The sequence below is a fragment of the Acinetobacter sp. VT 511 genome, assembly GCF_001077515.1.
Classification (GTDB): domain Bacteria; phylum Pseudomonadota; class Gammaproteobacteria; order Pseudomonadales; family Moraxellaceae; genus Acinetobacter; species Acinetobacter schindleri.
In genome coordinates this window covers 57,672-154,568 of sequence record NZ_LFRE01000117.1, presented here as the reverse complement: position 1 = coordinate 154,568, position 96,897 = coordinate 57,672, and the positions used below count along the sequence as shown (strand labels likewise).

Here is a 96,897-nt window from a genome sequence, read left to right as displayed (position 1 = left end):
GCAGTACGATCTTCAAAGTTAAGATGATGGTATGACAATTTTATATACTCCATAAACCCTTTAAATTAATTAGGTGGTTTATGTCGCACTTCAAGTTTTACTCTGCCATGTTTCGGGTGTCATCAGTACAACACTTGATACTGAGTTTACATTTGAAGTCACAGCAGTTTATGCAGATAGCGGTGTAAATACTGCGGTCATAGACACGGTGCTCGACACTGAATTTAGCTTTGATGTTGTTGCTGTATTCAGTGAAAATACTGATGTCATTGGCCAAATCGATACTGTTTTAGATACGAGCTTTAGTTTTGAGGTCGAAGCAGTATTTAGTGAAAACTTATGCATCATTGATACGGTTTTAGATACTGAATTTCAATTTGAGGTTATAGCGGTATTCGATATCAATCATCTGGTGGGTGTGTCCTATGGCTTGGACATGAGATATCAGAAAGCGATTGCAGCCTTAAGTACCACAGAAATACCGTGGGCGAAGCCAATATTAAGAGTCTCGAATGAGGCTCTTTTTTATGACCAGGGTTTGGTGATTTCCAATCAGAAAAATATTCAATATGAGCAAGCAAGGTCATTAATCCAGGCGATTAGATCCTTGCATGAGCAGGCAACGGGATTAGGTTCTGATGCTTATATTGTTTGGGAAGAGGGTGATAAGCTCTTTATTCATCAGCGCTATGTGGATGAAGAAACAATCAAGCTGCGGCATAACCGGGAAACGGTCTGGCAGGAAATGATCCGCAGGCGTAAGACTTTTACTTATTCACATGAAGTGGCCCAAGTCTTTGAAAAGCGTTTTTCATTTGAGTGGGATAAAAGCCTGGAGATTATCACCAAGTCAGATTTGCCGTGGGATCAAGCCAAAGCAATTCACTACAGAAAGCATCCTGTTCAACCCTGGCCAAAGCCTGAATTACCCAAATATGAAGGCACTGGCGATCTAAATTTTGTTTGCTTATGTCATGACGTCGATTCACACAATGTTGTTTTAAATTTTGGTGCAGATGACTGTATTCCAGCACTGCCAAAAAGGAACTGGTGGTATATCGTGAATACATTAACAGCCGAGCGATTGGATACCGGCGAGAAGATTAAAGTCATGGATGGTACCTACAGTACCAGTCGGTCTCAATGGTGCTGGACTTACTCGATTACAGTCGCACCTACCGAAAAAGATAAGCTTCAGCCGATTAACGACCAGCCGGTGATTCTTAAAGTTATGATCAATGGCTTTGAGCATCATGTCTTACTTGAAGATCCAGAGGAAACCCGACGTTTTGCCAGTGTTTTATACACTTATCCAGGTCGAAGTGTGACCGCATTAAATTCTGATAAATATGGGCCTTTACGCTCATTTATCCAGGACAATGAACGTACCTCTGTGCAACTAGTACAAGCGGAACTGGATCGCGCTAATGCCGATACAGTTTTGGATTGGAAGCTAATTGATGAATTGGGCTGGATCGTACCTACTGAAAGCCTGAGCTATGCGGAACTGGCGCCAATCGACGCAATTAAACAAGTCGTTGATGCAGGCGGTGGCTTTATCTATAGCCAGAAAGCAGGTAATACACTGACTATCTTACCCCGGTACCAGAAAGATTATTGGGATGCGATGATGGTGGATGATTACGATATTCTGTTATCTGAAAGCCTGGTGATGCAGCAAAACATCAAGAAGAACGATGAATATATTGCTGACTTCAATGCCATCACCGTAGTGAATAGTCGTAGTGGTGAAAGCTTGAAAGTGCAGCAGCGTGGCACTTCAGGTGATGTTCCGCTAGAAACAGTCACTGGCCCATTATTCAATGTGGTGTCTGGTGCCAGTTACGGCAAGAATGAATTGGTGAAAGCCAATATTCAGGAATTGCACACCTTCGCTGATATTCCAGTAAGCCAAGAAATAGGCGAAATGTTACCTGGTAAAATCATTGCATTTAATGGCCAGTGGTGGGGTGTGATTGACTCAGTTTCAGGTAGCTTCTCACATGAAAAAGTGAATGAAACCATTATCGTGGAGCGTATCAGCCGTGAATAATCCTTTATTTGAGCTGCGGAAATTACTTAATCCGACCCATGCTGAATACATCGGAATTATTACTTCAGTGAAGCACCCAGAATATCGAGTACAGATTGATGGGGGATCTGGTCCAGTGCTTTGCACATCTGGCACAAACTATAATTTAGGTGCCCGAGTTTTTATTGCAAACCAAGTTATTTTGCGGCCTGCGCCAAGTGGGTCACATTCAGAAATAGAAGTCTAAACTTAACCAAACAACGGCACCTTCGGGTGCTTTTTTATTGCCGATTTTAAGGGGGCGCAATGTCGAACGCGACACAAATGGTGGATGCTTCTGGGCCAGTAGCGACTACAGCAGGCACAGGCATCACAATTATTTCCTGGCTTGCTACTTGGGACTGGGGTTTTTTAATTGGTGTTTTGATTGGTTTGGCTGGTCTTGCGATCAGTTTTGCAAATTACCTATCAAACAAGCAATTTCAAAAACGTAAAGATCAACGTGAGCAAGAAGAACATGAACTGAAAATTGCAAAATTGCGAGGGCAATGGGATGCAAAACAAGACTAAATTATTTGTCGCTGGTTCAACAGTTGCTGCCGCTTTATTAAGCGGCATTTTTATTACTGGACCAAGTGAACACCAAGTTCAAGCGACAGCACAAAAAGAAGGCTTTACACCTAAGGCGGTGATCCCGGTTAAAGGAGATGTACCAACTATCGGCCATGGCACCACAGTCTATCCAAACGGTGTACGAGTCAAGATGACAGATCCTGCAATTGATCGTAAGACGGCGTTAAATTATCTCAAGCTGCACATGGATAAGGATGCCCAGCGTTTCAATAAAACCGTTCTAAATATTCCAATTTCACAACCTGAATATGATCTTTATCTTGATTTCACCTATCAGTACGGCACTGACGCCTGGTCTGGATCTTCCATGCTTCGTCATTTGAAAGCGCGTGAATATATCCAAGCGTGTAAATCACTTTTGAAATGGAAGTATGTGGCCAAGCGCGACTGCAGTATTCGTTTTAACAATTGCTATGGCGTGTGGACTCGACAGCTTGAACGTCACAATAAATGCATGGGGGCGCAATGAAAGAATTAATAACAGGATTTATCACAAAGTTTTACGAAGCCGTCATTATCTTTTTGGCGGCTTTTTTATTGCTGGTCCTAATTGGTTTGGGTGTACAGACATGGCGGGCATCGCACTGGAAAGAGAAGTTCGCTGCTGCTGATGTGGCATGCATTGAGCGTATCAACAAAGTGAATCAAGCCTATCAAGATGCTCTTGATACATGGAAGGCCAAAGTATTCATTGTTGAAAATGAACTAGAAGCCGAGCGCAATAATATAAAAATCCAATTCAGAGATATAAAACATGAAACTGAAAAAGTTATTACTGAGCGCGTTTATTCTGAGTGCAAGCTTACAGATGATGGCATGCGTATCGCCGAAGCCGCTCGCATTGCCGCAAATTCCAGCCAGCCTCCTTAATCCTTGTGATAAACTTAAGGGCTTGAACAATGGCACTATGGGAGAGTTGCTAACTCGCTATGTTGAGCATATGGAGCAATATGCAGAATGCTCAGCCAAAGTAGATGCTTATATTAAGATTCATAAGCCCTCTAAGTGAGGGCTTTTACTTTCTAATTATCAATCCTTAACATCCCATCCCAACTGAAATAATTCTGGGTTAAATTTTGGCGTGACATAGTCCATGCACGACCATGCATCTTACAAGGACCAATGGCTAACTTCTTATCTCCGAATCTTACTTTTACTTTCTCCAAAGCTTCTTGCAGTCTTTCATTTTTCTCTATTTGAGTACTATCAGATAGCAGGTCATATATGTATGTCGACTTCGGCTCGATAGCAGTCAAAATTACCCCACATTTCTTAAACTCGATTCCTTGCTGAAAAAGTTCATTCATTCGCTTCATTACAACCCGGTTCATGACGGCAGCACAATCAGTTGGCTCAGTAAATCCGATATTGATTGACTTGTTGTAGAAAGGCTTGTTCTTATCAAAAGGATTAGACTGAGCAAATGCTATTACGCAGCCACAGAGAGAATTATCTTCTCTTAAGCGCTTGACCGCATTTTGCAAGTAATCACTCATGGCCTCTGATAATGAGGCAATATCAGTTACACGCGCACCAAATGAGCGTGATGAAATGATCTGCTTTTTTGTTGGTGCAGCCTGCTCAAGTTCGATACATGAAACCCCTTGCAGCTCCATGACAGTCCTCTGCATGACTACTGAAAACAGTTTCCCCATTTGATGTGGATTTGAGGTAGCTAAATCACGGACAGTATTAATACCTAAGCCTTTTAATTTTTTACTATGCTGACGACCAACACCCCAGACTTCGGAAACATCAATCAAACTCGAAAAATAATCCCGGTGCTTAGGATCCATAGAAACCAGATCACAAACACCATTGAAGCGTTTTGCTTTTTTAGCCATGTGATTGGCTAGCTTTGCTTCGGTCTTAGATCGACCAATACCAACACTTACAGGTAAGCCTACCCATTGCAGGATGCGCTCCCTCATGTCTTGAGCATATTTCACCAGATCGTAATTTTCAGAATAGGCAGTAAGCTTCAAAAAGCATTCATCAATCGAATAAATTTCCTGCTCACCTGGTGTCACATACTCTGCCAGGATTGAATGAAAGCGCTGTGACATTTCAGCATACAAGGCATAGTTACTCGAGAGAACCTGCACATTGTGCTTTTCAACAATATCGCGGATCTGGAATAGAGGAACACCCATCTTGATACCAAGATCTTTTGCTTCTTGAGAACGCGCAACTGCACAGCCGTCATTGTTTGAGAGAACAATAACCGGCACATCTTTGAGTTTGGGATTGAACAGGCGCTCACAACTTACATAGCAATTATTTACATCGATAAGCGCATAGATTTCATTGTTATAGCTCATCTGAACTTCTTGATTACATTTGTGACTACACCCCAGATTTCAAACTGCTGGCCTTCTAGAGGATGAATGTCTGGATACCCCTCATTCTCAGCTTTCAACCAGCAACCTTTCGCATCAATAATCAGTCTTTTAACAGTAAACTCATTATCTACACAGGCAATCACAATGTCTCTGTGCTGGGCTTCAATGCTTCGGTCCACAATCAGAGCATCATTAATATCAATTCCTGCATTCAACATGGAAAGGGAGTTGGCGCGCACGATAAAAGTGGCATTGGCATTGTTGATTAGAAACTCATTCAGATCTAGTTTCTTATCTATATAATCTTGAGCGGGTGAGGGGAATCCAGCCTGAACGCGTTCAGTTGCCAGGGGTATTTCTATTTTTGTAATAGGATCAAACTGGCGGATATCGCTAATTTCATTTTCTTTTTTTAATGACTTTAAGTATGCTCTTATATCAAGAACCTGTGATTCTGGCACACGAATCACTTTGGTTTCTTCAGATTTCTTTCTGCCAGCACCGGCACGAAATCCCCCATGAGTATTACTCATAAAATTACTACCTCTTGATTTTTGTTACATTAATCAAGATTGTAGAGATTCAGGGTAATTCATACAAATAAAAGAAATCCTTTAAAATCAATAATGCGTCACAGGATGACGTTGAAATTTGAGTTTTCTGATAAACGGTTATTTAAGCAGATTGACTTTGTAAAGACTCTTAGGAAGTGCTGCACAGCTCATTCAATTTGGATGGAAGTGAACCCAAAAAACTAAAATAATTAGAAATTTCTTAAATTATTTTAAAGTCAAAAAATTAGCCAAAGTCTAGCAACTTTAAGCTTGTTTGCTTAATGAATCTAGTTAGAGAGTTATATGGATAATGGTTCGGTTGACAAATATCAGTTTTAGTCCTAAAAGTTGGTTGACAAAACTTTAAATTAGTCACTTTAAGTCCTAAAAATAGTATAGAATTTACCTATAAGGTAAGTTTTTAGATAACTTACCATTTTTTATATCTATAGTTTTATAAGGTACAAAATATGGCTCAATTTCTTGATGTTGCAAAATATATCACAGAAAAAATGGGTGAAATTTCAGCAATGAAATTACAAAAATTAATGTACTACTCTCAGGCTTGGCATATGGCATGGGAAGATGAAGAATTATTTGTAGAAGATTTTCAAGCTTGGGCAAATGGACCTGTAATTCCAGAGCTTTATCAAAAGCATAAAGGAATGTTTAAGGTATCGTCTGAATTATTTGCGGCTGCAAATGCAAATCAGTTGCTTGACGAAGAGCGTGAGTCTGTTGATGAAGTTTTAGATTATTATGGTGAGAAGAGCGCCCAATGGCTAAGCAGTTTAACTCATCAAGAAGATCCTTGGGTGAATGCTCGTGGGAATTGTGAACCAGGTGATCGCTGTACAACAGTTATTACCAAAGCTTCTATGCATGAATATTACACTGCGTTATAAGCCATGGTTTCTAAAAAAGAAAAAAGACTGCAAAGACAGCAATTAAAATTAGACGAGCAACAGCAAAAAAGCATTCGAACTAGAAATATACTTTTATCTGAAAAAGAACCAAAACAAGCTGAGATTGTAAAAACTTCAAAGAAAGAGTTGCACGTTGCCCCGCACATAGAACGTCAACAGCTTGAAGAGCTGGCAAAAGCAGTCCCAACACCTATATTCAAAACTTCACGTTTTTCAAATAAGGTTACTTGGTGTATATCTAAAGCAGACCAATTAGATCATTGGTCTTGGGGGGAAAGTCGAGCATGGAATACTACTGAATGGAACTCGGAAATTGAACCGAAATTTATAGATTTTGCAAAACTAACTTGGAAGGAAATAGATTCTTTTTCCTCTGATACTGGACATAAAATGCATCATGGTCATGAACTAAATGACTTACATGATGAAGCACAAGAAAGATGGCTTCTAGATTTAGAATTAGATGAATTTTCAGATAATATTTTTAGGTTTAGATTGGGTAATACACAAAGAGCGTGGGGGTATATATTACAAGCACATTTTTTTCTAGTTTGGTATGAGCGTAGGCACATTATTTACACTATAGATTAATGATAAAATGAATAAATTCCAAATTAATGATTTTTTAACTTATATTCCTGTAATAACTATTATTCCTTTGATTATTGGGATTTTCTATAAAGTAGGTTACTTATTATTATTTGATTTACAGTTTTTGATTAGCTCCTTTTCATATACAGAATTAGCATTAAGCTCATATTCTTCAATATTATTTGCATTAGTTTCATTATATGCCTATACGATAATGAATTTTAATATTACAAAACAAATATCTGGGAAGATAATTTTACTGGCTAATATAATTTGTATAGGTACTCACTACCTTCCCATATTTGATATGACCTTTTTTGATTTGGTTCTGAAATTATTATTTTTAAATATATTGATTTTTTTCAATATCACAAAAAGTTTAGTAGTTAAGTCCGTATGTATTTTTATGGCGTTGGTCGTTGCGCCAGCTGTGAATGGCATGAGTAAAAACTATGAATTCCCAAAAGAGGCATCAAATAAAATAGTGCTTAAAGGTGATTCTACTGAGTGGTATTTAGTTGAGAAAGTAGCGAATACGTTGGTTTTAGTGGATAAAGATACTTTAGCCAGTAGAAACTATAGATACAAATTTGTTGAGCTTAAGGATGTAGAGCAAATGGAAAGTAAGTTATGGCAGAATCTAAAAAAAGCACCTTAAAGTGCTTTTTTAAAAATTTTATATTTTTCTAAATTATTCCTATCATTAGAATATGCATAAGAATAAGCATTGCTATATATAGTATAGTTGATTTTTATAATTTCACTTCTATCTTTAATAGGTTTAAAAGAGTATGGATCTTTTAGAATAGGACTTTTATTAGGCAGTACTTTAATGAAAAATTTAGGTGTTAAAGGAAAGTTAAAATAGTAAAGAAATTTATCTTCCTTAATCTTTTTAATAAATACTGGTTGATCTGATGTTATAAAGTCAAGATCTGTTAGATTATGATAAATTATAAGTTTAACTCTATCTTTAATCATTTTTTCAGTATATTTCCATATATCTATTACAGCACACAATTTATGAAAAGAGTTTACTTGAGTTTCTGTTAATTGAATTTCCTTTTCTGGGTATTTAATAAATAAGTCTTTAACTGTTTGGGTCATATTATCTAAACTAGACTTGGTTCTAAATGATTGAGAAACAATAAATAAAATCAACTGATGATAATCTTTAGGAGTTAAAAAATTTTGATAGTTCTGATTTTTTAAATTCATAAATTTTTTTAAAACAGGATCGATTAAAGTTTCAATTTCATCATTGTAATAATTTTCAAGAAAATTATTGTGAATAATATCTAACTTATCATAATTTTCTAATTGATTATCTTGATATTCTGTTACTTTTGTTAAAGTTTTTAAGGCAATAATGAATCCATATATTGGATTATTTTTAGATTTATTTTTAATTAAATCATGATACTTATATACGATCATATCATATACAATATCATCAACTTTAGTTTTATAGAAAAGTCTTTCTTCACCTGTTTCACGAGCATGTTTTTTAGTAAATATTTCAAAAATATTTAAATCTAGAGTATGGATTTCACAATTTTTTTCATGCCATTGGGCCAAATATGCTCTATATACATAATGTTGTTTTTTTTTAACAGTCTTATAATCGCTCATTTATTTACTACCACACTAAACCCATCCAATCGCTTTGCTAACTCTTTCATCAACTCTTCTGTGGGAGTGTTTTCTAAATCCCCAAATTTGTGCTCAAAACTTCCTTCAAGACGAGACACAATATCCGCATTCATAGAGCGATTCAGCTCTTTAGCAGACTTTGCAATTTTCTGTTTAAGCTCATCAGGAAGTCTTAAATTATATTGCGCATTTAAATGACCACTACTCATTACATATTCCAATTTATCAATAAATTATGCTTAAAAGCATAGTCTTATACTTTGTCGCATACTTTATAGGTAGCAAGTGGGTATTGACAATGGTAGCCGATGGGTATTAAATGTTTTTTGTAGCAAGTGGGTATTATAGAGAGTAGGTATGAGTAAACATAAAAATCCTCAATATAATTTGAGAATGCCAGAAGAGTTAAAAAAATTTTTAGAAGAACAGGCTAAAAAAGATGGTCGTTCTTTAAATAATTTTTTAGTGAAGTCATTAGAAGAACTTCGAATGACATTAATTAAGCAATCGAATTAAAAACAATGAAGCCCCTCTATCTTGGCGGACAAGGGGCTTCTGTCTAAGCTTTGGAGAAAAGACATGAATAGTCTAGCATTAACATTTAATGATGTGAACTTGATACCACTATCATCTAGTGATCATCATGTATGGATAGGCTCAACCCAAATTGGGTTAGCCTTAGGATATGCAAACCCTGAAACAGCTATAACGAAAATTTTTAATCGTAAGTCAGACGAGTTTACTTCTGATATGACGCGTTTAGTTGAAGTACAAACGAATGGTGGTATACAGCAAATTAGAGCGTTCTCTTTACGCGGTTGCCATCTCATCACATTCTTTGCCCGCACACCAGTCGCCAAAGAATTTCGTAAATGGGTACTCGATGTACTGGAAAAAGAAGTTCTGCAGCAGCAAATTGACACTCGAGTGAAAATTAACGCAGAGCAGCAAGCCATACTCAAAGAAATCGTTGATCGACGTTGTGAAGGCAATGTAAAGAAACGCACCGAACTTTGGAGCCGGCACAACCAGCATTTTCGCATCCCACGTTATAGTGAACTGTTGGCCATCCATTTCCAAGACGCAGTGGATTACTTGGAAACGATGCAGATCAAAGCAAAAGGGGATGTTCATATAGATGAAAATCAATCTATAGAAATGCTGTGTAGTCATGCTCGCCTGTTTCAAGCATGGTGGAATACCCATAGTCCGACATTAGCTAAGCTCAATCCGCAACTGGTTTATATGTTGCATGACATTATGTTCTCTATGAATCATTCCATATCGGATCTATGTAAAAAGTTTGGTATAAGCCTTCCAACTTATGCCTATGATCATATGTTTGAACTGAAAACACTTCCGCATGAACGATACAGATTGCTGAAATAACAAAAATACCGCCTGAAAGGGCGGTTTTTTATTTCAATCTATAAAATCTTTAAATATTTCCTCATTCTTTATTGTGTGTTCTATATAAAACTAGATCCAGTCCATCATTTTTATTATTACCTCTCATTTCAATAGACCTATCGTCAATTATCATCATGGCATTGTGGTAAAATTCTACTCAATAAATCAGCAATTTAAGTAAGCAGTCTACAAATTTTTAAAAATCTACAAAAAATTAATTTTGTAGACTGATTTGTAGACTGTTGAGCTGCAAATAAGGCAAAGTGTATGCAATGTGATGCAACTATGAATAATTTTAAGTTATTGAATATGCAAGGTATTGCAAGATAATGCAACTAATGACAATACAAACAAAACTAGGTGGTTTTTACTTCTGTTATTACGCCATTGTAGGCGCATTCATGCCATTCTGGAGTTTGTATCTTGAAGATCAAGGTTTCAGCTATTCAGAGATTGGGATTCTATCTTCAATTGCCATTGTCACTCGCTTTTTTGCACCCCTCATTTGGGGCTGGATTGCTGACAAATCTGGCAAACGCATGCTGCTGGTGCGCATTGCTACTTGGATGGAAGCCTGTATCTGGTTCATGATTTTTATCGTTCCAAACAGCTTTCAGTCTGTGGCATTACTGATGCTGATTTTTAGCTTTTTCCAAAATGCAATTCTGGCACAATTTGAAGGTGTGACGCTTTTCTGGCTCGGAGAAAAGCGTGCCGAGCTATATGGCAAAGTGCGTAAATGGGGATCGGTGGGTTTTATTGTTGGTGTTTTTGCTGTTGGAACAATATTTGAAATTATCCCGATCAGTATGTTGCCAGTATTATTGCTGTGTATTTCGTTTCTTGCTTTTATCTGGTCCTTTAGCATTAAGGAGCCTTCGACGGCGCCATCCGCACAAAAACAGCTTGAACCGTTATGGCCAATCTTGAAACGACCAGTGGTTTACAGCTTTTTCATCATTGAGCTAATTATGCTGTTTTCCCATGCGCCATTTTATAGCTTCTATAGCAATTTTCTCAGTCAGCATGGATATACTACCAGTCAGATTGGACTGCTATGGTCGGTTGGGGTGATTGCGGAAATTATCATGTTTGCTTATGCGACTTTATTTTTTAATCGCTGGTCGTGGCGAACACTAGTAATAATCTGTTTGTTGCTGACAGGATTGCGTTGGCTGATTGTAGGTCTGCTGCCTTCGCTATTTATAGTGCAGTTTATGGCACAATGTATTCATGCTTTTAGTTTTGGCCTATTTCATATGATTGCGATGCGGGTGATTTTCCAGAATTTCTCGGCAGGACAGCAGGGGCGAGGTCAAGCACTCTATAGTACCATGTGGGGGATTGGCGTCGCTAGTGGCAGTATTCTTGCTGGTCAGTACTGGGGCCAATTTGGCGGTGCAACTATCTTTATATATGCTGCTGCAGCTACGCTAACGGGTTTACTATTTTTATCTGGTTTGCCTAATCAGGTGGAACCCACAAAGTCCACCTGAAGTAATGATTCTTGAATTATTAGATTTGAATATCTTTATAACGATCAAACCATGGTTGTGCTTCTTCTAGTTGCGCAGCCAGTTGTAACAACAGATCTTCACGAGCAAACGGCGCGATAAACTGAGATCCTAAAGGTAGATTCTGTTCGTTCCAGTATAGTGGTACTGACATAGCGGGTAGGCCAGTGATATTGGATAACTGGGTGAATGGCACCCATTTCAGGTTCTCCTTGACGATCTGCTCAATCAGTTTACCCTGAGCCAATAGATGTGCCTTTCCCATACCCAGTAATGCTTTCATAATCGGTTTTTGCCAAGCGGGTGTTTTTACTTCACCATTGCGTGGTGCCACCGACGCCGTTGCTGGTGTCAGGTATAAATCATAGCGATCAAAGAAATGATTCATCTGGGAAACATAGACACCCCAGTTGTTCAGGTTCTGGATATATTCAATTGCCGTAGTTTTGGCGCCAAAAGCAGATAACACTAGAGAGTCCAGCTCAAAATCAGTTGATTTAGACGGATATTGCCTACGGATTTCCTCAAGCATATAAGAGAACTGACTGAACCAGGTGGTAATAAAATCTTTAGCCAATTGCATTCCGTCAATCGCTGGATGATCTTCAATTACCTCATGTCCTAATGATTCCAAAAGTTTCACTGTCTGGTTGATGGCCTGAACTGCATCTTTGGAGATTTTGGTGCCAATAGGGGATTTGGTATTAAATGCAATTTTCAGTTTTTTCGGGGGGTGCTGAATAATCTCCAGATAATGTGTATGTGGCCGTACGATCTTGAACATGGAATGATGATCTTCACCATGCGTAGCATCCAGCATCGCAGCGCTGTCACGAACGGTTTTGGTCAGAACGTGCTGAATTGCTGCCCCATGCATGGCTTCACTCATTTGTGGTCCCCAAGGTGTACGTCCCCGGCTTGGTTTCAAACCAAACAGACCGCAATAAGAAGCAGGAATTCGAATCGAACCACCGCCATCTCCCGCACCCGCAATCGGCACGATCCCCCCGGCAACAGCAGAAGCAGAACCACCCGATGAACCGCCACTGTTATGGGCTAAGTTCCAGGGATTTTTACAGCTACCCCAGGCATCTGGCTCGGTAATGCCTTTGATTCCAAATTCAGGTGTATTGGTGCGGCCAAAAGTTACAATGCCGGATTTTTCCCAGCGATTCACAATTTCCGCATTGGTATCCGGAATATAGCCAATACGTTTAAAGCCAGTACAGCCATAAGAAGTCGGATAACCGGCATATTCCTGAAACAGATCTTTAACCAAGAAAGGCACACCGGCAAAAGGACCTGATAAATTTGCCTCAGTACGTTTTAAGGCATAATCATGCATCGGGATAACGATGGCATTTAATTCAGGATTGACCTGATTACTGCGTTCTAAAGCAATATTCAGTAACTCTGAAGCATGGATTTCTTTTTTTGCGACCAGCTCGGCCAGTCCCAGACCATCATAGCTAAGATATTCCTGATAATTCATGACATTCCCTGTTTGAATAAATAAAAGTTAAAAATTTTAAGATGCAAGTACGACCTGATTACGACCCATATGCTTGGCCTGATAAAGCGCCTGATCTGCAATATTGATCAGATCCTGCAGTTCGGTCTGCTGTGGTGCTTCCTGATGGGTAATACCCAAACTTACCGTGATATGCACCGATTTGCCATGTTCCAGATAAATCGGTGTTTGCTGCACCAGCTTACGGATACGTTCAGCCACCCAATGCGCTTCATCGTGCTCTATATCCCACAGTAAGACGACAAACTCTTCACCACCAATCCGGGCAAACAGATCGCAGCTACGCAGATTGGTGCGCACCAGCTCAGAGAATTGCTGTAAAACTGCATCACCAACATGATGGCCGTATTGATCATTTAAGCGTTTAAAGTAATCAATATCCAGCATAATAAGAGAGAACGACAATTTTCTAGACTGTTTCAGTAAACTTTCACCTTCTTTAAAGAAGTAATGGCGGTTCATGGTACGGGTTAAACTGTCATAATTGGCGAGATAAAGCACATGCTTATACAACTCATTCCGGTTTTGGCTGATAATGCACAGAATCAGTGGTGCCAGTGCCAGCATAAACAGGCCGATGCGTAAGGACACAAAAGTCGTAGAATCTGCCAGGGTTTGATCAGCCAGATAGATCTGTGTCAGGCTACTGTAAGTGGTGATCAGAACCAGTGTATTAATAATCGAGATTGTAAAAATACGATAAGTGAGTGCTGCCCAGATTAAGGCGGCCAGAGGATAGATTAATGCGCCAGGCCCGGCAAAAATATGAGTCAAGACCACACAGACTGCGACAGTGATCATCGGAAGAAAATAACTGAAAGAATAAGATTTTTTCCTGCGATTTTTCGCAAAATAACGAATTTGCTTGGCACTAGGAAAGGCCAGTACCAAAGGGAGGATGATAATATAGTTAACCATTTCCCCAGTCCACCACAGGAAAAAGTCAGTTTTCATGTTTTCCGGAGTGATAAAGGAACCGGGAATATTCACCAGAGTAATCACTGCAAATGCTGCGCTGGCCAGACATCCTGCGAAGGCACAGATACCGAACAGATGAATAAAGGTAAACCCGCTGTTGTAGTACTTATAATTAATCTTGAAATAGCGAATACAGAATAGCGAAACGATAGTACTTAACAGATTTGAAAGTGTCAGAAAAAAGCTTTGTAGAAAAAAGTCACCTGTGAGCAGGTCTGCAAACATATAAGCACTGAACGCACCTAGCCAGCCACCTTTATTGTTGAGCTGTGGAAAGCGTAAAAAGAAGGCGAGTAGGGCTGCATTGGCTGGCCATAAAAATGCTAAATAGTCAGTTGGTCGCGTTGCAATGCCAATAAAGCTACAGATAAGAATTAACAGCGCAATAATGAGATATGCAGAGCTATCCGGATCCAGTTGTTTTTCTTTAAAATCAGCAAATCGCAAAATGAAGCTACCTTAGTATATTTACAATGAAAAATCACATGCTGTTTTTTTAGTTAAATAAGCTTTGAGATCTTTCTTTTTGTTTTTGATTGTTTGTAATTTAATCAATACTTAAAATCGCATAAGTACAAAATATAAACAAAATAATGTGGAAAAGAAATGGCTATTATGTATCTAACTGATATTTTTATTTAAGTAGATGAAATGATTTTTCGCCATACTCCCCACTGTCAAAAATATGCTAAGTTAGGGACAATCCAAGGAATACTATTTTTAATATGAAAAAAACATGTCTAAGCCTTATGCTGCTTACCTTAACCACCTGGGCGATGGCTGCAGATATAAATAAAAATACCCAAACAGCTGCACAAGCTTCAGCTGTTGCCAATACCTTCCGTATCGTAACACGTCCTGAAATCATGGGCTTATGGGGAATGGAAATCCCGACTAACCGCAAGTGTGTTGAATATTATAATTTTAAAAGTGATAACAATGTGATTATTAAAAGTGGTGATGAATGGTCATCAGGCATCTATGACTATCAGTTGCCGCAAGATACCACCGCTCAGGTTCCGGCCTTAATTCTTCAGGTGAAATATGACAATAACCAGAAAGACTGTTCTGGCAATCAAGAAGATCAGTCCGGTGAAGTCTCACAGTATTTTGTGAAATGGCAGAATCCACATACGATTAATTTCTGTGCTACTGAAAAGGCAGAGCAGTGTTTTGCAACTTTAAGACGTATTCTTCCTTAAGGTTACAGATAATAAAAAACCGCTGAATGATCAGCGGTTTTTTATTAAGGATACTGAAAGAGGATTAAGCCTTTTCTTCAGCACCTTCAAGTTGTTTAAGCAGATGTTTTTCGAGATAGTGAATATCCATTGCCTGCTCACAGAAGTTCTCATCCTGAAGGATCAGATCTTTATGCAGTGGAATATTGGTCTTGATGCCAGTCAGAATCATTTCATCAAGCGCCTGCTTCATACGGGCAATGGCTGTTTCACGATCTTTACCATGTGCAATCAGCTTGGCAATCATTGAGTCATAATACGGTGGAATGCTATAACCTGGGTAGATATGCGAATCTAAACGGATACCTGCACCACCTGGTGTGTAAAACGTCTCAATCATGCCCGGAGATGGCATAAAGGTAGATGGATCTTCCGCATTAATACGGCATTCGATCGCATGACCTTTAACAACGACATCTTCTTGCTGAATATCCAGACCCAGACCGGCAGCAACACGAAGCTGTTGTTCAATGATGTCCACACCAGTCACCATTTCAGTGACAGGATGTTCTACCTGAACACGGGTATTCATTTCAATAAAGAAGAATTCGCCGTCTTCAAACAGGAATTCAAAGGTACCAGCACCGCGGTATTGCATTAACTTACATGCATTCACGCAAGCTTCCAGAATGTCAGCACGTGCCTGTTCAGGCAAGTTTGGTGCAGGAGCTTCTTCCAGTACTTTCTGGTGACGGCGCTGTAAAGAGCAGTCACGGTCATACAAATGGATCGCATGGCCATTACCATCGCCTAAGATCTGTACTTCAACATGACGCGGCTTTTGCAGGAAACGTTCCATATAAACCGTATCATCGCCGAACCACATTTCTGCATCACGTTGTGCCGCTTGTACAGACTCGAGCAGGGTATCCACGCGTTCAACGATACGCATACCACGTCCGCCACCACCTGCAGCAGCTTTTACGATCAGCGGGAAGCCGATTTCTTTGGCTTCAGCAAGGGCATTGTGGATGGTTACTGCATGGTCACAGCCTGGTACTGTTGGTACGCCGGCTTTTTTCATGGCAATAATGGCAGAAACCTTATTACCCATCAGGCGAATGTGTTCAGGACGTGGGCCAATAAAGATAAAGCCAGAACTTTCAACAATTTCAGCAAATTCAGCATTTTCAGACAGAAAGCCATAACCTGGGTGGATCGCATCCGCACCGGTAATCTCAGCTGCTGTGATAATTGCTGGAATATTTAGGTAACTGTCACTGCTTGCGCCAGGGCCGATACATACTGCTTCATCGCAGAAACGCAGATGCATCAAGTCCTTGTCAGCATCTGAATAGACACCGACAGTTTTAATTCCTAAAGTTTTGCAAGCTCGGGTGATGCGCAGGGCAATCTCACCACGGTTTGCAATTAAAACTTTTTGCAACATTATTATGAATCCCCGAGGTGATTAAGCGCGGTAACGGAAAAGTGGCTGACCGAACTGAATCACTTCACCATTTTTCACCAGAATTTCTTCAATCACACCGCTCTGAGTTGCTTCAATCGGGTTCATGATTTTCATGGCTTCAATAATACCAAGTGTTTCACCAGCAGAAACAGTTTGACCCACTTTCACAAATGGTGCTTCGCCTGGACTTGGTGCTGCATAGAACACACCAACCATCGGAGATTTTTCCACAGCACCACGTGGGGATTTCGCAGCAGGTACATCAGCTGCAGGTGCAGGCATTGCAGGAACAGCTGCTGCAACCACTGGATTGCGACGAGTTAGGGCAATGGATTGATCTCCTTCCTTAACTTCGATCGCCTGTAAGTCAGACTCAATCATCAGGTCGATGAGTTTCTTGATTTTACGGATATCCATGAGACAGTATTCCTAATTAAGATTGCTTAGAAGATTGAATTTTTTCAATGATGTAATCGAGGGCAGCGGCATAGCCTTTTGCACCCAGACCACAGATCACGCCGATCGCCTTATCGGACAGATATGAATGATGTCGAAATGCCTCACGTGCATGAACGTTAGACAAATGGACTTCAACAAATGGAATGGCAACGCCAAGAAGTGCATCACGCACTGCAACAGAGGTATGCGTTAAAGCTGCAGGATTAATAATGATGTATTGCACGCCGTCTTGTTGTGCTTGATGAATTCGGTCGACAATGGCACCTTCCCAGTTGCTTTGGAAAGTGTCTAATTCTAGTGTGGCATTTTTAGCCTGAGCGCTGAGCTGCTGATTGATGTCATCAAGAGTCAAGTGACCATATACGTCTGGTTCACGCTTTCCCAGCAAATTAAGATTCGGTCCATGAATGACCAAAATGGTCGAACTCATTCAGCTTGCTCCAATTCAAAAGTTTCAAAAGAAGTTTGCAAGATGTCAGCAAACTTCCTTCATTATGGCATGAAATTCTACATTTTATAAAAATTTTGTCTGAATTGGTGTAGAAATTGCCTGCCTGATAGTGGACTATATAATGAAAACTTTGCAAGGAATTGGCAATGTTAAAAAATGACATTTATGGGAGTTATGTCGGATTCTTACATTGTAAGCCTAATTGGCTAAAACAGTTAATAATGTTTATATAACATTGCCGACAGATAATAAAGAAGTCAACTATTTTTGATCAGATCCTACTAGATGTTTGCAGTATTTAAGGTTTAAAGCTTATTCATCTTAAATTTTAGTGACAAAAAAGTCTGTTTAAAAAGTGCCCATGAATGGTTTTTATATAATAATTCTAATTATATGAGATTTTATTAAATAAGTTATTGAATTCAATTTATTTTAAATTAAAAAATATCACAATTAGCTATTATTTTAAGATCCCTTAGAGTTGTGAGTATGCATAGAAAAAGAGGCAACTCCTGAGCTTAACAGTGGAATTAGGTAGTGAGTTAAACTTACTGATTCGCCCTATTTTTAATTCCTGTATCATAAAATAGTGAGATTGACTTAAATGTTCATAGAATTGTATTCAATGCTGAATATTCAGCCAAAAGATAAAGCATTTAAATTGGCAAAAGGTCGTCTATTAAGTCGATGAATGGTCGTAGGGGGGCAACTCAACGACACTCACCCTCTTACAATGAGGCTTTTCGTAGAAACTTTATCGAATAATATGGTTTATAAATAGTCTAGACATGTTCGCGAAAGGTGCGAATTTTATATAATGCAGCTATCTAAAACAAAATCGTCAATATCATGACTCCAGCTTGTAAACTTTTAAAAGCCAGTAAAATCGAATATAGCATTCACGAATATGAACATGATGCCAATGCTAAAAGCTTTGGTTTGGAAGCAGCAGAAAAACTAGGCCTAGCTGTTGAAGAGGTTTTTAAAACATTATTAGTCACGGATGAAAAGCAATATTTTGTGGCAGTATTACCTGTTCATCATCAGCTTAATCTTAAAAAAGTAGCTGCTGCATTCGGTTGTAAGAAATTGCAGATGGCAGATCCTAAACAGGCAGAACGATTAACTGGATACCTGGTGGGTGGAATCAGCCCGGTAGGGCAAAAGAAACGCCTGAAAACTGTGATTGATGTATCAGCAGAAAGGCTGAATAAAATTTATGTCAGTGGTGGCAAGCGTGGTTTGGACATTGGTCTAAACCCAGCAGATTTAGCCAAGGTTTTAAATGCACCTTTTATTGATATAGTTGATGAATAATTTAATGTATTAAAAAGACATTAATTAGTATTTTAATTAAACCCGGAGAGCAAAATTCGGGTTTTCTTTTGGTCGGAAAGCGCTACACATTTTTTTTGCATTTGTATATTGTTTTAATGCAAAGGTAACCATGAGTTACTTACAACAATAAGAAATTAAAAGAAAAATAAATTGGAGCATTGCTCATGAAGATCGTTATTTGGCTTAACGCTGTTTGTCTATTTTTGTCACTTGGGGAATCACTTCTGCACGGTTTTAACCGGGAGGTGGCATATGAATGAAAAAGGCGTTTACCTGCTTAGTACTGTGGCTCTATTTTTAATCTTATGGTTGATTGGTTATCAGGTCCATAATGAAATCCATCGGGAAGAATTGGGATTGAACCGCACCAGCGGTTTGGTTTTTTATGGGATGAATACCCATACGCCGCTTCTAGACCGTCAGGCAGAAAGTTTGAATCAGGCTGTACAGCGTCGGGGAGTGGTGCGGAATCAATCTCAGTCTTTGAACCAACAGCGCACTCAGTTTGTTTCAGATTTTGCCAGTATGTTATTTGCAATGCAGGATGGACATAAGCCTGAATATTTGCAGCTGAGAATATTTCTAAACAGGCAACAAACATTATTGGAAAATAAGGTGCTTAAACAGGAGGAGGCACTCGCCAATATTAATTTGCTACAGACATTCTTGCCTGAATACCAACATGAACTGACACGAGCATCGGCAAAACTGAAGACGCGTTATTCTCATTATGAAACAGATATAATTTCTGATGAGATGAGTTTAAGCACGGTATGATCTAGAGGCGAACAATATCAGTGTGATGTATTAAAGTGGTTCTTCAGAATTAAGCTGAGAGATGAAGGTCTGCATGATTGTAAACTTTATACTCTAGCTACAGGATATAAAAATCATCTCATGCAAGTTAAGTAAACTGTATCGTTTTTAAACTTGCATGAGTAGTGATTATATATCTGCTTAAAGGCAATTTGCCGGTTTAGGAATGCCTGCCAAACGGCTAAGGTGGCGTGCCACCAAGCCTGTATTAAATTTTTCCTGAAGTACAGCATTGTTGATTTCAGGCCCTACAGTTTTCATCAGGAATTTGATGAGAGGACGTGTCGCTGGAGAGTGACCAAACTGTTGATAAAACTGACGTACAGCCTGTAAGACTTTAAAATGCCAAGGGGTCAGTTTTAACTCTAAGCTCTCAGCAAGCACCTGTGCGATGTCTTCATTCCAGATGGTATAGTCCACTAAATGACCATCTTGGTCTAACTCTAAATTCATGATAGATCCGTATGTGTTACTTCATAGAAATACAGCGACTAAAGCCCAGGCATAGTTCTGCAAATTCGGCATAGTTAATAATTTTCAAATTTTTTACTTCTGGTTGAGACAATAATTCAGCCTCATTTTCCAGAATATAAATCTGTTTCAGCTGCTGAATAAATGGATGCTCAACTGACAAGACTGCATCGCCCATCAGAATTACCTGATCATTTTCGCTATAGAGTTGGGACAGTTGTTCGATAATCTGTGCTGTAGCCGCATGGCTGGCTTGAATCATATAAAGAGTTTTATCAGACATGGTGAGCAACCTTACCAATACAATACATGGTCAAAGCCTTGAATAAAGGCGGGGTTTAATTCGACAAATTCAATTTCTTGCTCTGTATTTTGTATAAAAGGCGAGTTTTGATTTTTACTTTCTACCAGAATTGGAGTCAGATCATAAAACTCAAAACTGTCGACCATGTTGGAAGCAATCTTGAACGCATGTTTAAGCTGTTCAAATTGCAGATCTGAACGTAATAGGCTTAAAGCTGCACCTTGTAATAAGACTTTCACGTCTGAACCAAAGGTCGCAAGTACCATGGTCGCAGAAAGACTTTCATGAACCTGCAAGGAATTCAGATTAGATTGAGTTAATATAACGAGTACAGATTTCACACAATATACCTTTTAAAAGCAACATATCCCAAAAAATAGACCGATTAGAATTGAAGCAGACGATGTGCAGACTGAACAGCATCAGCGAGTTCGCCCAATCCGACTAATTCAAACTGATCTGCAAGATTATGCTGTTGAATATTGTGACGTTGAGCATTCTCCTGATCTGTAATACCACGCGCTAACGCCGCACTTACACACACGGGCAGACGTATTTGCAAGGACTGCCACTCACGGGTCAGGTGACGCTGGTCATCCGGTACCCATTGCAGAGCATTGGCAACTGACACACCGTCTTGGTAAAAGAAAACCCGAAAGTCTTCCTGTTTTTGCTGTAATGCTTTGGCAATTCCTAAGGCATGCCAAGCATGTATCGACGTCGGGGCGGAGGTAATAAGAATTAAGGTGCTCATGAAATTCACTACAGGCTTGATCAACCTAAGCAGTTGATCTGGGCTACATAATAAAAAGGTAGTATACAATGATTTTAGTGACCGGTGGTTTAGGCTTTATAGGCTCTCATATTGCTTTAAGTCTGCTCGCACAAGGGCAACAGGTCATTGTGGTCGATAATCTGGCCAATGCCAGCCTGCAGACGCTAGAGCGTCTTGAATTCATTTCCGGCATGTATGTGCCTTTTGTTAAAATTGATATCCGCAATACGCCTGCTTTAAACAAAGTCTTTGAACAGAATTCCATTGACGCCGTGGTACATACTGCAAGCTTTAAATCATTAGAAGAATCGGTACTAAAACCGCTGGAATATTACAATGATAATGTCAGTTGTATTATGAGTCTCTTACGTGCCATGCAACGGACGGGTGTTCGTAATCTTGTGCATTTGTCCAGCCTTGCTGTTTATGGGCAATCCAGTCCTGATCTGACTGAAGAAACACCATTTAATTTCAGTTATCCAAACCCTTATATCAAGTCTCAACAGATGGTAGAAGAAATTATCCGTGATACTGCACGTACTGATAATGAATGGAAAATTGCGATCCTCAGACTATGCAATATTTCGGGTGCCTTTGAACATGGGGTACTGGGTGAAGTGGTACCGCCGCTACCAAAAAATATCGTGCCTTTAGCCATGCAGGTTGGGGCCTTACAGCGGGAAAGTATTGAATTGCGAAAACAGGCCAATACTGAAGATAAAACTGTAGAACGCAGTTTTTTGCATGTATTAGATTGTTGTGATGCAGTCATTAAGAGTCTGCAATGGCTCAGTACACAAAGTTTTGCCTGTGAAGCCTTTGATATAGCGGGCGAATTGATTTCGATTCAGAAATTGCTCGATGAAATTGGAGAAGTGACGCAAATCAATATCAAGACGGAAGAGGCGCTATATTACACTAATCCGGAACTAGATCAGGTTGGTTCTAAGGCGGAAAAGGCCAGGAAGAATTTAAACTGGCAGCCTCAGCGTTCGATTCGGCAAATGCTTGAAGACGAGTGGCGTTTTTATCAGAACACGTTACGTGGGCAATAATACCGATTAACGCTATCCCAATTATTGATAATAATTATCATTTACATGCTGTTCTATTTTGCCTAAGATGGAACAAGGAAATACTAAAACTTTATAAAGAGGTTAAATATGCAAACACGTATTGAACATGACACCATGGGCGAAGTTGCTGTACCCAGTGAAGCACTGTGGGGAGCACAAACTCAGCGTAGTTTGCAGAACTTTAAAATTGGTAATGAACGTCTGCCACGGCCTATGATTCGTGCCATGGGTCTGGTTAAAAAGGCGGCAGCCTTGACGAATGCCGAATTAAATCAGATTCCGCATGAACTTTCAGGTTATATTGTTTCAGCAGCAGAAGAAGTGATTGCAGGGCAATGGGATAGTCAATTCCCGTTAGTGGTGTGGCAGACAGGTTCTGGTACGCAGAGCAATATGAACTGTAATGAAGTGATTGCCAATATCGCTAACCAGAATCTGGGAAATCCTTTAGGTTCTCAAAAACCGGTTCATCCGAATGATCATGTTAATCGTGCTCAATCAACGAATGACTCTTTCCCAACAGCAATTCATGTCGCTGCAAGTCTGCAAATCAATGAATTACTGATTCCAGCAGTAAAAAAACTGCGTGATACCTTGCATGCCAAATCTCAGGAATTCTCAGACATCGTCAAAATTGGCCGTACTCACTTACAGGATGCTACGCCGTTGACACTGGGTCAGGAATTTAGTGGGTATGTGTCTCAGCTAGATCACGGTTTATTGCGTCTGGAACAGGCACTGCATGGTTTATATGAATTGCCTTTAGGGGGGACAGCAGTAGGTACAGGCTTGAATGCCCATCCTGACTATGCAGTAAAAGCAGCACAAACTCTGGCAAAACTGACTGGACTACCATTTGTCACTGCACCAAACAAATTTGAAGCTTTGGCAGGTCGTGATGCGGCAGTCTTTGCTTCCGGTGCATTAAAAACTTTAGCGGCGAGTCTGAATAAAATCGCTAATGACATTCGCTGGTTGGCCAGTGGGCCACGTTGCGGCTTTGGGGAACTCCGTATTCCTGAAAATGAACCCGGCTCAAGCATCATGCCGGGTAAGGTCAATCCGACTCAAAGCGAAGCGATGACCATGGTTGTGGCGCAAGTGCTTGGAAATGACACCACCATTAATGTGGCAGGTGCATCTGGAAATTTCGAGCTGAATGTATTTATGCCTGTAATCGCGTATAACTTGTTGCAATCCATTCAGCTGCTCGGTGATGCCTGTAATAGTTTCAATGATCACTGCGCCGTTGGTATTGAGCCGAACCGTGACAAGATTGAGCACTTCTTACATGATTCATTAATGCTGGTTACTGCATTGAACCCGGTGATTGGTTATGAGAATGCAGCCAAAGTTGCCAAGACTGCTTATAAAGAAGGTAAAACTCTAAAACAAGTTGCGGTAGAACTTGATTTAGTCACAGCTGAACAGTTTGATGAAGTCGTCCGTCCTGAGAAAATGGTTTCAGCGAATGCGAAATAAAGCTTGTAACGCTTTTATTTTCAATCTTTAAGCCTGTTTTATCATGGAATAGTCAGCAGTGGTTTTTATCTCAGGCAGAGTTGCGTACAATAGCATTAGATGAGATTAACCACTGATGATTGTTTTATGCTTGATATTTATTTAACAGATGTTCAAAGAAAGGTGCAATTCAAGGATTATCCAGGTGAGCATCCTGTTAAATTTATTCTGAATTTTAAAAAGATTTTTCCAAGTATCATGGAACTTCTTTTACCTGTACTTCCTGATAATGAAAATCTGGATGAAATGTCATGGGAATCAACGACCAATGATTTTGAAACTTTCCAGATGTTTTTAGCTAGTTGGGGGATTATTGAACTGCGTTTAAATGCGATTACTCAGTTCAAAGATAAAGCCTTTGCAGATCAGCTTGTTAAACAAGCACAGCAGAAGCGTAAGGAATATCAAAAAAAGCATATGAAGCTCACGACTGTAGAGCTGGATTATCTATTTATGCATGATATCCATGCTCTGATTGATGCTGAGCTGGTTGATCTGGGTGAGAAGTTTTATCTGCCAGTACTACGTGAACTGTGGAAAAATAAAGTCTCTGCTCAAGTGCTTAACGCCAAATTCTAAGTAAATTTAAACTGATTAATTTAATATCATCCTCCATATTTGGGGGATGAATTTTAATAGTTTCCAAAAAACTATTTAATTAGTTCAATTCTCATAAATAGCCTAAGCAAATCTTTCTATTTTTCATTCAAAAAAATTCTGCTGCATCATTGAACATGATGACTTATTTTAAAACAGAAATTGGTTCATCAAAGGGCATTTATTTTATCTTTTGATAAAAAATAAATTAATAAGCCATTCTTTATCATGAGAATATATAAAGATATTACTTTAATAATATAGCTATTCTAAGCATATTTTCTTAAGCTATAAGTACTAATGAGTAAATGAATCATAGAATTCTCATTTATTAGATTTCCTTCATGAAAATAAGTGAAGGTTCCAGTTTTTCCGAAGATATATCAAAGGATTTTCAATAATGTCGAATCAGTTTTTAGATTTAATTACAAAACGCCGTACGATCTACGCGATTGGTAAGAATGTCACTCAATCTCCTGAATTCTTAACTGATTTGATTCAAAACGCTATTAAACAAAGCCCCTCATCATTTAACTCACAATCTTCTCGTGCCGTGATCCTGTTTAATAGTGAACATGAGAAATTCTGGGCCTTTGTCGCAGATAAATTAAAAAGCTATGCCAAAGATGAAGAAAGTGCTGCAAAAACCGCAGCGAAAATGGGGACTTTTGCTGCAGGCTTAGGTACGGTTTTATTCTTTGAAGACCTAGATGTCGTGAAAGGCCTACAAGATCAGTTCCCATCTTATGCAGATAACTTCCCAATCTGGGCAGAGCATTCTACTGCGATCGCGCAATTTGCGACCTGGACAGCACTGCATACTGAAGGCTTGGGTGCATCTCTACAGCATTACAACCCGATCGTAGATGAAAAAGTTCATGCAGAGTGGAACGTTCCAGCAAACTGGCAACTGAGAGCACAGCTGGTGTTTGGTTCAGTTGAAGGTGAAGCACGCGCCAAAGACTTTATGCCGGATCAAGACCGTTTCAAAGTATTCCAATAATTTGAAAAACCGGCATCTGTCTAAATTCTTATAGATAGATGCCATGCAATAGGCGATAAAAGCATATTCCGAATCATAAAAATTAGGCTACACTTAGGGCGCATTAAATCTAAGAGAAATGGCGCTATGTCAAAGAACACCCAAAAACTTTCACCGCTTCAAGAGCTTATTGCTGAACAGAAATTGTTATGCGAAGAAGTCGGTTCTGCCTATGTAGAGGTGAGTGGGGATGACGTTATTGCCGTGGCAGTCCATACCCTGAATCAGGACCCCATTGTTGGTATTCGCAAGGCAGTAGATACAGCAACAAAAGTGAGCTGGTATATCTATGGTGGTGAACAAGTATCCAGCGATGCTGACTTTGAAATTATGACTGTACGTGAATTACAGGATATTGCCTCAGAAGTTCTTCCTTATCTGGCCCTGGATCAAGGCTTTCGTTTCATGATTGATGCTGATGATTATGAAGATGTATGGAAAGAAGGTCAGGAATGAACCGCTTAGCTTTTGCTATCTTGCTGGGACTCAACGGTGTACTCATCACGAATTACGCCGTAGCCGAGACGATGACCCAGGAGCAATTTGATCAGTATATTGCTGAGCAAACGCGTGTGGTCAATGAAAGCAAAGCCATTCTGGATGAACCGCATACAGCGTTAGACAGACCAAACATCAGCACTGAACGTCAGGTATTATGTGATCGCATTCAGGCTTATCAGAATATTTTGAAAGCTTCTCAGGAAAATAGTCAGTTGAATATGGCTTCCATGATGGCGATGGTGGCGCAAAATTATCTGGATCGTCAAAACCAGAGCATGAATAACTCTGGCATGACTACAGGTGTTTTTTGTAAGAGCAGGGCAGAGCAATCTGCTAAAGAAGATAAATCAAAGCCTTTGATTTAGGTTAATTTTCTGATATTTAATTTATTAAAACTACATAAAAATAAGATTAATGCGAATTTTCCCGGGGGAAATACCAATAAAAATGAATTATTAGTTAAAATTATTAAATATTAAAAATCGGTGGAAGAGATCGCCTTAACCTTCTCAATCTTTATCATTAAAAAAAATAGCCTAAGCAATTTTATCTGGTAAATATAATCATAAAAGGGAAGAGATAGTTTTAAATCCATTGATGTCTTACTGAAAAATTAAGACTATATTTCCAAAATTAGCCTTCAATCATATCCATTTATAGCTCGTACTCATTCAGCTTAATTTATTAAGCCTATTTCCTGATGATTTATCCAAAGCTTGAGGCTTCAAACAGCAACTTCAGCACACTTTAAAAATACATTTGACAAATAGCCTAAGCAAAACTTTATATCTAATAAATAGCCTAAGCAAAGTTTATAATTTTAAGAATTGGCAATTGATTAATTTCCAATAAAATTCCAATATCAACAACTAAACTATGAAATCACGGAATTCTCAAATGATCCTCAACTACCAAATCACCACTCATGATGACTCAATACTTGTACCAATGGTCTTCATTCATGGTTTATTCGGCAGCTTGAGTAATTTAGGAATGCTGGCGCGACATTTTGCAAGTCAACGTACAGTCATTCAGTTAGATTTACGCAATCACGGTTTATCGGGACATACGGATCAACATGATTACCATTTCATGTCAGAAGATATACTTGAAACCCTGGATAGTCTCAACATCACAAAATTTGTTGTGGTGGGGCATTCTATGGGCGGAAAAGTTGCCATGAAGCTGGCCGATATTGCACGTGATCGGGTAGAGCAGCTTGTAGTTCTTGATATAACTCCAATTCAATATCATGAAAATCATCATGCAAAAATTTTTGAAGCTTTATTTGCTGTAGCGCGTGCCAATGTGAGTTCACGCTTGGATGCGACAAAAATCATGCGTGAATATTTACAAGAAGAAATGGTGATTCAGTTCCTGCTGAAATCCTTTAATAAAGGCAAGTGGCTGTTTAATGTGCAGGCGCTATATAAGCATTATCAAGATATTCTATATTGGGAAGATCTGACACCAGTTGATATACCAGCACTTTTCTTAAGAGGCGGCAACTCATTTTATATTTCCAAACCAGAGCAATTCGCTGCGATTGAACGTCAATTTACTCATGCCAATGTTGAACTCATTGAAGGTGCAGGTCATTGGCTGCATGGTGAAAAGCCTGCGCAGGTGCTGGAACACATGCAAGCCTTTCTGGATGCACAACAATAAAATCTGTTAGAACTTGAAGGTCAGTATGCAGCCGCCTGTAGCTGACCTTCATTAATCAGCTGGGCCGCCATTTCAGCCGTTTTTTTCAGACCCGGCATACGATATTCAGTATGACCATAATCTTTGATTGATTTCCAGCGACCGCCCCAAGTGAGTCCGACGGATTCGGCCACTTGGCCATAGAGTTCATAACCACGCATCGCCCATGGATCTCGCTCGCTGATCACGACTTTGCCATTCCGTTTAAAGGCAATATCCGCGGCCAGACCAAACTGATGATAACTTTGATAGCCTTTGGCGCGTGTGGTATTTGGATTTGCAGAAAGTGAATTTTGGCGTTCTGGACTACGATAACCTTCTAATAAAACCAGTTCATAGCCATGCTGTTCACGCATAATTTTAAATACCATCAACAAACGCTGTTTATAACGTGGATTAATTTTGTCCCATTTCCGGTTGGCTGTATTGAGATCGTTATGATGATGACTGTTTGGCAGATGTACATTTCCAGCAGGATTGGGTGAAGGAGTAATCACTTGCGCAGAAACGACGTTGGCATAGTAATTTGCTTCTTCCTGCAAGGCTGTTTCAATCAGATGTTCATCTACTTCCGGAGGAGGTGCTAACACCTGACCATCCAGTAAGCTATAGATTTGCGGATCAACTTCACGTAAATAATTTGCTTCAAAAGTACTGGCAGTAATCGGACGGGTTAAGCTAAAAATGACGATGCTGCTGAATAATGCCAATGCGGCCAGTAAAATCCACCATTGCTGAATATGCCAATGTGACTGGATTTTCGCTGACGAAGCTGCCTGATTAAATTCCCAAGCCAGCTGTTTGACAGCCAAAATACGGTTCTTGCCATAGGGTAAAATTTGCGTGAATAAGCTTATCAAACGGATTCTGAAATCATAAGAAACCAGCACTAACATGCCGAGGCTAAGTAAAATAAAACTGGATAATATGAGGTAGATCATGCTTTAGGACTGTGCGACTTCAGGATTTTCTTTTGGAGTCTTCGCAGGTGACTGTTCCTGAGTAGACGTACTTGCTGTTTTTAGCTCAACAGTTTTTTCTAATTGTTTTGGTTTTGTGGGTTGAGTAACAAGCCTTACATTTACAGGATTTTTTTCAGATTGTTGGATTTCTTTAGATGGTGCAACAGAAGATGGAATAGTTTGTGGTTGGGATTTAAGCGGTTTAATTTTACCATTGGCCTGAGGTAAAGGCTTTTGCTCTTGAATAGCAAATGCAGAGTCAAAAGGTGATCCAGTATTTGCAGGCTCGTTTGCACTTGCTGGCTTTGCTACCTTAAACATGTTGTCAATATTTTGATCAAAACCATCTTCCAGATTTTGGATATTTTCCTGATCCGACGGTGCACCAGCTTTTTGAATAAGCTGCTCACCTGCTACAGTATGGCTTGAATCTGCTCCTTGATCGTTTGCTGCTGTCAACTGTGCAGCAGTGCTTGCTTTATGATTCTGATAATAGTGATAGCCGAGTAAAACTGAGCCTACTGATAACACTCCAAGTATAAATCCGCTCAATAAGTAAAAGTGAGGAGAATAAGACAGAGACTTTACAGACTGTAAAATACGAATATGTTTATTATTTTGATATGCCATAGTCACTAATGTTTATGGTAAATGGATGGTGATATAGGCCTGTTCTACAGGAACACTAATCACATTTTGATATTGGGAAAATGCTGCATTACGGTCTTTGGATAATACATAGTGCAAACCTACAAAGCTTGCTAACGCAAACAGCAACCAGAAAATCAAAATCCATAAAAATGGTAATTCGCGATGAATGATGTGTTTAATCTGATCCGGAATAGCAGCAAAAGGAGAAAAGGCTTTTTTCCCTTTAAGATAATCAATTTGATCACCAACCCGACTAATTAGACTATTCAGCTGGCTCATTGATTCAATCCGGTATTTTCCATGAAAGCCTAACAATAAACAGTAATGATAGACCTCAAGAACGGCGAGGCGTTCTTTATCTTTATTGCGGATTTCTTCCATGTGTTCAAAGAAACGATAACCCGCCAGTTGTGATCCAAATAGACTCAGTTGGAGTGGACTCATCATCCAGAAATTTTGCAGATCAAAAAAATGTGGGGCTTGCTGGGTAACGATGGTCTCATCAAGTAATGCGCAATAGGCATATTTTGCATCATGAATATCTTCAGCAGTAAATTGTAGTTTTCTCGCCTGAGTTTCAAAACGTGACAGCATATCCAGCACTTTCTGGCGGAAGGATTCCAGATCGGCAGGTAAATACTGATTGCGAATCAGAAACACCACATAGAAGCCATCATGTAACAGATCGACCAGACTGGCAGTCGCGGAGTATAGAGGTGTATCTGTATTTGTTCGAGCCTGGAAACCGATGCCAATTTGTCCATCGTCAAATAGTGAAGGGGCATTATTTAGACTATTCATTGTTTTTATCCATTGACTACAGCAATCAGCTCAATTGAAATGTCTTGGAACCCACTCGGGATATAGACACAAATGGTTTCGGACTCAAGCATGCGCTGATACAGTTCATTATTCGGTTCTATCTCAAAATAGCTCACACCAGAACGCACCGGAATCGCGGTCGGCACCTGAATCAGATGCTGAACTGGCACTGCGGGCAAGGCTGCAATCACGCGTTGTTCAACATCAATCGTACTGCCCACTTTAAAGCGGATCGGTACATAAGCAATCAGGTCATGGGTGGGCATGACCCTACTGGATACCGCGAGATACAAACGGGTATCCCGGGAAATTTTGTCTGTTTCAAGGCTGCCCACCCAATAAGATGGCCGGGTTTCTTTAAGGGCAATACTGATATAGCGGTTTGAAATAATCGTATCCAGCAGTTCACGTAAAATGACATCCAGCTGACCAAAACTGTCCTGTAAATGATGGTGCTGATATTGCGGTAACTGGTCGACAGCATACGCGGTTGAAAAGGTCAGCAATGACCCGGTCAGACGTAATAATTCAGAATACAGTCGTTCCGGATGAATACGTGGATATAGCAGAATATGATTTAGGGTAGCATGTGCAGTATTGAGGGCATTCACCAACCAGAAAGACACGATATCACCCGAACGGAATTCAATCAGTTTTTGTTCATTTTCACGGTTGTTGTTCTGAATGGTTTTGATCTTGGCGCGAATAATATTCAAAGTCCGCTTCAGATTATTCAGTAGATTTTCTGAGGCTTCGATATGCAGAATCGGCGGAATAAATTTATGATCCAGCACAAAATGCCCTGAGCTTTGGCGTTTCATTGTTGCAATCGGCATATAAAAATAACCATCGAGGGCCTGTTCAGGCTCCTGGCTGATTTCAAAAATCTTGAATTCTGCACGACGGCGTAACAGGGTAATTTCGGCTGTAGCGGCATTGGTAAACAGATCATGAGTCGAGCTTAAATGGGAATGATAACGGCTGGACTGTGAATTATCTTCATGGTTAAGATTCTGTATACTTGCCTGAACCATCGGTAAAGCAAGATAAACAGCCATTTCTGTACGCAGATTCAGACTGTCAAGTTGCACGGGCTCAGGTAATAGATCCTGTGAAGGTGCACGATAAATTTCCCCATCTTGCCAGACCATTTCAATCCGGCTGAGTGCCATGATATTCATGCTGAACTGGGCCTCATCGAATTCAATCGCTTGAATTCCATAGGCAAAAGGAAAGGTTGCCTGAATCATCTGGTTCAGACGTTGTTCATGATAGGCATCCTGTAACTGAAAATGCTGAGGTCGTAAAAATAAACCTTCACCCCAAAGAACTTTTTCTGCTTTAAACATTCAGTCTTACCACTCACTATTCGAATTATTCATATCGGGTACACCCAGTAACTCTTGCACCTGTTCCAGGGGATTCTCATTTTTAATCACGTGTGCCAGCCATTCGTGTAACGGCATCTGGCTCCAGCGAATGGTTTTTTGCAGCATATAACTCACCGGGCTATGCGGTTCATGTATCTGGAAATAATCAGCAATTTCATTTAAGACTTTCAGCGCCTGTTCCCGGTTGGCCAGATGATTTTGTGGCTGTAATCTGAATTGAGTCTGCGCAACAGCAGAGACTTTATCCGTATAACCTAGCTGAATTGCTGATTCTTTCGGCTGTAATAAGTTTTCATTATTTTGATGTGCGATCTGTTCCACTTTATACAGGCGTTTAATCTGGGCAATAATGGAATCAACCTGTTCATCTATTACAGAAAAACTCGGTGCATCCAGACCTAGTAAATCATCTAGGGTTATTTTGAGTTGCTGCCAGTGCTTTTGAATATCCAAAACCTGCTGATAATTCTGTAACTGTACCGAGCGGGAAGTTGCCTGAAGTAATTGCTCGAAATTCTGCAGCTCATCATTGCCAGTTAGAGATTCATAATCTTCATCCTGCTGGTTATGGCGTAACCGGACATTTTGTTGATGTAAAAATGCCTCATAATTTCCCAAATGATAAAACGGTGCCTGACTGACCAGGGGAACCTGTTTCATCAATGCCGGAATCTGGCTGATTAAGCCTTGCAGTAAACCCAGGCGCTGATCTAAATCATCTTCCTCAATTAAAGGATGTAAATCCGGCCAATATTTCTGAATACTGCGATGGCTCAGTTCCAGGCCGCGGGAAATTCCTTCAAATCCGTGAGTTCTTGCCCAGGCTTCAGCTAACCAGGTGTAAAGTCGCAGATCTTTGGTTTTTTCACTTAAGAGCTCAACCGATTTATTCAGTACAAAATGCCAGTCTGCCTGACGTGGCTCAGAGATCCAGTCACCTTGATCCAGCAAAGGATCATCTTGAATTCTAGCCTTTTTAATGGCATGAAAGTCATTTGAAAATGAGCAGTCCTCACCACATGGCTGATGATCAGAGATGGGGGCAAGCAGTTGTTCAATATCTAGGGTCATTCTTCACCTGAAACTTATTCTTTTTCTTTAATTTTTAAATCTGGCTTTATACAGCATCCGTTTTCTTTTTTCGGGTGCGTTTGGTTTTCGCTTTGGGTTGCTGTTGATCTAAAAGATAAGTAATCTCATCATTTTCAACCTTAATCTGAATTTTCTCAGGCACTTTTTCTTCACTGAGTGCCATTAAAATTTCGGTGGCTAAAGCAGGCAATACACTGGCATTCAGAATATGGTCAACATTACGTGCACCGCTATCTACTTCTGTACAACGGCTTAAAATGAGTTCTAAGAGGTCATCGCTGTAGGTAACTTCAGTTTGATATTGGGTTTGTATTCGCTGAATAATTTTACCGAGTTTATGTTCAATAATTTTGAGTAGCAGATCATCATGCAACGGGAAGTACGGTACGATCTGCATACGTCCCAAGAACGCCGGTTTAAACTGCCGATATAAACTAGGTTTAAGCTGTTCAATCAGCTGATTTGCACTTGGCCAGTGTTCAGGTGGATGATTCAGACAGGCCTGCATGATGGCAGAGGATCCGACATTAGACGTCAGCAAAATCGTGGTATTTTTAAAATCAATCAGCCGTCCTTCACCATCTTCCAGCATACCTTTGTCAAAGACCTGATAAAACAGTTCCTGCACATCACGATGCGCTTTTTCAATTTCATCCAGCAACACCACGCTATATGGATTGCGGCGAACAGCTTCAGTCAGCACGCCCCCTTGACCATAACCGACATAACCTGGAGGCGCGCCTTTTAAGGAAGAAACCGTATGGGCTTCCTGATACTCCGACATATTGATAGTAATCAGATGCGATTCACCACCATACAGTTCATTTGCCAGGGCCAGGGCTGTTTCAGTTTTACCGACACCACTTGGACCCACTAGCAGGAACACGCCTTGGGGTTTATTCGGATCTTCCAGTTTAGCTTTAGAGGTTTTAATACCTTGCACCAGTTGCTGCAGGGCATAATCTTGCCCCATTACACGCTGTGCCAGACGGTTTTCTAGCTCTAATACCTGCCTGATTTCATCATTGACCATTCTACCCACTGGAATACCCGTCCAATCCGAAATGATGTCATGAATGATGCTGGCATTGACGCGTTCAAAGACCAGTGGATTTTTTTGCTGTACTTCAGCCAGTTCTGCACGTAATACCGCAATTTTTTGACTAGACTTTTCGTCCTGATCTTTAGCCTGAAACTCCCGGATCTGCTGAACAATGTGCAATTCATGTTGCCATTGATGTTCCAGGCATTGGATACTTTGCTTAATCGCTGCAGTTTTTACTGAAAGCTCGTTGAGTCTTGTATGGTGAATAGGCAGATTCTGGTTTTCCTGAGTAAGTAACTTGTGTTCCAGTTCCAGATTGTGCAATTGTGCTTGCAGTTGATCGAGTTGTGCCGGTTGAGCATTCTGAGTCAGTGCAACGCGTGCGGCGGCAGTGTCCAGGACACTAATTGCTTTATCGGGTAATTGACGTCCACTGATATAACGATGCGACGCATGTACCGCAGCAATAATCGCTTCATCATCAATCTGCAAATTAAAATGCTGAGCCATTACTGGAATCATGCCGCGGAGCATATCAATCGCGACTGCTTCTGTTGGTTCCTCAACTTTGACGACCTGAAAACGGCGGCTGAGTGCTGCATCTTTTTCAAAATACTGTTTGTATTCCGCCCACGTGGTTGCGGCAATAGTACGTAATTCACCTCTTGCAAGTGCCGGTTTGAGTAAATTTGCAGCATCATTCTGACCGGCCTGGCCACCCGCACCAATCAGGGTATGCGCTTCATCAATAAACAGGATAATTGGATAGGCAGCACTTTGCACTTCCTGAATTACTTGTTTCAGTCGGTTCTCAAATTCACCTTTGACACTGGCACCTGCCTGTAACAGCCCCATGTCCAGCACATGTAATTGCACATTTTTCAGGGCATCAGGAACCTGTTGCTGGGCAATTTTGAGAGCCAATCCTTCCACTACAGCCGTCTTGCCGACTCCCGGCTCACCTGTCAAAATCGGATTGTTCTGACGACGGCGCATCAAAATATCCAGCATCAAACGAATTTCAAATTCACGCCCAATCACTGGATCAATTTTTCCTTGAATAGCTTTCTGGGTCAGATTAATCGTGTACTGATCCAATGCAGGAGTTTTTTTTGCAGTCGTTTCAGCATTTCGATGAGCTACTGGCTGAGACGTTATTAATTGAGCTGACACATTTTCAATACTTTCCTGGCACAAATCCAGGAACTGATGCTTCATTGTATCAATCGGTATCAGCTCAAAAATTGAGGATGAACGCATCGCAATTTGATACAGATCGGAAGCTGTTAGTAAAGCTACAAGTAGGTGACCACTACGAATGATGGGTTCTTTTTCAGCGGAGGCTAGTAGCCAAGCCTGCTCAAGTAAGCGGATAATTGAGGTGGCAAAAATAGGGGTGCGCGAATTACCTTTGTTAAGCTGAAATAAACTTTCATTTAGATCATCTAGCAGAGCTTCCTTAGAAAGTTTGTAGTTTTTAAGCAGTAACTGGACATCATTTAACTGGTTATGTGAGAGTAATTCGAGAAAAAAATGTTCAATTTCTATTTCATAATTTTGCTGATTGATACAAGTGTTGGCAGATTTCTCAAGACATAAACGTGCATGATCAGATAATTTAGTAATTAAAATTTTTAGATTATTCATGTATTTCTCATTATTTATTCTTACAAGGCACAATCTTTTTAAGGTTAGAAAGATAGGATTGTGCTGTTCTTGTTATTTATTTGCATGACTGCAATTGAACCAGTTCTTCTGATCAATTTTTACCCTAATGTTTATATGTTTTTTAAAAGAATAAAAGTCATATAATCTTTAACATTTTTCTAGAGACTGTTAAAAAATATTTTACAAAAGTCAATTTTTGTTGTTGACTTAGTGTGATCATTTTTTGTTAAATTCGCAAGATGATTTTTAAATAATAAATACAGAAAAGTCATTTCAAGTAAAAAAATCGAATGACCAGAAAAAGAAAAGTTTGAGGCTAATTTTGAAAAAAAATATGAGTTCCATACTCGTGCTGATGCTGGCTGTCTGCACGATGAGTCTGATGCAGACGCATGCTGCACCTTTAAAAAAATCATGTCTTAAAGTGCATCCACTGGCCGAAGGAGATACTGACCCAGAAATCCTGCAACAGTATGAACAGCTTTGTGCCAAAGCCGCTCGGAAAGATCTTAATTTACAGCGTAAAATCAAAGCCGATATTGCTCAACTTTATCTGGATCGTGGTCTGCATCTGAAAGCACTTCAAGCAGTAGATCAATTAAGTCGTGAAAATTACATAACACGTCAACTAACAGATATTAGTTTCCTTGCTGGTGTCGCGATTTCTAATCATGCACTGAACTATATGCGCACGACAGAAATCCGTCCGCTGAATGAACAAACCTACGCCATTACCAAAGTTTTTAATGACAATGTACGTTTATCCCAACCCGTTACGGTTATGCCCCTAAGGGCAGAGAAGGATTCAGGCAACAAGAAAAAAACGGTGACCACAGCAAGTAAAAAAACCAGCTCGGCTAAAACACGTATAAGTGCTCCTGTACGGAGTAAAGCAAAAGAAATATCTAACAGTAATGTTATCGCCAAAAAAACAGAGCCGGTCGTCCTCCCAAATGTCCAGTCTAGCTCCAATCCATTTGGTGCACTTCGAAATAACTAATAAAGAATAATTCATAGGAATCAGCAATATGGCCAAGCGTGAAAGTGTACAGAAGAAATTACAGCGGATTCGTCCACCGCGTGTGCAATTGACTTACGATGTGGAAGTTGGGGATGCCCGCGAAGTCAAGGAGTTGCCCTTTGTAGTCGGCGTGCTGGGAGATTTTTCAGCAGCATCTGAACTGGAAAAAACTAAGCTAAAAGACAAAAAGTTTATCAATGTAGATTTAGACAATATTGATGAAGTGATGGAGTCATTGGCACCACGGGCCAATTTTCAGGTTGAAAATACCCTGACCGAAGAGGGCGGCAAGATGTCTGTGGACCTGACCTTTAATTCCATGGATAACTTTAAGCCAGAACAGATTGTACAGCAGGTTGATCCATTGCGACGACTGGTTGAAGCACGTGAACGTTTAACAGATTTACGTAATAAAATTTCCAATAATGAACGTCTGGAAGATCTCCTGGATGAAGTACTAAAAAGTACTGATCAGATCCGCAAGATGAGTGTGGAGGCAGAGCATGAGTAATTTAAATGCAGCAACTGCTGAACACCTGAATGTTGAAGAATACTCATTACTTGACTCTATCGTCGAGCGTAGCCGTATCGCGCGTACGGATGAAGAGCATGACCGTGCCAAAAGCCTGATTGGTGAACTGGCACGTGAAGTCATGGCGGGTACAATTACTGTATCCGACAACATGACCCTTGCACTGGATAAACGTATTGCTGAAATCGATACCTTGATTTCAACCCAGTTGAGCAAGATCATGCATCATGAAGCATTCCAGAAAATTGAATCAACCTGGCGTGGCTTATATTATTTCTGTCAGGAAACCCCATCCAATTCTCTAATAAAAATCCGGATGTTGAACACCACTAAAAAGGAATTGATCAAGGATTTCCAAAGTGCCACTGATTTTGATCAAAGCACTTTATTCAAGAAAATCTATGAAGAAGAATATGGCTCTTTCGGTGGAGCACCTTATGCCACCTTGATTGGTGATTTCGAGTTTGATCGCACACCATCCGACATGTATTTGCTGGAACAGATTTCACATGTGGCAGCAGCAGCGCATGCACCATTTATTTCTGCAGCCAGCCCAAGCATGTTTGGGCTGGAATCATTTACCGATATCGATCGTCCACGTGATGTGTCCAAGATTTTTGAAACTGCTGAATATGTACAGTGGCGTTCATTCCGTGAAAGTGATGATGCACGCTATGTTGCATTGACCATGCCACGTGTATTAGGACGTCTGCCATATCATCCGAAAGAAGGAACAGCGACCGAAGGTTTTAACTATGTAGAAGAAGTATCGGGTGAAGATCATCACGAATATCTGTGGATGAATGCAGCTTATGCTTTTGCTACCCGCTTAACCAATGCTTTTGATATGCATGGCTGGTGTGCTGCGATTCGTGGTGTCGAAGGCGGCGGCCTGGTTGAAGGACTTCCTGTACATACCTTTAAAACGCATGACGGTGACGTGGTATTCAAATGTCCAACCGAAATTGCGATTACGGACCGACGCGAGAAAGAACTGAGTGATCTTGGTTTTATACCACTAGTGCATTGCAAAAATACCGATTATGCCGCGTTTTTTGGTGCTCAATCGACTCAGAAGCCGAAAAAATATGACAATGATGCCGCGAATGCCAATTCTGCTTTATCGATCCAGATTCAGTACATCATGGCAGTTTCACGTATCGCACATTATTTAAAAGCGATGATGCGTGACAAGGTGGGAAGTTTTGCTTCTGCAGGCAATGTTGAAGCCTTCCTGAATGACTGGTTATCTCAATATGTATTACTGGATGACGGCGCCTCTCAGGAATCAAAGGCGCAATATCCTTTGCGTGAAGCGTCAATCAAGGTTGTAGAAAATCCAGCTGAACCTGGTCACTACAAATCAGTGGTCTTCTTACGACCACATTTTCAGCTTGATGAGTTATCAGTATCCCTGCGACTTGTCACTGAACTGCCGCAATCGAGCAATTAGGTCGGTTGCATTTTCTATTATTGATTATAAAACAGGATAAAAATAACAATGAAAGACATATACGTCCAATTTCGCGGCAAATATAAAGTCGATGGTGAATCACGCGATTCTGAACATAAAAGTTGGCTTGAAGTAAATTCCTGGTCACACAATATTCGCCAGCCAAAATCTGCGACGTCTTCAAGTGTGGGTGGTCATACCGCTGAGCGTGTAGAACATTCTGACATGATTTTTGTCAAAGATCTGGATGCTACCAGCCCGAAACTTTGGGAAGCATGTTCTGCCGGTTATACTTTTGATGAAGTTCAGATTGACTTCTACCGTGCCAACGGCGACAAGCGTATCAAGTACTTACAGATTAAACTGAAACATGTTCTGGTTTCTCAAGTCATGCCAAGCGTGAATGAAGAAGGTGTACCGACTGAAGCGTTCGGTCTGAAATATGCTGCGGTTGAGTGGACTTATAACCAGCAGGATATCAACGGTACACAGAAAGGTGCCGTAACCAAAAAATGGTCATTATCCAATAATACGGCATCTTACGCTGCTTAATGCTTCTGAATTTAGAGGCTTGCATCTGCAGGCCTCTATCTGAATGAATAAATATCAAATGGATGATGGAAACACATGAATCTGGATCAGCTTTATTCTTATGGATTCCGTTCGACCTTGTTTGATCGACTACTGCTACAGGATGAAACTCGTACACAGGGTATGTCGATTCAACAGTTGCGTGAAGCCGTTGCGGCAGATCTGGAAGATCTGTTGAACAGCCGTATGGCCACGCTCAACCATGTAATTGATGATTATATGCTGGTCAAAAATTCCATTCTGCAATTTGGAATTATTGATTTTGTGGGCTTATCGACTGCAAATCCGATGGATCGTGACAAGATTTGTCGCTCGATTGAAGCTTCTATTTCAGCACATGAACCACGGCTTAAGCATGTCTGGGTGGAAATGCTGCTAGATGAAAACAATATGGGTAGCCTGTGCTTAAGTATTCAGGCCTATTTAAATATCCATCCTTTATACGAGCCTGTAGTTTTTGATGCTTTATTAAAACCGACCACACAACAATATGTTATTTTGCCAAGATCATAATAAGAATGAGCGCGATTGAAGAATTATTACCTTATTACGAAAAACAACTGCAGGAATTTAGCCAGCAGTCCCGTGAGTTTGCCAATAAATATCCAAAAATTGCCCAACGCCTGTCTTTAAATCAGGAACAGATTGACGATCCGCATATTGAGCGCCTGATTCAGGCATTCTCATTGATCTCGGCACGGATTGATAAAAAGCTATATGACAGCTATGAAATATTTACCCGTTCGATTTTTGAGGTGATGTTTCCCCAGTATCTAAAGCCGTTTCCAGCCTGTTCAATGGTCAGTTTTGAAGATATTAATAAAATAAAACAGTTGACTAATGCACATTTGATCCCGAAACATACGTCACTCAAATCCAAAAGTGTGCGTGGCGTGCAGTGTGAATACCGGACGGTCCAGGAGGTGGCTTTACTGCCAATCGCATTGAAATCAGTCCATTTTAAAACTCATACTTCGGCGCATATTCATTTGAACCGGAATGCGACGCTCGTGTTGGGTTTTGAAATTTTTAATCAGCAGTTGAACTTGTTGCAAAAGCATAAGCTGCCGATTTATCTGGATGCGATTTCCAGCTTTCCTTTACAGATGCTGGATCAGGTTTTTAAGACAGAAACCCAGTTTTCGTTAAAGGGCAATGGCCAGGAAATTAAGATTTCAAATCCTTTCGAGCTGTCAGGCTTTAACGAGGAGGAGAGTATACTGCCGGTCGATCAGCACACCCATCAGGCCTATCGACTATTACTGGAATATTTCTGCTTTCCGGACAAGTTCAGTTTCCTGAACCTGAATCTGGATTTTCTCCATCAGATCGAAGCAGATACCTCGAATGTTGAGTTGCATATTCACTTTAAAATGAACCTGAATGATCAGGCTGCGATTCGCAATTATTCAGAACTGAATCTCGCCAATTTCAAGCTGTTCGTGACGCCAGTGGTTAACCTGTTTGAGAAACAGGCCGAACCGCAGAAAATCAATCATCAGCGACTGGAATATCCACTCATTTCAGATGCGCATCATCCTGAATATTATCAGGTGTATGCGGTCTCCGAGATGAACCTGATTCGTGAAAACAGTGATAAAGAACAGGTTGCCCATCAGGTTTTACCGTTTTTTGCCATGAGTCATTACCGGCATGACGGCGCACAATTTTATTATCATCTGCAACCAGAAATTGCCAGTACGCAAAAGAATGACCTGAAATTTTCTGTGGTTTCTCGAAGTCTGGAACCGCAGAATACTTCCTCTGATTTTATCAGTACCCAGTTGCTATGCTGTAACCGCGATCTGCCTTATGAAAGCTATAATAAGGATCAGAATGCGCTCAGCTTAAATGACAATCAGCTGGCTCGACGCGGACTATTGTTAAAGCGCCCATCTTTACCTTATCGATTCAAGCAGAGCCAGAAAGAACAATGGCGCATCATTTCCCATCTTTCCTTGAATAATCTGTCCTTGATGAAAGGCGATGCAATCACACATCTGAAGGAATTGCTGGAGCTGTATAACCTGCCGGCTTCCAAGGAAAACCAGCAGATCATTGCCGCAGTTCAATCGATTAATTTTTCACTCAGTCAGAAATTACTGGACCATAAACCATTTCCACTGTTTGTGCGTGGTGTTCGTGCACAGGTCAAAATCGATAGTGAAGCATTCCGTGGGTCAAGTCTGTATATCTTTGCCCAATTGCTCAATCATATTTTTAACCTGAAAGTACAAATGAACAGTTATGTGGAAATGATTGTGATTGATGCAGCAACAGAACAGGAGGTATACCAATGCGTGCAGAACGTTGGTGGCAAAAAACTTCTGTAGTAGATCAGTTGTATCAGCAGCCCACCCGCTTTGAACTGGTGCAGGCAACACGTCTGCTGTGTCATTATCCTGAGCAGCAACACTCACAAGACTGGAGCAAGAGTTTTAGTTTTGCTAGCTCGCTGAATCTGAATTTCCCCAAATCCGAGATTGAATCTCTGCAATGGAAAGATCAGAAAATCCAGTTAACCAGCCCGATGATTGGCCTGACCGGGACACAGGGAGTATTGCCTTATACCTATACTTACCGTATCAAGCAAAGCCCGCGTCAGCAGCGTGAGGAAACCCTGCATTTTCTTGGGTTATTTAACCATAAACTGACCGCGCAATATATTGAAGCCTCGATTCACTATCATCTGCCGGTGCGGTATGAAATTGAGCAGGATAATCATTATTTGGAAATTCTGCATGCGCTGAATGGCTATGTGCGTGAACAGCATCAGCAGCAGCATCTGGATGATTATTTTGCTGAATTTTCCGGTCTGATGCAGGGACAGAATAATGGTGCTTATGTGCTGAAAACCATGCTGGGTTGCATGTTCAAACATCAGGTTCAGATCAGGGAATATTTACCAGAACAGTTTAAGCTGAATACTGCGCAAAAAGCTTCACTGGGTGGATCAAACCCGGCATTACTGGGAATCAACACATTTTGCGGCGAAGTGCTGACCCAGATTGATGAAAAAATTGAAATCGTGATTGGTCCTTTGAGCCGTCAGGACTATCTGGATTTTTTGCCGCAGCAAAAATATAGCGAAAAACTCAAGCAGATGATTTCAACCTGGTGCAGCCCAACCTTGATGGTGGATCTGCGTCTGGTATTAAGCAAGGCTGAAATCTGTCCAATTCGGCTCGGTGATCAAAGTGCCGGGCTGGGACAAGGTGCTTTTCTGATGCCAAAAGCCGCTGCAGATAATCAGGAAACCTGTTATAGCCTGATGGGGAGAGCAGCTTGATCAAGACCATTGTTGCAACCATTCTGGCACTCATCCTGCTGACAAGCGCTTTGGTGATCTACTACTGGCGCGATGTGCAGTATGATCCGACGGCTATGGAGATGCTGCAGTTTTTTATTCTGCTGCCGGTTTTTTCCGGCTTGTTATTGCTTTCCCCATGGTTGATTTATACATCGCTGAAAGCTTATCAGACAGCTAAAGCAGAAAAGTTAGAAGCCGCTGAAAATCAAGAAAAACAGCTACAACAGCAAAGTGAACTGGAGAAAAATAAAGATAAACCGGTTGAAGAGCAGACTTTAAAAATCTATTCATCCGCAGCAATCCATAGCTTTGGTGAAAATCATGAAATTATTGACGCAATGCAGGCATTCAAAAGCCCGAAACTGGATGAAACCTTGGTCAATCACTATGGACTGCCGATCCTGTCTTATCGCATTCGACATCTGGACGAGTTGTTAGCCGAAGTAGAAGAGGATGAGACTCTGCACAGCATGCGGCTGCAACGAATCAATTTACTGATTCAGCAGCAGATGGAGCAACATGCTGAAAGTCTGCATCACATTGCGACACATCTGAGAAAGTCAGCGATGTTCTATGATGCAGAAACCGCTTATGAATACCGTATGCATCCGGGCTGGATCAATGAACAGTTTGATGAAGAGAATGAAATAGAACCCTCATTTGAGCAGGTGGCACGATTAAATAAGTTGAATCTGCATATTCTGCTGTCAGCAGCATTGATCCATATCTGGCCAGATCAAGCACAACAGGCGCTGATTGAACAGCTAGAACAGCAATATGAAATTGTGCAGCGCCAGATTCATGTCGAGTTCCATTATGTCGATCATCACAATACTTATGCACTCTGGATCAATCTGCTCAATGATATTCAGCAGCAACATGAACAGGTCAGTCTGGTGATTGCAGTACAGTCTGAAATTGATCAGGAGTGGCTGGAACAGCAGTTATGGCAGTCGGAACAATATCTGCCGGAAGAATATGCCGCGAGTATATGCCTGTCTGCTCCACAGTTAAACATTGAAGATTTAATGGAAATTAAATCAATTAAAACCTTAAAGCATGTCAAAAATATTAGTGAATATTTACAGCAACAATGTCCAAATTTTGCTGAACAGTTGCAGCAGGAAGCCGCATTTGTACTATTGCTGGATGATCCATTACAGATCAATACCTCTAAAAAAATTCAGCAGTATTTAGGTACAGCTGGGATAGAACTGCATCACGGCCTGTATTGCCATTCTTATCTGGGCAGTACAGTAGAGATGAAAGCCTTGTTTGGGATATTTTTGTGCATGCAAATGAATGATGATGTCATTACATTGGCCTATACGGTGCAGCATCCTCAGACATTTTTTGTCTGTCAACCTGTCAGTCTGGTTGAGGAACTAGAACAGAATGCGGCCTGAAAAATTTTAAAAACCTGAAAGATAATAAAGAAATATAAGAGATTACAGTGAATACATTATTTTATACGATCTTGGGATATGTCTGGCAGTATGTGACCAATCCAAAAGTGATGATGGCATTGTCATTTTTCGTGGTGATTATTTCCATGAAAAACACTGTATCGGACCGTGTGTTCTGGATGCTGGTGGCATTTTATAGCCTGATCCTGGTGGTGTGGAGTATTTACGCACTGATCCAGCATTATCGGCATGCCAAAAAAGGCGAGGAACTTTCCGAGGCGATTGCCAGTACGACCGAAGCTGAACAGAACAGGCATAAGAATAAAGAAGAACTGCAATTGATCCAGCAGCAGATGAAACAATCGATTCAGCTGATCCGAAAGTCCAGACTCGGAGATCGTAAGGGGAATACGGCACTGTATGAACTGCCTTGGTATATGGTGATTGGCAATCCGGCAGCTGGTAAAAGCTCGGCCATTTACCATTCCGGTTTACGTTTTCCATTTGAAAAACATCATCAACAGATGGTGTCTTCCGGCTTAAGCGGGACACGTAACTGTGACTGGTTTTTCTCGACTGAAGGGGTCTTACTAGATACGGCAGGGCGTTATTCGGTGTATGCTGAGGACCATTCCGAATGGCTCGGTTTTCTGAATATTCTCAAGAAAAATCGTTCAAAGGCACCCGTGAATGGCCTGATTGTCATTGTCAGTATTGCCGAGCTAGTCAGCCAGAGTCCGGAAAAATCCATTAACTTAGCTAAAAACCTGCGTGCCCGTATTCAGGATCTAACCGAACGTCTGGAAGTCTTTGCCCCCGTGTATCTGGTCTTTTCCAAAATGGACCTGATTGCCGGATTTACCGAATTTTTTGACTGTTATGATGCGCAGGAATTTGATCAGGTTTGGGGCGCGACTTTACCGTATAGGGCAAATTCCAGCGAGCAGGCGCTGGAGCTGTTTGAGAAGCATTACAATATTTTATACGATGGTCTGAAAAGTGTCAGTACAACGCATTTGAGCCGTCGGCATTCACAGCACATTTCTCCAAGTGTCATGACTTTTCCACTGGAATTTAAGAGCCTAAAACCGGTTTTAAAAACCTTTATTTCTACACTGTTTCAGGAAAATCCATACCAGTTTAAACCTATTTTCCGTGGTTTTTACTTTACCAGTGCCTTGCAGGATGGCGTAATTGAAAGCCCAATGACGGAACAGATCGCGGATGATTTTCATTTGATCCACAGTGATGACAGTGACATTGGTCTGCCGAAACAGTCAGTTTCCCAGAACCACGGTTATTTCCTGAAAGGCCTGTTTTCCAATGTGATCCTGAAAGACAGGCATCTGGTACGTCAGCATATTAACCCGACAAAAAAACGTCAGCGTTTTATGGCCTTTACCTGTGCAATTCTTGGGGTATCGATTGTCCTCAGTTTATGGTTATGGTCATATCGCAATAACCAACAGCTGATTACTGAAGTTCAGGACGACCTGAACAAAGTGGTGCAGATACAGGCTCAAGCCAACCGTTCACTGAGCCATCAACTGGATGCCTTAATGATTTTACAGGAACATTTGCAGCAACTGGATCAGTTTGATCAGGACCGTCCACTGAAATACAGCTTTGGTTTATATCAGGGTAAGCAGATTCGGGAAAAACTGGAAACTGAATATCTTAAAGGCATTGAACAGCTGGTGCTGCAGCCCACCCAGCAGCAGATTGCACAGTATCTGCAACGTGTTAAGGCAAATGAAGCGGTGCTAAAAGAAAATTATATTCAGGTGAAAATGAATCATGTGGCGCAAGGCCGCCAGATTGCTTCTGAACCTTCAGACCAGAATCCTCAGGATGCTTATAATGCCTTAAAAACCTATCTGATGCTGAGCAATCGCCAGTATATGGATTCCAGTCATTTAAGTGATCAGCTGACACGTTTTTGGCGCACATGGCTGGAACAAAACCGCGGTGAAATACCGCGGGGTGAAATACTCCAGAAAGCCGAGCAGATTCTGGGTTATGCCATTACATTGTCAGGACGAAACAGTTTCCCTCAGTTGAATTCTGATGCAGTATTGGTGGATCAGACCCGTCAGATATTGACAGCGATTACCACCGGTATTTCTGCACGTGACCGTGTCTATAATGAAATCAAGAGTCGTGCGGCCGTGCGTTTCCCCGCAATGACAGTCAAACAGATTCTGGGTGAAACCAACCAGAATGCCATGTTGGGAAGCTATGCTTTGCCGGGAATTTATACCTATCCGGCATGGAAAGGTTATGTACAGGAAGCCATCGAGCAGGCAGCGAGCAGCACAACCGATAGTCGGGACTGGGTGCTGAATACCACGCAATCTGATGATCTCAGCTTTAGTGGTAGTCCTGAGCAGATCCGTCGTCAACTGACTGAGCTCTATAAGAAAGAATATATTGCAGAATGGCGTAAATTCCTGAACGCGATTCATTATGCCAAAGCAGGCGATTTCAATCAGCAGATCAAGCAGATGGATCTCTTGGGCGAACCGGAACATTCTCCAATCCGTATCTTGATCCAACGTGTGGCCCAAGAGACCAGCTGGGATAATCCGATGGTTCAGGCAGAACTGGCAGTGCCGCAAAAAGGCTTTATTGCCTGGTTTAAGCGCAAAGTGCTGAATCGTGATGAAGCGAAGCAAGTGCAACAGGCCAATAGCCCGTTAGGGCATGGTGTGATTGCACGTGAGTTCCAGATGTTCTATCAGATGGTACGTCAGCGCGATGATCTGCAGAATCAATCGCTTCTGGATGGTTACATGCAGTCAATGGCAAAAATCCGCAGCCAGTTCAATGATCTAAAAAGCTCAGGTGATATTGGTCCTGCCAGTATGGCTCTGGTCAAACAGACCATTCATGAACAGAACTCCATTTTTAACACCAGTCAAAAATTTGTGGCAGAGAAAATGGCGGCGGGGACGACAGAGCTGGATCAGCAACTGTTACAAAGACTTCTGGTTGCACCATTAACCCAATCCTTTGAGGGACTGCTGGTTCCTGCACAAGCTGAAATAAACAAGCTCTGGACCATGCAATCTTATCAGCCATTTAGCCAGAATCTGGCTCAAAAATATCCATTTAGCAGTCAGGCAACCTTACAGGCCACTTCCAATGAAATTAACCAGATTTTTGGTGAAAGTGGCAGTATTGCACGCTTTGTGAAAGAACATCTGGATCCACTGGTGATCCGACGTGGCTATACCTTGACCTCAAAAACCTGGCAGGATCTGGGAATCAGTCTGAACCCGGCTTTTGTAGCAAATTTCCAGACTTATGTCGCACCCGCTCATGGGGTTGCAACAGGCGAACTAAAACAGGGGCAGGGTAAAGCTCCTGCTGCAAGCCAGTCCAATTTCCAGTTCTATCCATTGGAAAATCCTCAGCTTTTAGCTTATACCTTTGATATCGATGGGCAACGCATGCTGTTTGAAAATGGCATACAGCAATGGGTGAACTTTGTCTGGCCAAATCCGGGCGCAATTCCAGGCGCACGCATTACGCTAGTGGATCTTGAGGGGAAAACGCATACCATTTTTGATGAACCGGGCGAATATGGCATTAACCGTCTGATTGAAAGTGCACAACGTACCCAGAAAGGCAGCAACTTTGAGATGGTCTGGAAGAGCAAGGAAGACCCGGAACTCCTGGTAAAAGTAAACTTCCGTCTGGTCAGTGGCCAGAATGCCAGTTCTATCGGCGGACAGCCAAACTATGCCAACCTGCAACTGATGGATCAGGTCGTTTCCAATAAATCGGTACGTGTTGTGGCTGCGCAAAGTGTTCCTGTATCGGTACACAATCCGGCCACGGCATTAGCTAATACGGGAGCAGCTGTACCATGATGAGGATTCATTTCAAGTTAAAGAAAATGGTGGAGGTGAGTAATGCATGAGTTAAAAACCACACTACTTTATTATGGTAAATGTCCAGCACGTGGCGATTTTCTCAAGTCACGTGGACAATATCAGCTCATTCAACTGATTGATCAGTGGATTACGGAAGCATTGGAGTTTGCCATGCAGAAGGCAGATTTCAAGCAGACCTATGCGCAATTACCCGCGCTGGATTTCTTTATTGCCAATCCACAAGAAAAACTATTTTTGCTAGCCAATTTAATTGCCAGTGAAGACAGTTCAGGGCGGCAGTTTCCAATGGTGCTCAGTCATCTGATTGAGCATGAACAGCCATTTGAAAATATCGTGTATTCGCCATTACGCTATAAATCGGCTCTGGTTGAGCTTTATCAATGCAACCGGGTGATGCGTTCCATCAGTGATACTGATATTTTGCTAAATAAACTCAGCAAGCTGAGCAACAAGGTTATGGTGCACAGCCATGAAGAAGTGCAGGAATTTTATCAACATCATACGATTCATTCATTTGCAAAGCTGATGAATCTGAGTGCCTATCAGCTGGCACAGAGCTTGATTGGATTGGGATTATTGCTGCAACCGATTGTTCAGCAAGGTACTAGCCGCCTGAATAAAGTGCTGATTTTACCTATTCATAATATGATTTATTGCTATGAAATTGCAGCATTTTGGGTCAGCCTGATCAGCCAGTTTGTACAACATCATCATACAGAACTGTTGATTGGTATATTACATAAAGAACAGCCTATTTTATTATTTGGTTTTAAAGGTGCAGATATACAGGCTTTAAGTGATATTTTTACCGAAAACTTAGATAGTCAACACTGGGTATCCTTGATCCATGCAGCCTGGATTGACCCGTATCTAGAAAATAATGCAGGTTTGGCAGCCTTGGAACAGTCCTTAAGTGAGCGTCAGATGAGTCTGGCTCAAGGCATCAAGTTATTTAAACAAACATTTGTAGAAGCATAAAATGAAAATAAAAAACAAATACTTAAAATTAAAAAAAATATATAAAATCAATCTCTTAATCTCTTTTTTTTTGAGTTTTTCAGTGTGTGCGCAACCGATCATTATTGACGGTGCTGTACCCAATGAGATTACCAAACAGGAAATACTGAGTAAATTGTATACAACTTATGGGCAGAAAAATGTGGTGGACCGCATCCAGATCCGTCAGGTCACCGCACCAGCAGACTGGTCAAATACAGTCAGTACAGTAATTCATGAAGATCTGAAAAAGGTCAAAAACGGTAAATTAACAGTAAAAGGTACTGATATTCAGCTCACAGGTAAAGTATCAAATCCTCATGAAATTCAGGAAATTACAGCAAAATTTCAGGGATTAACGCCAGCAAGTTACCGCTTAAATACCCAACTTTCAGTCAATCAGGCTGAACAGCAGATCATTGATGCGGCATTAAAGAATCGAATCATTGAGTTTGAATCTGGTAGTGCGATATTAGCATTTTCAGGTACACAGATCCTGGATGAAATGGTCATTGCTTTAAACAAGATGGGTGCTAAAAAAATACGGATTATTGGACATACGGATAGTTCAGGCAATGCTCATCAAAATCTGCAATTGAGCCAGCAACGTGCAGAGGCTGTAAAGGCTTATTTAATCAAAAAAAATATTCCAGCACATTTGCTCAGTACTGATGGTTTAGGTGCAAGTAAACCTGTAGCGGAAAATACCACAGCTGAAGGTCGAAAGAAAAACCGTCGGATTGAGTTTGAAGTACTTTAAAAATATAAGTTGCTTGAGCAACAACATAGATAAGCGTATTATTAATAGTATTTCGTATAATGTTGCCGTGATTATGTTATTTGCACTTCACATTGCTACAAATAAAAAGCCCATTGGTAAATCTCTCCAGTGGGCTTTTTATTTGTCAATGTTGCTAGGATCGCAGAGGGCAGAGAAGTGCATTTAACATCAATCCGCATTATACGAAATTAGTCTTTGCGAGGATATCGACGACAACGACGACAAGGAGGTAGCGACGCGCGAGGAGGCGGAGGAGAATGACGAGCTAAAGAGGGTGGCACACTACTGTCTAATAGTGTGCCTGACTCCGGAAAGTTTTTTGCAATTTGCTCTATGAGCTATATATAACGGAGCTTTCAGAGTTATTGAGAATGTTTCTTATTAATAGTCTATTTTGTCTAATTAATCATCAATAATAATATTTCCACTTTCCGTTATGTTTACTTTATTGATAGTCATTTCAAGTATTTTATGCACTATCTCACTTTCTGATTTTAGTGGTTTGAAGCCTTTCATAATTAGTTTTTTATTTATTAGATTAAATCTTTCTTCCAGAGCTTCTTGTTCCCAACTGTTTAATTTAACGGTTTGAGGCATCTTAATTACCATTAGTCAATACATACGTTTGTATAAGCGTATACTTTTTTTTATCTATATGCTTGCATATACCGGTATACCTGTTGTATTTTGTATCTGTTCGTATACTGGTATACCTTAGATATGCTTGATTTCCTCCGTTTAGCGATTCCAATCATTCCTACGCATGTGCGTAGTTTTGATAATCACCATCAATTTAATGGTGATATTCGCGATTATGGAGTTCCAGCAGCAACGCGCCATGTAAGTAAGACAGATGACGGCCAGACCATAACAGGGGATTTGTATCATCCTTATGAAGCTCTCCCAAGTGATTACACAGATATGGCTGTTAAGTTTTATACCAATACAATGAATACTGTGCCTTATGTTGAATTAAAAGCATCTCCACTTAAGCTTTTACAGGGTCACAATGTTTATGGTTTTGAGTCTATAGAACTTGGTGCAATGCACATGCTCGGAATGTTTTTTGAAGCATTTCCTAAATTGAGTGCGATTCTTGACCAAGATAAAACAGAGGTTCTTTGCCTTGATACTACTTATCTTTTTAGATTGCCTCATCAGAATATGGTACAGCCAGTTCTGGACTATATGTCTAATCTTGCATCTGGCCACCGTAAAGCCCGTCAAGTCAAATACGACAATTACATTACTTGGGGTAACGATGGTGCAAGTGTTCGTCCTAAAGCATATGGCAAATTTGAAGAAGTAAAAGCCCAATTAAATAAAGTTCAGAAACAAGCAGACAAGGGGTGTCAACGCTCTAAATCACTTGTCATGGCTATGCATGATGCTTTGCCATTTGCTAATGCTGTTTTACGTCTTGAAGCACGTATTACTAAAACGTATTTAACTAAAAACGGTTATCCGTCTAATTTGTTTCAGTTAATTAATTTGCAACATGAACAGCCAGAATTATTGCTACGCCTCTGGCACGTAGCTTTTGACCCGATCCTAGACACAATGAAGGGTAAATATATGAATTTTTCAAGTGATGGTGAAATTTTAGATTTACTCAAATCTAAATTAGTGACTTATACCAAGACAGGTAAGCCAAGTTATACGAAAGCGACTAACGCTATGAAGTTTTACTCATTGGTTCGTCAAATGGGTTTACAAGCTACTAAAGAGCTGTACCGCGAAAGTACTTATTACGATGCGCTTAACTGTTTGTTAAGTGTTGGTATTTCAAAGTCCCATATTCAAAACCTTGCCAAGAATCCTAACGGCAAAGTTATTCCGTTTGTCCGGATGTTCGAACTCAAGATGTGCGATCAGCAGCCCGCCGATTATCAAATTCCAGTTTCACAATACAGTCCTAAAAAGGGCTTATACCTAGTTGCCTGAGGAGGCTATAACCATGCAAGTTCAATTTAATACACGTACCATTTTGCCATCTGTTTACCGTACTGAAAAAAATGGCGTAGAGAAAGTTTATTTATCTACTACTGTTTTTTCTCCACAGCGTTATAACTTAACGCCAGCAGCTGGAGTTATGCCAGTAGAACAAATCCAGGCTGTATTAGCTGAATGTGCAGACAATGCACAAGAAGTAGAAATTCAATTTGTAGAGTCACAAACACAATATGGTGCTCAGATGCAAATTTTCAGTGTTAAGCCTTTACCAAAGAAAAACCCAATTGAATCAAAGGCTTAAAATACATTATTTCGTATAATGTATAATATGTAAATAAATCAATAGGTTAGAGGAATAATTATAATGTCACAGCTTATTTATAAGTGCAAGAAATGCGGTGCTAAATTCTCTGATCAATTGGTTTATTGCAAGCATTTTTATAACTGTACAAAGAGAATTTAAGTAATGGCTCAAGTCTGTCAAGTCGTTAACCAGGTCACGAATCAATGTGATTTATGGCTTGAGCAGTCTAATTTTCTTATCGAATTGTCAAGGCTGACTTACAGCGACATAAATCAGCTTTTGGCATTAACCGCTGCTAATTTCGCGTTGGCGTGGGTGTTTAAAAAACTGTCGCATTTCACTATTCAACACTAAAAAGGATGAACGTTATGAAAAAACGTAATTTCAAAAAAACTTATCAAAAGATCGTTAACGCTGCTGCTGTAGTGGCTACACCAGTTGTTCTTGCTACCTCTGCACATGCAGAAGGCTTGGACATGTCTGAAGCTACAACTCAGTTAGCTTTGGGTCTTGCTGCTGTGGGTGCTATCGGTGCTGCCAAACTTGCCCCTGCTGCATTAACTTGGGTTTGGTCTTTGGTTACTGGTGCTGCCAAACGAAGCTAATTTCAAGTTTAAAAAAAGGGGAGTTTCGGCTCCCTTTCTTATTCCAGGAGCAAATCAAAATGGTCGTTTATTGCTTAATCGTACATCTAATTACTTTATGTATTTTATTTTCGGATTGACCTATGAAAAAAATAATATCCATTTTTATTTGCATCCAGATCGCTCTTTTCCCTACTTTTCTTTTTGCTGGTGTATTGGCTGGAACAGGCTGGTCTATTGGTGATCGTGTTGCAAAAGGTGCTTCAACTATCGTAAATGGAACAAAAAATGTTGTCATCAATGGTAAAAATTATATTAAGACGGGTACAGCAACGATTACTCCTACAGCTACTCAGGTTGCCAAAGTCCTAGCTCGTGGTGCTGCTGGTTATGCTCTTTCTGTTGCTGTTGAGCAATTGATCGGTGCTGTTGATTGGGTTCTTGACCCTGCTAATAATCAGATCAAATGGCAAGAGGAGGGATCGATTGGTGGCAAATATATTTTTTTATGTACTGAATCCATTAATGGTTGTCCTGTCGGTTCTTCAATGATTAATCCAACACTTGTAGACCCCAATGCATCTAGCCAGTGGCGTGATGTTTGTGCCTCAAAAGCTGCATCTATGGGCGGCACTGTTCACTCAAACTCTCGTTCTGGAACTTGTATCGTAACTGTTGGTGGTTCTAATACATTTTATGGAATTGGTACAAGAACAATCGAAGGAGAAGAAGGAGAAGAAAAAACCTTACCTTTGCCTGTAGTCGCTGAGAAAGTTATTTCCAATGCTGAAGGCGGTGACACAAATGCTCAAGTTGCTACTACTGCTGCTGCTGCTGACATCGTTGCTGAAGCTGAAAAAGATGATGCTAAAGCTCGTCCTATTGCACAACAATTAGAATCTTCTGCACAAACTAAACCCGCAGATGCTGCCGAAGCTGAAAAAGCCAATGAAGCTACTGGTGAAGCAAAACCAAACACAGCAAATCCTGATGCTACTGATCTCTCTTTAGAATTTCCTATTTTTTGCGATTGGGCACCCACGATCTGTGAAGCTGCTCAAACTGTAATTAATTTTCCTAATACGTTGACTGACTGGTGGGAAACATCAAATACCAAAGCCGATAGTTGGGCTTCTTCTATTTCCGAAGCATGGGCTTCTGTAAAAGATTGGGCTACTAATGAACCAGACTTACAACAACAAGAACAAGATTTACCTATTGATGAAACGCCTTTGGATCGTGACCCATCTTCTTTTGACACATCTTACGTTACCTTTGGTGCTCAGTGTCCTGTATTTGATTCTTATGAGGTTTCTGTCGGCCCTATTTCCAAATCTCTCTCTATGGACCTAACTCCTTTATGCCAGTTTGCTGAAAAAGTCCGTCCTGCCATTTTGGGTATGTCTTATTTAACTGCTGCTGGAATTGTGGTTGCTGCTATTCGGGAGACTTAAATGCGTGCAATTTTTGGATGGTTGGCTACCTTACTAGCCAATAATAACCGATCTTGGATTGCTCAAATTCTCACTGGTGCAGGTCTTGGACTTGCCACTATGGCTACTTTTGGAGTTTTCCTTGACTACTATAAAAATCTTGCTCTTTCTAACCTCGGTAATATTGGGGCTGTATCTGGCCTACTTGGGATCGCAGGCGTTGATAAATCAATCTCTATAAACTTGGGTGCTTATTTTGCTTCCCTCTACATTAAGCAATTTGCAGCTGGTCTTCGGGTGATAAAAAAATGATTCGTTTAGTTACTGCTACTCCAGGCTCCGGCAAAACTTGTATGGTCATTGAATGGCTATTAAAGGAAGTTGATAAAGGATTTTACAAGTCTATCTATTCCAACATTGCAGGCTTGAGAATCATGGGTATTAAGCCCTTATTATCTGATTGGCGTGATGTTCCTGATGAAGATAAGCCATGTCTTTATATTGTCGATGAAGCACAGTATCACCGTGAATTCATGAAGGAGACCACTAAAGACAATCAGATCGGTAAAGACCTTTCTACACATCGACATAAAGCAATTGATTTTTGGCTCATTACCCAATCACTAAAACTATTAAATTCCTACGTTATTGAAAACGTGGGTGAGCACGTACATTTATATCGTCCAAAAAAATCCAAAACTGTAACTGTTTACTGGTGGTCTTATGCTGTTACGAGCATGACTAAAGCCAATTTCAAAATGGCCGATGATGTTCAGAAATGGCGTTTAAATCCTGCAATGTTCCAGTATTACAAATCAACTGTAGCCGTAACTGATGGAAAAGCTCGAATCAGTCAACGTAATGTCAGTGCCTGGATAACCTTTGCTGTAATCATGTGTGTAATTGGCTATTTCGTTAAAAGTGGTGCATCTGCAATGAATGATATGCAACACAAGGAAACAACCGAAGAAAATAAACCTGCACCCAAACAGGAACCCTCAGCCAATCCATTTTCCACAGATTATGATCCTGCTGCTGTTGTTCCTCAAAATGCTTTTAATGTAGATCAGGAATGTCGTAAGGCTGTTAATGTTGAAAAGCCTGAATGTGTTGAATGGTTTAATAATCTTTCTAAAAATGGATCATCTGTAACATCAACAGGACAGGTAGTTCAAACAGTCTCTTATAATCCCGACAAGCCTTATGATTTTGAATATCAGCCACAAGTACAGCCTACAGATTTTCCGAGAATGTCCGGTGTAATTAAACTCTCCAGTGGACGTTTAATGGCTGTCGATCAGCAAGGTAACTATATGCCTCAGATTTCAGCAAAAGATTGTCAAAGATGGTTAGAGGGTTATAGACCTTTTAATTATTTTGCTCAAAGACAGCAACCACAACAAACACAACAACAAGTTCAAACCACTGGAGAACAGTTATGACACCTGAAATGCAAGTTATTCAGCAATTGCTTTTATATGTTTTATTTACGGGTTTTTTCACAGGGATTTTCTTTTCCCATCGTTTTTTTGATTTACTGGAATTTATTTATCGTGTTTATAAGCGTCGAAAACGTAAGAACAGAGCGAGTGTCTACGAAGCGAAAGAGCATATCTAATATTCAAAACTTCTTCCCTCTGATTACAAGCTCCCTTATGCTTTATAACGGGATTAACCAGAAAATGGGTTGGGGTTCCCATTTTCGTCGAATAGGATATAACAATGAAATATTATGTTCATAAAGTTTATTTTTTTAAAAATGGCAAGATGATTGTTTGTTATAAACGTTATCTTTTCAGGCTTTACTATGCTATTTATGATGATTATTTAAAGTTAGATTCTGATTTTAATATGAATGTTAACTGTTTTGTTGATTATACCTTTATGACTGATTTGCAAACAGAGCAATTTTTTTTGACTTTGGATAAGAAAAATTATCGCCCTTTGTCCACTGGAGAGAACAATGATTAAGTTCTATAAAGAAAATGAGCTAGATATTCTTCTTTGGGTTTGTCATTTGATTTTCGGATTCTTTATGCTTAAGTTCTCATGGTGGATCTTCAAGCAAACTGATTGGTATCCTATTTTTTTTAATTAGACTGATTTCGTATAATGTTGCCGTGATTATGTTATTTGCACTTCACATTGCTACAAATAAAAAGCCCATTGGTAAATCTCTCCAGTGGGCTTTTTATTTGTCAATGTTGCTAGGATCGCAGAGGGCAGAGAAGTGCATTTAACATCAATCCGCATTATACGAAATTAGTCTTTGCGAGGATATCGACGACAACGACGACAAGGAGGTAGCGACGCGCGAGGAGGCGGAGGAGAATGACGAGCTAAAGAGGGTGGCACACTACTGTCTAATAGTGTGCCTGACTCCGGAAAGTTTTTTGCAATTTGCTCTATGAGCTATATATAACGGAGCTTTCAGAGTTATTGAGAATGTTTCTTATTAATAGTCTATTTTGTCTAATTAATCATCAATAATAATATTTCCACTTTCCGTTATGTTTACTTTATTGATAGTCATTTCAAGTATTTTATGCACTATCTCACTTTCTGATTTTAGTGGTTTGAAGCCTTTCATAATTAGTTTTTTATTTATTAGATTAAATCTTTCTTCCAGAGCTTCTTGTTCCCAACTGTTTAATTTAACGGTTTGAGGCATCTTAATTACCATTAGTCAATACATACGTTTGTATAAGCGTATACTTTTTTTTATCTATATGCTTGCATATACCGGTATACCTGTTGTATTTTGTATCTGTTCGTATACTGGTATACCTTAGATATGCTTGATTTCCTCCGTTTAGCGATTCCAATCATTCCTACGCATGTGCGTAGTTTTGATAATCACCATCAATTTAATGGTGATATTCGCGATTATGGAGTTCCAGCAGCAACGCGCCATGTAAGTAAGACAGATGACGGCCAGACCATAACAGGGGATTTGTATCATCCTTATGAAGCTCTCCCAAGTGATTACACAGATATGGCTGTTAAGTTTTATACCAATACAATGAATACTGTGCCTTATGTTGAATTAAAAGCATCTCCACTTAAGCTTTTACAGGGTCACAATGTTTATGGTTTTGAGTCTATAGAACTTGGTGCAATGCACATGCTCGGAATGTTTTTTGAAGCATTTCCTAAATTGAGTGCGATTCTTGACCAAGATAAAACAGAGGTTCTTTGCCTTGATACTACTTATCTTTTTAGATTGCCTCATCAGAATATGGTACAGCCAGTTCTGGACTATATGTCTAATCTTGCATCTGGCCACCGTAAAGCCCGTCAAGTCAAATACGACAATTACATTACTTGGGGTAACGATGGTGCAAGTGTTCGTCCTAAAGCATATGGCAAATTTGAAGAAGTAAAAGCCCAATTAAATAAAGTTCAGAAACAAGCAGACAAGGGGTGTCAACGCTCTAAATCACTTGTCATGGCTGTGCATGATGCTTTGCCATTTGCTAATGCTGTTTTACGTCTTGAAGCACGTATTACTAAAACGTATTTAACTAAAAACGGTTATCCGTCTAATTTGTTTCAGTTAATTAATTTGCAACATGAACAGCCAGAATTATTGCTACGCCTCTGGCACGTAGCTTTTGACCCGATCCTAGACACAATGAAGGGTAAATATATGAATTTTTCAAGTGATGGTGAAATTTTAGATTTACTCAAATCTAAATTAGTGACTTATACCAAGACAGGTAAGCCAAGTTATACGAAAGCGACTAACGCTATGAAGTTTTACTCATTGGTTCGTCAAATGGGTTTACAAGCTACTAAAGAGCTGTACCGCGAAAGTACTTATTACGATGCGCTTAACTGTTTGTTAAGTGTTGGTATTTCAAAGTCCCATATTCAAAACCTTGCCAAGAATCCTAACGGCAAAGTTATTCCGTTTGTCCGGATGTTCGAACTCAAGATGTGCGATCAGCAGCCCGCCGATTATCAAATTCCAGTTTCACAATACAGTCCTAAAAAGGGCTTATACCTAGTTGCCTGAGGAGGCTATAACCATGCAAGTTCAATTTAATACACGTACCATTTTGCCATCTGTTTACCGTACTGAAAAAAATGGCGTAGAGAAAGTTTATTTATCTACTACTGTTTTTTCTCCACAGCGTTATAACTTAACGCCAGCAGCTGGAGTTATGCCAGTAGAACAAATCCAGGCTGTATTAGCTGAATGTGCAGACAATGCACAAGAAGTAGAAATTCAATTTGTAGAGTCACAAACACAATATGGTGCTCAGATGCAAATTTTCAGTGTTAAGCCTTTACCAAAGAAAAACCCAATTGAATCAAAGGCTTAAAATACATTATTTCGTATAATGTATATTATGTTAAATGGGATATTATGCAGATAGCCTATCTCTATATATGTTGTTCATAAAAATTAATTTTGAAATTTTCAGTAGAAATTAAAGCTAAAAATGAAATTGCGAAAAAATAAAGCTAATAATGAAATAAAACTCACTTAGGAAAAAATCATTACTAGTTTTATCAAATAAAATCTTCGATCTATCAAAAATTTTCATCGATTTTTATACATTAGCGACCAAAGCTTTTCTTTTGTATTCAATCGCAAAATCTTCACCTTCCTTGCGAATTGCATCTTGGTATTCAAGCTTTTTAAAAGAATTTCTACTGTAAATCTGAGAAATCCATTCTGGTGTTACTTATATCTACTAATCTCAAAACCGCAATATTACTATCTCTGATCCCGCCAAGCTGCCAAGGAATACCTAAGTCAACACTTTCCTCCCTCACTAAATGTCAGCCTGTTACCGATATGACCAGTCTGTTCGGGTTTATTCTATATCATTGAATGAAAAATAAATCCCACGTCTCTGGGGGCATCTCTCAATAATAGTAGCTACTACGGTTGTAAATTATTCTAGAATGGATTATTTGTACTTTTTCTTTTTGTCATGTCTATATACAGGCTTGATTGAATGAGTGCTCATTACCTTTGATAGATTCTGCTCAATAGATTCTCGCAATCCATCTAAGTATTCAATTTCATTGGATAACTTTAAATAGTTAGCAATTTGGTCACTGAAATACTCTATAATTTCTTTGGCATTTCTAATGCGAAATTCAGGACTTTCAGCCAATTTCAACAGCTCTGCCTTAGTTGGGAATTGCTTACTGCCATTTATTTTAAGGGCAAGCTGATCATCAATATTTTTATAAATGAGTGTATGTGTGATATCAAAAGGTGGTGATACAAAGATCTCACTCATATCTGGCGTATATTGCAGAGCAAAGTTTTTAAGGTGAGCGTCACCGTTCCCGATCAGGCAATTAAAAACAATGTACTTATACATTTTTACGACTTCTGCTTCACTTCGGGTGTATAGATAGGTGGCTTTCAGCAAGTTTTCGTAGCTCCCCTTGTACTTCTCGTTTGGGTCATTAGATCTTTTGAGAAGAGTCGTAAAATCCTCGTAGCCTAACTTGGTTCCATCAGCAGCTTTATCAAAACGCTCAATAATGTAGGTTTCTAAATTGGCTGATAGATATGTTTTTGGTGGTTGCAAACCACAATGACGAGCAGCTTCCATACAGACAAATTCATTTACCGTAAGCAAATCAAAGTCTGCATCATAAGACTTAACAATCAGGTCTTTTTGTTGAACAGTGCGCTCCGTTATACTAGTCACATTGGGAATGCTAACTTTGGGCTGAACTCCAGCTAAAGAGTTTCGTAAATAGTATTTTTCTAATAATTGTGGAAAAAGTGGAACTTGGCTATTGTAGTTAAGAATTTCATCGAGGCTAACTATTTCTACTTCTGGTAATTGCAATTCACTTTTATAGGACAACATGCCAATACCATTAGCTTCTTGCAGAGCTAATAAATACATTTCATTTACATTGGCATATCGAGCAAGTTTACTGGCAATAAAATGGAGATTATGCCCCTCTGGTAAATTTTGGGAAAAAATAGGATGTAATGCCCCATGTGAATATCCCTGCATATCCGGTAAAGTCATTGTAAGAGATACAAATCTTTGTTCTTGTACTGGTTGATAGTAATAATGACCACTATGCGTCAACAAGCCTTGTTTGAAATTATCTGTAAATATTTCAATAGACTTGATTTCTGTGGGTAATTGAAAGTTGTCCATCAATCTTCTTCACTAAATAGAGTGTCGATGTCATTCCAATTTGGCAGATTTCGTTTTTTGGGCGTGACTTCAAACTGCAATCCAACCGCATCTATTAGACGTTCAAAAATATCAAATGAGCCTGTGAAACGACCATTTTCTATTTCAGAAATGGTAGATTTATTGACTCCAGATTTTTTTGCCATCATTTGTTGTGTGTAGTCTAATTTCCGCCTTGCTTCACGTATTTTTACTCCAATCTCTGCACGACTAGCCATAAAACCACCCCCATCTGTTCGTCATTTAGCGAAATATTGCTAACCAGTATATATATAAGTTTGCTATATGGCGAATATCTTACTATATTTATTTTATATTTGCTATATGGCGAACATTAGGGTTTATGTTGTCTATATTTCGCTATATAGCGAATAATTAACTAATAAACGTTTTCTGAATTACACGGTATATCTAAAAAGATGGATGTTTATATTTTATTCAATATTGTTAGACCTAATATCAATTGGTTTTAATCACTCCTAAAAATAAAATGACCGCATTAAATAATGCGGTCGAATTCCAACATTTAGTGACTACTTTTAAGCAATCATTTCCGCATATTTTTCTTTGAACATTTTATGGCGTTGAATGAGATGCTCAGACAAATATTGAGCATCCTGATCAATGCCAAGGAAACGCCCCGATCCCCAGGTATATAACCATGGCAAGCCAATAAAGCTGACATCTGGGTCAACTGTGATCCCACGATCATGTTTTGGATAGCCACTGTTTTCAAATATGTCCAGATCAATCCAGGAGTAATCAGGTCTAAAGCCGATACACCAGATGATTGCGGTAATATTTTCTTCAGCTAAGTTAATTTCTGTCCGCTCTATTTCTGGCTTCCAAACTGGCGTATACACACTGGCCGGCTCAGCTGTTTCAATCGAATTTTGCTCAATAAAGGCATCAATTGATGCATTAATACGGTTATAGGTGGTATCAGCATTATCCAGGTTTTGTACAAGATTTGGCTGGAATTTAAGTGCACCGTTCTCAAAGTCAGAAAAACGTCCGAACAACTGCATGCCTTCGAGTGCAAATTTACGCAGGTCGATATCCCGACCACCATCACGACCAGTCACATAATGGTTGGTACTATTACGTACTTGTTCACTATAGCGATGGTCTTTGACAGTGGTCTCGTAATAACCCATTTCAAATAGCCATTTCACCACATCCTTGCCACGATAAAAACGTGCACAACGCGGCGCATCACCAATAGATAGATAGACTTTTTTTCCAGCCAGATGAAGGTCTTCTGCAATCTGCGCACCCGACTGCCCCGAACCCACGACCAATACATTCCCTTCAGGCAGTTGCTCTGGATTAAAATACTGCTCTGAATGAATCGTATAGACATGTTCTGGCAACTCAGAACTAAGTTTTGGGTAAATTGGAGTGTGATAGCCACCCGCTGCGATTACGACCTGATTCGCTGTCGTTTTACCTATGCTGGTCTGAATATGAAAATGCTGTTCTGCAACCTTACTAATCTGTTCAACAGTGACATTTAAAATTGCAGGTGGACTCAGGTTTTGTATAAAGCCATCCAGATATTCAACAATTTCATCCCGCTTCATAAATCCATCTGGATCATTGCCGTGATAAGGATGGTTCGGCAATAAACACTGCCAGTTTGGCGTGACCAAAGTAAAATTGTCCCAACGTTTTTTACGCCAGCTATGGGTCAAACAATCTTCTTTTTCCAAGACCACATGATCGATTTTCGCCTGTTTGAGATAATGGCTGACTGAGAGTCCGGCCTGACCACCACCGACAATGACGACATCATAATGTGACTTTAATGTGATGGATTGCAACATAGTGATTTCCTCTAGTCGATGTTATAGATATCTGTGATCTCGATCGTATCCTCAGGCTTTACTGAATATGATTGGGCCTGTTGCTGAATGCGATTGAGCGTGTCCATGGCTGAACTGCAGGCAAAGCCATAACGGGCACGTACTCGTTCAGATGCTGCCTGCAGGGCATGTTCTGCCTGTTTTAAAAATTCCTGACTCGCCCATTGCTGACCTTTCTGAAAATATTCATAGACAATGGTGCTGGGTGAATAGAAGTTACTGCTTTGACCATTCGGCCATTTCACCGTGAAATTTAGGCTTGGCATAGGCTGAGCTCCCCTTGTCTAAAATCATGTTGATATCTTTGAAAGTCTTGAATCTGTTCTGCATAGCACAGGCCAGTGAAAAGCTGCTGTTGAAAATCCCAAAATTCAGCTTTTGACCCTTGATTAGAAACAGTGACTTTGCCTGAAGCATTCACTTGTCCAATGACTGCACAATGCAGATCCTGTGCAGCAAACAGTTCAATAATCTCTTCACATTCTTCATTGTCAGCAGTCAGTAAAAAGCCATAGCTTGGGAAAATTTGTAACCAATGCTGCAAGTCGACATCTTTCGGTTTCGCAATCTGGTCAAGCTGAATATCTGCACCACAGCCGGAGGCTTCCAACAACATCAGCAGGCTGCCAAGAATGCCGGCATTGCTGATATCACGTGCTGCATAAGCCAATCCCTGTTCTGCTAGTTGCGGAAGGATTTCGAGCTCAGCCTGTAACTGGTCACCATCCACACCTTCAAAGCATTTCCAGTAAGTAGTATTTGGATGGAACTGACCTTTCAGGTTTAGCACCAACAATATGTTTTGCTGTGGTTGCACATGCATGACTGATAAAAGTTGTTTTGCCTCACCCTGAATGGCAACCGAAAGTGCGGGCTGAAATTGAGGATCAATATGGGTATGCCCACCTACCAATGGTACGCCGTAGCACTGACAGGCATCCTGCATCCCCTGAATCAAAGCTTGTGCTTGCTCAGTACTACGATGCCAGAAGCTATTCACGACAGATGTGGCTCGGCCTCCCATCGCTGCAATATCACTGATATTGGCCATGACCGCTGACCAGCCAGCAAAATAGGGATGATGCTCAACAAAGCTTGGAATCATGCCTTCGCAGGCATGCAGCATATAGCCGCGTTCTGTTGCAATTGCAGCGGTATCATCTCCCGGCAAAGCATAGAGATTAGCTATCTTTTCAATTTTTGGCTGGGCGATTTTAATCCCTTGACCAATATTCATTTTGGCCTGCATGGCAGGTGTATGTCTGAGGTAGCCGAGCAGCCGTTCAAGTTCTGACTGATTCATTTATACCTCCTGCATTGCATAGGACTGCTGCATGTAAGCCTGACTAATATTGCTCAATGGGTAATGTGCAAGATTTGCCTGCATCAACACATGTGGAATATTGGCAACTTGAATATTCTGTTCGCTATGCCAATACAGCTTCTGAAAATACACTTCATTCTGTTGCTGTACTGTCGCGAGAAAACGCTGGCATCCCAGATTTTTTGCAGTTGAAACAGCTGCATTGATTAGGGCTTTACCAATCGCTCGGTGGTGGCGATATAAGGGATCGACACAAAGTCTTCCGCCCCACCAGGTCTGTTTGCCGTCAGGAAAGATCCGGACTGCACCAATGACTCGATCCGGTTCACCAAACATCTGACCAATCGCCACAATACCGAATGCTTTAAAATCGTATTCATCACGATCTTCTTTCAGGATCTGCTGTTCATCACGAAACGTCGCTTCACGCAAGCGGTAATACTGGCGACGCTCCCAATCTTCGCTGACGATTTTGATTACGATATCCGCACTGATAAAGTCATTCGCCAGATAGTGTTGCAGTTCCTGGTTAACTACCTGTAGCCATGTGTTTTGTGAAAGATCATCATCTAAATACATAGCGATCCTCCTATTCATACGCTTTAAGTGATGAGCAGGCACCACATTTGGCACATCCCGCCTGAGTATCTTCAGACTTCAAATGATGCTGTTTAAGCTGGGCACCTATTTCTGGGTAAAGCGTCTGCATAAAGCCTGGTTCAGGTTTTGGATGATGCTCAAGTGGCGTACCTTGAATCGGGACAAATGGCACCACAAATGGATAGACGCCTATTTCAGTCAGTTTGGCAGTCATGTCCAGAATTTCTTCTCGAGTATCTCCAAGTCCAGCCAGAATATAAGTACTGACCTGACCCCGACCAAAGACCTCCACTGCAGCCTTAAATGCTGCAAAGTATTTATCCAGTGAGACTTCGGCTTTGCCCGGCATGATCTTGTGTCGTACGCGATCACTGACAGCTTCTAAGTGCATGCCGATCGATACTGCCCCTGCATTTTTTAACTTGGCAAACCAGCTAAAATCATCAGGTGGTTCACATTGCACCTGTATCGGCAAATCGACAACTGCACGAATTGCAGTAACAGAGTCAAATAAAATTTCAGTGCCACGATCCGAAGTGCTTGGTGTTCCTGTCGTCAGGATCATTTGAGTAATGCCATCCAGCTCGACGGCTGCTTTAGCCACTTCTGCCAGCTGTTCAGGACGTTTACGGATGAGCGTCCGGCCATCTTTGAGAGACTGATCAATTGAGCAGAACTGGCAGGCAGTTGCCTTGTCATTCATGCGAATACAGTGCTGTAATACTGTTGTTGCCAGAACATCATGGCTATGCAAGGTGGCGATTTTTTCATAAGGAATACCATCTGCAGTTTTCAGATCATAAAACTTTGGACGTTTTGGCGCTGTCAGTGTGGCTATCGGGATTTTGTTCTTAAAGACAATCACATTGTCCGATTCTTTGTCCTGCTGTGCAGTATAAGGAGAATCCTGAGCTGCCAAATTCAGCACAGGAATCATCATGGTTTGTCCATTCAGACTGAGTGCTTTATGGTCGCTTGGGCCCGCTCCCCCTTTACGGGCCAGACCAACCTCACCTTCCCATTTCAAGCCGTTGCATTGCAGGTCACTGAGTAATTCAACTGCTGACATGGCGACACTCCTTACACTTAATATTTAATTCATTTTCAAATTTGACTTCTACGCTTTACTCAGCGGCGCTTCTGTTGGCGTTGTAAAGTTGCTGATTTTTTCTTGTGTTGTTGATTGAGTTTCTGAAAATTCATGTAAAACTTGGGTTTTGCGACGATCAATCAACAGGCTCAGTAATTCAGGGCGACTATAATGCCCAACGGAATCCATCATGCGTTTACGTTTATCAATCAGGCTAAAGTCTAGATCGGCAATCACATAGCCTTCACCTTCAGTTAAAGGCGCAGCTAAAAATTTCCCTTCTGGAGAAACAATGGCAGTAAAGCAGCCCCCTGAAATTGGACCTATTTCACAGCCAGTATCTTGCATGATCTGTTGCTGCTGTTCCGGGGTCAGCCATGCGGTGGCATTCACAACAAAGCAGCCTGATTCCAGCGCATGATGCTGAATGGTTGCTGATATCTGGTCAGCAAAAACCTGTCCAACCAATGATCCAGGAAACATAGCCGCATGGATCTGTTCGCCATCAGCCATAAGCGCAAAACGTGCCAATGGGTTGTAGTGTTCCCAGCACGCTAGTGAACCAATTCGTCCAACAGCCGAATCAATGGCACATAAACCACTGCCATCACCCTGCCCCCAAACCATACGTTCATGATAAGTTGGCGTAATTTTGCGACGATGCTGAATGATGCTGCCATCCATATCAAAAAGCAGTTGTGCGTTGTAAATCGTTCCGCCTGCACGTTCGTTGATCCCAATCGAAACTACCATCTGCGCCTCACGACATGCAGCTCCGATCAGGTCAGTAGCTTCTGAAGGCACCACCACCGATTCATTTAATAACTTGAGATGCTCTTTACCCATCGCAAACGGCGGCTGAACAAAGGAAAAATAAGGGTAATAAGGGACCACGGTCTCGGGAAATACTGCAAACTCCACACCTTGCTGTCCAAGCTCAGCAATCAGCTCACAGACCTTTTGCACTGTTCCTGCCTGACTATAAAGAACTGGACTGCACTGGACTGCTGCGGCCTTTACAATTCGACTCATGGCTTTACTCTCCTATTTTTCCTAATCTTTGAATTACACTGTCCAAGTATCGATAATTAGTGCATTGTCACGACGCATGAGCAGTTTAAGATCCATCACATCCAATGGATTAATGGCACGGATTCCTGGAATCAGGGCTTTTTCGGTTTGACCATACAGCGCCTGTAAAGCAAAACGGCAAGCATAAACTTCGCCACCTTCTTCCATGAATGCTTTGATCTGGTTGTTGACTGCCAGATGTCCTGGAAATGCTTCAGCGCCTAAAGTCGGGAAACCACGTTGTACCCCTAATTGCACACCTGGACCATATAGCAGGATTTTGGTTTCAAATCCTTTACGTAATAAACGTTTAGCCTGTAACACATTAACCAAACCAATCGAACCTTCAAAAGCCACTGTATGGAATGTTACTAATGCTTTTTCGCCGGGCTGTGCTTTTACATCCTCAAATACCTTTTCTTCATAGTCGACCAGGAAGTCGCCATCTTTATATTGTTCGATATCTACCCTAGGCATAATGCACTCCGTTTTCAGATGAATTAAATGAACCGAATTGGTTATCCTAGATATTGCGAAAGCCATGCCAATACTGGAAATTGAATAAAATATAAAAATTAAATAATTGTTTTTATTTAATAATTTTTATTTTGAGCACTGAAATTTAAATTGAAAATTTTCTTTCCAACTATGAAAAATCGTATTACTATGAAGTTTCATATCTATAACTACGAATTTTCATATTATGGCAGCAGACTTTATTTCGGGTTGGGGAAATTCTGAAGAGTCTTTACGTCCTTTAGCCTTTGAGCATACAGCTCAAGCCCTTATTGTCATTGACCCAAGAGAAAACCGCTTTATTGATTTCAATATTGCTGCTGCCCGTTTACTGCGTTATGAACGCCATGACTTGCTAAACAAATCTGTGACTTCAATTTTTGGGCACTTTACCCAACTACCGCATCTCATCGCTTTTACCGAGGAAATTCTTAATAAAGGTCAAGCATGGAATAATGAGATTTATGCTTTCGACCATCATGGCGAGAAAATCCAGCTGGATGTACATGCAATCCACTTGCCTTACCAGCAACACGATTACTTGATCTGGTCCCTAGTTGATGTCAAAGACCTGGAACTACGCCAATTTAATAAAAATGCGGACAAAACCATTCGTGCCGGACTATTAGAATGGCAAGCTTTACAAGAACTGTTTATTGATTCAGATAGCGGCAAACATTTACTGCTCAGCTCTGTGGGTGACGGAATTTATAGTATTAACCAGCAAGGACTATGTACTTTTATCAATCCGGTCGGTGCCAAGATGTTGGGACTGAAGCCCGAAGATGTTATCGGCAAGAATATCCATCAGATTCACCACCATACTCATGAAGATGGCCGTCATTATCCAGTAGAACAATGCCCCATTTATGCTGCCGTACATGATGGTGTTGTACACGAAGGGATTCAGGAAATTTTTTGGCGGGTAGATGGTAGTTATTTCCCGGTTGAATTCACCAGTACACCCGTGATCCGTGATAGTGAGATTATTGGTGCAGTCGTGGTATTCCGTGATATTTCCGAGAGACTGAATACTGAGGCTAAATTGACTCAAGCATTAAGTGAATTACAAAGCCTGAAAAGTCGTTTAGAGCAGCAAAATGAATATTTGCAGGAAGAAATCCTGCAAGAAAACCAGTATCACGAAATTGTCGGAAATAGCAGTTCAATCCGGGAAATTATTGAAAAAATCAAAGTCGTTGCTCAAACAGATGCGAACGTGATGATTTATGGAGAGTCCGGTACAGGTAAGGAATTGATCGCCCGTGCTATCCATCAATCCAGTCATCGTAGCCAACAGCCATTAATCCGGGTCAATTGTGCTGCCATTCCGCCCGAGTTATTTGAAAGTGAATTTTTTGGTCATGTCAAAGGTGCCTTTACCGGTGCCATACGTGATCGTGCTGGACGTTTTGAACTGGCAGATCAAGGCACATTGTTTTTAGATGAAATTGGTGAACTTCCATTAGAGCTACAAAGCAAGTTACTTCGTGTATTACAGGAAGGCACTTTTGAACGGGTTGGTGAGGAACGGACGCGCAAAGTAAATGTGCGGATTATTGCGGCAACTAACCGTGATCTCAAGGTAGAAGTCCGACAGAAGCGTTTCCGTGAAGATCTCTATTTCCGTCTAAATGTATTTCCAATCTTCTCGCCTGCTCTACGTGAACGTAAAGAAGACATTCCACTTCTGGTTAGTCATTTTACTAAGCTGATCTGTGAGCAGCGTAAAGTACCTTATCTCTCTTTTAGCCAGAAACATATTCAGGAACTGCAGCGCTATAATTGGCCAGGTAATATCCGTGAATTACAGAATGTATTGGAACGTGCCATGATTACAGCTCGTCATGGTGCTGTGTCATTTCAGTATTTATTGGAACAAGATGGTCAGCCTGTTTCTCAAACAAAAGAAAGCAATGTACTCGTGGAGAATGGTAATTCAGATATTCTTACTATTGATGACCTTAAACAATTGGAAATTAAAAACCTGCAACGGGCTGTCCAGCATTGTGAAGGAAAAATTTTTGGTGAAGATGGTGCGGCCAAATTACTTGCAATTAATCCAACGACCTTAATTTCAAAATTGAAAAAATTAGGGATTCGCTATTAATTTTTCCCGGACCTCTACTTTGACATGATAGAGGTCTGGGGATGTTTACTTTTTTTCATTTCTTAAAATATTAACTTTACTAAGTTTATAAACCAGAAAAATTTAAAAAAATAAACAGCACAACTCATTGCGAACTTCCCTCTTGCTTCCTGTCTCCAAACTGCCATCAAAACGTCATGGATTTGTCATTTATTCATGTTGAGATAAGCCCATAAATTTAAAAAAGATGTAATGAGGACAACATGGCAGGATTATCGATTTGGCACGTACTTATTTTTGCAATCGTCGTAATTTTACTTTTTGGCACGTCTAAACTCAAAAATCTGGGCAAAGATGTTGGCGGTGCAATCAAGGACTTTAAAAAATCTGTACGTGAAGAAGAGGCTGAAGCGGCAAAAATTCAACAGCCCCGCACTATTGATGCTGAAGTTAAAGTCAGCGAGAGTTCAATCAAAAGTTAAGGTATCGTCATGCTCAATATTGGAATGACTGAGCTGCTAGCCTTTGGGGTAATTGCACTTCTAGTGCTCGGACCAGATAAGCTACCTGAGGCAGTTCGTTTTATAGGTAAATGGTCTACCAAGATAAAAAGAACCGTCAGCAATATACAAAATGATCTTGACCGTGAATTGCGTCTGTCTGAGCTACGTGAGCAAATGCAAACCGAGCTGAAACGTATTCAGGAACTGGAAGCCAAAATGCAGACACAAATGGCTGATCTCAATGCACCAATTGAGCCGGTCACAAAAATTTCAGAACAGCCGGTACTGAAAACTCAGTCAAGTTATGAACTGGTCAATCAACCGCTTTCCCCGGTTCATTTAACTCCGGCTAGGCAGGTCGCTAAGCAAGAAAAAAAATATCCTGACATGAAGGTGGCCGTATGAATATTTTACCGTCGACTCAAGCCAGCAGCGATCCCCAGAAAGTTCATCTAGAAGAAATGCCGATTACCCGACACTTAGTGATTCTGCGCAAGCATCTTTTCAAGATTGTAGGAATATTGATCGGACTGTTTTTCTGTCTGCTACCATTTGCGACGCATACTTATCAGCTTTTATCCGAGCCTTTACGCGCCCAGTTACCGGCAAGTTCCACCATGATTGCCACCGATGTAACTGCGACATTTATGGCACCGTTTAAATTGAACTTTTTTGTTGCCCTGCTGATCGCCATGCCTTTTATCTTGTATCAACTTTGGGCCTTCGTTAAGCCGGCACTATATGAAAAAGAAAAAAGTCTGGCTTTGCCGCTCCTGATTGGCAGCATTGTCCTGTTTTATGCGGGTATCGCTTTTGCCTATCTGGTGGCTTTACCGTCTATCCTGCATTTTTTTATCAGTGTATCGCCTGAAACCGTCGCGCCCATGACTGACATTAATAGTTATCTGGCCTTCTGTTTAAAACTTTTTCTGGTGTTTGGATTTACCTTTGAAATTCCGATTATTACCCTGTTATTGATTCTGATCGGTGTGGTAAGCACACGGACCTTGGTAGAAAAAAGACGCTTTATTGTGGTGGGGTGTTTTTTTGTGGCCATGTTTGTAACGCCCCCTGATGCCCTGTCCATGATCATGCTGGCTATACCCATGTGGCTGCTGTTTGAGCTAGGTTTAATGGCCGGAAAATTTCTGGAAAAGCGGCATCTAAAAAATAGCTAATTAAGAAAAATGCCTCCTTACTGGGGGCTTTTTTATATTAATTTATTTATATAAATTAATGTTTTATTTAATTATTTTGAAATAAAAGCTTCACCTTTTAGTCATATTTAACTGCTAGTTTATTTCTGACTTTAAAACAACCAAACCTTAGTTGTGGGAATAAAACAATGACAGATTACCTACCTTATGATGAAAATCAGGAACTGGACAATAACACTTCAGATAATCATCATTTTCGGGATATTCTAGAACAATCTATGTCACGTCGTGACTTGATTGCAAAGACTGCAAGTGGGGCTGCAGCATTGGCACTGGCTTCTAGCCTGACTGCGTGTAGCGATGACAATGAAAATGGCAATATTGGGGACGATGAGAGCAATCCGAATCCGCCAACAGACAACAATGCTCGTCCAGAAAAATTAAGTTTTAGCCCAGTGAAAAAAAACCTAGATGACTGGGTTACGGTTCCTGAAGGCTATACAGCCACTGTCCTATATGCAATGGGAGATTCAATTCATCCTATCTACTCTGACTGGGACGATAACAATATTCCGAACGGACCAAGCTTTCAGTTCCGTTCTGGTGACTGCCACGATGGTATGAGCTATTTTGGTTTAAGCACTAAGACTGGCCGTTATGACGAGAATGCATCTGAGCATGGCCTGCTGGTGATGAACCATGAATATATCAATCAAACTTTTTTACATCCTCAAGGACCAACAAAAGTTGATGGTCGTCGTCCAGAAGATGAAGTCATCCGTGAAGTGAATGCACACGGTGTATCAATTGTGCATATTAAGAAAAACACCGAAACTCAAGCGGTAGAAATCGTTAAATCATCACCATTTAACCGCCGTATTACGGCTTCAACAGTGATGGATTTTTCTGGGCCGGTAACAAACTCTCCATTAGTCCGCACTGCTTTCTCTCCTAACGGTCGTCAGACTCGTGGTACACACAATAACTGTGGTAATGGTTATACACCATGGGGCACTTATTTAACTGCCGAGGAAAACTTTATTGGTTATTTCCAGCGTTCAGGCACAGACCAATATGCAGATCGTAGTGAAGCTGAGAAAACCGCACTTAAACGTTATGGCTTAGGCTTAGATATTTCATATCAAACTGAAAAAAATGCCGATGGTACAGTTAAACGTGATGAGAAAAATAGTATTGTTTATGTTCTAGATGCACAAGGACAAAAAGTTCCGGAACGCGATGATCAAGACCGTATTGTTTATTTAGATAAATCTTCACGTTATGCATGGGAAACAGCTCAGGCTGGAGTTGAATCACAAGATATGTACGACCGCTGGTCAGCTAACGTAACCAAAGCCTCTGCAAGTCAAGACTATCGTAATGCACCAAATACCTTTGGCTGGATTGTTGAAATTGACCCATTTGATAACAGTGCAAATCCGGTGAAACGTACTGCACTGGGCCGTTTTGCTCACGAAGACTGTCGTGCTAGCCGTGCGATTGAAGGTGAACAGTTTGCCTTCTACATGGGCGATGACTCACGTGGTGAATACATTTACAAATTTGTCTCTGATGCAAAATGGGATCCAAAAGATATCAATACCGGCTACCGTGCTGGTGACAAATATATGAATAACGGTAAGTTTTATGTTGCCAAGTTCAATGCAGATGGAACTGGTCAATGGATTGAACTTGCTCACGGTAAAAATAGTTTAACTGCAGAAAATGCGGTATATCCTTTTAGCTCTGATGCGGATGTTTTAACTTTTGCACGTTTGGCAGGCGATGCCGTTGGTGCGACGAAGATGGACCGTCCTGAATGGGTAGCCGTTAACCCGGAGAATGGTGAAGTCTACGTTACCCTGACTAATAACAGTAACCGTGGCAATAGTTCAACACAACCTGTTGATGCTGCCAACCCACGTAATTACTCAGATCCTGAAGGCGGTAAGGGTAATGTGAATGGCCATATTATTCGCTTTAAGGAAGAAAACACTGCATCAGAAAGCTTTGAATGGGATATCTACCTGTTCGGTGCTGAAGCATCGATGGATGCCAATATCAACCTGTCGGGCTTAAATGATAATAATGATCTGTCTTCACCAGATGGTATGTGGTTTGATCCTCGCGGCGTACTCTGGATTCAGACAGACGACGGCGCTTATACAGATACCACTAACTGTATGATGCTGGCTGCCCTGCCTGGACAAGTAGGTGATGGTGGTCCAGCAACAACCTCTAATGGTCAAGCGACGATTGCGGGTGCCCAAGTGACCGATGAAAATTTACGTCGCTTCCTGACTGGTCCAAAAGAGTGTGAAATCACAGGGGTAACCATGACACCGGACTATAAGGCCATTTTCATCAATGTACAGCATCCAGGTGAAGATTCTAAAACCTTTGATGCTCCAACCAGTAACTGGCCTGCAAGTCAATCAGATCGTTCGAACAAGACCGCACGTCCACGTTCAGCAACTGTTGTGATTACGCGCAATGATGGCGGTGTTATAGCCGGTTAAATAGCTCACTTAAATTAAAATGCTGGCTCAATGCCGGCATTTTAATTTTTGAATGTTTTTTTAATTTTAAGAGTTAACTGGTCAATAAAAAGAATATTTTTGTTTAGAGTTAAATTGATATAAATATTAAAGTATGAAGTGGACTTCGGATCAATATATAAGTGAAATCCAATACAACTAATCATAGGTTCAGCTATCTTCTACTTGGAAGACTTGTAATTTGCAGCTTTATTTTTGAGTATTTTTCTAAAAAAAAGCAGGTATCCAAGGAGGGATTGATACCTGCCACTTTAAGGGAACTATATTACTATCCTGCTTCTTCAGTCTGTGAATCACAGTTAGAAACTAGCAACTTTTTCTGCACATTCACAAATCGTTGGTAACTCTCTATTAATCGATGCTGATATTAAGTCTGGTAAAATCTGGTTAACAGCTATCGAAATTTTTTCAGGATAGCCGACCTGATACGACTGACAATCTCGATGTAAAAACTGATACAGTTCTTCAGCAACAAATTCGGGACTGTCAATATTTTTTCCCAGTCTGATATTCATTTCTATTGCATTTGAATGATGAATATTGGTTTCGGTAACCCGTAATGAAAAGTATCTGAATCTGATTGAACTTTTGCTGTATTCACGGGCTAGTGCTTCGGTTGCACCACGCAAGGCAAATTGGCTGGCACAATAACTCGCATATCCAGGATAGCCAATACTGCCAAAGGTTGAACCTACATTAATGACCTGGCCAGGCGGACTGATAGATATCAATGGCAGGATCTTTTGTATCAGCTGCATTGGATAAACTGCATTAATCAGCATCATTTGTTCCATGATTTCTTGTGGCTGCTGTGTAAATAGCTTGAAATCACTGATACTGATGTTGTTAATGTAGTAGTGAATGGGTTTATTCAGCGTAGCAAGAGCTTTTACCAGCTCTTCCCTGCTTTGCTGATCGGCAAAGTTGCAATGAATTAAATCCAGTTGTAGCTGTGGATAACATTGGGCTATATTGTCATGTACTCTTTGCAGAATCTGTTGATTCTGCCCAACAAGAACCAGACTAACCCCGTTTTGGCCCAGAACCTTTGCAATAGCCTGACCAATACCAGAAGTAGCATCCATAATTGTTGCAGTTAAATTAGGCATAAATACTTTCTCTTGTTCTTAACAGAATGATTCAAGATCAAATCTGCCGCAGGTCATGTGGATCACATCACGAAAAATAATTTAATACTTAAGATAAAACTCCAAACTTAAAAAATTCTTAATTCTGCACATAAATTTAAATATTATTTTTATTAAAAAAACACATAGAGACCATTTTTTTTAAGAGAGTTTTAAGCCTGTAATCTTAAGTTAGAGTTTCCTTTTATTGACTCATGACAGCTATGTCTTCCTACCGTTCACCCTATAAAGGCATCTCGGGAATACAGCGTATTCTGAATGCGACCCGTTATTCCTTGGCCGGCTTTAAAACAGCTTTTCAAAATGAAGCGGCCTTCAGGCAAATCCTGCTCATCAACCTGATTTTGATTCCTCTGAGCTTTGTCATGCCGGTGAGCCGGGTTGAGCAAGCACTGATGGTGGCCGTGTGTCTGTTGGCGCTAATCGTTGAACTGCTTAACTCGGCGATTGAGGCGGTGGTAGACCGTATATCCATGGAGCAGCATGAACTGTCTAAAAATGCCAAGGATATGGGCAGCGCTGCCCAGTTTGTAGCACTCAGTTTAATTACCGTGACCTGGGGTCTTATTTTAGCGGGTTACTTGATTTGATCCCTCGCCTGCTACAGCAAGAAAAATGGAAGATTTAAAATGATATCCGAGCATTCCCGGTTTTTACTGACACAAATATTGCTACTGATTTTCAGTTTTCTGATGCTCTGGAATTTTTTTGATGTAGGTGGAGCAATTGATTTACAGCTGATTTATCCGTTCATTGACGATCAGGGACAATTTCCCCTGCGGCAACACTGGGCACTGGCCGAGCTCAATCACCGCTATGTCAAAAATCTGCTGATTCTGGTGTACATAACATTGTTAGCCGGTTGGCTGGCTTCACTGAAATGGCAGAACTGGCATCAACGGCGCTGGGAATTTGGCTATTTCTTTAGCATGGTGGTGCTGACCACGGCCTCGATTGGCATTTTAAAATCCCAGTCGGCGCATGCTTGCCCCTGGGATATGATCATTCCCACCCATGAGGGTATTTTGTGGGATTTGAGTGCTACTGCCGGACACTGTTTTCCCGGCGGACATGCATCCAGCGGTTTTGCCTTGATGGCTGGTTATTTTGTCTATCGGATTGCTAACCGCAAGCGGGCTTATTTTTTCCTGATCGCAGCAGTGATTTTAGGCTTCGCCATGGGCTGGGCGCAAATGATGCGTGGTGCGCATTTCCTGAGTCATAACCTGTGGACCGGTTGGATTACTTGGTGCATGAATGTAATTGGCTATGCGCTGTTTAGCCAAAAACTATCATTGGGAAAAGCCGCTGCTCCTATACTCACTAACATCAGACAGCCTTAACTGCAAAAACTGAAGCCTATCCACTCAGGCTTCGACTACAGGAAATTTAACTTGTACACACAGGCCGCCCAGACTGCTACTTTGCGAAAATTCCAGCGTGCCACCCAGGCGCTCGGTGGCTTTATCTACAATCGACAAACCTAAACCACTGCCAATTTCGGCATAGTTATGAATCCGGTAGAAACGCTGCCGGATCTGGGCGAATTGAGCAGGATCAATCCCGGCTCCACTATCTTCAATCTGTAAAATCGCCTGCTGGCCTTGCTGAAAAATCGATACATTAATCACGCCGCCTTTCGGAGTGTATTTAATCGCGTTATCAATTAAATTATAAATAATCGAGTGCAAAGCTGAAGCTTGTCCATGAATCAGCAATTCCTGCTGCTGTTCTAAACCCAGATCAATCTCTTTCTGTAAGGCCAGCTGGATCAGTTGCTCAATGCAGGCCACGGTCATATGATTGAGTGAAAGCATTTGTGCCGGCTCGGTTAAGCTATCGGAAGCATCCTGTTTGGCCAGACTCAATAACTGGTTGACCAGATGCTGCATGCGCAAAACGCCCTGACTCAGATTATGGAGCGAGTCGCTCTGCGGAAACTGCTGCAATAAAATTTGCAGCTGCAAGTTGAGTGCGGTCAGTGGCGTGCGTAATTCATGGGCAGAATCTGCGACAAATTGACGTTGTTCCTGTTGGGCCAGGGAAATTCGACCAAACAGATGATTCATTTCCTGAATGGTCAGTTCCAGCTCCAGGGGATAATCCTTCATTTCAATCGGCTTTAATTCTTGTGCCTTGCGGCTGGCCAGTTCCGTTTTAAAATCATGCAAAGGCTGAAAATTTTTCCGGATCATCCAGCCTAAACCGAACACAGCAAAAGGCAAGAAAAGCACATAAGGCAGAAACATATTGCCGGCCAGTTCCAGTGCCAGCTCCTGCCGGACATTTTGCTGTTGACTCACCTGAATCTGCAACTGGTCACTTGGAATGATATAGGTGAGCCAGGTGCCATGCGGCGTCTGATGCTTGTAAAAACCTGCTTTTTTGACCGGTGCAACCAGCACATTCTGTGGATGCAAGGGAGTAGCTGTCTCTGCATAAGACCAGATATCTACAAACAAATCTTCTTCACTGTACTGTTTTTCCAGATCAATTTGGCTTTGTAGTGGTCGCGGATGATTTTCTGCAATGCGCTCGGCCAGACTTTGCATCTGTTTATCCAGCACTTCATTTATTTCTTCGAGGGCAATCCGGTAGGCAGCGAAAATCAGGATACAGCCCAGTACCAGACTAAATAACGAAATGTAGATAATCAGGCGTTTTTGCAAAGAATAACGTTTCTGCATAAGGCTCTATCCTAAGCGATATCCTAGACCACGTATGGTACGGATGAAGTCTTTGCCTAATTTCGCCCGCAGATGATGCACATACACTTCAACGGTATTACTGCTGACATCACTATCGAAGTCATAAAGCTTGTCTTCTAGATCATTTTTAGAAAAAATTTTGCTGGGATGAGTGAGTAATGCGGTGAGAATCGACCATTCCCGATTAGACAACTCGATCGGCTGACTGTTAAAGCATGCGATATGCTGCTCCAGATCCAGTTCCAGACCACTGTGTGATAACTTTTTATGGCTCTCTGCCCCGGTATTTGGGGGACTACTGCGTCGGATCAAAGCATGAATACGGGCCAGCAGTTCATCAAATTCATAGGGTTTAATCAAGTAATCATCTGCCCCCTGATTTAGCCCATCGACCCGGTTCTGTAACTGATCCCGGGCAGAGATAATCAGCACCGGCAAATTGGGGAACTTCTGCCGGATATGTTTGAGTACCTGCATGCCATCCATCATCGGCAGGCCCAGATCCAGCAGGGCAATATCATAGGCCTGCTGTTGTAACTGCTTTAAACCATCCAGGCCATTGTTGACCCAATGCACATCAAATTGATGCAGCTTGAGCAAGGTTTCAGTCGACTCGGCAATCATAAAGTCGTCTTCGATAATCAGTATTTTATGCATTTCAAGCTCTGTTCTTTAATGATGATGAGCATTGTGCAAGCATATCATTTTTAGCTTCAGTCACTTGCGTTTTTATATCCAGCAGGCTTAATAAGCTTGGGAAAAGATGATCCTGACTGCGTGCCTGTTTGGTCTGTGCTTTGAGACAGCTCACTTGCCGGGCATTCTGCTGCGTCCAGTCCTGCGAGAACCACATCAGCATCGGAACATGGGTTTGCTGGGTCGGCGCCATACTATAAGGTGCACCATGCAGATATAAACCATGCTCTCCGGTCGATTCTCCGTGATCAGACAGATACCAAAAACCGGTCTGATACTGGCTTTGCTGTTTTAGGGTCTCAATAACCTGAGCGAGTACATGATCTGTATAGACAATCGAATTATCATAGCTGTTCTTTAACTCGTCAGCGCTGCAGCCCTGAATGGCATTGCTGTTACAGGTCGGCTGGAACGGCTGATACGGCGCTTTGGAACGCTTGAAATACGCTGGCCCGTGACTGCCCATCTGATGCAGCACGATTAATTGCGGTTTCAAGTTGTTTGTGTCCAGATGCGCCAGATAATCTTTCAGGCTATCCACCAGAATTTCATCAAAACATTCCCCAGCAGCATCACACCACTTCTGTTTCAATGGTGCAGGAATCTGGTATTGCTGCACCCGGTCACAAGCTCCTTTACAGCCAGAATTATTGTCGATCCAGGTCACCTGATAACCGGCACGCTGAGCGATATCCAGTAAACCTTCACGGTGGCTGGCTAACTGTTCGTCATAATTCTGACGGGACATGCCTGAAAACATACACGGAACTGAAACGGCAGTTGCTGTACCACAGGAACTGACCTGACTAAAATTAATCACCGCTAACTTGCCCAGTTCAGGATTGGTATTACGCGCATAACCATTTAACGCAAAACTCTCGGCACGTGCAGTCTCCCCGACCACCAACACCATCAATTTGGGTTGCTTCTGCATTTGAGCCTGCTGTAGCAGATGGGCATCTTCACCATAAGTGATTAAAGGCAAATTGGCTTTAGGTGCTTTCTTTTTATAATAAGATACGGTGGACGCAATGCTGTTTTGCGGGGAAATCATGCCCTTTAGATCGCGGTGCTCGCGGAAGATGGCTGCATAATCGACATAAAAACAGAATAACAGTCCTAGAATTAATCCGGCTGAAAGCAGACTGCTCAGGCTTTTATGCCACAATTGACGCCCGAAAGATGCAGGCTGAATGTTTAGCATCCAGACGATACACAGCGGAAAAACCACAAAGACCAGCGTCCAGATCACCAGTCGTATTGACCAGAGATCACGGACTTCACGGGCATCGGTCTGCAGCATATTCTGGATCTGCTCCGGGGTAATCACCACACCCAGACTATTGACAAAATAAGCACTAAAACCGCCCAGAATGATCAACACGCTGGCGAGTATTTTGGCATTCCATTTCCAGTTCAGCCATTGCAAGACCAGATTGTACAAGCCGATAACCACCAGGACTGTAGCCGCCAATAATGCGCCTGCCTTGAGATTGGTATAGGGCGTCAGTTGATGGATTTTCTGATAGAAAGCAACATTTAAGACCAGCCCCAGCCAAATGGCGAGTAACAGGTTAAAGCGTGCAAGGCTGATGGGTTTGATCTGGCGTAGACCGGGAAAAGAAAGCAGCTTAAGCATTTTTTTAGTTCAAAGACTTTAAGATGCTTTAGCCTAAAATCTGAAGCTTAAAAATGACTTAAAATACTTTCTTTGCGAACTTCATAAAATTTTCAATGCTACTGTTCCAACCTTGTTTAGACTTATTATTTTAAAAAGGATGTGATTCCCTGGCTAGTGCGAATTTGAAAAGTATATCCTGAGTACATTTAAGCTACAGCCACATTAAATAATGAGCCGATCCAGGAGCTAAATAGCATGGCAATCACCCCCCAAAGCATGACTCGAGCCGAACCTTTCCAGATATTCACCCCTCCTGTATAACTTGCCAGTGCACCCATAATCCCGAGGCTAAGCACACCGATCAGCATCACGCCTTTATCCAGGTACTGTTCAGGTAGTAACAAAATAGAAAGTAGAGGAAATAGTGAGCCTATAGTAAAAGCGATAGCGGATGAAAATGCAGCTCGAAAAGGCTGAGCCGAAGTGTTTTCTGATATACCAATTTCATCGCGGGCATGTGCATCTAAAGCATTATGTGCGGTGAGCTGCAAGGCAACTTGCTGGGCCACCTCAGGGGTTAAGCCACGCTGGATATAAATATTTTCCAGTTCTTTCAGTTCATGTTCTGGATGACGTTTAAGCTCACGTGCTTCCATATTCAGATCATTCTTTTCAATATCCTGCTGGGATTTGACCGAGATATATTCTCCAGCAGCCATCGACGCAGCTCCGGAAATTAATCCGGCTACACAAGTCACCAACAAGGTATGTGTGGACGCGCCACTGGCTGCCATTCCCACCACCAGACTGGTGACAGAAATAATTCCGTCATTTGCCCCGAGTACAGCTGCGCGCAACCAGCCCGCCCGTTCAAAATAATGTTTTTCAAGATGATAAGAATGACGCACGGTATAGTCTCTTTTTTTTTCTCAACATCATGATCGTATATTTATTTCGCCCGAAGAAACAACTCTTTATTAAATAAACTCTTGTTCAGAACAGCTCATGAATGGGTGAGCGCTCTTATTTACCAATTTTTATTGCATGGATTGCATTTTTCCAATTGCACTCATTTGAACATCTGAGAAATTTACAAGTCACAGTCCTAGCACTGCAGTTTATTTATTATTAAATGCTGTGTGTTCAAGTACTGATAAAGGTTGCTGTTACATTAATAGCGATGGCCAAAATCGTGGTATTGAATCCATACGCCAGAAGCAAATGTAAAGTATTGAGTATTCTCATGGGTTGGCGAGTAATTGATACATCGGCCGTTTGCGCTGAAGTGCCAATAATATAGCTAAAATACAGAAAATCGGGATAGGTTGGATTTGGCGTATTTGGAAAAGCCAGTCCGCCATGTTTATGCTTTTCAAGGGCTAAATAAAAGTCATGAGCATAATGAATCGCAAAAATGGTATGCATCAGGAACCAGGCCGAAATAATAGTCAGGATGGATAGCTCTAAATGGCCGGTTCTAATGGCAGCATCTTTAGGTAAATGATGAATTTCAATAATTATGGCAATAAAACACATCACTAAAGTGATGATGACAAGCACCAGAATAACCCATTTGCTGGCATCCTGTTTTATGGCACGTTGTAGAATATGGTGATGGTCTATGTGCCAGAGCTTTTTGATAGTAAAAAGTAAGTAGGCATAAATGGTAATGTTCCAGCTCATCAAAATGCAGGTAGACCAGCTTAAATGAGTCGCTGAATAGAAAATAAAATACCAAATCAGGATAGATGGAAAGATAATAAAGAAATAAAGTCGGGACTGAAGCGCTGTTCTTATAGATTGGAGGAAACGCATGAGCTGTCCTGCATGTCATGAGATGGCTTTAGCAGTATAAAGTATTTTATTAAAACAACAGGATAAAAGAGCTTTTAGTAGATAAAGGCGTACTGATTCAAGATTACGATAAAATAGACATTTTAAAATCTAGTAGTAAAAGAAACTAAAAAAATTAAGTTCCTATTCTGAATGAAACTGAATCTTGTACCCTTTTAGCTAAAAAAGTGTGCAGCAGACTTTAGGTAGACGTCAGTTAAATATGTAATTCCAATATTGATGTTCATCAAAGTTAATTTTGAAATTTTCCGAAGAAATTGAAGCTAAAAAATCAAATTGCTAAACTTTGATTAGCCTAATTTTTATGAACCAGGCTGAGGATTCTGGTCTCGATTACACACTTTAAAAGAATTCAATATTAAAATAATGAACATTTACGCAGTTTCTAGTTGACCGACCTGATGATACGCACGGTTGAAATACACCAGACTCTCCTCCTGCTGACTTTGTCTAATCGCGATGACTCGACATAAGAAAATACTGTGTGTTCCCACTTTTTGAATTTCTTCAATCTGGCAATCAAAACTCACCAAAGCATCTTCTAAAATTGGAGCACCTGTCTTAAGAGTTGTCCACTCGCCTATCTTAAATCGCTCTTCTGAGCTGAATTTACTAGATGCAAATGCATTTGAGATGTATTCATGCTGCGTGCTGAGTACATTTACTGCCAGCACGTTATTTCTCATAAAATGTGCATGCGAGCGAGAAGATTGATTCATACACACCAGCAATGTCGGCGGTGTATCCGTCACACTACAAACGGCAGATGCGGTAAAGCCATGTGTTCCTGCTATACCTTCGGTCGTAATCACATTTACAGCCGTGGTTAATAAGGACATTGCATTTCTAAAGTCAGTTGCTTCAATCATCTCTTTTGTCTCAAATGTATATGTAACCTGCCTTTACTCAAAGTCAGGCAAATAATTTATGGATCATTTACCCTCCTCTGGTGAAGACCATTTCCTGCTAAGCGCCCAGCTCTTGACGAACAATCGCAGCCCCTGCACTTAGTGCTTCGAGTTTGCCCCGAGCCACTTGACGAGACAACGGTGTCATCCCACAGTTGGTTGATGGATACAGTTTGTCTGCATCCACAAATTGCAATGCTTTACGCAGTGTATTGGCAACTTCTTCAGGCGTTTCGATTTGATTGGTTGCAACATCAATCGCACCGACCATGACTTTTTTACCCCGAATCAGCTCAATCAGCTCCATCGGCACACGTGAGTTTTGACACTCAAGCGATACAATATCAATTTTTGATTGTTGCAGTTTAGGGAAGGCTGCTTCGTACTGACGCCATTCATTACCGAGGGTCTTTTTCCAATCGGTATTGGCTTTAATGCCATAACCATAGCAAATGTGTACCGCAGTTTCACATTTCAGACCTTCAAGCGCACGCTCTAAAGTCGCGACGCCCCAATCATTCACTTCATCAAAAAACACATTAAATGCTGGCTCATCAAACTGAATGATATCGACCCCTGCTGCCTCTAATTCAAGTGCTTCCTGGTTCAGAATTTTGGCAAATTCCCATGCTAGTTTTTCACGGCTCTTGTAGTGACCATCATACAAAGTATCAATCATGGTCATTGGACCAGGCAGTGCCCATTTGATCGGCTGCGTGGTTTGGCTACGCAAAAATTTTGCATCATCCACGAACACTGCTTTTTTACGGGAAACTTCACCAACTACTGAAGGTACGCTGGCATCATAACGGTTACGGATACGCATGGTTTCACGTTTCTCAAAATCCACCCCTTCAAGATGCTCAATAAACGTGGTCACAAAGTGCTGACGGGTCTGTTCACCATCACTGACAATATCAATGCCAGCATGAACTTGTTCATGCAAAGACAGTTTTAAGGCATCACGTTTCGCTTCTAGTAATTCTGCACCTTCGAGTTTCCAAGCTGACCAGAGCTTTTCAGGTTCTGCCAGCCAGGACGGTTTTGGCAAGCTGCCTGCTGTAGAGGTCGGGAGTAACTTTTCAGGTTGTAAAAGTGCCATGTCTAATCTTCTTTCTCTAAATTCGTTTATATATGTGATCTATCAGGCAGCGTTGTCTTGCTGAGCCGTTGCTACTTTAAAATTGGCAGCCCACTCATCCAGAATGTCTTTATACGGCTTAATGAAGTTTTCCTCGGTCCATTTACCCTGTTTGACTGCCAATTCACCCCGTTCAACACGGTCATAGACAATGCGGGTCAATGAATAATCGCCATAGCTCAAGCTAGGCTGATACACCACCCCTGCAGGTGAATTGGTATTATAAATTTCAGGACGATAGATTTTCTGGAAGCTTTCCATGGTGCTGATCGCACTGATCAGTTCAAAATCGGTGTAATCATGCAGCAAGTCACCAGCAAAGTAGAATGCCAACGGCGCATTGCCATTTTCAGGTTTAAAGTAGCGAACACTTAAGCCCATTTTTTTAAAATATTCATCGGTACGTGAGTAGTCATCATTGGTGTATTCTACGCCTAGAACAGGATGCACATTGGCACTGCGGTAGTAGGTTTTCGTAGTGGAAACACTCAGACAAATCACAGGCTGTTTATTAAATTCAGCTTTAAAGACTGCTGAATTCACAAGATGCTGGTACAGCTTGCCGTGCAGGTCACCAAAGTCTTCAGGTTTTTCATTGGCCTTACAGCGGAGTGATGGCAATACCACACTGAAGTCATAATCACGTACATAAGATGAAAAGCTATTCCCGATCATACCTTCAATGCGTTCATTGGTATGATGGTCAATAACGGTACTTTTCAAGGTTTCAATAAATGGAAAGGTTTGACCATTTCCCTCAATATCAATTTCAGCAGAGATGATGTCAATTTCTAGTGAATAACGATCGCCTTTAGGGTTATCGGCCGTTGCCAAGCTATTAAAACGGTTATTAATCATCGCAAGTGTACGACGAAGATTCTCCTGACGGCTTTCACCACGTGCCAGATTGGCAAAGTTGGTGGTTAAACGTGTATTGTTTGCTGGTTCGTAGTTCTCATCAAAACGAATACGTTTAATTGAACATTGGAATGCTGTACTCATGGAGATATGCCACCTAAATTTTTATAAAAAAAGCAAATTGCTGTATGGCTGTATTTAAGCGCGAATCCAAACATGAGTAAAACGATATAAATTCAGTAAAAGATGAGTTAAATTCATCTTACCGAGTGGACTGTACAAATTAGGGAAATTAAGATTCTAGTTTATGTTGCCGATCATTATTCATTTCTAAACATCAAAGTGTATTATTGAGCACGATTTATAAGTAGCGACTTCATTCTGAAATGACCAATACCTTTTCTGGCAATCCTCAAGTTCGAGTGGTTTCAACTTTTTCTGAACTTGTATATTCGGATTTTTTTGGCGAAGCGAATGCCATCTGCTGGTCTAGAAATTTGTGTGGTGATTTTAAAGAAATCGTTGCTAAACTTGATTTAAAAGGAAATATGACTGAAGTTTCTGTTAAAGATCTTTTGGCGCTTCAGCTTTCTGAACAGGGTCAGGTGGCTAGAGAAATCATATTAAAAGATATGCAGCTATTGACTGACTACGGCGTTTCTCCTTCCCTGAATTTGCTAAAATGCTATGAACGGGATGATGAGTTTGATTTTATTTCGACCGATGTCTATTCCTATCATGTGGATCGCTCCCCTATCGAAACGGATACATTTTTATGCACCTATCACGGTGCTGCAAGTGAGATTTTGCCCAATGACCAGGTTGAGCAAAAAATCTTGATTCCTGAAATCAGGGAACAACTCAAGCAGTTACATGACGGACCAGAAACTGAGTTTGAGGCGTTTCTGGAAGAATATTTCTTCGATCTGCATTATCGGGCTAAAGCTGATGTAAAGCCTGTCAATTTAGGCACGGGAAATCTCTGGCGACTCGCTGTTGATCATCCAGCACAGCAAGTTTTACCCTGTGTGCATAGAGCTCCTGTTGAAAATGATGGAGAATATAGATTGCTATTAATTTGTTAAATTGGCTTCTTAGAAGAGCTCAATTATGGTCATTGGGTCAAGCAATGATACCTAAAGGGTATATAACGTATTAATTATTTTTTAATAAAAATCATTAAGATACTTTGGTTTAAGTGCATTAAAAATGAATATATTTACAAGAATTTTCATATAATGTTTTATTTTGTATAAAGGTGTTATTTTTTGTAGGAAATTGCTTACACAAATTAGAGTAATTACCCTATTTTCTATCATTAAAATTTTTGACATTATATTTCACATAAAGAGTCAGCAAGGAAAGCTGATAATAATCGCATTATAACGATAATAAAGTCGCCAAGACAGCGAACTTACCGGGATAGTAAGTGATAAAAGAAGAGACTACAGCCGCTAAGCCTTATAGTTTTGGGAGAGACTATAAGGCTTTTATTTTTCTGAATATTTTCCCAAGTAAAACTATAGCATACTGGTATTTAAGTTTTTGAATATAAACATCAATATTTCTATCCCTTTTCTTGCTGATTAACGGACCTGTTCATCTGGTGACACACGCCAAATCGTATCTCCTACATCATCAGCAACCAATATTGCGCCTGATAAATCTACTGTTACACCCACTGGCCTTCCTAGTGCCTCTCCATTTTTGCTTAAAAAGCCTGTCAGGACATCTTGTGGGGTACCGGAAGGCTGACCATTACTAAATGGTACAAAAATTACTTTATAGCCACTATGTGGTTTCCTGTTCCAAGAACCATGCTGACCAATTAGTGCACCGCCGCGATATTGAGGCATTAACTCAGCTTTATAAAAACTCAAACCTAATGATGCCGTGTGGTTGCCTAATGCATAATCCGGTTTAATCGCCCGTGCTACCAGTCCGGGATTTTGTGGTTTTACCCGTGTATCTACATGTTGACCATAATAACTATAAGGCCAGCCATAAAAAGCGCCGTCTTTCACTGAGGTCATATAGTCAGGTACCAAATCATTCCCGATTTCATCCCGCTCATTGACTACCGTCCATAATGCTCCACTTTGAGGCTGCCAATCCATACCATTAGGATTACGTAAGCCAGTTGCAAATGGACGTGCCTTAGAACTGGCCATATCAAATTCCATGATCAGAGCTCGTCCTTTTTCTTGGTCTAGGCCATTTTCAGCTACATTACTGTTGGAGCCAACTGTAATGTAGAGTTTGGTTCCTTCAGGATTGGCAATCACGTTTTTGGTCCAATGATGGTTTAAGGGACCTGCCGGTAAAGCCAATACTTTGCGACCACTTTCTTTGATTTGAGTGATACCTGGCTGATAAGGAAAACCTACTAAAGCATCTGTATTCGCTACATATAGTGTATTTCCAACTAGGGTCATGCCAAATGGTGAGTTTAAATTCTGCAAAAATACTGTTTTCTGATCAGCAACGCCGTCATGGTTATTATCACGAAGTAGACTAATACGATTAGGACTTGGATGAGAAGATCCCGCCCTTTTCATGACCACTTTCATGATTTTACCCTTAATCCCCTGACTATCTTCAGGCTTGGGCGGCGCATCGGTTTCCGCCACCAATACATCTCCATTCGGCAGAACATAGAGCCAACGTGGATGCTGAAGACCTTTGGCAAATGCCTGCACTTTTAATCCCGCAGCCGGTGTAGGCATGGTATTTACCGGCCAACCTTTGGCTGGTGCGATATTAACGACAGGGAACAAACTGGATTTGGGTTCAGGCAGCTGAGGTTGAGAACCATAACTGTCTGTAATCGGAGACTTGGATGACGATGTACATCCAGCGAATGCCAATATCATGGCAGTACTCAGGATAGACGATAAAATTTGAGTAGACATTTTGGTTCCCTGCTTTTTTGTTGTTATCTGCTTATCTTAGAAGTCTGTTCAAATGACAACTATAGGGTTCTTGTTTTATCTGGTTGTTGATTGATTGCTGTGCTTTTGACATTTAACCTTATGGTCTAGTTTGAATAAAAACTTATCTATATCCCTCTAATTTTAAGCATGGTTTGATCCTGTCTTTTCAAATAAATGGCCATGCAATACTCAGTAAAAATAATAGCCCTAATACGGCGCAACTCATTTGCCAAAAACGTAAAGGATCACGTTCAATGATTGCTGGTGGTTTAGAGTTTAATAATTCTTTGGAAGGATGCGTTAGATTATGAATGAGTTCAGACAAAGCCTCAAAACGATGTGTCGGTTCAATACTCAGCGCTTGGCCTAAAATTTTATCTAACCATATAGGTAAATCAGGCCGATATTTCCTGATGGAATGATATTGAACTTTTTTAAGCTGCTTTAAACTGTTACAGCGAGCTAAATCTGTGCCATAAGGTAATTGTTTGGTGAGTAAATAATAGGCCATGACCGCCAAAGAAAATTGGTCTGAATGTACAGATGGCGAATGATCAATAAAATACTCCGGTGCCATAAATGCCAAGGTTCCGAGTGCTCGATTCGCATTTTTAGGATTAATTTCGACTAGACCTCTTACTGCTGTTGAACCATAATCAATCAGTTTAATTTTCATGGCACTTTCTGTATTTAAAACCATGATGTTTTTTGGCCGTATATCCTGATGCAGCATCTCCAGCCGATGCATTGCATTTAAAGCCAAGGCCGTTTGTTGCAAAATTGGTAAAATATCATCGAGCTTTAAAGGCTTTTCCTGGCGATGCAGCCATTGAGCCAAGGTTTCACCCTGCAAATATTCATAACATTGGAATAAATATTTTTTCTCTGTGTTATGTGGATAACAGTGCATCAGGTTGTCATGTTTCAGACGTTTCGATACCCAATCTTCGAGTTGAAACTGCTCTACGGCATTCTTATCTTGCTGTAAATCTACCCCCAAAGTTTTTATGACCAAAGGCTGCTGTTGAGTATCGTGTGCCAAATACAGGCAACTGCGATGATTTTGGTGCAAAATTTTATCAATCACATAGCCTTCAAAAACTTCACCTTTACTGAGCTGTTGTGGAAATACATAATTCTGCTGAATATGAAACTGATTCAGTTCAGGTAACTGTTCTACACGGATCACCTGGAGACTTAAGTTATCATCACTGCCCTGTTCTAAGGCTTTTTCAACGAATGCTTTGGCAAGTTGATTTAAATCCCCATCTATTAAAGTTAAATCTAACAATTGTTGATCTGTGACAAATTCATAGACCCCATCGGTCATCAGTAAAAAAATATCTTTTTCTTTGAGCTCAATATTTCGGTAATCAATTTCAATACGATAATCCGCACCTAAGGCTCGACTAAGATAATGCTCTCTGGAAGATAACCAGACACGATGATCATGGGTTAGTAATTCAATTTCATGATCGCGAATGCGGTAAATACGACTATCACCAACATGAAAAATATGGGCTTGTTGCTGTTTTAAAATCAGTGCAGATAAGGTACAAACATAACCTCGATCTTTATCAAAACGTCCTTGACTTTGTTGAGTCTGTGCATAAAGCCATGAATTGGTTGCGCGGATTACTCGTTCTGCTGAAGTCTGTGTGCTCCAGGCATCTGAAGTAGAATAATAATCAGATAAAAAACTGCCAACGGCGGTTTCTGCTGCAAGATGACTGACATTACTGCTACCGATTCCATCCGCTATAACACAGGCAATACCTTTCTGTTTCAGCACATGTCCTTCGGGCAGATATACTCCATGGAAATCCTGGTTCTGTTGTTTAATTCCGGCAGTAGAATATTGCCCAATACTGACTTTTAATGTTTTTTTCATGCTGAAAGCTCAAAAAGGGATCTATATGATCCCTTTATAAAATGGTGAATATTAAAATTCTTTTTTAACACCAGTACGGACATGGGTGGTATAAAGTGCCAGACCTGTTAATGCCAAACCACCCACCAGATTACCTAAAGCAACTGGCAGTTCATTCCATAGGAAATAGTCAGCAATCGAGAAGTCACCGCCCATCATCATGGCAAATGGGAACAGGAACATGTTCACGACAGAGTGCTCAAAGCCCATGGCAAAGAACAGCATAATTGGCATCCACATGGCAATAAATTTGCCACTCACGGTAGTAGACATCATCGCACCAATGACACCTAATGACACCATCCAGTTACACAGCATGCCACGGATAAAAATAGTCATCCAGCCGGCGAATCCGTATTCGGCATAACCTAATGTCCGCTCCTCGCCAATATGCGCAATTTTCACGCCGACAGGGTTTGGATCTGCTGCAAAACCCATGGTATAAACCGCTGCCATGAGCACCGCAACAACCAAACAACCTGTAAAGTTCCCTACAAACACCAAGCCCCAGTTTTTTAGAATACGTCCCCATGTCACCCCTGGGCGTTTATCTAGCCATGCCAACGGCGTAAGTACAAATACCCCAGTTAAAAGGTCATAGCCTAATAAATACAACATACAAAAACCAACTGGAAACAGGAGCGCACCAATCAGTGGTGATCCTGTTTGCACGGCTATGGTAATGGCAAATACCGCTGCCAGTGCCAAAATCGCACCTGCCATAAAGGCACGAATCAATACATCACGGGTTGCCATATGTAATTTGGATTCACCCGCATCTACCACTTTTTTTGCAAACTCTGCAGGAGCAAGATATGCCATGTCATCGTCCTCATTTTTAATATCTGGACCTGTTTTTAAACAAAAAGACGCCTAAGGTCTTTGAAACCTTAGGCGTCATTGCCTTAAATATCAGAACAGGTAATTTTGTTATGGCGCCATTGCCATGCTTGTTATAAATGAAGCAAAAGCTGTGCCATAAATTATTTAAAAATCATTCAATTTTTTACACTCTATTTAAAACTAATTTGGTCCTCTAGTTGGCATGAGAACTGCATTAATGAAAATTCATATAAATGTATTTCAAAAATAATCTGGAGATTTTTATGATTACCCATCGTCAACAAGTAACTGACATGATCATTTCAGCGAAAGTTTTAAAATCAATTAAATGGGCAGATGTCGCCAAGGAAATTGGTCTTTCTAAAGAATGGGTAACGGCTGCCTGCCTAGGACAAATGGCATTTAATAAACAGCAGGCAGAGAAAGTTGGTCAGATTTTTGAGCTTAGTGATGAGGCAGTGGCATGGCTGCAAATTGTACCTTACAAAGGCTCTTTGCCAACCAGTGTTCCTACTGATCCTTTAATTTACCGCTGGTATGAAGTTGTAAATGTATATGGTTCGACGATTAAAGAGCTGATCCATGAAGAATTTGGTGATGGCATTATGAGCGCAATTGACTTCAGCATGGATATTCAGCGTGAGGAAAATCCAAACGGTGACCGGGTAAATGTCGTATTGTCTGGCAAGTTTTTACCTTATAAAACCTATTAAATCGTTTAATCAAGCCATCATATTGATGGCTTTTCATTTTTTCGTAAGGAGATCTTTTATACTACCGCCCTTATCCTCATTTAATTTTGACGATACACAGCTGCTGCGTATAAGAGGAACCGACATCAATATAGTGACAGTTATCAATCTGGGTATGTCTTTGCACAATGGTATGTCCTAAATAGATCTCATCAATGTTTTTAACGGTTCCATAGCACTTGGAATGATGCCGGATACGGCCTCTCCCCCATAACGCATTGGTATAAGCTGAAGTTAAACCCGGAATTTTTCGTTCACCTTTGGCAATGTTTGTCTTAAACTGATTCCAGTCATGGATATCAATATCCGCATGCAAAATGCCAATCTTTTTATCTTCAAGTTGAATTTCAATGACCAATGGAAGCTGAGAGAAGATTGCGCTGAGTTCATCCTGTTTTTCGGTGGACAACAGATAGAACCATTCGCCACCATTTCGTGCATGCATATCCTGAATCCATACATCCTCACGCCCTTTGATGCACATTTCTTCGTGATTGCCGCGGACGCTCAAGAACCATGGCTGATCTAATAAAGAAATACATTCCAGATTTTCACTGCCTCGATCCACCAGATCACCGGTACATATCAGCAAGTCTTGCTCAAAATTAAACCGGATTTTTTCCAATTCTTGCATCAGAAGGCGATAGCAACCATGCAGATCTCCGACCACATAAATGGCAGCATAATCTGCTCCTCGAATATTTCTGCTTAGCGTCGTCATGATATGTGGAATCTTTGAAATCACTAAAATAGGACAATGCGACCAGGATAGGTATACAGGTTTAAATTTGGGTTACTGGTTTATACAGCCTGCAATATAGCTCATTGCTAAGATCGTATTTATTCAGTTTCCTCAGCTGAATTTCGATTTAATTCATTGATGGCTTTACCTTTGTGTGCCATCCATGCATCACGTCGTTTAAAGAGTAAAGGTGTAACCCGATTGACTTCATCGATTAAACTTTGTAGATGTGCATTCAGCAATTGCCCACCTTCAGTGACAATTTTACCGCCAACCATGGTCATAATGACATCCTGTCCCTGAACAGCATGTACAAGATTAGTATATAAATTAAATAACCGGCCTTCATCCACCAACGGCGTCATACGTGGGGTAGCGATATCTACAACAATAATGTCAGCTAGTTTCCCCACTTGCAGGCTACCAATCTGATCCTGCATGCCCAATGCCTTTGCACCTAAGCAGGTTGCCATCTGGCAAACAGACCACGCATCTAGGGCTGCTGCATCCAAAGAAGAAAACTTGGCCAATAAAGAAGCCGTCTTCATTTCCTCAAACATATCCAGATTGTTATTTTCTTTTTCTCCATCTGTGCCTAAACCGACAGCAATCCCCTGTTTGAGCATATCCAGTACAGGCGCAGCACCTGAGGCCAGTTTCATGTTTGAAACTGGATTATGGGCAACTCCAACATTGTGTTCTTTCAAAATTCGAATTTCATTAGAATCTGCCCACACACAATGTGCAAGTAAGGTATGTGGCATATCTAAAAGACCCAGCTGTTCCAGTGTCTGGATTGGACGTACACGATGACGGCGCAAGTTTTCCTGGACATCAAACTGGCTTTCATTGCTATGGGTGTGAAAACCGGTCTGATAATCCTGGCATAAGCTTTGAATACGTTTGAGTGCATGAGGTTCAGCATAAAACAGATGTTCTAAGCCCACCCAGACCTGAATTTGGCCATGACTTTGCTGATGCCAACGATCAATCAGGGCTTCATTCGTTTTTAAGGTTTCAAAATAGTCATGGTCAGGGTGCTCGGCGACATAAGGTACCAAGATAGCACGGATACCAAGCTGTTGTGCGGCTTCTGCACTACCATCCATGTAGCGCCACATATCGACAATGGTCGTGGTACCGGATAATAACGCTTCTGCATAACACAAGTACGAGGCAGCCTTGGCATCTTCAGGTTGAAGCACACGATGCATGGGATCAATAAACTGTTCCAGCCAATCCCATACTGGCAGTCCTTCAGCAGTGCCTCTTAATAGTCCGGAATGACAGTGCGTATTGATTAAGCCTGGCATTAATAGGGCTTCAGGATAATCACGTACGATGACATTGGGATACTTTTGGATAAGTTCGGTCTTGGTTCCTATGGCCTTGATTCGGTCTCCCTCAATCAATATCGCCCCATTTTTGATGCATTCATTTTGACTATTCATGGTCAGCACATAGGCTGCTGCTAAAATTTTCATTTTGTTCTATATCATCTTTTTAATTGATAGGTTTAAGGCACAAACGTTTTGCCTAATGACGCTGGCAGATTCATCTTCAAAAGTTTCTTGTCTCGGGAAATCACGACTAGTACTACAATCGTCGCCAGATAAGGCAGAGCTGCTAAAAACTCATTGGGTACTTTGATTCCCAATGCCTGCGCATGAAACTGCAGAATGGTCACACCACCGAACAGATAAGCACCCAACATCAGTCGGGATGGTTTCCAGACAGCAAAGACCACCAGAGCAATTGCAATCCAGCCCCGACCTGCGACCATATTTTCAATCCACATTGGGGTATATACAGTGGATAAGAATGCTCCCCCAATACCTGCCATCAAGCCGCCAAACAGGACGGCGCCGTAGCGAATAGCCAGTACGTGGTAACCCATGGCATGTGCACTTTCAGGTGACTCTCCTACTGCTTTTAACAGCAAGCCCAGACGGGTTTTTGCCAATACAAACCACACAGCAAAAAATGCCAGTATGGACAGATAGACCACATAGTTTTGCTGAAACAGGATTGGACCAATGAAGGGAATATCTGCCAGTACAGGTATATTCCAGCTACTTAAACCCGGTAAAGCCATGCTGACATAGTTCTGACCTAAAAATGCAGAAATACCCAGCCCAAAAATAGTTAAAGCCAAACCACAGGCCGACTGATTGGTACTAAGTGATAAGGTGAAGAAAGCAAAGATCAATGCCATCAGCATACCTGCCAGCCCACCGATCAATAAGGCACTAAATACACTGGCTTCATATTGGGCAGCAAAGGCAAAACCGGCAATAGCACCGACCAGCATCATGCCTTCTACGCCTAAATTAATTACCCCAGTACGTTGTGACACCAACTCACCTAAACCAGCAAAGATTAGAGGCGTTGCTGCGGCGATTGTACCGGCCAGAATTGCGGTCATTTCTATAGCCATATTGTTCTTCCTCCGGTCTTGTTAAGCATTTGCCGAAACAGGTTCAGCTGCAGGCACTACACGTTTTTTGGCAAAGCGGTAACGGTTTTCAATCAAGGCATCCGATCCCAACAGGAAAAACAGCAGCAAGCCTTGGAATATCCCGGTAATCGCAACCGGAAGCTGTAATTGCATTTGTGCCATTTCCCCACCGAGATAAATCAATGCCATTAATGATCCGGAAAGTACGATACCAATCGGATTCAGACGACCCAGATAAGCGACAATAATTGCAGCATAGCCATAACCCGGTGACAGGCTCGGATTCAGCTGGCCGATTGGGCCTGCTACTTCACATATCCCGGCAATCCCCGCCATCATTCCGGAAATCACCAGACTCAGCCAGATCGCTTTGGAAGATGAGAAACCAGCATATTTAGCAGCTAGAGGAGCCTGTCCGCTGACTTCCAGTTTAAAAGCAGTCATACTTTTACGCATAAAGAGCCAGAACAGAAGCACAGCCACAGCGATGATAAAGATTGAAGCATTAACCCGTGTTCCTTCCAGAATCATTGGTAAGGTTGCACTTTCACTAAACATGACAGTTTGCGGAAAATTCATACCCTCTGAATCACGCCAAGGACCATTAACCAGATAGAGCAATACAAACAGTGCGACATAGTTCATCATCAAGGTGGTCAGGGTTTCCTCGGCATTAAAATGGGTTTTCAGTAATGCAGGAATTGCGCCCCATAAGGCACCGCCAATTGCACCCATAAAAATCATAAGAGGTAAAATCCACCAACCTGCCTGTTCATGGAACAGCAGTGCGATACCACCGCCAAAAATGGCACCCATGATCAGCTGACCTTCGGCACCGATATTGAACAGTTTGGCACGAAACCCAACAGCTAAACCGAGAGCAATCAGAATCAAAGGACCTGCTTTAACGGCCAACTCGCTCCAGCCATAAGAGGTCATCAGCGGTTCAACAAAAAACACATACATGGCCTGTGCAGGACTAATCCCCAGCATTAAAAATAAAATACTGCCAACGACCAGCATGGCTGCCAGGGCAATGACTGGTGACAGCCATTTCATCAGTTGTGACGGATGTTCACGTGGTTCGAGTAAATGCATGTGCTCATCCTCCCCAGATCATTTGTTGTTTAAATAAAGTCTTAAGCATGCGCGTGTTGCTCCTCTGCCGTCGTCGAGGTCGCTTCATGGCGTTGAATGCCAGACATGAGTAAGCCAATACTTTCTGCATTGGTTTGTTGGGTTGGAATTGGATTCGACAACTCGCCATTGGCGAGTACACAAATGCGATCGCTCATCTCAAACAGTTCTTCGAGTTCTTCAGAAATCACCAGAATACCGACCCCTTGACGTGACAGATCGATCAGCGTCTGGCGGATAAACATGGAAGCGCCTACATCTACGCCCCATGTGGGCTGAGCCACGATCAGGAATTTTGGATTCTGCATAATTTCACGGCCGACAATAAATTTTTGCAAATTCCCACCCGATAAAGAACGGGCTTCTGCGTTCGCACCACTGGCCTTAACCCCAAATTTTTTGATAATTTTTTCAGCAAAAGTCTGGATATCTGAGAATTTAATCAAGCCCCAACGGGTGAATTTCTGACGATAGGCGGTCAATAGCGCATTTTGAGCCAATGTCATATTGGGGACGGCACCACGACCTAAACGTTCTTCCGGTACAAACCCAAGTCCCACATTACGCCGCTGGCCAGCAGTTAATGCAGTAATCTCCTGTTGTTCCAGATAAAGCCTGCCAGTTTTGGTCAGCGCTTCGCCGGACAGTAAAGACAGCAGTTCAGCCTGTCCATTTCCGGAAATACCAGCAATACCGACAATTTCACCTGCCTGAACGCTAAGATTGATATTTTGTAAGGACACACCAAAAGGATCATCAGACTGATAGCCAAGATTTTCAACCTGAAAACAGGTTTCTGGTATGCCCTGATATTCTGCACGTATATAAGTGGGTAAATCACGGCCAATCATCAGGCGGGCCAAATCACTGGTCGATTTTTCTCGTGGATCGACGTTTCCGGTGACTTTTCCATTACGCAAAATCGTGGCTTCATCACAGAGTTCTTTAATTTCATGCAGTTTATGACTGATATATAAAATAGAAACTCCCTGAGATGCCAGCATGCGCAGAGTTTTAAATAACTGCCGTACCGCTTGGGGTGTCAAAACTGAAGTCGGTTCATCCAGGATAATCAGCGCTGGATGTTGTAACAGGCAACGAATAATTTCTACACGCTGCCGCTCACCTACCGATAAGGAATGAACTTCCCTTCGCGGATCGACAGGTAAACCATACTGTTCAGAAACGGCAATAATTTTCTTGCTCAGGTTCGGTAAATCTACTTTTTCATCCAGTCCCAATAGAATATTTTCAGCAACAGTCAGGGTTTCAAACAGGGAAAAATGCTGATAGACCATGCCGATCCCGAGTTTTCTTGCCATTGAAGGACTGTCTATTCGGACTTCTTTACCATTCCACAGAATTTGTCCCTGATTGGCTTTGACTGCACCATAGATAATTTTCATCAGGGTGCTTTTCCCAGCACCATTTTCACCCAAGATGGCGTGGATCTGTCCAGGGTATACAGTCAAATGAATCTGGTCATTTGCCTTGAGTGAGTTGTAGCTTTTACAGATATTGACTAGCTCCAGTCGCGGAATATCCTTGCCTGAACCTGTATTCATCTTGGGCATAGGTGTAGACAGATCATGTGTTGGATTCATCATAAGTGCCCTGATTTATGCGGCTGGTTGATTCATCTGCCTTTTGCTAAAGGCCAGATGAATCATGAGCCTGTGTTTAGAATGATGTGATGGCTGTTATTTTGTTTTTTATTTCGGAAGTGAACCTTCTACACCTTTTACGTAGTAGTTCATTTTGCTCAGGGTGGCATCATCCAGTGTTTTACCTTTAGCAATGACGATTGAACCATCCTGTTTATAGAGCGGGCCAGTAAATGGGTGCAAGGTACCTTTCAGGATCGCATCTCGAACAGCAAGTGCTTTCTTTTTCTCACCTGCGGTTACCATTGGTCCGAAGCTCTCAATATCGACTGCTTTCTGTTTTACCCCATACCACAGTGCACTTGGCTTCCATGTTTTATTGCTGACCTGAGTCATCACTGGGGTGTAGATTTTTTCCCAATGGAGTACAGAAGCCGCCAGATGGGCTTTAGGACCGAATTTGCTCATATCCGAGTCCCAGCCAAAGGCATAGACCCCTTTCTGTTCAGCTGCCTGAACGACTGCCGGAGAATCAGTATTTTGCATCAACACATCGGCACCTTGAGCAATCAATGCCAATGCAGCATCCCGTTCCTTGCCCGGGTTAAACCATGAATTGACCCAGATCACTTTGGTTTTCACTTTTGGATTCACGCTTTGTGCACCCAGAGTATAAGCATTGATGTTGCGCACCACTTCAGGAATCGGGAATGATGCCACGACACCTAAAACATTGTTTTTGGTTTTCTGTCCAGCAACTACACCGAGCATATAGGCACCCTCATAGGTACGAACGTCATATACGCCCAGGTTTTTGCCCTGCTTATAACCAGTG

General features: G+C 41.1%; 99 protein-coding genes (1 of these 99 cut by a window edge). 51 read left to right on the top strand and 48 right to left on the bottom strand.

Annotated features, from left to right (window positions below):
• Positions 1–73: 73 nt before the first annotated feature.
• Genes ACS72_RS16810 through ACS72_RS16795 form a run of 5 tightly spaced genes read left to right on the top strand, consistent with a single transcriptional unit; the run spans position 74 to position 3,535 of the window.
• The gene (locus tag ACS72_RS16810) at positions 74–2,053 is read left to right on the top strand and encodes a hypothetical protein (protein ID WP_249888301.1); all 1,980 of its coding nucleotides are present in this window, start codon (positions 74–76) and stop codon (positions 2,051–2,053) included.
• Positions 2,046–2,279 (top strand): hypothetical protein, encoded by a 234-nt coding sequence (locus tag ACS72_RS17775; protein WP_081405886.1) that lies wholly within the window; start codon positions 2,046–2,048, stop codon positions 2,277–2,279. Before ACS72_RS16810 ends, ACS72_RS17775 begins: the two co-directional genes overlap by 8 nt.
• A 59-nt stretch (positions 2,280–2,338) precedes the next feature.
• Positions 2,339–2,602: a hypothetical protein gene (locus tag ACS72_RS16805; RefSeq protein ID WP_048882812.1), complete on the top strand. Its 264-nt coding sequence runs from the start codon at positions 2,339–2,341 to the stop codon at positions 2,600–2,602.
• Positions 2,586–3,134 (top strand): glycoside hydrolase family protein, encoded by a 549-nt coding sequence (locus tag ACS72_RS16800; RefSeq protein WP_048882811.1) that lies wholly within the window; start codon positions 2,586–2,588, stop codon positions 3,132–3,134. The genes ACS72_RS16805 and ACS72_RS16800 overlap by 17 nt, the downstream gene beginning before the upstream one ends.
• Positions 3,131–3,535 (top strand): hypothetical protein, encoded by a 405-nt coding sequence (locus ACS72_RS16795; RefSeq protein WP_048882810.1) that lies wholly within the window; start codon positions 3,131–3,133, stop codon positions 3,533–3,535. Before ACS72_RS16800 ends, ACS72_RS16795 begins: the two co-directional genes overlap by 4 nt.
• A 152-nt stretch (positions 3,536–3,687) precedes the next feature.
• Here the strand turns inward: ACS72_RS16795 and ACS72_RS16790 are convergent, their stop codons facing one another.
• Both ACS72_RS16790 and ACS72_RS16785 read right to left on the bottom strand, forming a co-directional pair.
• Complete coding sequence (locus tag ACS72_RS16790; protein WP_048882809.1) at positions 3,688–4,986, bottom strand: Y-family DNA polymerase; 1,299 nt, start codon at positions 4,984–4,986, stop codon at positions 3,688–3,690.
• Positions 4,983–5,540: a LexA family transcriptional regulator gene (locus ACS72_RS16785; protein WP_048882808.1), complete on the bottom strand. Its 558-nt coding sequence runs from the start codon at positions 5,538–5,540 to the stop codon at positions 4,983–4,985. The genes ACS72_RS16790 and ACS72_RS16785 overlap by 4 nt, the downstream gene beginning before the upstream one ends.
• Positions 5,541–6,031: 491 nt before the next feature.
• Here ACS72_RS16785 and ACS72_RS16780 point away from each other — a divergent pair, with 491 nt between their 5' ends.
• From ACS72_RS16780 to ACS72_RS16770, 3 genes are read left to right on the top strand one after another with little or no spacing between them, the layout of a single operon-like run.
• On the top strand, positions 6,032–6,466 hold the full coding sequence (locus ACS72_RS16780) for a Panacea domain-containing protein (RefSeq protein ID WP_048882807.1): 435 nt from the start codon (positions 6,032–6,034) through the stop codon (positions 6,464–6,466).
• A 3-nt stretch (positions 6,467–6,469) separates the two neighbouring features.
• Positions 6,470–7,078 carry a hypothetical protein gene (locus tag ACS72_RS16775; protein WP_048882806.1) on the top strand — a complete coding sequence of 203 codons (609 nt, stop codon included), beginning with the start codon at positions 6,470–6,472 and terminating at the stop codon, positions 7,076–7,078.
• A gap of 7 nt (positions 7,079–7,085) precedes the next feature.
• Positions 7,086–7,736, top strand: a complete 651-nt coding sequence (locus ACS72_RS16770; RefSeq protein WP_048882805.1) for a hypothetical protein — start codon at positions 7,086–7,088, stop codon at positions 7,734–7,736.
• On the opposite strand, the gene ACS72_RS16765 is transcribed toward ACS72_RS16770, so the two are convergent.
• On the bottom strand, positions 7,733–8,710 hold the full coding sequence (locus ACS72_RS16765) for a DUF4238 domain-containing protein (protein WP_048882804.1): 978 nt from the start codon (positions 8,708–8,710) through the stop codon (positions 7,733–7,735). The genes ACS72_RS16770 and ACS72_RS16765 overlap by 4 nt on opposite strands.
• Positions 8,707–8,940 carry an Arc family DNA-binding protein gene (locus ACS72_RS16760; RefSeq protein WP_048882803.1) on the bottom strand — a complete coding sequence of 78 codons (234 nt, stop codon included), beginning with the start codon at positions 8,938–8,940 and terminating at the stop codon, positions 8,707–8,709. The genes ACS72_RS16765 and ACS72_RS16760 overlap by 4 nt, the downstream gene beginning before the upstream one ends.
• A gap of 148 nt (positions 8,941–9,088) precedes the next feature.
• Between ACS72_RS16760 and ACS72_RS17770 the strand changes: the two genes are divergently transcribed.
• From ACS72_RS17770 to ACS72_RS16750, 3 genes are all read left to right on the top strand, one after another.
• Positions 9,089–9,247, top strand: a complete 159-nt coding sequence (locus tag ACS72_RS17770) for an Arc family DNA-binding protein (protein ID WP_081405885.1) — start codon at positions 9,089–9,091, stop codon at positions 9,245–9,247.
• A 63-nt stretch (positions 9,248–9,310) separates the two neighbouring features.
• Positions 9,311–10,120, top strand: coding sequence for a Bro-N domain-containing protein (locus ACS72_RS16755; RefSeq protein WP_053215410.1), 810 nt, complete (start codon positions 9,311–9,313; stop codon positions 10,118–10,120).
• A 350-nt stretch (positions 10,121–10,470) separates the two neighbouring features.
• Complete coding sequence (locus tag ACS72_RS16750) at positions 10,471–11,637, top strand: MFS transporter (RefSeq protein ID WP_048882802.1); 1,167 nt, start codon at positions 10,471–10,473, stop codon at positions 11,635–11,637.
• Positions 11,638–11,656: 19 nt separating this feature from the next.
• Here the strand turns inward: ACS72_RS16750 and ACS72_RS16745 are convergent, their stop codons facing one another.
• Both ACS72_RS16745 and ACS72_RS16740 read right to left on the bottom strand, forming a co-directional pair.
• Positions 11,657–13,147: an amidase gene (locus tag ACS72_RS16745; protein WP_048882801.1), complete on the bottom strand. Its 1,491-nt coding sequence runs from the start codon at positions 13,145–13,147 to the stop codon at positions 11,657–11,659.
• A gap of 36 nt (positions 13,148–13,183) precedes the next feature.
• The gene (locus ACS72_RS16740) at positions 13,184–14,611 is read right to left on the bottom strand and encodes a diguanylate cyclase (protein ID WP_048882800.1); all 1,428 of its coding nucleotides are present in this window, start codon (positions 14,609–14,611) and stop codon (positions 13,184–13,186) included.
• A gap of 329 nt (positions 14,612–14,940) precedes the next feature.
• On the opposite strand from ACS72_RS16740, the gene ACS72_RS16735 reads away from it, so the two are divergent.
• On the top strand, positions 14,941–15,366 hold the full coding sequence (locus ACS72_RS16735) for a hypothetical protein (protein WP_171056660.1): 426 nt from the start codon (positions 14,941–14,943) through the stop codon (positions 15,364–15,366).
• A 64-nt stretch (positions 15,367–15,430) separates the two neighbouring features.
• On the opposite strand, the gene accC is transcribed toward ACS72_RS16735, so the two are convergent.
• Genes accC through aroQ form a run of 3 tightly spaced genes read right to left on the bottom strand, consistent with a single transcriptional unit; the run spans position 15,431 to position 17,705 of the window.
• Positions 15,431–16,795, bottom strand: coding sequence for an acetyl-CoA carboxylase biotin carboxylase subunit (gene accC / locus ACS72_RS16730; protein WP_004809211.1), 1,365 nt, complete (start codon positions 16,793–16,795; stop codon positions 15,431–15,433).
• A 21-nt stretch (positions 16,796–16,816) separates the two neighbouring features.
• Positions 16,817–17,233 carry an acetyl-CoA carboxylase biotin carboxyl carrier protein gene (gene accB / locus ACS72_RS16725; protein ID WP_004809213.1) on the bottom strand — a complete coding sequence of 139 codons (417 nt, stop codon included), beginning with the start codon at positions 17,231–17,233 and terminating at the stop codon, positions 16,817–16,819.
• A gap of 16 nt (positions 17,234–17,249) precedes the next feature.
• Complete coding sequence (gene aroQ, locus ACS72_RS16720) at positions 17,250–17,705, bottom strand: type II 3-dehydroquinate dehydratase (RefSeq protein WP_048882799.1); 456 nt, start codon at positions 17,703–17,705, stop codon at positions 17,250–17,252.
• Positions 17,706–18,575: 870 nt separating this feature from the next.
• Here aroQ and ybaK point away from each other — a divergent pair.
• Together ybaK and ACS72_RS16710 are read left to right on the top strand one after the other, a co-directional pair.
• Positions 18,576–19,043 (top strand): Cys-tRNA(Pro) deacylase, encoded by a 468-nt coding sequence (ybaK, locus tag ACS72_RS16715; protein WP_048882798.1) that lies wholly within the window; start codon positions 18,576–18,578, stop codon positions 19,041–19,043.
• 273 nt (positions 19,044–19,316) lie between these two features.
• Positions 19,317–19,841 carry a hypothetical protein gene (locus ACS72_RS16710; RefSeq protein WP_048882797.1) on the top strand — a complete coding sequence of 175 codons (525 nt, stop codon included), beginning with the start codon at positions 19,317–19,319 and terminating at the stop codon, positions 19,839–19,841.
• A 180-nt stretch (positions 19,842–20,021) separates the two neighbouring features.
• On the opposite strand, the gene ACS72_RS16705 is transcribed toward ACS72_RS16710, so the two are convergent.
• The 4 genes from ACS72_RS16705 to tusD are packed head-to-tail and all read right to left on the bottom strand — an operon-like array spanning position 20,022 to position 21,409.
• The gene (locus ACS72_RS16705) at positions 20,022–20,333 is read right to left on the bottom strand and encodes a TusE/DsrC/DsvC family sulfur relay protein (RefSeq protein ID WP_048882796.1); all 312 of its coding nucleotides are present in this window, start codon (positions 20,331–20,333) and stop codon (positions 20,022–20,024) included.
• Between the two features lie 16 nt (positions 20,334–20,349).
• Complete coding sequence (locus ACS72_RS16700; RefSeq protein ID WP_048882795.1) at positions 20,350–20,634, bottom strand: DsrH/TusB family sulfur metabolism protein; 285 nt, start codon at positions 20,632–20,634, stop codon at positions 20,350–20,352.
• Positions 20,635–20,645: 11 nt separating this feature from the next.
• On the bottom strand, positions 20,646–20,996 hold the full coding sequence (locus ACS72_RS16695) for a hypothetical protein (protein ID WP_048882794.1): 351 nt from the start codon (positions 20,994–20,996) through the stop codon (positions 20,646–20,648).
• Positions 20,997–21,040: 44 nt separating this feature from the next.
• Positions 21,041–21,409, bottom strand: a complete 369-nt coding sequence (gene tusD / locus ACS72_RS16690) for a sulfurtransferase complex subunit TusD (protein WP_004809225.1) — start codon at positions 21,407–21,409, stop codon at positions 21,041–21,043.
• A gap of 68 nt (positions 21,410–21,477) precedes the next feature.
• Here tusD and ACS72_RS16685 point away from each other — a divergent pair, with 68 nt between their 5' ends.
• The 7 genes from ACS72_RS16685 to ACS72_RS16655 all read left to right on the top strand — a co-directional run bounded on the left by ACS72_RS16685 (position 21,478) and on the right by ACS72_RS16655 (position 27,835).
• Positions 21,478–22,485, top strand: a complete 1,008-nt coding sequence (locus ACS72_RS16685) for an SDR family NAD(P)-dependent oxidoreductase (protein ID WP_048882793.1) — start codon at positions 21,478–21,480, stop codon at positions 22,483–22,485.
• A gap of 108 nt (positions 22,486–22,593) precedes the next feature.
• A complete protein-coding gene (fumC, locus tag ACS72_RS16680; protein ID WP_048882792.1) occupies positions 22,594–23,988 on the top strand; it encodes a class II fumarate hydratase in 1,395 nt (464 codons plus the stop codon).
• 126 nt (positions 23,989–24,114) lie between these two features.
• Positions 24,115–24,606: a hypothetical protein gene (locus ACS72_RS16675; RefSeq protein ID WP_048882791.1), complete on the top strand. Its 492-nt coding sequence runs from the start codon at positions 24,115–24,117 to the stop codon at positions 24,604–24,606.
• Positions 24,607–25,024: 418 nt separating this feature from the next.
• Positions 25,025–25,627, top strand: coding sequence for a nitroreductase family protein (locus tag ACS72_RS16670; protein ID WP_048882790.1), 603 nt, complete (start codon positions 25,025–25,027; stop codon positions 25,625–25,627).
• A gap of 126 nt (positions 25,628–25,753) precedes the next feature.
• Positions 25,754–26,122 carry a hypothetical protein gene (locus ACS72_RS16665; RefSeq protein ID WP_048882789.1) on the top strand — a complete coding sequence of 123 codons (369 nt, stop codon included), beginning with the start codon at positions 25,754–25,756 and terminating at the stop codon, positions 26,120–26,122.
• On the top strand, positions 26,119–26,532 hold the full coding sequence (locus ACS72_RS16660) for a hypothetical protein (RefSeq protein WP_048882788.1): 414 nt from the start codon (positions 26,119–26,121) through the stop codon (positions 26,530–26,532). The genes ACS72_RS16665 and ACS72_RS16660 overlap by 4 nt, the downstream gene beginning before the upstream one ends.
• Before the next feature lie 532 nt (positions 26,533–27,064).
• Positions 27,065–27,835, top strand: a complete 771-nt coding sequence (locus ACS72_RS16655; RefSeq protein WP_048882787.1) for an alpha/beta fold hydrolase — start codon at positions 27,065–27,067, stop codon at positions 27,833–27,835.
• Between the two features lie 20 nt (positions 27,836–27,855).
• Here ACS72_RS16655 and ACS72_RS16650 read toward each other — a convergent pair whose 3' ends face one another.
• Genes ACS72_RS16650 through tssH form a run of 6 tightly spaced genes read right to left on the bottom strand, consistent with a single transcriptional unit; the run spans position 27,856 to position 35,484 of the window.
• Positions 27,856–28,815, bottom strand: coding sequence for a M15 family metallopeptidase (locus ACS72_RS16650; RefSeq protein ID WP_008304806.1), 960 nt, complete (start codon positions 28,813–28,815; stop codon positions 27,856–27,858).
• A gap of 3 nt (positions 28,816–28,818) precedes the next feature.
• Positions 28,819–29,466 (bottom strand): hypothetical protein, encoded by a 648-nt coding sequence (locus tag ACS72_RS16645; RefSeq protein WP_004809242.1) that lies wholly within the window; start codon positions 29,464–29,466, stop codon positions 28,819–28,821.
• A gap of 12 nt (positions 29,467–29,478) precedes the next feature.
• Entirely contained in the window at positions 29,479–30,288 is an 810-nt protein-coding gene (gene icmH, locus ACS72_RS16640) for a type IVB secretion system protein IcmH/DotU (protein WP_008304809.1), read from the bottom strand.
• Positions 30,289–30,293: 5 nt separating this feature from the next.
• Positions 30,294–31,658 carry a type VI secretion system baseplate subunit TssK gene (tssK, locus tag ACS72_RS16635; RefSeq protein WP_008304811.1) on the bottom strand — a complete coding sequence of 455 codons (1,365 nt, stop codon included), beginning with the start codon at positions 31,656–31,658 and terminating at the stop codon, positions 30,294–30,296.
• 6 nt (positions 31,659–31,664) lie between these two features.
• Entirely contained in the window at positions 31,665–32,771 is a 1,107-nt protein-coding gene (gene tssA / locus ACS72_RS16630; RefSeq protein WP_008304814.1) for a type VI secretion system protein TssA, read from the bottom strand.
• Between the two features lie 46 nt (positions 32,772–32,817).
• Positions 32,818–35,484 carry a type VI secretion system ATPase TssH gene (gene tssH / locus ACS72_RS16625; RefSeq protein ID WP_048882786.1) on the bottom strand — a complete coding sequence of 889 codons (2,667 nt, stop codon included), beginning with the start codon at positions 35,482–35,484 and terminating at the stop codon, positions 32,818–32,820.
• A gap of 355 nt (positions 35,485–35,839) precedes the next feature.
• Here tssH and ACS72_RS16620 point away from each other — a divergent pair, with 355 nt between their 5' ends.
• From ACS72_RS16620 to ACS72_RS16570, 11 genes are all read left to right on the top strand, one after another.
• Positions 35,840–36,505, top strand: coding sequence for a hypothetical protein (locus ACS72_RS16620; protein ID WP_228156229.1), 666 nt, complete (start codon positions 35,840–35,842; stop codon positions 36,503–36,505).
• Between the two features lie 28 nt (positions 36,506–36,533).
• A complete protein-coding gene (tssB, locus tag ACS72_RS16615) occupies positions 36,534–37,037 on the top strand; it encodes a type VI secretion system contractile sheath small subunit (protein WP_005222025.1) in 504 nt (167 codons plus the stop codon).
• Positions 37,030–38,511, top strand: coding sequence for a type VI secretion system contractile sheath large subunit (gene tssC / locus ACS72_RS16610; protein WP_048882784.1), 1,482 nt, complete (start codon positions 37,030–37,032; stop codon positions 38,509–38,511). The genes tssB and tssC overlap by 8 nt, the downstream gene beginning before the upstream one ends.
• 48 nt (positions 38,512–38,559) lie before the next feature.
• Positions 38,560–39,063, top strand: a complete 504-nt coding sequence (locus ACS72_RS16605; RefSeq protein ID WP_048882783.1) for a type VI secretion system tube protein Hcp — start codon at positions 38,560–38,562, stop codon at positions 39,061–39,063.
• Between the two features lie 75 nt (positions 39,064–39,138).
• Positions 39,139–39,615 carry a type VI secretion system baseplate subunit TssE gene (gene tssE / locus ACS72_RS16600; RefSeq protein WP_048882782.1) on the top strand — a complete coding sequence of 159 codons (477 nt, stop codon included), beginning with the start codon at positions 39,139–39,141 and terminating at the stop codon, positions 39,613–39,615.
• 5 nt (positions 39,616–39,620) lie between these two features.
• A complete protein-coding gene (tssF, locus tag ACS72_RS16595; RefSeq protein ID WP_048882781.1) occupies positions 39,621–41,435 on the top strand; it encodes a type VI secretion system baseplate subunit TssF in 1,815 nt (604 codons plus the stop codon).
• Positions 41,399–42,391: a type VI secretion system baseplate subunit TssG gene (gene tssG / locus ACS72_RS16590; RefSeq protein ID WP_048882780.1), complete on the top strand. Its 993-nt coding sequence runs from the start codon at positions 41,399–41,401 to the stop codon at positions 42,389–42,391. The genes tssF and tssG overlap by 37 nt, the downstream gene beginning before the upstream one ends.
• Positions 42,388–43,818 carry a hypothetical protein gene (locus ACS72_RS16585; RefSeq protein WP_048882779.1) on the top strand — a complete coding sequence of 477 codons (1,431 nt, stop codon included), beginning with the start codon at positions 42,388–42,390 and terminating at the stop codon, positions 43,816–43,818. Before tssG ends, ACS72_RS16585 begins: the two co-directional genes overlap by 4 nt.
• 47 nt (positions 43,819–43,865) lie before the next feature.
• The gene (gene tssM / locus ACS72_RS16580) at positions 43,866–47,693 is read left to right on the top strand and encodes a type VI secretion system membrane subunit TssM (RefSeq protein WP_048882778.1); all 3,828 of its coding nucleotides are present in this window, start codon (positions 43,866–43,868) and stop codon (positions 47,691–47,693) included.
• 42 nt (positions 47,694–47,735) lie between these two features.
• Positions 47,736–48,695 (top strand): type VI secretion system-associated protein TagF, encoded by a 960-nt coding sequence (tagF, locus tag ACS72_RS16575; protein ID WP_048882777.1) that lies wholly within the window; start codon positions 47,736–47,738, stop codon positions 48,693–48,695.
• 1 nt (position 48,696) lies between these two features.
• Positions 48,697–49,473, top strand: a complete 777-nt coding sequence (locus ACS72_RS16570; RefSeq protein WP_048882776.1) for an OmpA family protein — start codon at positions 48,697–48,699, stop codon at positions 49,471–49,473.
• A gap of 423 nt (positions 49,474–49,896) precedes the next feature.
• On the opposite strand, the gene ACS72_RS16565 is transcribed toward ACS72_RS16570, so the two are convergent.
• A complete protein-coding gene (locus ACS72_RS16565; RefSeq protein WP_048882767.1) occupies positions 49,897–50,091 on the bottom strand; it encodes a hypothetical protein in 195 nt (64 codons plus the stop codon).
• Positions 50,092–50,214: 123 nt separating this feature from the next.
• On the opposite strand from ACS72_RS16565, the gene ACS72_RS16560 reads away from it, so the two are divergent.
• The 8 genes from ACS72_RS16560 (at position 50,215) to ACS72_RS16520 (ending at position 55,739) form a co-directional block, all read left to right on the top strand.
• The gene (locus tag ACS72_RS16560) at positions 50,215–51,438 is read left to right on the top strand and encodes a phage/plasmid replication protein, II/X family (RefSeq protein ID WP_048882775.1); all 1,224 of its coding nucleotides are present in this window, start codon (positions 50,215–50,217) and stop codon (positions 51,436–51,438) included.
• A 13-nt stretch (positions 51,439–51,451) separates the two neighbouring features.
• Positions 51,452–51,748 (top strand): hypothetical protein, encoded by a 297-nt coding sequence (locus ACS72_RS16555; protein ID WP_048882765.1) that lies wholly within the window; start codon positions 51,452–51,454, stop codon positions 51,746–51,748.
• Between the two features lie 371 nt (positions 51,749–52,119).
• On the top strand, positions 52,120–52,356 hold the full coding sequence (locus tag ACS72_RS16545; RefSeq protein ID WP_048882773.1) for a major capsid protein: 237 nt from the start codon (positions 52,120–52,122) through the stop codon (positions 52,354–52,356).
• A 122-nt stretch (positions 52,357–52,478) separates the two neighbouring features.
• Positions 52,479–53,789 (top strand): virulence factor TspB C-terminal domain-related protein, encoded by a 1,311-nt coding sequence (locus tag ACS72_RS16540; protein WP_048882772.1) that lies wholly within the window; start codon positions 52,479–52,481, stop codon positions 53,787–53,789.
• A complete protein-coding gene (locus tag ACS72_RS16535) occupies positions 53,790–54,080 on the top strand; it encodes a DUF2523 family protein (RefSeq protein WP_048882771.1) in 291 nt (96 codons plus the stop codon).
• Positions 54,077–55,210: a zonular occludens toxin domain-containing protein gene (locus ACS72_RS16530; protein WP_048882770.1), complete on the top strand. Its 1,134-nt coding sequence runs from the start codon at positions 54,077–54,079 to the stop codon at positions 55,208–55,210. Before ACS72_RS16535 ends, ACS72_RS16530 begins: the two co-directional genes overlap by 4 nt.
• Positions 55,207–55,386 carry a hypothetical protein gene (locus ACS72_RS16525; RefSeq protein WP_048882769.1) on the top strand — a complete coding sequence of 60 codons (180 nt, stop codon included), beginning with the start codon at positions 55,207–55,209 and terminating at the stop codon, positions 55,384–55,386. The genes ACS72_RS16530 and ACS72_RS16525 overlap by 4 nt, the downstream gene beginning before the upstream one ends.
• A 104-nt stretch (positions 55,387–55,490) precedes the next feature.
• The gene (locus ACS72_RS16520; protein WP_048882768.1) at positions 55,491–55,739 is read left to right on the top strand and encodes a hypothetical protein; all 249 of its coding nucleotides are present in this window, start codon (positions 55,491–55,493) and stop codon (positions 55,737–55,739) included.
• Positions 55,740–56,244: 505 nt separating this feature from the next.
• On the opposite strand, the gene ACS72_RS16515 is transcribed toward ACS72_RS16520, so the two are convergent.
• Positions 56,245–56,439, bottom strand: a complete 195-nt coding sequence (locus ACS72_RS16515; protein ID WP_048882767.1) for a hypothetical protein — start codon at positions 56,437–56,439, stop codon at positions 56,245–56,247.
• Positions 56,440–56,562: 123 nt separating this feature from the next.
• Here ACS72_RS16515 and ACS72_RS16510 point away from each other — a divergent pair, with 123 nt between their 5' ends.
• Together ACS72_RS16510 and ACS72_RS16505 are read left to right on the top strand one after the other, a co-directional pair.
• Positions 56,563–57,786, top strand: a complete 1,224-nt coding sequence (locus ACS72_RS16510) for a phage/plasmid replication protein, II/X family (protein ID WP_048882766.1) — start codon at positions 56,563–56,565, stop codon at positions 57,784–57,786.
• 13 nt (positions 57,787–57,799) lie between these two features.
• Entirely contained in the window at positions 57,800–58,096 is a 297-nt protein-coding gene (locus tag ACS72_RS16505) for a hypothetical protein (protein WP_048882765.1), read from the top strand.
• A 594-nt stretch (positions 58,097–58,690) separates the two neighbouring features.
• Here ACS72_RS16505 and ACS72_RS16500 read toward each other — a convergent pair.
• From ACS72_RS16500 to ACS72_RS16460, 9 genes are all read right to left on the bottom strand, one after another.
• The gene (locus ACS72_RS16500; RefSeq protein WP_048882764.1) at positions 58,691–59,917 is read right to left on the bottom strand and encodes a type II toxin-antitoxin system HipA family toxin; all 1,227 of its coding nucleotides are present in this window, start codon (positions 59,915–59,917) and stop codon (positions 58,691–58,693) included.
• On the bottom strand, positions 59,917–60,174 hold the full coding sequence (locus ACS72_RS16495) for a helix-turn-helix transcriptional regulator (protein ID WP_004894712.1): 258 nt from the start codon (positions 60,172–60,174) through the stop codon (positions 59,917–59,919). Before ACS72_RS16495 ends, ACS72_RS16500 begins: the two co-directional genes overlap by 1 nt.
• 321 nt (positions 60,175–60,495) lie before the next feature.
• A complete protein-coding gene (locus ACS72_RS16490; RefSeq protein WP_048882763.1) occupies positions 60,496–61,782 on the bottom strand; it encodes an MSMEG_0569 family flavin-dependent oxidoreductase in 1,287 nt (428 codons plus the stop codon).
• A gap of 11 nt (positions 61,783–61,793) precedes the next feature.
• On the bottom strand, positions 61,794–62,087 hold the full coding sequence (locus ACS72_RS16485) for an MSMEG_0570 family nitrogen starvation response protein (RefSeq protein WP_048882762.1): 294 nt from the start codon (positions 62,085–62,087) through the stop codon (positions 61,794–61,796).
• The gene (locus tag ACS72_RS16480) at positions 62,075–63,124 is read right to left on the bottom strand and encodes a sll0787 family AIR synthase-like protein (RefSeq protein ID WP_048882761.1); all 1,050 of its coding nucleotides are present in this window, start codon (positions 63,122–63,124) and stop codon (positions 62,075–62,077) included. Before ACS72_RS16480 ends, ACS72_RS16485 begins: the two co-directional genes overlap by 13 nt.
• Entirely contained in the window at positions 63,125–63,724 is a 600-nt protein-coding gene (locus ACS72_RS16475; RefSeq protein WP_048882760.1) for an MSMEG_0567/Sll0786 family nitrogen starvation N-acetyltransferase, read from the bottom strand. It lies immediately after the preceding gene.
• Between the two features lie 10 nt (positions 63,725–63,734).
• Positions 63,735–64,814: an MSMEG_0568 family radical SAM protein gene (locus ACS72_RS16470; protein WP_048882759.1), complete on the bottom strand. Its 1,080-nt coding sequence runs from the start codon at positions 64,812–64,814 to the stop codon at positions 63,735–63,737.
• 48 nt (positions 64,815–64,862) lie between these two features.
• Complete coding sequence (locus tag ACS72_RS16465; protein WP_048882758.1) at positions 64,863–65,867, bottom strand: Nit6803 family nitrilase; 1,005 nt, start codon at positions 65,865–65,867, stop codon at positions 64,863–64,865.
• Between the two features lie 33 nt (positions 65,868–65,900).
• Entirely contained in the window at positions 65,901–66,383 is a 483-nt protein-coding gene (locus ACS72_RS16460; protein WP_048882757.1) for an MSMEG_0572/Sll0783 family nitrogen starvation response protein, read from the bottom strand.
• Positions 66,384–66,609: 226 nt separating this feature from the next.
• Between ACS72_RS16460 and ACS72_RS16455 the strand changes: the two genes are divergently transcribed.
• The 5 genes from ACS72_RS16455 (at position 66,610) to ACS72_RS16435 (ending at position 72,690) form a co-directional block, all read left to right on the top strand.
• Positions 66,610–68,532: a sigma 54-interacting transcriptional regulator gene (locus ACS72_RS16455; RefSeq protein ID WP_048882756.1), complete on the top strand. Its 1,923-nt coding sequence runs from the start codon at positions 66,610–66,612 to the stop codon at positions 68,530–68,532.
• Between the two features lie 242 nt (positions 68,533–68,774).
• Positions 68,775–68,993, top strand: coding sequence for a Sec-independent protein translocase subunit TatA (locus tag ACS72_RS16450; protein ID WP_004894723.1), 219 nt, complete (start codon positions 68,775–68,777; stop codon positions 68,991–68,993).
• Between the two features lie 9 nt (positions 68,994–69,002).
• Complete coding sequence (gene tatB / locus ACS72_RS16445; RefSeq protein ID WP_008303590.1) at positions 69,003–69,419, top strand: Sec-independent protein translocase protein TatB; 417 nt, start codon at positions 69,003–69,005, stop codon at positions 69,417–69,419.
• Positions 69,416–70,192: a twin-arginine translocase subunit TatC gene (tatC, locus tag ACS72_RS16440; RefSeq protein ID WP_048882755.1), complete on the top strand. Its 777-nt coding sequence runs from the start codon at positions 69,416–69,418 to the stop codon at positions 70,190–70,192. The genes tatB and tatC overlap by 4 nt, the downstream gene beginning before the upstream one ends.
• Positions 70,193–70,359: 167 nt before the next feature.
• Complete coding sequence (locus ACS72_RS16435; RefSeq protein WP_048882754.1) at positions 70,360–72,690, top strand: PhoX family phosphatase; 2,331 nt, start codon at positions 70,360–70,362, stop codon at positions 72,688–72,690.
• A 338-nt stretch (positions 72,691–73,028) separates the two neighbouring features.
• On the opposite strand, the gene ACS72_RS16430 is transcribed toward ACS72_RS16435, so the two are convergent.
• Complete coding sequence (locus ACS72_RS16430; RefSeq protein ID WP_048882753.1) at positions 73,029–73,838, bottom strand: SDR family NAD(P)-dependent oxidoreductase; 810 nt, start codon at positions 73,836–73,838, stop codon at positions 73,029–73,031.
• 242 nt (positions 73,839–74,080) lie between these two features.
• Here ACS72_RS16430 and ACS72_RS16425 point away from each other — a divergent pair, with 242 nt between their 5' ends.
• A complete protein-coding gene (locus tag ACS72_RS16425; RefSeq protein WP_048882752.1) occupies positions 74,081–74,467 on the top strand; it encodes a diacylglycerol kinase in 387 nt (128 codons plus the stop codon).
• 39 nt (positions 74,468–74,506) lie between these two features.
• The gene (locus tag ACS72_RS16420) at positions 74,507–75,220 is read left to right on the top strand and encodes a phosphatase PAP2 family protein (RefSeq protein WP_004809314.1); all 714 of its coding nucleotides are present in this window, start codon (positions 74,507–74,509) and stop codon (positions 75,218–75,220) included.
• Positions 75,221–75,244: 24 nt separating this feature from the next.
• On the opposite strand, the gene ACS72_RS16415 is transcribed toward ACS72_RS16420, so the two are convergent.
• The 8 genes from ACS72_RS16415 to ACS72_RS16380 form a co-directional block, all read right to left on the bottom strand.
• Positions 75,245–76,564, bottom strand: a complete 1,320-nt coding sequence (locus ACS72_RS16415; protein WP_048882751.1) for an ATP-binding protein — start codon at positions 76,562–76,564, stop codon at positions 75,245–75,247.
• A 6-nt stretch (positions 76,565–76,570) separates the two neighbouring features.
• Positions 76,571–77,242 carry a response regulator transcription factor gene (locus ACS72_RS16410; protein WP_008303577.1) on the bottom strand — a complete coding sequence of 224 codons (672 nt, stop codon included), beginning with the start codon at positions 77,240–77,242 and terminating at the stop codon, positions 76,571–76,573.
• 1 nt (position 77,243) lies between these two features.
• On the bottom strand, positions 77,244–78,920 hold the full coding sequence (locus tag ACS72_RS16405; protein ID WP_048882750.1) for a phosphoethanolamine transferase: 1,677 nt from the start codon (positions 78,918–78,920) through the stop codon (positions 77,244–77,246).
• Positions 78,921–79,108: 188 nt separating this feature from the next.
• Positions 79,109–79,810 (bottom strand): VIT family protein, encoded by a 702-nt coding sequence (locus ACS72_RS16400; RefSeq protein ID WP_048882749.1) that lies wholly within the window; start codon positions 79,808–79,810, stop codon positions 79,109–79,111.
• Between the two features lie 235 nt (positions 79,811–80,045).
• Positions 80,046–80,717, bottom strand: coding sequence for a DUF1345 domain-containing protein (locus ACS72_RS16395; RefSeq protein ID WP_048882748.1), 672 nt, complete (start codon positions 80,715–80,717; stop codon positions 80,046–80,048).
• A gap of 413 nt (positions 80,718–81,130) precedes the next feature.
• Complete coding sequence (locus ACS72_RS16390) at positions 81,131–81,625, bottom strand: flavin reductase (RefSeq protein WP_004809327.1); 495 nt, start codon at positions 81,623–81,625, stop codon at positions 81,131–81,133.
• Between the two features lie 97 nt (positions 81,626–81,722).
• Complete coding sequence (locus tag ACS72_RS16385) at positions 81,723–82,766, bottom strand: methionine synthase (RefSeq protein WP_004809329.1); 1,044 nt, start codon at positions 82,764–82,766, stop codon at positions 81,723–81,725.
• A 42-nt stretch (positions 82,767–82,808) separates the two neighbouring features.
• Positions 82,809–83,807 (bottom strand): putative oxygenase MesX, encoded by a 999-nt coding sequence (locus tag ACS72_RS16380; protein ID WP_048882747.1) that lies wholly within the window; start codon positions 83,805–83,807, stop codon positions 82,809–82,811.
• A gap of 242 nt (positions 83,808–84,049) precedes the next feature.
• Here ACS72_RS16380 and ACS72_RS16375 point away from each other — a divergent pair, with 242 nt between their 5' ends.
• Positions 84,050–84,748 (top strand): DUF1826 domain-containing protein, encoded by a 699-nt coding sequence (locus tag ACS72_RS16375; protein WP_048882746.1) that lies wholly within the window; start codon positions 84,050–84,052, stop codon positions 84,746–84,748.
• A 501-nt stretch (positions 84,749–85,249) separates the two neighbouring features.
• On the opposite strand, the gene ACS72_RS16370 is transcribed toward ACS72_RS16375, so the two are convergent.
• From ACS72_RS16370 to ACS72_RS16360, 3 genes are all read right to left on the bottom strand, one after another.
• The gene (locus ACS72_RS16370) at positions 85,250–86,575 is read right to left on the bottom strand and encodes a sorbosone dehydrogenase family protein (RefSeq protein WP_048882745.1); all 1,326 of its coding nucleotides are present in this window, start codon (positions 86,573–86,575) and stop codon (positions 85,250–85,252) included.
• A gap of 187 nt (positions 86,576–86,762) precedes the next feature.
• The gene (locus tag ACS72_RS16365) at positions 86,763–88,487 is read right to left on the bottom strand and encodes a bifunctional protein-serine/threonine kinase/phosphatase (protein WP_048882744.1); all 1,725 of its coding nucleotides are present in this window, start codon (positions 88,485–88,487) and stop codon (positions 86,763–86,765) included.
• A gap of 51 nt (positions 88,488–88,538) precedes the next feature.
• Entirely contained in the window at positions 88,539–89,348 is an 810-nt protein-coding gene (locus ACS72_RS16360; RefSeq protein ID WP_008303564.1) for a formate/nitrite transporter family protein, read from the bottom strand.
• A gap of 284 nt (positions 89,349–89,632) precedes the next feature.
• Here ACS72_RS16360 and cynS point away from each other — a divergent pair, with 284 nt between their 5' ends.
• Complete coding sequence (gene cynS / locus ACS72_RS16355) at positions 89,633–90,082, top strand: cyanase (RefSeq protein WP_034592169.1); 450 nt, start codon at positions 89,633–89,635, stop codon at positions 90,080–90,082.
• Between the two features lie 76 nt (positions 90,083–90,158).
• Here cynS and ACS72_RS16350 read toward each other — a convergent pair whose 3' ends face one another.
• The 6 genes from ACS72_RS16350 to ACS72_RS16325 form a co-directional block, all read right to left on the bottom strand.
• Positions 90,159–90,842 (bottom strand): metallophosphoesterase, encoded by a 684-nt coding sequence (locus ACS72_RS16350; protein ID WP_048882743.1) that lies wholly within the window; start codon positions 90,840–90,842, stop codon positions 90,159–90,161.
• A gap of 119 nt (positions 90,843–90,961) precedes the next feature.
• The gene (locus tag ACS72_RS16345; protein ID WP_048882742.1) at positions 90,962–92,347 is read right to left on the bottom strand and encodes an amidohydrolase family protein; all 1,386 of its coding nucleotides are present in this window, start codon (positions 92,345–92,347) and stop codon (positions 90,962–90,964) included.
• A gap of 32 nt (positions 92,348–92,379) precedes the next feature.
• Positions 92,380–93,300, bottom strand: a complete 921-nt coding sequence (locus tag ACS72_RS16340) for an ABC transporter permease (protein ID WP_004809345.1) — start codon at positions 93,298–93,300, stop codon at positions 92,380–92,382.
• Positions 93,301–93,321: 21 nt separating this feature from the next.
• Positions 93,322–94,419 (bottom strand): ABC transporter permease, encoded by a 1,098-nt coding sequence (locus ACS72_RS16335; RefSeq protein WP_048882741.1) that lies wholly within the window; start codon positions 94,417–94,419, stop codon positions 93,322–93,324.
• A 41-nt stretch (positions 94,420–94,460) separates the two neighbouring features.
• Positions 94,461–96,032, bottom strand: a complete 1,572-nt coding sequence (locus tag ACS72_RS16330; RefSeq protein WP_228156247.1) for an ABC transporter ATP-binding protein — start codon at positions 96,030–96,032, stop codon at positions 94,461–94,463.
• Positions 96,033–96,170: 138 nt separating this feature from the next.
• Positions 96,171–96,897, bottom strand: the 3' portion of a protein-coding gene (locus ACS72_RS16325) for a BMP family ABC transporter substrate-binding protein (protein WP_048882739.1). Its footprint extends 365 nt past the window's final position; the window shows 727 of its 1,092 coding nt (coding positions 366–1,092); the start codon falls outside the window, past its right edge — the gene reads right to left on this strand; its stop codon occupies positions 96,171–96,173.

Coding starts and splice junctions, on each gene's coding strand:
- ACS72_RS16805 (WP_048882812.1), top strand. CDS start 2,339: ATGTCGAACGCGACACAAATGGTGGATGCTTCTGGGCCAGTAGCGACT.
- ACS72_RS16800 (WP_048882811.1), top strand. CDS start 2,586: ATGCAAAACAAGACTAAATTATTTGTCGCTGGTTCAACAGTTGCTGCC.
- ACS72_RS16795 (WP_048882810.1), top strand. CDS start 3,131: ATGAAAGAATTAATAACAGGATTTATCACAAAGTTTTACGAAGCCGTC.
- ACS72_RS16790 (WP_048882809.1), bottom strand. CDS start 4,986: ATGAGCTATAACAATGAAATCTATGCGCTTATCGATGTAAATAATTGC.
- ACS72_RS16785 (WP_048882808.1), bottom strand. CDS start 5,540: ATGAGTAATACTCATGGGGGATTTCGTGCCGGTGCTGGCAGAAAGAAA.
- ACS72_RS16780 (WP_048882807.1), top strand. CDS start 6,032: ATGGCTCAATTTCTTGATGTTGCAAAATATATCACAGAAAAAATGGGT.
- ACS72_RS16775 (WP_048882806.1), top strand. CDS start 6,470: ATGGTTTCTAAAAAAGAAAAAAGACTGCAAAGACAGCAATTAAAATTA.
- ACS72_RS16770 (WP_048882805.1), top strand. CDS start 7,086: ATGAATAAATTCCAAATTAATGATTTTTTAACTTATATTCCTGTAATA.
- ACS72_RS16765 (WP_048882804.1), bottom strand. CDS start 8,710: ATGAGCGATTATAAGACTGTTAAAAAAAAACAACATTATGTATATAGA.
- ACS72_RS16760 (WP_048882803.1), bottom strand. CDS start 8,940: ATGAGTAGTGGTCATTTAAATGCGCAATATAATTTAAGACTTCCTGAT.
- ACS72_RS17770 (WP_081405885.1), top strand. CDS start 9,089: ATGAGTAAACATAAAAATCCTCAATATAATTTGAGAATGCCAGAAGAG.
- ACS72_RS16755 (WP_053215410.1), top strand. CDS start 9,311: ATGAATAGTCTAGCATTAACATTTAATGATGTGAACTTGATACCACTA.
- ACS72_RS16750 (WP_048882802.1), top strand. CDS start 10,471: ATGCAACTAATGACAATACAAACAAAACTAGGTGGTTTTTACTTCTGT.
- ACS72_RS16745 (WP_048882801.1), bottom strand. CDS start 13,147: ATGAATTATCAGGAATATCTTAGCTATGATGGTCTGGGACTGGCCGAG.
- ACS72_RS16735 (WP_171056660.1), top strand. CDS start 14,941: ATGGCTGCAGATATAAATAAAAATACCCAAACAGCTGCACAAGCTTCA.
- accC (WP_004809211.1), bottom strand. CDS start 16,795: ATGTTGCAAAAAGTTTTAATTGCAAACCGTGGTGAGATTGCCCTGCGC.
- accB (WP_004809213.1), bottom strand. CDS start 17,233: ATGGATATCCGTAAAATCAAGAAACTCATCGACCTGATGATTGAGTCT.
- aroQ (WP_048882799.1), bottom strand. CDS start 17,705: ATGAGTTCGACCATTTTGGTCATTCATGGACCGAATCTTAATTTGCTG.
- ybaK (WP_048882798.1), top strand. CDS start 18,576: ATGACTCCAGCTTGTAAACTTTTAAAAGCCAGTAAAATCGAATATAGC.
- ACS72_RS16710 (WP_048882797.1), top strand. CDS start 19,317: ATGAATGAAAAAGGCGTTTACCTGCTTAGTACTGTGGCTCTATTTTTA.
- ACS72_RS16705 (WP_048882796.1), bottom strand. CDS start 20,333: ATGAATTTAGAGTTAGACCAAGATGGTCATTTAGTGGACTATACCATC.
- ACS72_RS16700 (WP_048882795.1), bottom strand. CDS start 20,634: ATGTCTGATAAAACTCTTTATATGATTCAAGCCAGCCATGCGGCTACA.
- tusD (WP_004809225.1), bottom strand. CDS start 21,409: ATGAGCACCTTAATTCTTATTACCTCCGCCCCGACGTCGATACATGCT.
- ACS72_RS16685 (WP_048882793.1), top strand. CDS start 21,478: ATGATTTTAGTGACCGGTGGTTTAGGCTTTATAGGCTCTCATATTGCT.
- fumC (WP_048882792.1), top strand. CDS start 22,594: ATGCAAACACGTATTGAACATGACACCATGGGCGAAGTTGCTGTACCC.
- ACS72_RS16675 (WP_048882791.1), top strand. CDS start 24,115: ATGCTTGATATTTATTTAACAGATGTTCAAAGAAAGGTGCAATTCAAG.
- ACS72_RS16670 (WP_048882790.1), top strand. CDS start 25,025: ATGTCGAATCAGTTTTTAGATTTAATTACAAAACGCCGTACGATCTAC.
- ACS72_RS16665 (WP_048882789.1), top strand. CDS start 25,754: ATGTCAAAGAACACCCAAAAACTTTCACCGCTTCAAGAGCTTATTGCT.
- ACS72_RS16660 (WP_048882788.1), top strand. CDS start 26,119: ATGAACCGCTTAGCTTTTGCTATCTTGCTGGGACTCAACGGTGTACTC.
- ACS72_RS16655 (WP_048882787.1), top strand. CDS start 27,065: ATGATCCTCAACTACCAAATCACCACTCATGATGACTCAATACTTGTA.
- ACS72_RS16650 (WP_008304806.1), bottom strand. CDS start 28,815: ATGATCTACCTCATATTATCCAGTTTTATTTTACTTAGCCTCGGCATG.
- ACS72_RS16645 (WP_004809242.1), bottom strand. CDS start 29,466: ATGGCATATCAAAATAATAAACATATTCGTATTTTACAGTCTGTAAAG.
- icmH (WP_008304809.1), bottom strand. CDS start 30,288: ATGAATAGTCTAAATAATGCCCCTTCACTATTTGACGATGGACAAATT.
- tssK (WP_008304811.1), bottom strand. CDS start 31,658: ATGTTTAAAGCAGAAAAAGTTCTTTGGGGTGAAGGTTTATTTTTACGA.
- tssA (WP_008304814.1), bottom strand. CDS start 32,771: ATGACCCTAGATATTGAACAACTGCTTGCCCCCATCTCTGATCATCAG.
- tssH (WP_048882786.1), bottom strand. CDS start 35,484: ATGAATAATCTAAAAATTTTAATTACTAAATTATCTGATCATGCACGT.
- ACS72_RS16620 (WP_228156229.1), top strand. CDS start 35,840: ATGAGTTCCATACTCGTGCTGATGCTGGCTGTCTGCACGATGAGTCTG.
- tssB (WP_005222025.1), top strand. CDS start 36,534: ATGGCCAAGCGTGAAAGTGTACAGAAGAAATTACAGCGGATTCGTCCA.
- tssC (WP_048882784.1), top strand. CDS start 37,030: ATGAGTAATTTAAATGCAGCAACTGCTGAACACCTGAATGTTGAAGAA.
- ACS72_RS16605 (WP_048882783.1), top strand. CDS start 38,560: ATGAAAGACATATACGTCCAATTTCGCGGCAAATATAAAGTCGATGGT.
- tssE (WP_048882782.1), top strand. CDS start 39,139: ATGAATCTGGATCAGCTTTATTCTTATGGATTCCGTTCGACCTTGTTT.
- tssF (WP_048882781.1), top strand. CDS start 39,621: ATGAGCGCGATTGAAGAATTATTACCTTATTACGAAAAACAACTGCAG.
- tssG (WP_048882780.1), top strand. CDS start 41,399: ATGCGTGCAGAACGTTGGTGGCAAAAAACTTCTGTAGTAGATCAGTTG.
- tagF (WP_048882777.1), top strand. CDS start 47,736: ATGCATGAGTTAAAAACCACACTACTTTATTATGGTAAATGTCCAGCA.
- ACS72_RS16570 (WP_048882776.1), top strand. CDS start 48,697: ATGAAAATAAAAAACAAATACTTAAAATTAAAAAAAATATATAAAATC.
- ACS72_RS16565 (WP_048882767.1), bottom strand. CDS start 50,091: ATGCCTCAAACCGTTAAATTAAACAGTTGGGAACAAGAAGCTCTGGAA.
- ACS72_RS16560 (WP_048882775.1), top strand. CDS start 50,215: ATGCTTGATTTCCTCCGTTTAGCGATTCCAATCATTCCTACGCATGTG.
- ACS72_RS16555 (WP_048882765.1), top strand. CDS start 51,452: ATGCAAGTTCAATTTAATACACGTACCATTTTGCCATCTGTTTACCGT.
- ACS72_RS16545 (WP_048882773.1), top strand. CDS start 52,120: ATGAAAAAACGTAATTTCAAAAAAACTTATCAAAAGATCGTTAACGCT.
- ACS72_RS16540 (WP_048882772.1), top strand. CDS start 52,479: ATGAAAAAAATAATATCCATTTTTATTTGCATCCAGATCGCTCTTTTC.
- ACS72_RS16535 (WP_048882771.1), top strand. CDS start 53,790: ATGCGTGCAATTTTTGGATGGTTGGCTACCTTACTAGCCAATAATAAC.
- ACS72_RS16530 (WP_048882770.1), top strand. CDS start 54,077: ATGATTCGTTTAGTTACTGCTACTCCAGGCTCCGGCAAAACTTGTATG.
- ACS72_RS16525 (WP_048882769.1), top strand. CDS start 55,207: ATGACACCTGAAATGCAAGTTATTCAGCAATTGCTTTTATATGTTTTA.
- ACS72_RS16520 (WP_048882768.1), top strand. CDS start 55,491: ATGAAATATTATGTTCATAAAGTTTATTTTTTTAAAAATGGCAAGATG.
- ACS72_RS16515 (WP_048882767.1), bottom strand. CDS start 56,439: ATGCCTCAAACCGTTAAATTAAACAGTTGGGAACAAGAAGCTCTGGAA.
- ACS72_RS16510 (WP_048882766.1), top strand. CDS start 56,563: ATGCTTGATTTCCTCCGTTTAGCGATTCCAATCATTCCTACGCATGTG.
- ACS72_RS16505 (WP_048882765.1), top strand. CDS start 57,800: ATGCAAGTTCAATTTAATACACGTACCATTTTGCCATCTGTTTACCGT.
- ACS72_RS16500 (WP_048882764.1), bottom strand. CDS start 59,917: ATGGACAACTTTCAATTACCCACAGAAATCAAGTCTATTGAAATATTT.
- ACS72_RS16495 (WP_004894712.1), bottom strand. CDS start 60,174: ATGGCTAGTCGTGCAGAGATTGGAGTAAAAATACGTGAAGCAAGGCGG.
- ACS72_RS16490 (WP_048882763.1), bottom strand. CDS start 61,782: ATGTTGCAATCCATCACATTAAAGTCACATTATGATGTCGTCATTGTC.
- ACS72_RS16485 (WP_048882762.1), bottom strand. CDS start 62,087: ATGCCAAGCCTAAATTTCACGGTGAAATGGCCGAATGGTCAAAGCAGT.
- ACS72_RS16480 (WP_048882761.1), bottom strand. CDS start 63,124: ATGAATCAGTCAGAACTTGAACGGCTGCTCGGCTACCTCAGACATACA.
- ACS72_RS16475 (WP_048882760.1), bottom strand. CDS start 63,724: ATGTATTTAGATGATGATCTTTCACAAAACACATGGCTACAGGTAGTT.
- ACS72_RS16470 (WP_048882759.1), bottom strand. CDS start 64,814: ATGTCAGCAGTTGAATTACTCAGTGACCTGCAATGCAACGGCTTGAAA.
- ACS72_RS16465 (WP_048882758.1), bottom strand. CDS start 65,867: ATGAGTCGAATTGTAAAGGCCGCAGCAGTCCAGTGCAGTCCAGTTCTT.
- ACS72_RS16460 (WP_048882757.1), bottom strand. CDS start 66,383: ATGCCTAGGGTAGATATCGAACAATATAAAGATGGCGACTTCCTGGTC.
- ACS72_RS16455 (WP_048882756.1), top strand. CDS start 66,610: ATGGCAGCAGACTTTATTTCGGGTTGGGGAAATTCTGAAGAGTCTTTA.
- ACS72_RS16450 (WP_004894723.1), top strand. CDS start 68,775: ATGGCAGGATTATCGATTTGGCACGTACTTATTTTTGCAATCGTCGTA.
- tatB (WP_008303590.1), top strand. CDS start 69,003: ATGCTCAATATTGGAATGACTGAGCTGCTAGCCTTTGGGGTAATTGCA.
- tatC (WP_048882755.1), top strand. CDS start 69,416: ATGAATATTTTACCGTCGACTCAAGCCAGCAGCGATCCCCAGAAAGTT.
- ACS72_RS16435 (WP_048882754.1), top strand. CDS start 70,360: ATGACAGATTACCTACCTTATGATGAAAATCAGGAACTGGACAATAAC.
- ACS72_RS16430 (WP_048882753.1), bottom strand. CDS start 73,838: ATGCCTAATTTAACTGCAACAATTATGGATGCTACTTCTGGTATTGGT.
- ACS72_RS16425 (WP_048882752.1), top strand. CDS start 74,081: ATGTCTTCCTACCGTTCACCCTATAAAGGCATCTCGGGAATACAGCGT.
- ACS72_RS16420 (WP_004809314.1), top strand. CDS start 74,507: ATGATATCCGAGCATTCCCGGTTTTTACTGACACAAATATTGCTACTG.
- ACS72_RS16415 (WP_048882751.1), bottom strand. CDS start 76,564: ATGCAGAAACGTTATTCTTTGCAAAAACGCCTGATTATCTACATTTCG.
- ACS72_RS16410 (WP_008303577.1), bottom strand. CDS start 77,242: ATGCATAAAATACTGATTATCGAAGACGACTTTATGATTGCCGAGTCG.
- ACS72_RS16405 (WP_048882750.1), bottom strand. CDS start 78,920: ATGCTTAAGCTGCTTTCTTTTCCCGGTCTACGCCAGATCAAACCCATC.
- ACS72_RS16395 (WP_048882748.1), bottom strand. CDS start 80,717: ATGCGTTTCCTCCAATCTATAAGAACAGCGCTTCAGTCCCGACTTTAT.
- ACS72_RS16390 (WP_004809327.1), bottom strand. CDS start 81,625: ATGATTGAAGCAACTGACTTTAGAAATGCAATGTCCTTATTAACCACG.
- ACS72_RS16385 (WP_004809329.1), bottom strand. CDS start 82,766: ATGGCACTTTTACAACCTGAAAAGTTACTCCCGACCTCTACAGCAGGC.
- ACS72_RS16380 (WP_048882747.1), bottom strand. CDS start 83,807: ATGAGTACAGCATTCCAATGTTCAATTAAACGTATTCGTTTTGATGAG.
- ACS72_RS16375 (WP_048882746.1), top strand. CDS start 84,050: ATGACCAATACCTTTTCTGGCAATCCTCAAGTTCGAGTGGTTTCAACT.
- ACS72_RS16370 (WP_048882745.1), bottom strand. CDS start 86,575: ATGTCTACTCAAATTTTATCGTCTATCCTGAGTACTGCCATGATATTG.
- ACS72_RS16365 (WP_048882744.1), bottom strand. CDS start 88,487: ATGAAAAAAACATTAAAAGTCAGTATTGGGCAATATTCTACTGCCGGA.
- ACS72_RS16360 (WP_008303564.1), bottom strand. CDS start 89,348: ATGGCATATCTTGCTCCTGCAGAGTTTGCAAAAAAAGTGGTAGATGCG.
- cynS (WP_034592169.1), top strand. CDS start 89,633: ATGATTACCCATCGTCAACAAGTAACTGACATGATCATTTCAGCGAAA.
- ACS72_RS16350 (WP_048882743.1), bottom strand. CDS start 90,842: ATGACGACGCTAAGCAGAAATATTCGAGGAGCAGATTATGCTGCCATT.
- ACS72_RS16345 (WP_048882742.1), bottom strand. CDS start 92,347: ATGAAAATTTTAGCAGCAGCCTATGTGCTGACCATGAATAGTCAAAAT.
- ACS72_RS16340 (WP_004809345.1), bottom strand. CDS start 93,300: ATGGCTATAGAAATGACCGCAATTCTGGCCGGTACAATCGCCGCAGCA.
- ACS72_RS16335 (WP_048882741.1), bottom strand. CDS start 94,419: ATGCATTTACTCGAACCACGTGAACATCCGTCACAACTGATGAAATGG.
- ACS72_RS16330 (WP_228156247.1), bottom strand. CDS start 96,032: ATGCCCAAGATGAATACAGGTTCAGGCAAGGATATTCCGCGACTGGAG.